This is a genomic window from Roseovarius sp. MMSF_3281, assembly GCF_030733685.1.
In the GTDB taxonomy this organism is placed as follows: Bacteria; Pseudomonadota; Alphaproteobacteria; order Rhodobacterales; family Rhodobacteraceae; genus Roseovarius.
In genome coordinates, this window is sequence record NZ_JASHIM010000006.1 from 1 (window position 1) to 111,652 (window position 111,652).

Here is a 111,652-nt window from a genome sequence, read left to right on the forward strand (position 1 = left end):
CCGCGTCCGGCGGGGCGGGGCGGTTGGCAATAGACGGCCACAACGTCATGGCCCGCGTCGATCAGGGCATCGAGGACGGGGACCGAGAAATCGGGGGTGGCCATGAAGATTACACGCATCGGTCAGCCTGCCTTTTTCGCTTTGCGCAGCAGCATGTCGCGTTTCACCTTCGAAAGATGGTGAAAGTAAAGCTTGCCGTTCAAGTGGTCGATCTGGTGCTGCACGGAGGTGGCCCAAAGGCCGACGAGATCACGCTCTTCCATCTCGCTCTGGTCATTGAGGAAGCGCACGGTCACGGCGCGGGGGCGCTTGATGGTGGCCGAGACCCCGGGAAGGTTGGGGCTGGCTTCCTCATGCGGGCGCAACTCGATGCTGGAATGCAGGATCTCGGGGTTGGCCATGCGGATGACCTGACCGCGCTCGGAGCTGGCATCGACCACGGCGAGGCGTTGCATCACGCCGATTTGCGGGCCGGCGAGGCCGACGCCGGGCATGGCCTCCATCGTGTCGATCATATCGGTCCAGATGGCGCGAATGTCGTCGGTGATCGCCTCAACGGGGTCCGCCACGCTGCGCAGGCGTTTGTCGGGCCATGGCAGGCAGGGGCGAACGGCCATGATCAGGCCCTCGCCTTGGCCTGTTCGCGCTTCAGCTTTTGCATCTTGCGGGTGATCATCTGCCGTTTCATCGGACCGAGGTAGTCGATGAAAAGCTTGCCGTTCAAATGGTCGATTTCATGCTGAACGCAGGTGGCCCAGAGGTCGTCGAAAGTCTCGGACTGTTCATTGCCGTCGCGGTCGATCCAGCGGACATCGACCACCTTGGGGCGTGTCACCTCGGCGTATTGTTCGGGGATCGAAAGGCAGCCTTCTTCGTAGACGTTGGTTTCGTCCGATGAGGCCACGATTTCGGGGTTGAACATCACCAGCGGGCGGGGCTCTTCGCCGTCTTCCTTGATGCAGTCCAGCACGATCAGTCGATCCATCACGCCGATTTGCGGCGCGGCCAGCCCGATACCCGGCGCGTCATACATGGTTTCCAGCATGTCGTCGGCCAGCTTGCGCAGATCGTCCGAAAGGTCGGGCACGGGTGCACAGACCTTTTTCAGGCGCGGATCGGGGTGGATGAGGATCGGGCGTTTCATGGCGTTGGATTTATGTCATGCGTATTGGGCGTGCAATGGGCCAATGTTTCACGGGGTTTGTCATACGTTCAGTCTGTACGGGAATTAATTCCTGTTTAAGATATCAATATGGGAAATAGTTCCAATATCCAACCCAACAATAAAACAGACTTCCAATCTCTGTTTGATTTGTGGAATAATTGTCCTTGGCCATTCGGCCCTACACCTTAGGGAAAGTACGATATAACCTTCGCCAGGACGCAGCAAGGAGACAGGCATGGATTTCGACCGCATCATCGACCGTCACGGCACCCATTCGATGAAATGGGACATGATGGAAAAGATTTACGGTGTCCCCGCAAAAGACGGGATCGCGATGTGGGTGGCGGATATGGATTTCGAACCTCCCAAATGCGTGTCGGAGGCCCTGCGCGGCATGGTGGATCACGGGATCTATGGATACTACGGCGATGATCGCAGTTATCTTGAGGCGATCGGCTGGTGGATGCAGGAGCGGCATGGCTGGGCCATTCGGCCCGAGTGGGTTTTTACCACGCATGGCTTGGTCAACGGCACCGCAATGTGTGTGGACAGTTTCACGCAGCCGGGCGATGGCGTGGTCGTGTTTACACCAGTTTACCATGCTTTCGCCAAGGTCATCAACGCCGCGGGGCGTCGCGTGGTGGAATGCCCGCTGGTGAACAACGCGGACCGTTACGAAATGGATTTTGCCAGCTACGACGCGATGCTGGATGGCAGCGAAAAGATGGTTATCCTGTGTTCGCCGCATAACCCCGGCGGGCGGGTCTGGAGCCGTGAGGAATTGCAGGGCGTTGCGGATTTCGCCAAACGGCATGATCTGGTGCTGGTCTCGGACGAGATTCACCATGATCTGGTGATGCCCGGGCAGGCCCATGTGCCGATGAGTCTGGTCGATGACAGCATCATGGACCGGCTGGTGATGATGACGGCCACCACCAAGACCTTCAACATCGCGGGTAGCCATTCGGGCAATGTGATCATTGCCGACGAGGGATTGCGCGCCAAGTTCGGCGCGCGGATGGCGGCCCTTGGCCTGTCGCCCAACTCTTTCGGGTTGGTCATGGCCGAGGCGGCCTATAGCCCCGAGGGCGCGGCGTGGGTCGATGCGCTTGTGGACTATCTCGACGGCAACCGGAAGGTATTCGACGACGGGGTGAACGGTATTCCGGGACTGGCTTCGATGCCGCTTGAGGCGACCTATCTGGCGTGGGTCGATTTTTCGGGCACCGGCATGGAGATGTCCGACTTCACCCGGCGGGTTCAAGAGGATGCGCGAGTTGCCGTGAACCACGGGCCGACCTTCGGACAGGGCGGTGAAAGTTACCTGCGGTTCAATCTTGCCACCCCGCGCGCCCGGGTGGAAGAGGCGGTCAGCCGATTGCAGGCCGCATTTGCCGATCTGCAATAAGCCTTCCAACGAAGAACCGGGGCCGCATGGCCCCGGTATTTTGCTTTAGTCCTGCCGTTCGTAGGCGTTTTCGCGATCTGCGGGCACGTCGCGCGGGGGACGGCCGATCACATCCTTGAGGTCTTCCAGTTCGATGAAGTTGTCGGCCTGACGGCGCAGGTCGTCAGCGATCATCGGCGGTTGGCTGCGGATGGTCGAGACCACGGAAACACGTACGCCTTGACGTTGCAGGCTTTCCACCAGCGGGCGGAAATCGCCATCGCCAGAGAACAGCACGATATGGTCGATGCGCGGCGCAAGTTCCATGGCGTCCACCGTCAATTCGATGTCCATGTTGCCCTTGACCTTCCGACGGCCTTGGCTGTCGGTGTATTCCTTGGCCGGTTTGGTGACCATGGTGAAGCCGTTATAGTTCAGCCAGTCGACCAGTGGCCGGATGGGGGAATACTCATCATTTTCAAGCAGTGCCGTGTAATAAAAGGCCCGCAACAACTTGCCCCGGCGCATGAATTCCGTGCGGAGCAGCTTGTAGTCGATGTCGAACCCAAGGGCCTTGGCGGCCGCGTATAAATTCGACCCATCGATGAACAGCGCGAGCCGCTCGTCCTTGTAAAACATTGATTGTCCTTCCGAATGTCTGGCCTTGTCCGCTGAATCGATTATGTGAGTGGTAAATAGACGAACAAAGCTATTGGTTTAAATAGGTATGGCTTGCGTTTATGGCAAGGCGGGACGCCCCGTGCAAAAGGATAGGATTATTGTGCATGAGTAAACATTGCTTGATCGCATTGGGCGCCAACGTGGCCTCGGGGGGCGAGGCTTTGGAGCATACGTTCGATGCGGCCTTGGCGCGTCTTTCTGAGTTGGGTGTCAAGGAGTTGGTCGTCAGCAGGTATTATAAAACGCCATGTTTTCCTGTGGGGGCGGGGCCGGATTACCTGAATGCCGCCGCCAGTTTGGCCTGGGATGGCACGGCGCGGGATCTGGTGGACTTGCTGCACGGAGTCGAGGCCGAATTTGGCCGCGAGCGCGTACAACGCTGGGGGCGCCGGACGCTGGATCTGGACCTGATCGCGGTGGGGGATTGCGTGTTGCCGGATGCCGCAACGCAGGATGAATGGCGCGCCTTGCCGATGGAAGAGCAGGTTGAGAAAACGCCCGGGGAGCTGATTTTGCCGCATCCCCGGTTGCAGGACAGGGCCTTTGTCCTGGTGCCCTTGGCGGATGTTGCGCCCGATTGGGTGCATCCGCGTTTGGGTATAAGCGTGTCCGAGATGGTTAAGGCGCTTCCCGGACAGGCCCGATCCGAGGTCGTGCCGCTTTAAGACCCTCTGCAAATCCAGAAAACGTTGCCCTGGCCCTTGATGGCAGGGTGAGGGCTGCACCTGTTTGCCGCGGTGAATTTTCGGGTTGATCTTTTCCATCGTGTAAATGTAATGATATAACATAATATGTGCTTTGAAAATATGGAGGTCTGAGCCATGACGCAACAGGCGGAGCGATTGCCGGTCACTGTGCTTTCCGGGTTTCTGGGGGCCGGAAAAACAACCTTGTTGAACGCGGTCCTGAATAATCGCGAGGGGCGGCGGGTGGCTGTCATCGTGAATGATATGTCCGAAGTTAATATCGACGCCGATCTCGTGCGGGACGGTGGCGCCGACCTAAGCCACACCGATGAAAAGCTTGTGGAAATGTCCAATGGCTGCATTTGCTGTACGCTGCGCGACGACCTTTTGCAGGAGGTTCGGCGGCTTTCCGAGGCAGGGCGGTTTGATTACCTTTTGATCGAATCCACGGGAATCGCCGAGCCGCTTCCGGTGGCGGCCACCTTCGAATTTCGTGACGAGGCGGGGCAGTGCCTGTCGGACGTGGCGCGGCTTGATACCATGGTGACGGTGGTGGACACGGTTAACCTGCTGGAAAACTACGCCAGCCACGATTTCCTGAGTGATCGCGGTGAGGTGGCAGGTGATGCCGATGACCGGACGCTGGTGGATTTGCTGGTGGATCAGATCGAATTTGCCGATGTGATCGTGATGAACAAGGTCAGCGATGCGGGGCCTGAACGCTGTGATGCCGCCCGCAAGATCATCCGCAGCCTGAATGCCGATGCACGTGTCATCGAAACCGATCATGCACAGGTGCCGACCGAGATGATTTTCGATACCGGCCTGTTCGATTTTGAAAAAGCCCATGACCATCCGCTTTGGGCCAAAGAGCTTTTTGGTTTTGCCGATCACGTGCCGGAAACCGAGGAATACGGGGTATCGTCATTTGTATATCGGGCGCGGCGGCCATTTGATCCGCAAAAGGTGCACGATGTGTTGAATGGGCCCTTGCCGGGGGTGATCCGGGCGAAGGGGCATTTCTGGCTGGCGACGCGACCCGAATGGGTGGCCGAGTTCAGCCTTGCGGGGGCTTTGTCGAAGGTGGCGCCGCTTGGCACGTGGTGGGCCACGGTGCCGCAAGAGCGTTGGCCGGATCATCCGCAGGCGCGTGAATACCTTGAAAAGCACTGGCAGGAGCCTTTCGGCGACCGGCGCCAGGAGTTGGTGTTCATCGGGGCGGGCATGGACCGTGATGCGATTTGCGCGGCCTTGGATGCGGCGCTTGTCGGACCGGATGACCGATATGATCCCGCGGCCTATACCGGCCTTGCCGATCCGTTCCCGGCGTGGCGTCGGGCGCAGGCGGCCTGAACCGTGGCGGATGGCAGGGTGATAGGCGCAACGCGCATGGTCAAAGGCTGCGACGGTGCCGCGTGCTTTCCGGTGGTCCGGGGCGCAATTTTGCCGGATAGGTTCTGACAATGTGCGGCAATTGCAGGACGGCCTTGGCCCGCCGACGCAGGCGGGCCGACCCGATGGCGGAATTCGACAGGTTGCCGCCGGCCGCGCGGCGTTGGCTTTCGCAGGCGGTTTTGCCGTGGTCCGCGCGCTCGGTGCGACGCTTGTGGAGGAAAGCCCTGGAGGAATCGCAAGGGGATGAACGCGCGGCCCTGGCCTGCCTGACGCGCGCCGAGGCGGCGCGTCTGACGCGCGAGGGCGGGGCCGTTCGACGACCTTTGCAGCAAGGTCAAAACGCGTGATTCTACCCTTGTAAATTCTGTTGTGAGGGCGTAAGTAACCGACTTCTGCAGATGACTTACCGGAGGTCCAATGGCCCGCGTTACCACAGAAGATTGCGTTGACAAGGTTCCCAATCGTTTTGACCTTGTGATGCTTGCCGCCCATCGCGCGCGAGAGATTTCCGCCGGTGCGCCGATCACCGTGGACCGCGACAACGACAAGAACCCGGTCGTGGCACTGCGTGAGATCGCCGAAGAAACCCAATCGGCGGATGAACTTCGCGAACGCCTGATCGAGTCGAACCAGACCCAGATCGAAGTGGATGAGCCGGAAGAGGATTCCATGGCGCTTCTTATGGGTGGCGGTGCCGAAGCGGCCGATAAACCCGCTGAAGACGATATGTCGGAAGAGAAGCTGCTACGGGCGCTGATGGAGGCTCAGGGACAGGGGTAACCCCGTCCCATAGCGGAGAAGCGGATCGTATGATCGCCTGCCAAGACCTGATCAAACTGGTCCGCGCCTACAACCCGAAGACAGACGAAAAGCTGATCTCGGCGGCCTATGACTATGGCCGCGAGATGCACGAGGGGCAGTTCCGCCACTCGGGCGAGCCTTATTTTTCGCATCCCGTGGCGGTGGCCGCCATATTGACCGAACAGCGGTTGGATGATGCGACGATCGTCACCGCGCTGTTGCATGATACGATCGAGGATACCCGCGCCTCGTATACGTCGGTGACCGATCAGTTCGGCCGCGAGATCGCCGATCTGGTGGACGGTGTTACCAAGCTGACCAATCTGCAGCTGAGCAGCACCGAGACCCAGCAGGCCGAGAATTTCCGCAAGCTGTTCATGGCGATGTCCAAGGATATGCGGGTGATCCTTGTGAAGCTGGCCGACCGTTTGCACAACATGCGCACGATCAAGGCGATGCGCCCCGAAAAGCAGCTTAAGAAAGCCCGTGAGACGATGGATATCTATGCGCCGCTGGCGGGGCGCATGGGGATGCAGTGGATGCGCGAGGAACTGGAGGATCTGGCCTTTCGGGTGATCAACCCCGAGGCGCGGGCCAGCATCATCCGCCGCTTTATCACGCTGCAAAAAGAAACCGGGGATGTGATCGAGCGAATCACCGGTGACATGCGTCGCGAGCTGGACAAGGCGGGGATCGAGGCGGATGTTTTCGGCCGCGCCAAGAAACCCTATTCGATCTGGCGCAAGATGGAAGAAAAGGAGATGGGATTTTCCCGCCTTTCGGACATCTACGGATTTCGCGTGATTACCCAGAACGAGGAAGACTGTTACGCCGTGCTGGGCGCCATTCACCGCCGCTGGCGCGCGGTGCCGGGGCGGTTCAAGGATTATATCAGTCAGCCGAAATCAAACGGTTATCGCAGTATCCACACCACGGTGTCGGGCCGGGATGGCAAGCGGGTAGAAGTGCAAATCCGCACCCAGGCCATGCATGACGTGGCCGAGTCGGGCGTCGCGGCGCATTGGTCCTATCGTGACGGGGTGCGGTCGGAAAACCCGTTTGCGGTGGACCCGGTCAAGTGGATCTCCAGCCTGACCGAGCAATTCGATTCCGAGGAAGATCACGAGGATTTCCTCGAAGCGGTCAAACTGGAAATGTATGCCGACAAGGTGTTCTGCTTCACGCCCAAGGGGGATGTGGTGAAGCTGCCGCGCGGGGCCACGCCGATTGATTTTGCCTATGCCATCCACACCCGGATCGGGCATGCCTGTGTCGGGGCCAAGATCGACGGGATGCGCGTCCCCCTGTGGACGCGAATCAAGAACGGACAATCGGTTGAGGTGATCACCGCCGATGGGCAGGCGCCGCAGGCCACTTGGCTGGATATTGCGACCACCGGCAAGGCGCGGGCCGCGATTCGGCGTGCGCTGCGCGAACAAGACCGCGACCGGTACATCAAGCTTGGCCGGGAATTGGCGCGCTCAGCCTTCGAACATGTCTCGAAGAAGGCCACGGACAAGGCTTTGGACAGTGCCGCCAAGACCCTGCGATTGAAAGATCGCGACGAGGTTCTGGCCCGCTTGGGCAGTGCGGAACTGACGGCGCGGCAGGTCTTGCACGCGGTTTACCCCGATCTGGCCCCTGACGACAGCGATGCCGTGGGTCGTGAGCGCCCGGTGATCGGCCTGTCGGCGGACCAGAGTTTCGACCGTGCGCGTTGCTGTCAGCCATTGCCGGGGGAGCGGATTGTCGGGATTACATACCGTGGCAAGGGCGTGGTGGTGCATGCCATCGACTGTGAGGCGCTTTCGGCCTATGATGATCAGCCGCAAAGATGGTTGGACCTGCATTGGCACAGCGGGACACACCCGGCAGTCTACGGTGTGACCCTGGATGTGACGATTGGCAACGATGCGGGTGTGCTGGGACGGATTTGCACATTGATTGGCGAGCAGAAGGCCAATATCTCTGACCTGACATTCGTTGACCGCAAGCCGGATTTCTTCCGGTTGCTTGTTGATGTCGAGTTACGTGATGCCGAACACCTGCACGGTGTGATTTCGGCGCTCGACGCCGAAAGCGATGTGGCCACCGTAGAACGACACCGTGACCCGCGTTTGGCTGGCACGGCGCCAGCAACAGAAGATTAGGAGCCCGCCAGGTGGTCTTCAAACGTCGTGACAAACGCCCTCTGTGGAAGGCGGTGGCCGACTTTTTTTGGCCGCGTGGCGGCTGGACGCGCGCATTTCACTATGTGAAGCATCGCTTGCGCCGTCTGCCCGACCCGCCGCACCGGATCGCGCGGGGTATTTTCGCCGGTATCTTCGTGACCTTTTCACCGTTCTTCGGGCTGCACTTCTTTCTGGCGGCGGCGCTGGCATGGATCATGCGCGGCAATATCGTCGCGGCGCTTTTGTCGACATTCGTGGGCAATCCTCTGACCTTCGTGCTTATTGCGGCCAGTTCCCTGCAAACCGGGTATTTCCTGTTGGGGATGGGCACGCCTTTGGGCCACACGGTCGAGCGATCCCTGGGTGGAAAATTCGTGGATGCAGGCAGGGACCTCAAGCATAACCTATGGGCTATGTTCACGGATGCGCCAGCAGATTGGAGCCATCTGCAGCTTTTCTATGACGAGGTGTTCTTTCCCTATATGATCGGCGGGGTGATCCCCGGAATGATCGCGGCGCTGATTGGATATTATGTCAGCCTGCCGGTGATCCAAGCCTATCAGAACCGCCGTAAAGGCGCGCTCAAGGCGAAATTGGCCGCGCTGAAGGAAAAAGCCGCGCATAAGGCTGACGTTCGCAACAAACCGGACTAAAGCGTTCCGCCTTTAACCTGATGCATCAGCGAAAGGCGGAACGCGTGCAACGATTGAGCGGAGCACTGCGTTTCGCGAAAATCTGTGATTCAGGTTTTTCGCGAAACGCTTTAGGCTTCGGGCGACTCGGACGGAAAGGGAGCGCGAGATGGCGAATGAAGGCAAGTTGCGGCTTGGTGTGAATATCGACCACGTGGCGACGCTGCGTAATGCGCGTGGAAGTCCTTATCCTAACCCGGTGCGCGCCGCGAAACTGGCCGAGGAGGCCGGCGCCGACGGGATCACCGCGCATTTGCGCGAAGATCGCCGCCATATCCTGGACGGGGACATCGACGGGTTGATGGCGGCCCTGGATGTGCCGTTGAACTTCGAGATGGCCGCGACGGCCGAGATGCAGTCGATCGCCCTGCGCCACATCCCGCATGCGGTCTGCATCGTCCCCGAAAAGCGCGAGGAACGCACCACCGAGGGCGGTCTGGACGTGGCGGGCGACGATAACCGGCTGGCCGATTTCATCGCGCCCCTGCGCGAGGCGGGCTGCCGGGTATCGCTGTTCATCGGCCACGAGGCGCGGCAGATCGAAGCCTCGGCCCGGATTGGTGCCGCGGTGGTCGAACTGCATACCGGGGCCTATTGCGATTATCACTACGAAGGCGATTTCGATAAGCGCGACAAGGAGTTGGAGGGATTGCGCGAAGGCGCGGCGCTGGCTCGTTCCTTGGGGCTTGAGGTGCATGCAGGCCATGGGCTGACTTATGAAACCGTTGGTCCGATTGCCGCCATGCCCGAGGTGATGGAGCTTAACATCGGGCATTTCCTGATGGGCGAGTCGATCTTTCGCGGGCTTGGCCCGGCGATTGCCGAAATGCGTCGCCTGATGGATGAGGCGCGGGGATGACCCTTTGGCGATACGCATTGGTCTTTCTGGCCGTCGCCGTCGGGGCAAGCCTTGCGGTGCAGGCCCTGCAGGGGCGGGTTGCCGGTGTCGTAGGGTCTTCGGCGCAACTGATGGTGCCGGCGATGATCGCCGCATTGATCGAGGGGCAGCAGTTCGCGCGCCGTCACGAGCGCAAGCCGGAAAGTCGCGAAATCTGGGGCTTTGCCTGGGCGGCGACCGGGGTGGCCGTGGCGCTGAACATCGGGTTGTCCTTTGCCGGGCAGGGATATTTCCCCGAATTCGAGAAACTGGCTGTTGCGAGGATTTTTTCCAAGCAATTCATGATCCTGCTTGGGCTTTATGCAGGGGGGTACCTGCTTTGTAACCGGTTTTTCGCAGGGCTTGGCGCGGGCAATCAGCTGAGCCTCATGAAGAACAGGGATAGCGCCGAATGATCCTTGGTATAGGCACCGATCTTGCGAATATCGAGCGTATCCAGGGCACTTTGGACCGCTTTGGCGACAGGTTCCGCAATCGCGTGTTCACAGATGTGGAACAGCGCAAGGCCGAGCGGCGGGCCGATGTCGCGGGGACCTATGCCAAGCGCTGGGCCGCGAAGGAGGCCTGTTCCAAGGCGTTGGGCACGGGGCTTCGGATGGGGATCGCCTGGAAGGACATGGCGGTCAGCAATATCGAAACGGGCCAACCCACCATGGCGGTCACCGGCTGGGCCGCCGACCGGCTGGCCGAGATGACGCCCGAAGGGTACGAGGCGGTGATTCATGTCACCCTGACCGACGATCACCCTTGGGCACAGGCCTTCGTGGTGATCGAGGCGCGAAGCGGCGCGCCGAGTCGTCCATAGGTTCCTGTCGGAACGGAAAACCCCTGTCCGGAAACCTCGGTATTTTGTCGGTATCGCGCCGGACCCGATGGCGATACGGTCATGGTGAACAAAGCTTTCGCCGCGCGAGGAGGAAACAGCCCATGACATCGTCGCAGTCCCTTGCCAACCCGAATTGGGAAAACCTGCCGCGCCCCGAGGATGACGGGGCCGCGGATCACTTGTTGGGGATGGAGATGCCCGATATCGCGCTGCAAGCCACCGACGGGGGGCAGGTGACGCTGTCTGGGATGGCCGGGCCGGTGGTGGTCTATGCCTATCCGATGACCGGCCGGCCGGACCGGGCCTTGCCCGCGGGCTGGGATGACATACCGGGCGCGCGGGGCTGTACACCGCAGAGCTGCGCCTTTCGTGACCATCATGCGGAATTGCAAAGCTTGGGCGCCACGGCGGTCTTTGGCCTGTCGACCCAAAGCCCCGAGGACCAGGCCGAAGCTGCCGCGCGCCTGCACCTGCCTTTCGCGCTTTTGTCAGATGCAAACCTCGACCTTGCCCATGTGCTTGACCTGCCCAGCTTCGAGGTTGAGGGGCGCAGGCTTTTGCGCCGCCTGACCCTGCTTGTTCAAAACGGGCATATCACGCATCTGCGCTATCCCGTCTTTCCGCCAGACAGCGATGCCGAGGCGGTGGCGCAATGGCTGAAAGGCCTGGCTTGAGGCACTCTTTCATCTTTCCCCAAATACTCCGGGGGGAGCGTTGAAAATCGCGATTTTCAACGTGGGGGGCAGCGCCTCCTGACCCCTGCGGGATCACAAGCGCGGTGCTTGCCTTGACTCCCTGTCACGCGCGCCGCATGTAGCGGTAACACCATAAACCGGAGGGCGGGATGGCAAGCGAAGGCAAGACAGGCGGCGGCATTTGGGAAACGGTGAAAACCGTCTTCTGGGCCTTGGTGATCGCCGGGATTTTCCGCACGATCTTTTTCCAGCCATTCTGGATTCCCTCGGGGTCGATGAAGGATACGCTGCTGATTGGGGATTTCCTCTTTGTCAACAAGATGGCCTATGGCTATTCCTATGCCTCCTGCCCGACGATCCGCATTCAGGCGGTCGGGGTGAATATCGACGCCAAGGATATTTGCGGGTGGATGGATGGCGATAACACCCGTGTGCTGGGGTCCGAACCCGAGCGCGGCGATATCATCGTGTTCCGCCACCCTGTGAACGGCACCGATTTCATCAAGCGCCTGATCGGCCTTCCGGGCGACCGGGTGCAGATGAAAGACGGCGTGCTCCATATCAACGGCGAGGCGGTGACGCTGGAAGATGCGGGCACCTTCGAGGAAGAGTTCGAAGCCCAGGGTCCGATGCGGATTCGCCCGCGCTGTGAAAACGGCGTGGTGGGCGAAGGGGCGACCTGTGAAAAGTCGCGCCAGATCGAGACCCTGCCCAATGGCCATTCGCATCAGATCATCAATATCGGGCGGCAGCGCTCGGATGATACGGGCGTTTATACCGTTCCGGACGGCCATTACTTTTTCATGGGCGATAACCGCGACAACTCCACCGACTCGCGCTTTCCGCAGGCTGTGGGCGGGGTCGGTTTCGTTCCCTATGAAAACCTGATCGGGCGCGCGGGGCGGGTTGTGTTTTCCTCGGCGGGACGCTCGATGCTGTTTTTCTGGACGTGGCGGGGCGACCGCTTCTTCGAAAAGCTGGACTGAGGACGGCGATGAAACTGTCGGGGGAGATGAAAGCGTTTCAGGCCCGGTTGGGGCATGAGTTTTCCGACCCAGCCCTATTGGTGCGGGCGGTGACGCATTCTTCCATGTCCACGCCCACCCGGGATGACAACCAGCGTCTTGAGTTTCTGGGGGACCGGGTATTGGGCCTTGTCATGGCCGAAGCGCTTTTGGAACACGACCGGACAGCCAGCGAGGGCCAGTTGGCCCCGCGGTTCAACGCGCTTGTGCGCAAGGAAACCTGCGCCGATGTGGCCCGCGAGATCGACATCGGCGCGGTGTTGAAACTGGGCCGGTCCGAAATGCTGTCGGGTGGGCGGCGCAAGTTGGCACTTTTGGGCGATGCCATGGAAGCGGTGATCGCCGCCGTTTACCGCGATGCCGGGTTCGAGGCGGCAAAGGCGCTGGTACTGCGGCTTTGGGGCGATCGGATCAGTAGCGTCAAGGACGATGCCCGCGATGCCAAATCGGCGCTTCAGGAATGGGCGCAGGCCAGGGGGTTACAACCGCCCGAATACCTGGAGAAGGCCCGCAGCGGCCCCGACCATGCGCCGCAATTCACCATCGAGGCGCGGCTTTCAAGCGGGGAGGCCGCCGAGGCCAAGGCAGGGTCCAAGCGGCAGGCCGAACAGGCGGCGGCCAAGGCCCTTTTGGCGCGCGTGGAAGGGTAGCGTTTTCAAATTGTGCCCTTCGGGCGCAGGTTTGATTCCGATGAGGGGCTTTGCCCCTCAAACGCCCCAGGATATTTTCGGCCAGAAGAAAAGGGGTGTGGCGCGGTTTCCCCGGATAGGGTAGGGCTGCGCCGTTCATAAGGAATTGACGTGACATGACCCAACGTGCCGGATTCATCGCCCTGATCGGGGAACCCAATGCGGGCAAATCGACGCTTCTTAACCGGATGGTGGGGGCGAAGGTTTCGATCGTGACGCACAAGGTGCAGACCACGCGGGCGCGGATCAGGGGGGTGGCCATCGAGGGCGAGAGCCAGTTGGTGTTTGTCGACACGCCGGGCTTGTTTCGGCCGCGCCGCCGGTTGGACCGCGCCATGGTGGCCGCGGCTTGGGGGGGCGCGGCGGATGCCGATGTGATCGTTTTGTTGATCGAGGCGCATCGCGGGATCACCGAAGGGGTCGAGCGGATTCTGGAAAGCCTGGACGAGGTGGCCACCGGACGCAAGGTGGCGCTGGCCATCAACAAGATCGACCGGGTGAAATCGGAGGTCTTGTTGGGCCTGACCGAGAAGATGAATGCCCGGTTTGCCTTTGCCGAGACCTTCATGATTTCCGCCGAACGCGGCCATGGGGTGGAAGATTTGCGCAAATGGCTGGCGGGCGAGGTGCCGGAGGGCCCGTGGCTTTACCCCGAGGACCAGATTGCCGATTTGCCGATGCGGATGATCGCCGCCGAGATCACGCGCGAGAAGCTGACCCTGCGTTTGCATCAGGAGTTGCCCTATCAGTTGACGGTGGAAACCGAGAACTGGGAAGAGCGCAAGGATGGATCGGCCCGCATCGACCAGATGATCTACGTGGCCCGCGATGGCCACAAGGGGATCATCCTTGGCAAGAAGGGTGAGACGATCAAGGCCGTGAGCAAGGCCGCGCGCGAGGAGTTGGAAGAATTCCTTGGCCGCAAGGTGCATCTGTTCTTGCAGGTCAAGGTGCGGCCCGGGTGGCTTGAGGAAGCCGAGCGCTATTCCGAGATGGGGCTTGAATTCAAGGACGGCAACGCGTGACGCGCCTGACGGCGGAATTCTGGGTGCAGGCCTATCTGGCGCGGTTGCGATTGCAGGAGATTCCGGCCTTCGTGGTGGCGCATGGCGATGACACGGCGGGCGCGGTGCTGGTCAAGTTGAACACCCTCGACGGGCAGGCCCGGGCCTTTCAGCGGTCTTTCGATTTGATGAGCGGCGCGCGCATCTGGGCCACCTTGGCCGAGGGGGAGGAGCGCGCGGTGGATGAGGCCGTGGCCAGGCAAAGGTCGTTCGATCCCGATCTTTGGGTCATCGAGGTCGAGGATCGGGCCGGGCGGCACTTGCTGGATGAGCCGGGCTTGGCTGATTGATGTGAAACCTTAACTTACTGTTTGAGTAAGAACTTATTCCTTTTCGTTAGCAATATTCAAAATTATAACTCCCGTAGGATGGAATTCCAAGTTTCGGGAGGTGTGTCGTGTCGGCAGAGAACGGCAGTTTGAAGGTGACTGTATGGCGTGGCGATGGGGCCACCGGAGCTTTCGAGACGCATGAGGTGCCAAGGCAGGAAAGCCAGACGGTTCTGGATGTCGTCAGTTGGATTCAGCAATATGCCGATCCGACCCTGACCTATCGTTTCGCTTGCCGTGTCGGTATGTGCGGCAGCTGCGCGATGATGGTGAACGGGGTGCCGCGTTGGACCTGCCGAACCCACGTGGGCAAGGTGGCGACGGGTGACAGCCTGACGGTGGAGCCGCTGCGCAATTTGCCCGTGATCAAGGATTTGGCGGCCGATATGGACCCGTTCTTCGATAAATGGGTCAAGGCCGAGGCGGTGCATCATCCCAGTGAGACACGCCACGATCCGATTCGCCCGGTCGATACGGAAACCGAGGCGCGCCAACAGGCCGATGTCGGGATCGAATGCATCAATTGCGCGGTGTGCTACGCGGCCTGCGATACTGTGGCGGGGAACCCCGATTACCTTGGGCCCGCCGCCTTGCAACGGGCATGGACGCTTTACAATGATGAGCGCGAGGCCAATCCCGAGGCGATCCTGGACGCGGTATCGGGCGTGGGGGGCTGTCACAACTGCCATTCCATGGGCAGTTGCACGCAGTATTGCCCGAACGAATTAAATCCCTTGGCGGCGATCGCGGGCTTGAAGCGCGAGACCACCAAGCGCGTGTTTCGGAGGCGGAGGAATGATTGATCTACGACTTTACATGGCGCAGCGCTTGAGCGCGCTGATCATGGCGCCATTGGTCATCGGGCATATCGCGGTGATGATCTATGCCATACAGGGTGGGCTGAGCGTGGACGAAATCCTGGGGCGTACTCAGGACTCATTCGCGTGGTTTGCCTTTTACGGGCTCTTTGTACTGGCGGTTTCGGTGCATGCGGCCATTGGCCTGCGGGTGATCGTGCATGAATGGCTTGGCCTGAAAGGCGGCGGTTTACAGGCCTTTACATGGGCCGTGGCACTTGGCCTGCTGGTGATGGGAGGGCGGTCTGTCTGGGCCGTGACCTTCGCATGAAGGCCCCGCCGCGCGCACATCCCCTTTGGCTGGCCTTCGTGCTGCACCGGGTGTCGGGCCTTGCCCTGGCGCTGTTCTTGCCGGCGCATTTCTGGGTGCTGGCCAATGCGGTGACGGCCCCGGGCCAATTGAACAGTTTCCTGCACCTGACCGAACAGCCCTTGGTCAAGCTGGCCGAGTTTGGCCTTGTGTTCCTGTTGGCGGTGCATTTTTTCGGCGGTTTGCGCCTTCTGGCGCTGGAGTTGCTGCCGTGGAGCGACACGCAAAAGACCCTTGCCGCGGGCGCGGTCGGGGTGGCTGTGCTGGTTTCCGGCACGTTTTTCCTGAATGCGATATGACATGACCACACAGATCGACACACATGACACCGATATCCTGATCCTTGGCACCGGGGGGGCGGGGTTGTTTGCCGCGCTGCATGCCCAGCAATCGGCGCCCGAGGGGACCAAGATCACCATTGCGGTCAAGGGGCTGATCGGCAAATGCGGCTGCACGCGGATGGTGCAGGGGGGCTATAACGTGGCGCTTGGGGGCGGCGACACCGTCGAGCGGCACTTCATGGACACGGTCATGGGCGGGAAATGGCTGCCCAATCAGGATATGGCGTGGCGGCTGTGCAAGGAGGCGGTGACCCGCATCCACGAGTTGGAAAACGAGGTGGGCTGTTTCTTTGACCGTAACCGGGACGGGACGCTGCACCAGAAGGCCTTTGCCGGGCAGACCGCCGACCGCACGGTGCACAAGGGCGATTTGACGGGAATCGAGATCATCAGCCGCTTGATGGAGCAGGTTCTGTCGCGCCCGGTTGAGAAACTGCAGGAGCATCGGGCGATCGGCTTGATCCCCACCCGTGACGGAAGTGCCCTTGCCGGAGTGCTGATGATCGACATGCGCACCGGGCGGTTCCGGCTGGTGCGGGCCAAGACGGTGCTTATGGGCACCGGCGGCGGGCCGACCATGTACAAGTATCACACGCCCTCGGGCGACAAGACGATGGATGGTTTGGCCATGGCCCTGCGCGCGGGGCTGCCCTTGCGCGACATGGAGATGGTACAGTTTCACCCAACGGGGCTTTTGGCCGGCGATCACACCCGGATGACCGGCACGGTGCTTGAGGAGGGCCTGCGCGGGGCCGGGGGGCAGTTGCTCAACGGCTCGGATCACCGGTTCATGTTCGATTACGACGCGAAGGGCGAACGCGCGACGCGCGATGTTGTCAGTCGCGGCATCTACGCGGAAATGCGCAAGAGCAACACCACCGTGAACGGCGGCGTCTATATCTCGATGAGCCATCTGGGGCCGGAGTTCGTGGCCGAGAAGTTCAAGGGTATGGTCAAGCGCTGTGCCGATTGCGGGTTCGATCTTGCCGGGGGCAAGGTCGAGGTGGTGCCGACGGCGCATTACTTCATGGGCGGTGTCGTGGTGGATGTGGATACCCGCACCGCGATGGAGGGCCTTTACGTGGCCGGTGAGGATGCCGGCGGCGCGCATGGCTCGAACCGTTTGGGCGGCAATGGCGTGGCCAATTCCACCGTTTACGGTGGGATTGCGGGCGATACCATGGGCGCCGACATTCGCACCATGGGCGCGCTGCGTGAACCGGACCCCGAGGTTCTGGAGGCCGAGGTGGCCCGCGCGATGCAACCGTTCAGCAAAAAACCCGACCTGATACAGCCGCTGCGCGACCGCTTGCAGGAGGTGATGTGGGATGACGTGGGTGTCATGCGCATGGCCGACAAGATCGTGCGCGGGCAGGCACAGGTGGCGTCGATCCGCGACGACCTGATGGAGGTTGGCGTCTCGGATGACACCCGAGCCTTCAACCTGACATGGCACGATTGGCTGAACATGGCCTCATTGTGTGATATATCCGAAGTGATCGCAGGGGCGGCCTTGGCGCGGGAAAACTCGCGCGGGGCACATTACCGCGAGGATTTCCCCGAAGAAGGGGATTTGGAGACCTCGTATTTCACCGTGGCGCGGCAGGTTGATGGCGCGCTTGAGGTGGGACGCGAAGATGTTGATTTTTCCATCGTTCGCCCCGGGGAAAGCATTTTGCCCGAGGGAGAACCAGACACATTGGTGGCAGCGCAATGATTGCAATCGACACGATTCAAAGCACCGCCGAAACCCTGATGGACAAGGCGGCCATCGAAATTCCGCAGGATTACCTGGACGGGCTTCAGGCGGCGGCGAAATCCGAGGACGGTGATCTTTCGTCCTTTGTTTTGCAGGCTATGCTTGAAAACTACGAGGCCGCCAAGGAAGACCGCCGCGCCATGTGCGGCGATACCGGCGTGCCCCGGTGGTTCGTCAAGATGGGCAACGAGGCGCAGGTTGAGGGCGGCATGTGCGCGCTTGAAACCGCGCTGCGGTCGGCCACGGCAAGTGCCACCAATGGTGTGCCCCTGCGGCCCAACCGGGTGCATCCGCTATGGCGCACGGATCACAACAACAACGTCGGTATCGGCGCGCCCGAGATCGAATACGGGTTCGAGCCCGAGGGCGATTGGATCGACCTGATCACGGTACACAAGGGCGGGCTGTTTGGCACCGATTACCGCATGCTGTTCCCATCGGACGGGATCGAGGGGATCAAGCGGTTTTACCTTGATACGCTGGTGGCTTTCGGCAAGCGGGGCCTTGCCTGCCAGCCCGCGATCATCGGGATCGGTCTTGGCGGGTCGAAAGACACCTGCATGGTTTTGGGCAAACGGGCCTCGGTGCTGCGCACCGTGGGCAGCCGCAACTCGGACCCCAAGATCGCCGAACTGGAAGATGAGTTGAAAGAGCTTGGCAATTCCATCGGCATGGGGGCCATGGGATTTGTCGGCAAGAACATGGTGATCGATTGCAATATCGAGGTGGGCTATTGCCACACCGGGGGCATGCAGATGAGTGTGCATGCCTTTTGCCTGAGTTCGCGGCGGGCCGTGGCGCGCATCTATCCCGATGGCCGCGTCGAATACCGCACCGACCCCGATTGGTTCACGCCGTATCAACGGCGCGAGACCGTGGAGTGGGATCCGGCCGCGTCGCAGGCGGCGGAGTGATCCTGCTATGACTGGCACCCCCCTTGAGGGTCTGCGTATCCTTGACCTGACCCATGTTCTGGCCGGGCCCTATGCCACCGGGCAACTGGCCCTGATGGGGGCCGAGGTGATCCGGGTGGAACGGCCCGGATCGGTGGATTTCGTCCGCCGCCACGGGGGCGATGCAGTGATGCAGGACGCGGGGCTTGGCGCCTCGTTCCTGAGCCAGAACGCAGGCAAGCGTTCCACGGTGATCGACCTGAAAAGCGATGAGGGCCGCGACCTGGTTTTGCGCATGGCGGCACAGGCGGACGTCTTCGTCGAGAATTTCCGCCCCGGCGTGATCGACCGTCTGGGGCTGGGCTATGACGCGGTGCGCGCGGTTCGTCCTGACGTGATCTATGCCAGCATCTCGGGCTTCGGGCCGGACGGGGCATTGTCGGATCGCCCGGCCTATGACCATATTCTACAAGGCCTTAGCGGGTTGATGGCAATGACCGGCACGCCCGAAAGCGGGCCGATGCGCGTGGGGTTTCCCATCGTGGATTACATCGCCGGCCAAGCCTTGATTGCCGCCGTTCTGGCCGCGATCATCCAACGCGGCAAAGCCCCGGGGCAGGCACAGCGTTTGCATGTCTCTATGCTGGATGCCGTGGTGAACCTGATGGGCCCCTATGCGGTCAACTGGCAGGCCACGGGCAACATGCGCGGGCTTGAAGGCAACCGGGCCTTCTCGGATTCGCCTTTCTCGGGGCGGTTCGATACAGCCGACGGCCAGATCGTGGTGACCGCGAACACGCCCGCGCAATCGGTGCGCTTGTGCGCCGCGATCGGGCGGCAGGATCTGGTAGGGGAGACGGATAACGAGGCCGTGCGCGCGGTCTTGGATGCCGTCTTTGCCGCGCGCCCCACGGCGCATTGGGATAGGGCCTTGGCGCAGGCCGAGGTGCCCGCCGGGCCGGTTCTCGGGCTTGATGACCTGCTTTCGGACCCGGCGCTTGCGGCGCTTTTGTCATGGCAGGATCTGGACGTGCCGGAACTGGGGCGCGCATTCCGCGTTCCGGGGCTGAGTTTTTCCGCCCCCTGGGCGCCTCGAACCCTTGCCCATGCGCCAAGATTTGCCCGCGACACCAAAAGCGTTTTGGCAGCTATGGGCATTGAAGACACAGAGATTGACCGGCTGTCGCAGGCTGGCATCATTCACACGGAAACCGATAAGGAGGACCAGATATGAAACCACGCGAGGTCCGACTGAGCACGACGCCCACCGATGAGGAAATTGCCGCGCTTCGGCTGGGCGATATCGTCTACCTGGATGGTTTGATGTACACGGCGCGCGAAGGCGTCTATATGCGCGCGCTTGAGGAAAAAGCCAATATTCCCATGGAGTTGCCTTCGGAAAGCGCGGCAAATTTCCATTGCTCGCCCGCTGCGGTGATCCGCGAGGATGGCAGTTTCGACATGGGGGCGGTGACGGCCACGGCCTCGTTCCGGTTTGCCAAGTGGTTGCCCGAGTGGATCGCCAAGACCGGCGCGAAGCTGATTATCGGCAAGGGCGGTATGAGTTCCAAGGACTACAAGGAATATTTCGTGCCCAACGGCGCGGTTTACCTGTCCACCGTTGGCTATGGCACCGGCGCGCTTTTGGGGCGCGGGGTCGAGAACGTGGAAGCCGTGCATTGGAACGAGGAACTGGGTCTGGCGCAGGCGATGTGGGTTATTCGCTGTAACAAGATGGGGCCGTTTATCGTGGCCTCGGACATGGAGGGCAATTGCCTGTTCGAGCGGGAAAATGCCCGGATTACCAAGAACTTGGAGCATGTTTACGAAGGAACCAGGCCTGCCGTCTTGCGCCGCTATGGCGAAACCGATGATCGCAGCGACGAGGTTATCGGATGAGCGACAATCCGTTCCGTGGTGAACATGCAAGAGAAGTGACCGCCTCGGGGGTCTTTTCGCAACACGAAGTGAGCTTGGCCAACCGGAATTCGGGCGTTTTCCTGGAGATGCTCGCGCTGGATATCACGCCCGTGGGGGCGCATTACTTGCTGAGCCATTTCGATGTGCCTTTGCTGCAGGCGGGGGCGCATCGGCTGGTGCTGGACGGGGCCTTCGACGCGCCGTTCGAGATGAGCCTTGAAGAGATACGTGCCGAGCCACAAGTGACCATGCCGGTCACCATGGAATGCGCCGGCAATGGCCGGACAGGCATGGAACCGCGTTCCTTTTCAATGCCTTGGGCCTATGAGGCGGTGGGCACGGCCGAATGGACCGGCACGCCGCTGGCGCCGTTGATCGAGCGCGCCAAGCCACAGGGTGGCGTGGTGGATTTTGCCTTCGAGGGGGCCGATTTCGGTTATGACAAAGGCGTGGGCCATGCCTTTGGCCGAAGCCTGACACCCGAGGAATTGGACCGTTTGGAGGTGCTGTTGGTCTACGAGATGAACGGCCAGCCCTTGTTGCCCCAACACGGCGCGCCGCTACGATTGATCGTACCGGGATGGTACGGAATGGCCAGTGTGAAATGGCTGAACCGGATCACGGCGATGACTGAAAGGTATCAAGGGTTTCAACAGGTTGGCACCTATCGTTTTCGCCAGGCCGCCGATGATCCGGGCGAGCCCGTCACCGAGGTCAGGGTCAAATCCCTGATGGTGCCGCCGGGGGTTCCGGACTGGATTACCCGCAAGCGCCGGCTGTCGCCGGGCCGCGTGACCCTGCAGGGCCGGGCGTGGTCGGGCGCGGGCGTCCCGGTTGAGCGGGTCGAGGTGCGGATCGGTGAGGACTGGCACGAGGCCAAGGTAGAGGCGCCCGTGGGGCGTTATGCATGGTCCGGGTGGTCGTTCGACTGGCAGGCCGAACCGGGGCATTACCTGCTGGCCTGTCGGGCGACGGATGCCGAGGGCAACATGCAGCCGATGGAGGCGGCGTGGAACCTGTCGGGCTTTGCCAATAACGCGCCGCATGAGGTCGAGGTTTTCGTGGAAGACTAGGCGCGCGCGCCGGGGCCTTCAGGTCAGTCGCCAGAGGGGCAGAGTGTACAACTTGTACAGACTGTCCGCGCGCCCGGCACACTGCCCGAAGCTCATGCCGGTATCTCACCGGGTGGATTGTTGATGTCGGGGGATGCGGCGGCGCATAGGGGGGAGACAGCCCGGGGGTCTGCCGCCGATTTATATCGCTTGGCCCCCCGTGTTCCGCGACAACCCGGATGGACGCGCGCCGATGCCTGCGCTATCAGCGCCAGCGACCCACCCATGAAAGGCACGCCCATGTCCGGCCACGGCACCCCCATTCCGATGATCGCGCACCGCTCTTGCGGCCTGAAAGGCACGGCGGAGGTGCCGGGCGACAAGTCGATCTCGCACCGCTCGTTGATCCTTGGGGCCATGGCCGTGGGCGAAACCGTGGTCACCGGCCTTCTGGAAGGTCAGGACGTGCTGGACACCGCCAAGGCGATGCAGGCCTTCGGGGCTGAGGTGACGCGCGACGAGGATGGCACATGGCATATCCACGGCGTTGGCGTTGGCGGCTTTGCCGAACCCGATCAGGTGATCGACTGCGGCAACTCCGGCACCGGCGTGCGCCTGATCATGGGGGCCATGGCGACCTCGCCGGTGACCGCCACCTTCACCGGCGACGCCAGCCTGAACAAGCGCCCCATGGCGCGGGTCACCGACCCTCTGGCGCTGTTCGGCACACAGGCCGTTGGCCGCGCGGGCGGGCGTTTGCCGATGACCATCGTCGGCGCGGCAGATCCTTTGCCGGTGCGCTATACTGTGCCCGTGCCCTCGGCGCAGGTGAAGTCGGCGGTGCTGCTTGCGGGGCTCAATGCCCCCGGCCAAACCATTGTGATCGAACAGGAAGCCACCCGCGACCACACCGAACGGATGCTCGAAGGTTTCGGCGCGACCATCACTACCGAGGTCACCGACGAGGGCCGGGTCATCACCCTGCAAGGCCAGCCCGAGTTGCAACCGCAGACCATCGCGGTGCCACGCGATCCCAGCTCGGCGGCCTTCCCGGTTTGTGCCGCCCTGATTACCGAAGGCTCGGACATCCTGGTGCCCAATATCGGCCTCAACCCCACCCGCGCTGGGCTTTTCACCACCCTGCGCGAGATGGGCGCGGATCTGATTTACGAGAATGAACGCGAAGAAGGCGGGGAGCCCGTGGCCGACCTGCGCGCGCGGTTCTCGCCCGACCTCAAGGGCATCGACGTGCCGCCCGAACGCGCCGCCAGCATGATCGACGAATACCCCGTGCTGTCGGCGGTCGCGGCCTATGCCGAGGGGCAAACCGTGATGCGCGGCGTCAAGGAATTGCGCGTCAAGGAAAGCGACCGGATTGAGGCCATGGCCACCGGCCTGCGCGCCAATGGCATCGAGGTCGAGGAGGGCGAGGATTGGTGGATCGTCCATGGCAAGGGCTTTGGCAATGTCACCGGCGGGGCCACCTGCGCCAGCCATCTGGACCACCGGATCGCCATGTCGTTCCTTGTTCTGGGCCTGGCCAGTAACGCCCCGATCCGCGTGGATGACGGCGGGCCCATCGCCACTTCCTTCCCGATCTTCGAGGGCCTCATGGCCGATCTGGGGGCCGACATCCGCCGCGAGGGCTAAGCCCGTTGCAACGGGCTTGGCCAAGGATTTTCGAAAATCCTTGGCGCTCTACCGGTCGATATCGGCGCCGCCTTCCGCGGTGCGGCGGGCGATGAAATCGTCGAGGTATTCCAGCGTTTCAGCGGGCAGGGGCGATGCCTCCGGTGGTTGGCCTGCACCTGCCATCCCAGGCGCTTCTGGCCTCAGGTCTTGTTCTTTCTGGCCGAAGGCCCGTCGCCCGCAGGCGCATCCAGCCATGTCAAAATCTCGGCCCGGTCGCCATCCAGCAGGGGCGCGGGGCGGCGGGTTTTGGGATCGTCCATATCCGACAGCTTGATGGGGTTGCCGGCGGCCAGGTATTTCGGCACGCCATCCGCGCCCAGCACATCCACCACCATGTTGCGGGCCAGGATTTGCCGGTCTTGCAGGGCTTCGGCGACGTTTTGAATGGGGCCGGTGGGCACGCCCACGGACTCCAGTTTTTCGACCCAATATGCCTTGGGCCGGTCCAGCGTGATTGCCTCGATCAACCGCTTGAGCGTGCGGGCGTTTTCACAGCGCGCCGGGTTGGTGGCAAAACGCGGATCATTGGCCAAGGGCAGGCCCAGAACATCGCAGAGCTTGGCAAAAAGCGCGTCATTCCCGGCGGCGATGACGAACAACCCGTCGGCGGCGTGGAAGGTCTCGAACGGGGTGATCGACGGGTGGCGCGCGCCTGTCGGGCCGGGCGGCGTGCCGGTGGTGGTGGTCAGGGCGATGGCATGTTCCAGGATGGCCAATTGCCCGTCAAGCATGGCCACATCCACCTTCTGGCCCCGGCCCGTGGTGTCGCGGGCCATCAAGGCCCCCATCACCCCTTGCACGAGGTACATGCCCGCCACGATATCGCCGATACTGGCGCCCACGCGCACCGGATCGCGCCCCGCCTCGCCGGTGATCGACATCACGCCGCTGCGCGCCTGCACCACCATGTCATACGCGGGTTTCAGGGCCTCGGGGCCGGAATGGCCGAACCCGCTGACCGCGCCATAGATCAGGCGGGGGTAACGGGCGTGCAGGTCATCCCATCCATAGCCCAGCTTTTCCATCGTGCCGGGGCGGTAGTTTTCAAGCACCACGTCGGCGCGGGCCAGAAGCCGCTCGAAAATCGCCCGGTCGCCCTCGGCCTTCAAATCAAGGGCGATGCTTTGCTTGGAGTGGTTGATGGTGGCGAAATAGGCGCTTTCGCCATCCTTGAAGGGCGGGAAGGCGCGGGTATCGTCGCCCACGCCGGGGCGTTCCACCTTGATCACATGCGCGCCAAGATCGGCCATTGTCATCGAGGCGAAGGGCCCGGCCAAAACATGGGTCAGGTCCAGAACGGTCACGCCTTCAAGGGGCTGGGTCATGCGGTTTCCTTTTTCGGTCATGGTCCGCCCTGCTTAACGGGAATTTACAACAGCGCCCTGACACGGATCAAAGCCGGTGACGATTGACAAGGCCGGGCGTGGCACGGCACATCCCCTACCATGGTCACCCGCCGTGTTGTATCTTTCCTGCCCCGAGGGATGGCATGATCTGGGCCGCGCTTCTTCTGGTGGCGGGGCTGGTGGGCATTTGGTGGTGGACCGCCGCGCGCCGGATGATCCGCCAAAGCCATGGCCCCAAGGTCGATCCGCGCCCGGGCCGTGCGCTGTTGCTGGTGGATTTGCAGGACGGGGCCTGGTGCGCCCCCCGCTATGACGATGCCATCCGGACCGGGGTCGAGGCCGCCATCGCGCGCGAGGTCACGCTGGCCCGGCACCGCGATATTCCGGTGATCGCCCTCAAGCAACAGGTTGCCGCGCCGGTGGCGCGGCTGATTGCACCGCATGCGGCCTCGGGCCCCTTGGCGGCCCCCTTCCAGGGGATGGCCGATCACGTTGTCACCCGCTGGGCCGAGGACGGGTTCGAAACCGGCGAACTGGACAACCTGCTGGACGTGCTGCGGGTGGGCCACCTGCGGATCATGGGGCAGGACGGGGCGCATGGCGTGGCGCGCACGGCGCAATCGGCGCTGGACCGCGGGATCGAGGTGGAACTGCCCCGCGCGGCCATTGCCACCGCTGACCCCGAGCGGTTCAACGGCGTGTTGGAGGCGCTTACCGGGCAGGGCGCGCGCCGGGTTTGACGCGCGATGCCGCTGGAACGTCATTTTCTGACGGTTGCAGGCTGTCGGTCCCCGGCTAAAGGTCTATGTTGCAATCAACTTTCGGGAATATGAGGTTTCGGCCATGTCGCAAGATCCCCTTGTCGTCTTTACCCCCTCGGGCAAGCGCGGCCGCTTTGCCAAGGGCACGCCCGTCCTGACCGCCGCGCGGCAGTTGGGGGTCGACCTTGATTCGGTCTGTGGCGGGCGGGGCATCTGCTCGAAATGCCAGATCACGCCCAGCTATGGCGAATTTTCCAAGCACGGGGTGACCGTCCATGACGATGCGCTTTCGGAATGGAACAAGGTGGAACAACGCTATGACGACAAGCGCGGTTTGAAACCGGGCCGCCGCCTGGGCTGTCAGGCGCAGGTGATGGGCGACGTGGTGATCGACGTGCCCCCCGAATCCCAAGTCCACCGGCAGGTGGTGCGCAAGGCCGCCTCGGCCCGGGTGATCGACATGGACCCGGCCACGCGGCTGTATTTCGTCGAGGTGGACGAGCCTGACATGCACGAACCCACCGGCGATCTTGAACGGCTGGAACGCGCTTTGAAGCGCGAATGGGATATCCCCGAAATCCGTGCCGAAGGCTCGCTTTTGTCCAAGCTGCAGCCCACGCTGCGCAAGGGCAAGTTCCAGGTTACCGTCGCCCTGCACAAATCCCATACCGATGACGTGGCGCGTGTCATCGACATCTGGCCGGGCCTGCACGAGGACGGTTTGTACGGGCTGGCCATCGACCTTGGCTCCACCACCGTGGCCGCCCACCTGACCGATCTGGATACAGGCGAGGTCAAGGCCAGCTCGGGCATCATGAACCCGCAAATCCGCTTTGGCGAGGATTTGATGAGCCGGGTCAGCTATTCGATGATGAACCCCGGCGGCGATCAGGAGATGACCCGCGCGGTGCGCGAGGCCATCAACACGCTGTCCGAGGAGATCGCCAAGGAAGCGGGGATCGCGCCGCATCTGATCGTGGAAACGGTTTTCGTCTGCAACCCGGTGATGCATCACCTTCTGCTGGGGATCGACCCTGTGGAACTGGGCCAGGCGCCCTTTGCGCTGGCCACCTCCGATTCGATTTCCATGCCCGCGCGGGAATTGGACCTGCAGGCCATCAACCCGCGCGCCCGCACCTATGTCTTGCCCTGTATCGCGGGGCACGTGGGCGCGGATGCCGCCGCCGTGGCCCTGTCGGAAGAACCCGGCAAATCCGAAGACCTGGTCTTGGTGGTCGACGTCGGCACCAATGCCGAGATCCTGCTGGGTGACACCTCCCGCGTGCTGGCCTGTTCCTCGCCCACCGGCCCGGCCTTCGAGGGCGCGCAAATCTCAAGCGGGCAGCGGGCCGCGCCGGGGGCCATCGAGGCCATCCAGATCGACCCGGACACCAAGGAACCGCGCTTTCGCGTGATCGGCTGTGACAAGTGGTCGGACGAGGAAGGCTTTGACGAGGAAACCGCCGCCACGGGGATCACCGGCATTTGCGGCTCGGGCATCATCGAGGCGGTGGCCGAATTGCGCATGGCGGGGCTGATGGATGAAAGCGGGCTGATCGGTTCGGCCGCGGCGACGGGCACCGCGCGGTCCGTGCCCGAGGGGCGCACCCATGCCTACCTGATCCATGACGCCACCGCGACAGGCGGGCCGCGTATCACCGTGACCCAAGGCGATATCCGCGCGATCCAACTGGCCAAATCGGCGCTTTACGCGGGCGCGCGCCTGTTGATGGATGAACGCGGCGTGGACAAGGTGGACCGGGTGGTTCTGGCCGGGGCCTTCGGGGCGCATATCAGCCCCAAACACGCCATGGTTCTGGGCATGATCCCCGATGTGCCGCTTGAGAAAGTGACCAGTGCGGGCAACGCCGCCGGCACCGGTGCGCGGATCGCCCTGTGCAACGTGGCGGCACGGCAAGAAATCGAGCGCGTGGTGCGCGAGATCACCAAGGTGGAAACCGCCATCGAGCCGAAGTTCCAGGATCACTTCGTGGCCGCCAATGCGATACCGCACAAAACCGACCCCTTCCCGGAACTGTCGAAAATCGTGCCGCTGCCCGATGTCAGCTTCAACACCGGCGGTGACGGCGACGGCGGCGAGGGCGGGCGACGCCGGCGTCGGCGGCGGGCCTGAGGCGGGGCGCGGAATTTTTCAAAAATTCCGCCCCGTTTTCCGTTCGGAAAACGGCCTTGACCCGGTCAGGGGGATTGCCTAACTACAAGGCTCGGCGCGGGTATGGTGAAAAGGTATCACGCGAGCTTCCCAAGCTTAAGTTACGGGTTCGATTCCCGTTACCCGCTCCAACCATTTCCAGGCCATCTTGATTTTGGGGCTCTGCCCCGCCGCCCTGCGGGCGACTCCCCGGGATATTTATTGAAAAGAAGAAGATATCGGAGGCGCTTGAGGGGCTTGCGTTCTTCCTCTAGGTCTTTTGGCAGGACATGGGGTGAGACATGGCATTCACGATCGCGATCGACGGGCCCGCGGCGGCGGGCAAGGGGACGGTTTCCAAGGCGGTGGCCGCGCATTTCGGCTTTGCGCATCTGGACACCGGGCTTTTGTATCGCGCCACGGGGCGGCGGACACTGGATGGGACCGACCCGGTCGAGGCGGCCAAATCCCTGCAGGCCGGGGATCTGGAGGCGGGCGACCTGCGGACGCCGGAGGTGGCGCAGGCGGCCAGCCGCGTGGCGGCAAACCCCGAGGTGCGGCAGGCCCTGGTGGATTTTCAGCGCGCCTTTGCCCGGCGCGCGGGCGGTGCGGTTCTGGATGGGCGCGACATCGGCACGGTGATCTGCCCCGAGGCCGAGGTGAAGCTTTTCGTCACCGCCTCTGACGACATCCGCGCCGAGCGGCGCTTCAAGGAGTTGACCGGAAACGGGCACGAGGTGAGCTATGACGAGGTGCTGGCCGACCTGCGCGCCCGTGACGCCCGCGACAGCGCCCGCGCGGCGGCGCCGTTGAAACCCGCCGAAGACGCGGTGCAACTGGATACCTCAAGGATGAGCATCGAGGAGGCCGTGGCGGCGGCGATTGCCGAGGTCGAGGCGCGGCGCGGGTAAGCCCGGCGGCCCCTTGCCGGATCGGCGCGCCCCGACGCAAAGGGCTTGCAATCAAGGGGGCAAGCCGCTAAACGCCCCCTGTCGACAAGGCGGAAGCCGCCACACAACAAAAAGATCGAGCAGGGTCGGGCATACCGGCCCTCTTTGTTTTGTGGTTTGCCGGGTCGATAAAGCCGCTCTTCTTCGGAAGGGCAAAACAGCTCTGCCCTCAAGTAGCGAAGCGGTAGGGCTTTCATTAAAGACCGGCGGAGACAACCGCGCGGCCCGAAAAATGCACTTGTAAAGGAAAACGACGCCACATGGCTCAGAACGCATCGATGGAGGAATTCGAGGCCCTCCTTAATGAAAGCCTCGAAATGGACACGCCCCAAGAGGGCTCTGTTGTCAAAGGCAAGGTCATCGCGATTGAAGCGGGCCAAGCCATCATCGACGTCGGCTACAAGATGGAAGGCCGTGTCGAACTCAAGGAATTCGCAAACCCCGGTGAAGCGCCCGAAATCGAAGTCGGCGACGAAGTCGAGGTTTACCTGCGCGCCGCCGAAAACGCCCGTGGCGAAGCGGTTATCAGCCGCGAGATGGCCCGCCGCGAGGAAGCCTGGGATCGCCTGGAAAAAGCCTATGCCGACGACCAGCGCGTCGAAGGCGCGATCTTTGGCCGTGTCAAAGGCGGCTTTACCGTCGATCTGGGCGGTGCCGTGGCCTTCCTGCCCGGCTCCCAGGTCGATGTGCGCCCCGTGCGCGATGCCGGCCCGCTCATGGGTCTCAAGCAGCCCTTCCAGATCCTCAAGATGGACCGCCGCCGTGGCAACATCGTGGTGTCGCGTCGCGCCATCCTCGAAGAGAGCCGCGCCGAACAGCGCGCCGAGGTCATCGCCAAGCTGGCCGAAGGGGACACCGTGGAAGGCGTCGTCAAGAACATCACCGAATACGGGGCCTTCGTGGACCTTGGCGGTGTCGACGGGTTGCTGCACGTCACCGACATGGCATGGCGCCGTGTGAACCACCCGTCGGAAATCCTGTCGATTGGCGAAACCGTCAACGTGCAGGTCATCAAGATCAACAAGGAAACCCACCGCATCAGCCTTGGCATGAAGCAGCTGCAGGAAGATCCATGGGATCTGGTCGCTGCCAAGTACCCGCTGAGTTCGGTGCACACGGGCCGCGTGACCAACATCACCGACTACGGTGCCTTCGTTGAGCTGGAACCGGGTGTCGAAGGTCTGGTTCACGTCTCGGAAATGTCCTGGACCAAGAAGAACGTGCACCCCGGCAAGATCGTCTCGACCTCCCAGGAAGTCGAAGTCATGGTTCTGGAGATCGACCCCAGCAAACGCCGTGTCTCGCTTGGCCTCAAGCAGACGCAGCGCAACCCCTGGGAAGTCTTCGCCGAAACCCACCCCGTGGGCACCGAAGTCGAAGGCGAGGTCAAGAACATCACCGAGTTCGGCCTGTTCATCGGCCTGCCCGGCGAGATCGACGGCATGGTTCACCTTTCCGACCTGTCGTGGGACGAGCGTGGCGAGGATGCGATCCAGAACTACAAGAAGGGCGACATGGTCAAGGCCGTCGTCTCGGAAGTGGATGTCGAGAAAGAGCGCATCTCGCTTTCGATCAAGGCGCTGGACGGCGATCCCTTCGCCGATGCCGTGGGCGGCGTGAAGCGCGGCTCGATCATCACCGTCGAAGTGACCGCGATCGAAGATGGCGGCATCGAGGTGGAATACGAAGGCATGAAAAGCTTCATCCGTCGTTCCGACCTGTCGCGTGACCGCGCCGAACAACGCCCCGAGCGTTTCTCGGTCGGTGACAAGATCGACGTGCGCGTCACCAACATCGACAGCAAATCGCGCCGTCTTGGTCTTTCGATCAAGGCCCGCGAGATCGCCGAAGAGAAAGAAGCCGTCGAACAGTTCGGCAGCTCGGACTCGGGTGCATCGCTGGGCGATATCCTTGGTGCCGCGCTCAAGGGCGGCGACGACAAGTAAAACCCCGCGTGGTTTTGAAATTGGAAAGGCCCCACCGGTGCGTGGGGCCTTTTTGTTTCCAGGGGCGCGGTGTAAGGAGTGCGCGCAACCTGGGGATTGGGCGATATGGATTTCAGGATAGTTGGTGTTTTGTTACTGGCGGCTGGCATCTTGGCCGGGTGCCGCACAGGGTATGATCTTGAGGCTTACAATAAGCCCTTGCCGGTCACAGGTATGCCTCTGAGCTCTTCCGGAAAGGTGACGCGCGAAACCCATGGCCGGATCGTGGAGCTTCCCTATTTCGCGGCGTCGGATGTCCCGGCGCGCCCACAGGTTCACGGCAAGGACACTGCCGAACCGACGATCAATCTCGCGGTTGAAAGCAACCTTGGATATCTCGAGGTGCTGATGCTCTATCCACCGTTTGGCCATGTAAACTATGGCGCGGGCGGGGGCGGCAAGGCGATCCCGATCATGGTCAAGATCGAGGCGCCTTATGCCCCTACGGCCATGGTGCCGCGCGACAGCAGGCGCAGGTACAAGCCAGCCCAAGACCGGACATTCCGGGCGCCGATCTATCATCAGCGCAATCGGCAAAAGGCGATTTCGCTGGCCAAGGAGATTCTGGCAAACACCCATTGCCGGGGCGGGCGCGTGACCGAAGATCACGCGGATGGCCCCTTTGCCGAAGCCTATGACAAGAAGACCCGCTCTGTCACCGGGTTGAGGGTTACGCCGGGTTGGGGCATCAAGCTGCGGTGTTCTAGGTGGCGGGCCAAGGGCTGATCGGCGCGGCGAATCGTGTGGTGTCGCGAGCTGCGCGCCGTTGGTCACGCGGGGCGATGTGATCGCCATTTCGGCCGGAGGGGTGCGGAGATTTCGTCCAAGTCACGCATTTCTCGGGGTTTTCTGCCCAATCCGGCTTGCCTTCCTGTTTCGGTTTTTCACGTTTATATCTATAGTCGTGTGATGAAATGACGGGCGCGACCAACAAGATCCGTGGGAGGACACCGATGATCAGATCGGAATTGATTCAAAAAATTGCCGACGAAAACCCGCATTTGTACCAGCGGGACGTAGAGCGGATCGTGAACACGATCTTCAATGAAATCACCGACGCCATGGCCGAAGGCAACCGCGTGGAACTGCGCGGCTTCGGGGCATTCTCGGTGAAAAAGCGCGATGCGCGCACCGGTCGCAATCCGCGCACCGGGGAATCGGTTAGTGTCGAGGAAAAACACGTGCCGTTTTTCAAAACCGGTAAGCTTTTGCGTGATCGTCTGAATGGGAAGTCCTGATGCGCTATATCCGCTATGCCTCGATTGCCATCTTCGCAGTGGCCCTGATCCTGATCGCCCTGGCCAACCGGGGCATGGTTTCGGTCAGGGTGTTGCCCGATGAATTGTCGGGCATGGCGGCGCTGAACCCGACCTATGACGTGCCGCTCTTCGTCGTGATCTTCGGCGGCATCTTCGCGGGTTTCATCATCGGGTTGATCTGGGAATGGATCCGCGAACACGGCGAACGCGTCGAGGCGGCCCGCAAGGCCCGTGAACTCAGCGCGCTGCGCGCCGAGGTGCGCCGCCTGAAGGGTGAAAAGCACGAGGGCAAGGACGAGGTTCTGGCACTTTTGGACGAGGCCAGTTAAACCCGCGTCATGGCCCATGACACCCGCGTTAAAATCTGTGGACTGACCGAAACCGCCGATATCCCCGCCGCCATCGTGGCGGGGGCGTCTTACGTCGGGTTCGTGTTCTTTCCCAAATCCCCCCGCCATCTTGATCTTGAGGCGGCACGTTTCATGGCAAGCTCGGTGCCCGAGGGGATCATGAAAGTGGCGCTGACGGTGGATGCCAAGGATGCGATGCTCGATGAACTGACCTCCGAGGTGCCGCTGGACATGCTGCAACTTCATGGCAAAGAAAGCCCGGCCCGGGTGGCCGAGGTGAAAACGCGCTACGGCTTGCCGGTGATGAAGGCCATCGGCATCGAATCCGAAACCGACCTGACGCAGATCGACTTCTACGCCAAGGTGGCCGACCAGCTTTTGATCGACGCCAAGCCGCCGACAGGTGCCGACCGCCCCGGCGGCAATGCCATGGCCTTTGACTGGTCGCTGATTGCCGGGCGGCGCTGGCCGGTGCCCTGGATGCTGGCGGGCGGTCTGACGCCGGACAACGTGGGCGAGGCGGTGCGCGCCACCGGCGCGCGGCAGGTCGATGTGTCCTCGGGCGTGGAAAGCGCGCCGGGGGTGAAAGACGCGCAGAAGATGGTGGATTTCGTAACCGCCGCCCGCGCATGATCCGCTTTCGCCCCGCCACGCGCGCCGATGTCGCGGCGGTGGTGGCATTGCTGGCCGACGACATGCTGGGGCAGGGGCGCGAGGCGGATGACCTGGATAGGTATCTTGCGGCGTTCGACGCCATGCAGGCCGAGGGCGGCAACCAGCTTATCGTCGGCGAGGACAAGGCGGGCCGGGTGATCGCCACCTATCAACTGACCTTGATTTCCGGCCTTTCGCTCAAGGCCGCGCGGCGGGCGCAGGTGGAAAGCGTGCGGATCGCCAGAGACCGGCGCGGTCATGGCCTTGGCCAACGGATGTTTGCGGATGTCGAGGCCCGCGCGCGGGCCGCGGGCTGCCGGTTGATCCAACTGACGATGAACGCCACCCGCACCGACAGCCGCCGGTTTTACGAAGGCCTGGGGTTCGAGGCCTCGCACATAGGGTTCAAGCGGTATCTGGAGTGATCCCCCCGTGACCGAAAGGAGCGGCTGCGCCGCACAGGATAAGCGCGCTTATGCGCGCCGATTGAGGGGCTTTGCCCCTTCGTTGAAAATGGGATTTTCAACGTACCCTAGGATATTTCGGGCCAGAAGAAGGGGGCAGGGGTGGCCTTGCAATCCGCTCTTGGGGTCAGGATAAAACGGTCTGCCTGTCACCTGGGCCATCGGGGAAAGGCGGAAGATGTGCAGCGGGTGGGTTTGGGCCTGCAACTCGCGAAAGGCTTTGGTTTGCCCGGGTCTGGGCAGGGGGGATGGTGATGTATTCACAACACGATGCGGCAGGCCCGCCGGCCCGGCGAATTCTACTGCATTTGGGAATGAACAAGACCGGCTCGACCGCGCTGCAGGTGGCGTTGCGGGGGTACCGAACGGCGGAGTGGGCCATGCTGGATATTCCGGGCTTTACCCAGACACAGGCCATGTGCCTGGCCTTTCGCAATACTGTGCCGCCGCAGCTTTACGTATCGCGCGATGAGGCCGGGCGGGCGGCCGAACGGGCCAAGGCGCGTGCCGCGCTGGAGCAGGCCTTGGCGGAGGAGCGCCGCTCGGTGATCATCTCGTCCGAGTTCCTGTCGGATTTCACGGGCGATGGCGAGGTCGAGGGCGCGCTTGCCGCCCTGCGCCGCCACGCCGAGGACATCACCGCCATCGTCTACCTGCGCGATCCGGCAGGGTATGCGGCAAGCCTTTATCAGCAAAGCCTGAAAACCCGTCTGCCCGGTGCGGATTTGCGCGGGCTTTATCCGCGCTATCGCCGCCGGTTGCGGCCCTGGGTCAAGACCCTGGGCCGGCGCGGGGTGATCTTCCGCCCCTATAGCCCCGGGGCTTACCCGGGCGATGCCTTGATGCGCGATTTCGCGGCCCATGGCGGGATTGACCCCACGGCGATGAAGCCGGTTCCGCGCCGTGCCAATGCCTCGCTCAGCGCCGAAGCCACGGCCCTTCTTTATTGTTATCGGCAAAAGCATCCACAGATGCCCGGCGATCCGGCATGGCGGCGCGCCGAGGCGAAAATGGTTCTTCGCCTCAAGGGGTTTGGAGAGCGGAGTTTTTCCTTTAGTCCAGCGGCCAAGGCCCATATCATCGACGGGCACGAGGCGGATCTGGCCTGGGCCGAGGCACGCCTTGGCACAGGGTTCGCGCCACAGGCCGCGACCGGCACGGCGCTGCGCCTTGACAGTCCGGAGCAGTTCGACGATGTGGCGCAAGAGTCCTTTGCGGATTTCCGGGAGTGGTTGGCGGCCTGCGGTCCATATCCGGCCCGACGCCTGCGCACCCCGGCGCAAGCCCTGCGCGCCCTGGTCGAGAGAGCCTATGAACAGGGGGGCGATTGACAAACCGCCCCCTGCGGCGCCGTGATGCAAGGCCTGAAGCGTTGCGCCGTTCACCGGCGCCGTCGGCGAAAGGGTGGAACGCGCGCGACGATTGGGCTATGGATTGCATTTCGCGAAACGCTTTAGGGAAAGGGGAAAAAGATGCAAAGCGACGGTCTGGAGGATGTCTATGGGGCCGACTCCCCCGAGGAGGCCCGCCGCCTTTATGACGAATGGTCGGGCAGCTATGATGCCGATAACCTTGCAAAGGGGTTTCGCCTGCCCGGTTTGGGGGCGGCGATGCTGGCACGGCATCTTGGCCGGAGCGATGGGCCGATCCTCGATGCCTGTTGCGGCACGGGGTTGGTGGGCGAAAGCTTGGCGGTCCTGGGCTATGGGCCGATTACCGGCTGTGACCTGTCGCCCGAAATGGTTGCAGCCGCGCAAAAGACCGGGGCCTATGCCGATCTGGCGCAGGCCAACATGGTCGAAGGCTTGCCCCATGATGACGATACATTCGCCGGGTTTGCCTGCATCGGGTCTTTCGGACCCGGCCATGCCCCGCCCGAAAGCCTGTATGAACTGGCCCGTGTCACCCGACCGGGCGGGATCGGCGTGTTCAACCTTCTGACCGCGTATTGGGAGGACCAAGGGTTCCCGCGGGTGATCGAGGATCTGACCACCAAGGGCGCGTGGGAAGAGGTAGAGATCAGCCGCCCCTTCCGGCCCTATCTTCTGGCCGAACCCGATCTTTGGTCGCGCCTGCACGTGATGCGGATGCTTTAGCTTTTCGCTGGAAAATTCCGCCCGCGTCCCATATTGATCGGCGGGATCAAACGGCCCAGACGGGAAGGCAGACAACGATGAACGATCTTTTCAATTCCTTCATGACCGGACCCGACGAAAAGGGCCGGTTCGGTGACTTCGGCGGGCGCTTCGTTTCGGAAACCCTGATGCCGCTGATCCTCGAATTGGAAGAGCAATACGAGAACGCCAAGACCGACCAGAGTTTCTGGGACGAGATGCACGATCTCTGGACCCATTACGTCGGACGCCCCAGCCCGCTTTATTTCGCCCAGCGGATGACCGAGGAACTGGGCGGGGCCAAGATTTACCTCAAGCGCGATGAGTTGAACCACACCGGCGCGCACAAGATCAACAACGTGCTGGGCCAGATCATCCTTGCCCGCCGCATGGGCAAAAGCCGGATCATCGCCGAAACCGGCGCCGGGCAACACGGCGTGGCAACTGCCACCGTCTGCGCCAAGTTCGGCCTGAAATGCGTGGTCTACATGGGTGCGCATGATGTTGAACGCCAAGCGCCCAACGTGTTCCGTATGCGCCTTCTGGGGGCCGAGGTGGTGCCGGTGACCTCTGGGCGCGGGACGCTCAAGGACGCGATGAACGACGCGCTGCGCGATTGGGTGACCAATGTGCGCGATACCTTCTATTGCATCGGCACCGTGGCCGGGCCGCACCCGTACCCCGCCATGGTCCGCGATTTCCAGTCGATCATCGGCAAGGAAGCCCGCGAACAGATGCAAGAAGCCGAAGGCCGTCTGCCCGATACGATCATCGCCGCCATTGGTGGCGGGTCGAACGCCATGGGCCTGTTCTTTCCTTTCCTTGACGACAAATCGGTCAACATCATCGGGGTCGAGGCCGGCGGTAAAGGTGTGAACGAAAAGATGGAGCATTGCGCCTCGCTCACCGGGGGGCGCCCGGGCGTGTTGCACGGCAACCGCACCTATCTTTTGCAGGATGACGATGGCCAGATACTTGAGGGCTATTCGATCTCGGCGGGTCTGGATTACCCCGGCATCGGCCCCGAACACAGCTGGCTGCATGAAATTGGCCGCGCGCAATATGTCGCCATCACCGACAAAGAAGCGCTGGAAGCCTTCCAGTTCTGCTGCGCGCAAGAGGGGATCATCCCCGCGCTGGAGCCCAGCCACGCCATGGCCCATGTCATGAAAATCGCGCCCGAGCTGCCCAAGGACCACATCATCTGCATGAACATGTGTGGCCGGGGTGACAAGGATATCTTTACCGTCGCCAAGCACCTTGGCTTTGACATGGGCGATACCGAGGGCCGCGACGCGGATTAAACTTCGGTTTATCCCACCACAAATAAACCCCCGGGTGCCTGTCACCGGGGGTTTTTTCGTGCCACATTGAGGGGGCACAAGGCCCTTCCCCCTGCATAGGAAATCCCAGATGCTCCGCCGTTCGCTTCTTATCGCCTGCCTGTCACTGACCCCGTTGGCCGGGGTGGCGCAGACGCAAACCATTCAGGACCGGATCGTGCAACAATTGCGCGACCAGGGATTTGACGAGATCGAGGTGACCCGCACCTGGCTGGGCCGGGTGCGGATACTGGCCGAAGAAGACGACACCCTGCGCGAGATTATCCTCAGCCCGACAACCGGGGCCATCCTGCGCGACTACTGGGTCGAATTGGATGACGACGATGACGACGACGATGACGACGACGACGATGACGACGACGATGACGACGACGACGATGACGACGACGATGACGATGACCGTCGCCGTGGCCTGCTCGACAACGATCATGAGGATGACGACTGATGAAGCGTCCCTTGCCTCATATCCTGCTCTTTGCCGTGCAGATCGCCTGCGCCGGTGTCTTCCTTTATGATATCGCGGTCACGCTTCTGGGGCTGCGCGCCGCGCCCATCTCGTGGCAGCTACACGAGATGATCGAGATCGGCGCCGCCGTGGGGCTGCTTCTGGGGGTGCTGGTGACCGGGGCCTTGCTGCGCCAATCCATCGGGCGGCAACAGCGCGCCGAAGAGGGGCTGCGCCTTGCCTCGGGTGCCTTTGCGCAGGTGCTGGAAGAACGCTTTGACACATGGGGCCTGACCCCTGCCGAACGCGACGTGGCGCTGTTTTCCATCAAGGGGCTGTCACTGTCGGATATCGCCGCCCTGCGCCAAACCTCGGAGGGGACCGTCAAGGCGCAAAGCAATGCCATCTACCGCAAGGCCGGGGTCAGCAGCCGCGCGCAACTGCTCAGCCTTTTCATCGACGACCTGATGGAGGACAACGGCCTGCCGGGGCTGGAGGGCAACGCAGAACAGGAGCCGCCCAAGAAATCCGCCTGACCCCGTGGCGCGGCCTTACGCTTCGGCATGTTCCCGCAACACCTCCAGCGGCACGATCTCAAGCGCGCGCTTGTGCGTCGCGGCCAGCCGCACCTTGGGGGCACAGCCCTCGTCATGCGCCTGCAGGAACCGCGCGGCGCACAGGCACCATTGATCGCCGGGCTTCAAGCCGTCAAAGCCGAACTCGGGGCGCGGGGTGGAAAGGTCATTGCCCACGTATTTCGAATAGGCCAGGAATTCGGCTGTCATCAGGGCGCAAACCGTATGGCTGCCCTGATCCTCGTCGCAGGTGTTGCAATGCCCGTCGCGGAAAAACCCCGTCAACGGGGCGTCCGAACATTTCTGCAATGCGCCGCCAAGCACATTCACTGCCTCGTCCTTGCTGATCATCGTCGTTCTCCCCTGACCGGTTCAAAGCGCTTCGGCGATCCGGCGCATCATGGCGACATTGGCCTTATGCACACCGTCCTCGCGGAATTGCCGGTCGGCGGCGGTCACCACGATCACCACATCGCGCGCCTGATCAATGTAGATGTATTGCCCGTAAATGCCACGGGCCATGAACACCCCCTCGGGCGCGCCCGCCGGAATCCACCACTGGTAGCCATAGCCGATCTCGCCGGGGGCGGTGGGCGCGCTGGCCCGGGTCGAGGCCGCAACCCAATCCTCGGACACCACCTGTTTCCCCGCGATCCGGCCGCGCTGTTCATACATCAGGCCAAAGCGCGCATAATCGCGGCTGCGCAGGTTCAGACCGCCCAGAACAAAGGCCACGCCCTCGCCATCGCTCAGGTAATAGGGCGCGGCCTCAAGCCCCAATGGCGCGATCACCTTCTCGCTCATCAACGCGGGGATATCGCGGCCCGTGGCGCCGCGAATGACCATGCCAAGCGCATGGGTGTCGATCGAGACATATTTCCAAACCGCCCCCGGTTTTGCCGCCCGCGCGGTAAGGCCCGCGGCAAAGCCATCCATCGTCCCGCCAAGCGCCAGAACCCGGCCCATGCGGTTGATGTCGGACGCGTAGTCCAGGTAATCCTCGTCAAACTCCAGGCCGCTGGTCATTTGCAAAACCTGCCGGATGCTGACCCCGTCATAGGCGCTGCCTGCCAATTGCGGGGCGTATCGCGTCACCGGATCGTCAAGCGAGTCAATCGCGCCCTCGGCCTCGACGATCCCGAAAAGCGCCGAAAGAAAGCTTTTCGCCATCGACCAGCTGATCCGCCGATCCTCGGGCCCGGTACCCAGACGGTAACTCTCGTGCACAACCTGCCCCGCATCCAGCACCACAAGCGAGGTCACGCTGCGCGCCTCGGCCCATTCCGCCGCCCCCTCGGGCAAGACCATCTCGGGGCCTTGGGGCAGGGGGGTCACCGGCCCATCGCCGCGCGACAAGGGCACCGTCAGAAAGGCGCGCTCCATGTTGGAAAAGTTCTTAACGATCTTGCCTTCGTCGAACAGGGTGTTGACCGCCCACAGGCGCATCACCTCTTCCCGCTTCCAAAGGCCCACCACCACAGCCGCCAGAACAGCCATCACGGCAATTCGTGCCACCCATTTGAAAACCACACGCATATTCGCTTTCCCTGTGTCTAAGGGCAGAAAAGCAGCAAGAAACCTCGACGCAATATACCCTGCAAATGCTTCAAGCCTCTCGGGAAAACAGCGATCAGTTCACCGCACCATGAAACGCCCGTAACAGCAAATGTTGGACGGAGGTCCTCAATCCTGTCAACGACAACTATGCCGATCGCAACCTTGGCGGTGTTTTTTCCCGGCGGATGCCGCCGATTGGCCCCACGATACAGGCGCTTGACAGGCAAATAGCATTTGTTTTTCCGGCCCTGTTGGGCGATGTTGCCGACGGAAAAGATGTCATTATGGAACTTGGGTAAACAAGTATGAAAAAGCGAACCGCCCACCACAAATATACTTGGTTTCCCGCGCCTCCCCTCGATATCGACGAACCTTATAAGCTCGGCAATTACGCCGTCAGCGATGTCAGTGGTGCCATTGCAAAGAAATACCTGGATCGCGCCGCCAATCTAAAAAGAAGCTGGACGCGGATTTGCACCCATCTGCCCGAAACCGTGGACACATCCGAAAAGCTGCGCATCCTGGAATTTTCAACCGCTCATGGCGCGATGCTGGAAATCTGGAATGCACTTGGGCACGATGCGCAAGGAACAGATTATGCCGTGCCCAAGGGGTACGGCAAAACATACAGGAAAATTTCCCCGGACGACCGGGTGTTCCAGTCACTTCACGGCAATCCCGTGGGGGCGGTTCAAAGCGGGTGGATCTATCAACCGATCATCGAATCCATCGGCGCCCGGGTTCATTTGTTCGACGCCGGGAAGGTTCCTTATGACTTTGAGGACAAGTCATTCGATTACATCTGCTGCTATCAGGCGATAGAAGCATATGCCGTACCCGCGGAGTGGGACAAAATCCTTGACGAGTTTTGCCGCATTGCACGCCGCGGCATTGTCATCGGGTTCAATCCGCCCCCCCTGCGCGCCGACGACACATCGGGCTGGGAGGCCACCAAGATCGCGTGGGAGAAACTGCGAACCTACAAGAAGAACGGTTTCACAAATCTGTTCTTCGAGTTCGACGAAACAAATCGCGGGTTCCATCCTTCATGTTGCAAGCTGGTCGCGGACAGCATTTAGTATATCGGTATAAAAAAGGAGCAGTCGACATGGGTAAATCCGGAGCCAAGGGCGATTCATATTACGGCAAAGTCGCCGCGAACTATGAAAAGCGCCGCACCAAACAGGGCTGGTGGCAGGTCGAACAAGAGCAGATGCAGTCCCTTCTGGAAACTCTGCCCGAAGGCTTGTCCGTGCTGGACGTTCCCTTTGGCACGGGTCGTTTCGTACCCTATTACGTCGAGCGTGGCTTTACCATTCACGGGCTCGATGCCTCGATCGAGATGCTCTCGGCGGCGCGGGAAAGTCTTGGCGACAACTTCAACAAGTGCAAAGTCGCCGTCGGCAGCGCGATGGAGATGGATTTTAACGACAACCAGTTCGACTTGCTGGTGAGTACGCGTTTCCTGCGCGATATCATCGTGGCCAAGGATGCGAAAAAGGCCCTGTCCGAATTCGCAAGGGTCACGAAACAATATGCCATCATCCAACTGGGCGAGAATACGCGGGACAAGAGCGAAGACATAGACCCCGAGGTCATTCTGGAAAGCAAGCTGTCTGCCGAGGGAAACGCGGAACTGCTTGGCGAGGTCGGCTTGGACGTGGTCGAAAAACGATTGGTGAAATCGGACCCCGAGGCAAACTCGAATATCTACCACATTCTCTGCAGGAAGGCGGCGAATGCTGATTGAATTTGCCGGTTTGCCGGGGTCGGGAAAAACCACACTCCTGAAGCGATTGAGGCGAGAGCTTGAAAAGCGCGATATTGCGGTGACGGATGCAAACACGATTGCCGAAAAGCGTACGGATGACAAGAACGCCCCCCGCTTCGTCAGGAACAAGCCGCATCGAAACCTGCTGTTCCGCCTTACCCGGTTCTCGGCCAAGAACCCCGAGTTCTTTTCAAAAGCCGAGCAGTCATTCGAAGACGCAACGATCAAGAAATTCCTGTTCTTTCTCTTCGGGGCGCATTTTCAAATGGCGCGCGACCTTCAAAGGGACGGCGAGGTGGTTTTCATGGATGAGGGTTTTTTGAACCATTGCGTGGCAATTTACCCGGGAAAAAGCCAGCGTTCGGATTTTCTCGATCTGATGAATACCGCGCCAAAATCCGATGTCCTGATATATTTTGACATCCCCGCCGAGGTTGCCTTCGACCGTGCTGTCCAACGCCGGGGTGAAGACGGCAAAGCGCGCGAGCAGGTGATCGAGAAATTCGGCAACCTCGATGCTTTCGAGGAACGGCGAGGCACCTTTATGGCCGCGCTGGACATCTATAAGCATCAAGACGCCACAGTCCTTCTTGTCGGGCCGGAGGAAAGCCTTGATCAGGCAGCCACAAGGCTTGCCGACCGACTTATTGCCCTGAACGGGTAAACGGCACCTCCCCGGTATTCCGCAACGGGGGCAACGACGCGCCCGCCGCGCCGACCCTACCGAAACTTGTCCACCAGTTTTTGCAACGGCGTGCGCTCATCCTCCGCCGCAGGCTCTTGCGCCTTGGCGGGCTTTCGGGTCTCGGCCTTCGGCGCTGGTTTCTCGGGCTTGGCGGGGGCCATCCGCCGCGCCACGGCATTCTGGAACTTGTCGGCATGGCCCGCCGCCAAATCCGCCGCGCCATCGGAAATCCCGCGCATCAGGTCATCCAGCCAATCCCGATCCGCCTTGGCAAAATCCTGTAGCACGTATTGCGAAACCAGTTCCTTGCGGCCCGGATGGCCGACGCCCAGGCGCACGCGTGCATAGTCGGCCCCGATATGCGCATGGATCGACCGCAACCCGTTATGCCCCGCATGGCCGCCGCCGCGCTTCACCCGGCACTTGCCCGGCACAAGGTCAAGCTCGTCGTGAAAAACGGTCACGTCGCCCGGCTCCAGCTTGTAAAACCGCATCGCCTCGCCCACCGACTGGCCGCTGAGGTTCATGAAGGTCATCGGCTTGAGCAACAGAACCTTCTCATGGCCCAGGCGCCCCTCGGTCACCTCGCCCTGGAACTTTGCCCGCCACGGGGCAAAGCCATGATCCTCGGCGATCCGGTCGACCGCCATGAAGCCGATATTATGCCGGTTGGCCGCGTATTTCGGCCCCGGGTTGCCCAATCCCACGAAAAGCTGCATCGCGCGCGCCCCTTGCTGTCTTTTGCCCCTGTCCTACGCGGCCCCCGGCCCCAAATCAACGCAGGCCAAAGAAAAACGCGGAAAGCCGGGGGCCTTCCGCGTTTCTTGTTCCTCGGATCGGAAAAGGAAAGGGGGCTTATTCTTCGCCGCCTTCTGCCTCTTCCTCGTCACCGACGGTCGGTACTTCATCCGCATCGGCATCGTCTTCCTCGTCCTCGTCGGACTTGAGGGCCGACGGTGCCGCGATGTTGGCGATCACGAAGTCACGGTCGATGGTCGGCTTGGCGCCGCTCGGCAGGTCGATGCTGGAAATGGTGATGGTCTCACCGATATCCTCGATCCCCGACAGGTCAACGACCAGTTTCTCGGGAATGTCGCCGGCGGTCACGATCAGTTCCACCTCGTTACGCACCACGGTCAGAACGCCACCCTTGGTCAGGGCCGGGCACTCGTCTTCGCCGATGAACTCGACCGGGATGAACAGGTTGATCTTGGTGGACCGGCGCAGGCGCATCAGGTCAAGGTGCGTCGGAAGGTCCTGCACGATGTCGCGTTGCACGTCACGGCAGATCACCCGCACGTCCTCGTGGCCGTCAACCTTGAGGTTGAACAAGGTCGACTTGAAGCGGCCATCCTTCAATTTCTTGATCAGGACGTTGTAGGGGATTTGGATCGGCAGCGGATCGACGTCACCACCAAATACGATACCCGGAACCATGAATGCACGACGTGCTGCACGAGCGGCGCCCTTGCCCGTCCCCGTGCGTTCCTGGGCGTGAAGATCAGGAATTTCTCCAGCCATGTTAATTCTCCATAAGTTAGGGCGGGGTTCCTCCAAGGCTGTAACCCCGCGTGAAGCCGCGCGTATAGACCGGATTGACCCGCTTGGAAAGGGGGATTCTGAACGGATACCGCCGATCTGTCCCTTGCCGCAACGAAATGCCAAAAGGCCTGCCCGCCCCGGGCCTGACCCGGGGCCTCTTGGCCTGTTCCGAGGTCCCGGATCAGGCCCGGGACGCCGACGCGTCGAAAGACCTGCGCAAATAAAAAGCCCGGGCGCGAACGCCCGGGCAGGTGTCTCAAAGGATAACCCCGGAAGGCGGTTATTACCCTTTCGAGAATTCAGGATAGGCTTCCATGCCCAGTTCGGTCATGTCCAAGCCGCTGATCTCTTCTTCTTCGCCCACGCGGATGCCCATGACAGCCTTGAGGATGAACCAGACAACCAGGCTGGCGACGAAGGTGAAGACACCGTAGGCGATGATGCCGGTCAGCTGCGTCACGATGTTGGCGTCACCGTTGTAGAAGACCACGGCGATTGTGCCCCAGATACCGGCAAACAGGTGCACCGGGATCGCGCCGACGACGTCGTCGATCTTGAACTTGTCCAGCATCGGCACGGTCAGCACCACGATGATACCACCCACGGCACCGATCCAGAGCGCCCCAAAGAGGGTGGGGGCCAGCGGTTCGGCGGTGATCGACACAAGGCCGGCCAGCGCACCGTTCAGAACCATGGTCAGGTCCGGTTTCTTGTACATCACCTGCGTCAGGATCAGGGCGGTCACGGCACCGGCGGCGGCGGCCATGTTGGTGTTGGCGAAGATGCGGCTTACGTCCGAGACATCACCAACGGTCCCCATGGCCAGCTGCGAACCGCCATTGAAGCCGAACCAACCCAGCCACAGGATGAACGTCCCCAAAGTGGCAAGCGCAAGGTTCGAACCGGGGATCGGGTTCACTTTGCCGTCTTTGCCATACTTGCCCAGACGCGGGCCAAGCACGATGGCACCGGCCAAGGCGGCCCAGCCCCCTACAGAGTGCACGACGGTAGACCCGGCGAAGTCCGAGAAGCCAGCCTCGGCCAGCCAGCCGCCACCCCACTGCCACGAACCCGAGATCGGGTACATGATCCCGGTCAGCAGAACCACGAAGATCAGGAAGGGCCACAGCTTGATCCGCTCGGCCAGGGCGCCCGACACGATCGAGGCCGTGGCAGCCACAAAGACCAACTGGAAGAAGAAGTCCGACCCGACCGAGGCATAATCAAGCGCCGCGTCAGCCGCAGCCACGCCCACCGGGTCCAGCACGGTCTGCCCGCCGATGGCGAAGAAACCGTTGAAGTCGCCGGGGTACATGGTGTTGAACCCCACCAGCCAATACATGATCGCGGCAATCGAGTAGAGCGCGATGTTCTTGGTCATCTGCATGGTCACGTTCTTCGACCGCACAAGGCCGCCTTCCAGCATGGCAAAACCGGCGGCCATGAAGAACACCAAGAAACCTGCCATGCAGAACAGCAAGGTGGTCATGATATACGGGCCGATCTCGTCAAAGCCCGGGGCGGCGGTGTCTTGCGCCAAGGCAACCTGCGGCGCAGCGATCAGCGCGGCGGCGGCCAAGCCCTTGAGTGTAAAGCGTTTCATATCCATTGTCCTTTCCCCCTGACGGCTTAAAGCGCGTCGTCGTTGGTTTCGCCGGTGCGCACGCGCATGGCTTGTTGGATGTCGAGAACGAAAATCTTGCCGTCCCCGATCTTGCCGGTGCGCGCCGTGCTGGTGATGGTCTCGACCACCTGGTCGGCCATCGCCGCCGACACGGCGATTTCCAGCTTGATCTTGGGTACGAAGTTCACGGCGTATTCGGCGCCGCGATAGATTTCCGTATGCCCGGATTGAGAGCCGAAGCCCTTGATTTCGGTTACCATCATGCCGCTCACGCCGATTTCGGTCAGCGCCTCGCGGACCTCCTCCAGCTTGAACGGTTTGATTGTCGCTATGATGAGTTTCACTGGTGTCCCTTTCGGTTGCGTCACCTGACGTTTGCAGGTGCAGCAAACCCAAGGTGCCCCCGGATTCGGAAGGTGAAACCACGCAATCAGGCCCAATTGACGGGGTGATATGCGCAAAAAATACGCACAAACGCCAAAATGCACAAAAAATATGCACAATAAAAAGGAGGGCAGGCCCAACCCCGGGGGTCTACATTTCCAAACCGGCGCTGTAGACTGCGCAAAACACATTGGTCCCGGGCAGGACGAGCATGAGCAATTCAGGCCGCAAGACACCGCGTCTCGTCGCGGACAAGCGCACACCGAAATCCAATAAAAAGAAACCCGCGCCCAAGCGCCGCAAAGCGCCTGCCCGGCGCAAACGCACGCCCTCGCGCAATCCCCTGGTGCGGCTTCTGCGGGGGATTTTCGGTTGGGTCTTCCGGATTGTCTGGGGCATCGGCTGGCGCGTGACCGCGGTTGTGGCCCTGATCGTCGGCGTGGCCGTGGCCTATACCTACACCACCCTGCCGTCGGTGAATGAACTGCTGGACGGTCGCGCGCGTGGCTCGGTCACCCTGCTGGACCGCGAGGGCGATGTTTTCGCGTGGCGCGGCGATACCTTCGGCGGTGTCGTGACCTCCGACACCGTCAGTCCGCATTTGAAAAACGCCGTCATCGCCACCGAGGACAGGCGCTTTTACATGCACCCCGGCGTCGATCCCATCGGCATCGCCAGCGCCATCCGCATCAACCTCAGCGAAGGGCGCGGGCCGCTCTCGGGCCACGGCGGCTCGACCCTCACGCAGCAAACCGCGAAGCTTTTGTGCCTCGGCGTCGAATACGACAAATCCGAATGGGAATCCGAGGCCGATTACATCGCCGACTGCCGCCGTGGATCGCTGGCCCGCAAGGCCAAGGAAGCGGTCTTTGCCATGGCGATGGAGGCCAAGTACTCCAAGCAGCAGATTCTTTCGATTTACCTCAACCGCGCCTACATGGGCGGCGGCGCCTACGGGGCCGAGGCGGCGGCCCAACGCTATTTCGGCAAATCCGCCGGGCAGCTGACCCCACAGGAATCCGCCATGCTGGCGGGGCTGCTTACCGCGCCCACGCGGCTGGCCCCCACCTCCAACCTCAAACGCTCACAGGATCGCGCCGCCACCGTGCTGCGCCTGATGAACGAACAGGGCTATCTGTCAGACACCCAAACCGCCGCGGCCCAGGCCGACCCGGCAACCCTGTCCGAGGCAGCCCAGGCCCAGACCGGCGGCTATTTCGCCGATTGGGTGATGGATTCGGGCCCCGAGTTCTTCACCCGCGACACCACCGAGGACGTGATCATCAAGACCACCCTCGACCAGCGCATGCAAACTGCCGCCGAAGACGCGCTGAAGTATATCTTCGAGGAAAAGGTGCGCGAAGGCTCCAAGGCGCAGGCCGCTATCGTGGTGATGTCCGCCGACGGGGCGGTACGCGCCATGGTGGGCGGACGCAACAGCAAGGTGACCGGCGCCTTCAACCGCGCGACCATGGCCCGCCGCCAGACCGGATCGGCCTTCAAGCCCTTCGTCTATGCCACGGCGCTTGAACTGGGGTACTCCCACGATGCCACCGTGGTCGATGAACCCTACTGCCTCGACATTCCCGGCTCGGGCCGCTGGTGCCCGGAAAACTACACCCGCAAGCATTATGGCCGTGTCACGCTGGCCCGCGCCCTGCGCGACTCGCTCAATATTCCCGCCGTGAAGGTCTCTGAAAGCGTGGGCCGCGATCTGGTTCGGCAAGTGGCCAGCGATTTCGGCATCGACAGCGATCTGGCCGATGGCCCGGCGCTGGCGCTGGGGGCCTCGGAAAGCACGCTGCTGGAAATGACCGGGGCCTATGCCGGTATCCTCAACGGCGGCTCCTCGGTCACGCCCTATGGTTTGGTCGAACTCAAACTGTTGGGCGAGGACGCGCCATTGATGGGCACCGGCGGCGGCATCGGCGAACGGGTGATCCGCGACGAGGCCGCGCGCGAACTCATTTACATGATGCATCAGGTTGTCCACGGCGGCACCGGCGGGCGTGCCCAACTGCCCGACCGCGAGGCGGCGGGCAAAACCGGCACCACCCAGGCCGCCCGCGATGCGTGGTTCCTTGGTTTCACCGCCGATTACGTGGCCGGTGTCTGGATGGGCTATGATGACAACACGCCGCTCACGGGCGTGACGGGCGGCGGCTTGCCCGCCGAGATCTGGCACGAAACCATGGTCCGGGTCCACGAAGGGATCGAGCCCAAGCCCCTGCCGATGATCCGCCCGCAACCCAAACCGCAGGTTCAACAGGAACCCTTGCGCCGCCAGCAACGCCGCACCCAACCCGACCGCGGCAACCCGATCGAAAACATCCTGCGCGGCATCTTGGGGGTGGATTGACGCCCGGTTTAGGGGCCGTTGCGGGACGAAGCGGTTGTTGCCCCAGCGCGGAATCAAGGGCCGCAGGCCCGCCGCGCATCGCCGGGCCGCCCCCCGGCACGGCGATTGGGTAGGGCTTGGCGCATAGATCAAAAGTTGCGCGCCAGTGGCTGGTATAAAGTGCACCATCTCAGAGGGTGGATCGCCGCACCGCGGCCCGTCGATGCGCGGCTCATGATGTCATGTTCAGCAATGGCCTTGTCACTGACATTTTCCGCAGCGCAGCACCGTGTTGCAGCCAGAGCGCAGGGTTTCGCCCCTCGCCGCAACTGACCCCAGTTTCGTACGACTCGTACGTACCACAAAAAAGACCCCCCGGTTTTCGTACGAAACAGGGGGGTCTTGCGTACGAGCCGTACGAAAATCAGTCGCCGGAATACAGCACGTCCATCTTGCGGGCCAGTTTCACGTCCAGCGAACTCAGGCCCTCCACGTCATGGGTGCTCAGCGTGACCTCCAAGGTCTTGTAAACATTGAACCATTCGGGGTGGTGGTTCCATTTCTCGGCCCAGATAGCCACCCGCGTCATGAAGCCGAAGGCATCCACGAAGTTCTTGAATTCAAAGGTTTTCTTGATCGCATCGCGCCCCTCGACCATCTCCCAACCGTCCTTCAACAACGGTTCAAGCGTGGTTTTCCGGGCTGTATCGCTCAGTTTCTCGGTCATTGGTGATCCTCCATGTCCGTTTTCTTGAAAGGGCCGAATTGTGTAAGGATTTCAATATCTTCCTCAACCGCGGCCCGCTCTGCCTCAAGGTATTGTCCGACCGCGTCGGCAAATCCCGCATCGCGCATCCAGTGCAGTGAATGGGTACTGACCGGTAAATATCCCCGCGCCAGTTTGTGTTCTCCCTGCGCCCCGGCCTCCACCGTGGCCAATCCTCTCGCAATCGAAAAATCCATTGCCTGATAATAACATAGCTCGAAATGCAGGCAGGGGTGATGCTCTGAACAGCCCCAGTATCGCCCATAAAGTGCCGTGCGTCCAATCAGGTTCATCGCCCCGGCAATGGCTTGCTCATCCCGCTCGGCCAGCACCAAAAGGATATCGTCGCGCAGGGTTTCATGAGCGATTTCAAAGAATTGCCGGGTGAGGTAGGGCATCCCCCATTTGCGCGCGCCGGTATCCTGATAGAATTCCCAGACCGCATCCCAATGATGCGCTTCGATCTGATTGCCGGTCAACTGCCTGATTTCGCCGCCGAATTCCTGTGCTTGCCGGCGTTCCTTGCGGATCGCCTTGCGCTTGCGCGAACTCAGCTCGGCCAGGAAATCGTCAAAGCTTTGATACCCACGGTTTTGCCAATGATACTGCTGGCTGGTTCGCGCCATCAGGCCCATCTGCGCGCCCGCCTCGGCCTCGTCGCCGGTGCAAAACGTGACATGAACCGAAGAAAGCCCATTGTTTTCCGCCACTTGCACCGCGCCCTGGATCAACCCCGCGCGGCCTGCCGCCTCATGTCCGGGCTTCACCAGAAACCGCCGCCCCGTCACTGGCGTAAAGGGTACGGCCATCTGCAACTTGGGATAATACCGCCCGCCCGCGCGCTCATAGGCATGGGCCCAGTTGTGATCGAAGATATATTCGCCCTGGCTGTGGGATTTGAGGTAAAGCGGCGCACAGGCGATCACCGCGCCACCCATCTCGACCACCATGTAATGCGGGGCCCAGCCCGTCCCGGCCCCGACCGAGCGGCTGTCTTCCAAGGCCTTCAGGAACCGGTAAGTGGTGAACGGGTCATTAGGCCGCCCGCCGTCCGCGGTCTCGGGGCAGGCACAGGCATCCCAGTCCGCCGCGTCGATCCGCGACAGGCTGTCGTGCAGGGTTATGGAAAGCTCTTGCTCGGCCATGTCGCTAACTTGTGGCCTCACCCCGCGGAATCAAGCCGGAAAGTCAGGCAGATAGCCTTCGAAGGTGATATTGCAGGCCACCTGCCGCGCGATCTGTTCCTGTGCCCGCGATTTCACCGTCCAGCATAGAATATCTGCGCCTCGGGCCTTCATCCCGGCCACCTTGGGACTATCCAGATCAGCCACCTCATGGCTGATGAAACTGGCTCCCACGCGGTCGTAATCCGGGATCTCGCGCAACCGCGCGCGCACCGCTGGTTTCAAAAGGCCCCAGCCTTCGGGTGAAAAGCCCGCCGTGGTCAATCCGCGCGGCACATCCGGGATCAACCCGGCCAGCCGCGCCACCATCTCGGGGTTGAAGGACATCACCGCCACCGGCCCGCCATAGCCCTTTACCGCGTCGGCCACCGAGGCCTCAAGCCGCCCGTCGGTCGCGCCCATCTGGCCGTGCTGATCCTTCAACTCGATCAGCAAAGGCACCTTGCCGCCGACAAGCTCCAGCACTTGCGCCAGCGTCGGCACACCCTCGTCACCGCCCAAAAGCGGGACCTGTGCCAGTTCCGCAACCCGGCGCTGCTGAATCGGCCCGCGCTCGCCCGTCAGGCGGGCCATGTCATAATCGTGAAACACCATGGCACAGCCCTCTTGCGAGGGCTGCACGTCGATCTCGATCCCGTAACCCGCTGAAACCGCGGCCATAATCGCCGCGCGCGAGTTTTCCGGCCGTCCGGCGGATTTGTCGTGCAGGGCACGGTGCGCCAAGGGGATATGCCGAAAGGCATCGGGCAAGCGGCGGGTCATCCGATCTGGAAAATCCCTTCGATTTCCACCGCCACGCCAAAGGGCAGGGCCGCTGCCGATACGGCGGACCGCGAATGCTTGCCTGTCTCGCCAAGCGCCTCGCCGATGAAATCGGAGGCGCCGTTCACCACCTGCGGCTGTTCGCCATAATCGGCGGTGGAGTTGACGAACCCGGTCAGCTTCACAACCCGCTTCAACCGGTCCAGATCGCCGCCACAGGCCGCTTTCACCTGCGCCAAAAGGGCAATTGCGCAAACCCTGGCGGCCTCGGCCCCCTGTGCGGTTTCCATATCGTCACCCAGCTTGCCGGTGATCAGGCTGTCGCCATCCTTGGAAATCTGGCCCGAGACATAAAGGATATCGCCCACCTGCACGTAAGGTACGTAATTCGCCGCCGGGGCCGGGGCGTCGGGCAGGGTCACGCCCATCTCTGCCAGTTTCGCTTCGAAATTTCCCATGATCCGTCCTCCCACATGGATTGCGTCGGGCGGACGCTAGCGCCCCGGTGGCGCAAGGGAAACCCGAAAAGACGGCCATGCCCGGTGCTTTTGCGGCGATCCCGGCGATTATCGGAAGGCGCGGGCGAAATAATCGCTCATCGGTTTGATCAAATAGGCCGCGGGCCGATGATCGCCGGTGCGGATATAGGCCTCGACGGGCATGCCCGGAATCAAGCGCGCGGTGTCGGGCAGGGCGGTGGCCGCCCCTGCGGTAAGGGCGATCCGCGCCTGGTAATAGGCCAGCCCGCTTGCCGAATCCCAAAGCGCATCCGCCGAGACCGAGGCAACGCGCCCCTCAAGCGTCGGTGTCATCGCCCGATCCAATGCGGGAAACCGCAGTTGCACCGCCTGATCGGGAAACACGGCGTCGATATCCGTGGGGGTAATGCGCGCCCGTATCATCGGGGGGCGGTCTTGCGGCACGATCGTCAGGATCGGGGCCGCCGCGGGCACCACCGCCTGCGGTCCCGGCACCCTGAGGTCATGAACCACCCCGCCAAGGGGCGCGACAACCCGCCTTTGCGAAAGACGCGCCTGCAGGCGCTGCCGTTCTTGCCGCAGGCCGCGTTCCTGCGCCTGAACATCCCGCAGCTGGGTGATTGCCGCCTCTTGCCGCCGCGCCTTCAGGCGCAGAATTTCAAGTTCAATCCCCGCCGCGCGGTCGGCCAGTTCGGCGTCGCGGGCCTGCAATTCCCCCACGGCCCCGCGCAAGCGGGCCTTCTCCCGTCGCAATGCCAAGACGCGCGTCATCTGCGCCAACCCCTGCTGCAAAAGCGCTTCTTGGGCGTTCAATTCCTGCCCGATCAGTTGCAGTTGATGCTTAAGCGCAGCCAATTGTGCGGCGATACCCTCGGATGCCTTGGCCGCTTGGGCCCGGCGTGTCTCCAGTTGCGCCAGTTCCTGTTCGAGCGAGGCCGCCCGCGCCTGCATCAACCGGCGCTGCCCGGCCATGACATCGGTCAAGGCGGGGCTGTCCTTGGCGCGCTGCCTCAGCAGGGGGGCGAACCGGATCAGCGGTGCGCCATCGCGCTCGGCCTCCAGGCGCGCCCGGCGGGCCATCACCTCGAATAGCCGGGTTTCGACCTGTGCCAACTCTGCTCCAATCGCACCCTGGTCGAATCGCAACAGCACGTCGCCCGCCGTTACCCTTTGACCTTCCGAGACAAGCAGCGCGGCAACCACCCCGCCGTCAGGATGCTGAACCACCTGCGGGCTGTGCGCCACCACGATGCGGCCGGGCGCGATGATTGCGCCCGAGATACGCGCATTTGCGGCCCATGTGCCGAAACCACCCAGCAGAACCAACAGCGCCAGCCACCCCATGATCACCGGCCGCCATGCCGACCATGTCGCCCCGCCGGTCACGAGGCGGCCCCGGCGGTTTTCGTGATGTCAGAATGGTTTTCGACCACCTCGTGCAGAACTCGGGCTTTCGGGCCGAACCGACGCACCACGCCCCCCTCCAGCGTGAGGACCAGATCGCAGGCCTCGATCGCGGCTGGCCGGTGCGCCATCACCACGACGGCCTTGCCGTTGGCCTTTGCCGCGTGAATGGCCCGCGTCACCGCCATGCATCCTTCGTGATCAAGCTGCGCATTGGGTTCGTCCAGCACCAAAAGCGCGGGGTCGCCGAACAGGGCCCTGGCCAAGCCTATGTGCTGTACCTGCCCGCCCGACAGGCCCTCGCCCGGGGCCGTGACCGGGGTGTCATAGCCATGCGGCAGCCCAAGGATCATCTCGTGCGCGCCCGCCGCCATGGCCGCGTCGACAATCGCCGCCGGGTCGGCATCAAGGGTCAGCCGCGCGATATTCTCGCCGACCGTCGCGTCAAACAATGTGACCCGCTGCGGCAAATACCCCAGGTGTCGGGCGCGGCCTTCGGGGGCAACCTGATCCAGCGCCGCCCCATCCAATCGCACAGTGCCCGCCACTGCGGGCCATGCCCCCGTCAAGGCCTGCGCCAGTGTCGATTTGCCTGATCCCGAGGGGCCGATCACGCCCAGGGCCTGGCCGGGAGAAAGCTCGAAACTGACCTGGCGCAGGGTCGGGTGGCGCGTGCCGGGGGGGATCACGCTTATCCCCTCTACCCGAAGCCGTGCGCGTGGCGTGGGCAATGCCATGGGAGGGGGCCCAGACGGGTGCGCCTCCAGCCGCCGGCCAAGCCTGCCCCAACCCTGCCTTGCGGCTTGCAGAAGTGGCCAAAAGGCGATGCACTGTTCAATCGGGGCCAAGGCACGCCCCAATAGGATCGAGGCGGCGATCATGCCGCCGGGGCTCAGCGTGCCATGCAGCACCAGATAGGCCCCCAGGCCAAGCATGCCCGATTGCAACAACAGCCGATACGCCTTGGTCGCGCTGTGGAACCCGCCGCCCATATCCGAGGCGCGCACCTGCGCCACAAGGCTTGCGGTGCGGTGCCCCTGCCATTGGGCAAACCCCGCGCTTTCCATGCCTAACGCCTTGATATCAAGGGCATGTTGCCGGAACTGATGCGCGATCCGGTTGGCCTTGGCCTCGGCCCGCGCCGCGCGATCCGCCGGGGCGCGCGTGACCCATTGGTTCAGCACCGCCAAGGCAATCAGGCTGCCCCCGCCCAACAGGGCCAGCATGCCCAACCACGGATGAAACAGCCAAATGCCAAGCACGAACAGCGGCGTCAGCGGAATATCGAACAGCGCCCCCATCGCCGGAGAGGCCAGCGCGCGGCGCACCACCTCCAGATCGTGCAGGCCCGTGCCGGTGTCGGCCGCGTCCCCCCGCGCGGCCTGTCGCAGATCCGCCGCAAAGACACGCCGTTCAAGCCCGGCGTGGAAACGTGCGGCGATCCGCGCCATGATCCGCCCGCGGGCATGATCCAGAACGGCCATGACGCCAAACAGAAACACCACCAACAGCGTAAGCGCGATCAGGCTTTCCACCGAGCCGCTGCCAAGCACCCGGTCGTAAATCTGCAGCATGTAAAGCGGCCCGGTCAGCATCAGCAGGTTCACGAAGACGCTGAACACGGCGACGCAGGCCAGAAGGCCGCGATGGTCGTGGCACAGGGCGCGCAACTGGACGCGACCGGGGGGATGGGGATCGCCTGTCATGAAAACAGGTTACAGCCGGGGTGCCTGCCAAATCGTTACCACGCGCGGAATTCGGCAATCCGCAGGCGTGAAACCTGTCACTCATCTGCCACAGGATGGCAGTTGTCTGTGACGTGCTTCTGGGCAAAGGTTTATGATAGTCTATGTAGCAGGTCTGCACCAAAAGATTTTCGGTACCCCCTTGCCTGTTATGCTGCCACAATCCCTTGTCACCGGTCTTCGCGCCCTTGCCATGCTGGCCTTGGGCGGGGTTCTGGCCGCCTGTGCCAACCCCGGCCCCTCGCAACCCGTGGACGAGCCCTTCGATCCCTATGAAGAATCGAATCGCGATGTTCACGCTTTCAACCGCAGCCTTGACCGCGCCATCATCCGCCCCGCCGGGCGCGGCTACAGCAACTTCTTGCCGGACGATATCGAAACGGTGATCGGCCGCTTTGCCTTCAACCTGTCGATCCCGGGGGCCATCGTGAACAACATCCTGCAAGGCAACGGGCGCGGCGCCAGCCAGGATTTGTACCGCTTCGCGATCAACACCACCTTTGGGTTGGGCGGCTTTTTCGACCCGGCCAGCGAGATGGGGATGCCCGCACCCACGGATGCCGATTTCGGCCAAACCCTGCATGTCTGGGGCGCGCGCGAAGGGGCCTATGTGGAACTGCCGTTTCTTGGCCCCTCGACCGAGCGTGACACATGGGGCAAGGCGGTTGACCTGTTCACCAACCCGCTGACCTATGTCATCGACGACCCGGAAAACTACTATGGCACCGCTGCCTCCGCCTCTTCGCGCCTCAGCGACCGGGGCCGGTATTCCGAAACGATCGATTCGATTCTTTACGAAAGCGCCGACAGCTACGCACAGGCCCGATCACTTTATCTTCAGAACCGCCGGTTCGAACTGGGCGGCACCGAAGACAGCACCTATGTTGACCCCTACGATGATCCCTATGGCGACCTTTACGAGGACCCCTATGAAAACTGATATCTCACGCCGTCACCTGATCGCGGCTGGCCTTGCCGGCACCGCGCTAACCGCGCTGCCCACAGGCGCCTTTGCCCTGAGCGACGCCGGTGCCAAGCAACTGGTTGATCGCGTGGTCTCCGAGATCAACCGGGTCATTGCCTCGGGTAAATCCCTGTCGTCGATGATCCGCGATTTCGAACGGATTTTTGCGCGTTATGCGGATGTGAACATTATCGCCCGCTCGACCCTGGGCGCGGATTCGCGCCGCGCTTCGGCCTCGCAGATGCGCGCCTTCACCGATGCCTTCCGCGGCTACGTGGCCCGCAAGTACGGCAAGCGGTTCAATGAATTCGCCGGTGGCGAGATCGAAGTCAAAGGCGTGCGCCGCGTCAAATCCTGGCACGAGGTGCGTTCAACCGTCTACCTGCGCGGTGAATCGCCCTTCGAGGTGCTGTTCCTGGTCTCTGACCGTTCGGGCAAGGACCTGTTCTTCGACATGGTAATCGAAGGGGTCAGCCTGCGCCTGACCGAGCGCAGTGAAATCGGCGCCATGCTTGATCGTCGCCAAGGCAATATCGACGCGATGATCCAGGATTTGCGCAAGGCGGGCTAAGCTGCCCCGCTACCAACAGGAAAGCCCCGGTCGCGTCAACGACCGGGGCTTTTTCATGTGTGGCCTCACGTGCGTCCTAACCCCGTCGCGCCCCGGGCTTGACCCGGGGCCTCTTGGTGGGCCGCAAGGTCCCGGGGCAAGCCCGGGACGGGATGCGCTGTCTTACACCGCCTCAAGCAGCGCTTCGCCCGCCGACACCTCGCAGGCACCGGGGCTCTCTTCTTCGTTCAGGGCGGTCACCACGCCATCTTCCACCACCATGGCATAGCGCTTGGAACGCGCGATCAGGCCAGCCGGCGGCGCGGTGAACTCCATGCCGATCGCCTTGGTAAAGGCTGATTCCGGATCGCCCAGCATGGTGATTCCGGCATCAGCGGCCCCCGTGGCCTCGCCCCATGCGCCCATGACGAATGGGTCGTTGACCGAGATACAGATGATCTCGTCCACGCCCTTGGCATCGAATTGATCCTTGGTGCGGATGAAACTTGGCACATGCGCCGAATGACAGGTCGGCGTATAGGCCCCCGGTACGGCGAAAATCACCACCTTGCGGCCCTTCACCTTGTCGGACAGTTCCACCTGTTCCGGGCCGTCGCCGCCCATCTGTGCCAGCGTCGCTTCGGGAAGTTTGTCGCCTTTTGAAATGCTCATGGTCGCTCCCTGTCTATCAATTGCGTTTCCAGTACGGGTAGATATAGGGTCAGCGCGCGGGCGTGACCATGGAAAAGGAAGGGAAAAATATGACCGGGATAGTCGTGATCGGGGCCGGGCAGGCGGGCGCGTCCTGCGTGGCGAAACTGCGTAACCTTGGCTACGACGGCAAGATCACCCTGATCGGCGAAGAACCGGTTCCCCCCTACCAACGCCCGCCGCTGTCGAAAAAATACCTCCTGGGCGAGATGGAGCTTGAACGCCTCTTCCTGCGGCCCGAAAGTTTTTACGGCGAAAACGGCATCGACCTGCACTTGGATGAAACCGTCACCGCCATCGACCGCGCGGATAAATGCGTTACCGTGGGCGATCAGACGATCCCCTACGATCACCTGGTGCTTACCACCGGTTCAACCCCCCGCCGCCTGCCCGACAGCATCGGGGGCGGGTTGCAGGGTGTTTATACCGTGCGCGATCTGCACGACGCCGACACCATGGCGCCGGAATTCACCGAAGGCCGCCATGTCCTGATCGTCGGCGGTGGTTACATCGGGCTTGAGGCCGCCGCCGTGGCTGCCTCGAAGGGCCTCAAGGTCACGCTCGTCGAAATGGCCGACCGCATCCTGCAACGGGTGGCCGCCCCCGAAACCTCGGATTACTTCCGAGCGCTGCATCGCTCTCACGGGGTCGATATCCGCGAAGGCATCGGCCTTGAAACCCTGCTGGGCGAGACCCGCGTGACCGGCGCGCGCCTCAGCGATGGCAGTGAACTCAGCGTCGATTTCGCCATCGTCGGCGTTGGAATCACACCCGCTACCACATTGGCGGAATTCTCGGGCGTGCTGATCGACAATGGCATCAAGTGCGATGAACAGGGCCGTACCAGTGACCCGGCCATCTGGGCCGCGGGCGATTGCGCTTCCTTTCCGGCCCGGGGCGGGCGCATCCGCCTTGAATCGGTTCCCAATGCCATCGACATGGCCGAATGCGTGGCCGAAAACATCATGGGGGCGGGCAAGACCTATGTTCCGCAGCCGTGGTTCTGGTCCGATCAATACGATGTGAAATTGCAGATCGCGGGTCTTAATACCGGCTACGACCATATCGTCACCCGCCCCGGCGATGCCGACGGGCATGTGTCCTTCTGGTATTTCAAGGGCGATCAATTGCTTGCCGTGGACGCCATGAACGACGCCCGCGCCTACATGGTGGGCAAACGCCTGATCGACGCGGGCAAAACCGCCGACCCTGCGGCGGTGGCCAACCCCGAAACCGATCTCAAAACCCTTCTGCGGGCATGAGGATCATCGGCGGAGACTTCGGCGGCCGCCGTCTGGCCTCGGTGGGCAAGGGGGATGCGGGCGCCCACCTGCGCCCCACCGCCGACCGGGTGCGCGAAAGCCTGTTCAACATGCTGGCAGGGGGCTTCGGCGGCTCCTGTGACGGGGCCATCGTTCTCGATCTTTTCGCAGGCACCGGGGCCTTGGGGCTTGAGGCGCTCTCGCGCGGGGCCGGACAGGTTACTTTTGTTGAGAATGGCCGCACCGCCCTCAAACTCCTGCGGCAAAACATCGGTATTTGCCGGGCCGAAGGGGAAACCCGCATCATCCAACGCGATGCCCGCAAACTGGGCGATTGCCCCGGCACACCCGCAACCCTCGTCTTTCTTGATCCCCCCTATGGCAAGCAAATGGGCGAGGCCGCGCTTGCCGCCGCCCTCGCGGGCGGCTGGATCGCCGAGGAGGCCCTGATCGTCTGGGAGGAAAGCGCCGATATCACCCCGCCCGAGGGCCTGACCCTACTTGATGAACGCCGCTACGGCGACACGATGATCCGGGTGTTGGAGCGCGGCTAGCCGTCAGAGCGGGCAAGCGATTTCGAAATCGCTTGGCCAAGGATTTTCGAAAATCCTTGGCCCCTGCGTTGTGTACAAAACTCACGTACGTTCTGTACGATCTGTACACCCGTTACCCCTTCATCAAATCCGGCAAATCCCCGGTCAGGCCCGCCGCCTCGCGGATAAAGGTCCGGCGCAGTTTCGGCATGGCATTCAGCGCCCCCATGCCAAGGTCACGCCCAAAGCGCAGGATGGGATTATCGTTTGAAAACAGCTTGTTGGTGGCATCCGTCACCAGCGCCAGCGTGGCCGTATCGAACCGCCGCCACTGCTGATACCGCGCCAGGACATCGGGGGCGGCCATATCCTCGCCGCGCTTGCGCGCCTCGTCCAAAACCTGCGCCAAGGCCGCCACATCCCTTAACCCCGCGTTAAGCCCTTGCCCGGCAATCGGGTGCATCCCATGTGCCGCGTCACCAATCAGGGCCACGCGCGGGGCCGCGAAATGATTGGCAATCGTCAGGTTCAAAGGATAGGTGAACCGCTTGCCCAACAGTTTGATATCGCCCAGAAAATCGCCAAACCGGGGGCGTAGAACCTCCATGAACTCCGCATCCGGCAGCGCGGCAAACCGCGCGGCGGTTTCCTCGGTTTCACTCCAGACGATCGAACTCACGTTGCCCGGTAGCGGCAAGATCGCCAAAGGCCCCGGCGGCATGAAAAATTGATGTGCGACACCGTTATGCGGCAACTCATGCTCAATCGCCGCGACCAGGGCCGTCTGGCCATAGCCCCAGCCCGTGCGCTTGATCCCGGCCCGCTGTGCGGTGCCCGATGCGCGCCCGTCCGACCCCACAAGCAATTGACACGACAGGGTTTTACCCGACTCGAGCGTCACGCGCATCCCGCCGCGTTCCACCTCCTGCGCGACCACCGTATCGCGCAACTGGGTGATATTCGCCTCGTCCTTCATCGCCTCAAGGAAAGCCCGTCTAAGGTAGCGATCCTCCAGCATATGGCCCATCGGCCCTTCCTCGATCTCGGCATGATCGAAATGCATGAAAAACGGCGATGCCCCTTCGCCCGCGCGCCCGTCGCTCACCTTGATTTCAAGCATCGGCTGGCTGTGCTCTTCGACCCGGCTCCAAACCCCGATGGCCTGCAGCAACCGCACCGAGGCCAAGGCCAGCGCATAGGCCCGCCCGTCAAAGGCCGCGTTCTTGCGCACGGTTTCCGGCAGGCTGTCAATCACGGTCACGCGAAACCCTTGTTTGGCAAGGGCGATGGCAAGGGCAGGGCCGTTCAGGCCCCCGCCGACGATGGCGATATCGGTATCATGTTCCATGCCGCGCAATATGGCGGCTTTAGCGGGATTGTCCATGCGCCGCACTGCCGCTACCGTGGCTTTTGACAATTGATACGAAAGGGCAGGGCATGCGTGATTGGCTGACCATGACAGCGACGGAGTTGGGCAAGGGCATCGGCAAGGGCGAGATTGACCCGGTCGAGCTGACCGAAACCTATTTGGACGCGATCAAAGGGCACGAGGCCCGCGACCGCATCTATTCCGCCGTCACTGCTACCCGCGCCCGGGCCGAGGCACAGGCCGCCGCCGAACGCGCCAAGGCCAAGCTGCGCCTTGGCCCCCTCGATGGCGTGCCGATCAGTTGGAAAGATCTTTTCGATACAGCAGGTTACAAGACCGAAGCCGGCAGCGCCCTTCTGGAAGGTCGCACGCCTGATAGCGACGCCCGCGTGTTGCGCAATGCGTCGCAAGCGGGGCTTGTCTGCCTTGGCAAAACCCACATGAGCGAACTGGCTTTCTCGGGCCTTGGCCTCAACCCTATCACCGCCACGCCCCCCAATGTGAACGATGAAGGCGCGGTGCCCGGCGGGTCCAGTTCGGGGGCCGCGGCCTCGGTCGCCTTTGGTCTTGCGGCTTGCGGGATCGGCAGCGACACGGGGGGCTCCGTCCGTATTCCCTCGGCCTGGAACGATCTGGTGGGTCTCAAAACCACCTCTGGCCGGGTCTCTCTTGAAGGCGCCGTGCCGCTGGCAGCGTCCTTCGATACCGTCGGTCCACTGGCCCGTACCGTCGAAGATGCCAGCCTCATGCTCGCCGCCCTTGAAGGTATCAAACCCGCCGATCTGCGCGGTGCGACCCTCAAGGGCAAACGGCTTGCCATCCTTGATACCGTGGTTTTCGACGATATCCGCGAGGCGCCTCTCAAAGCCTTCAACGATGCGGTCACACGCCTGCAAGATGCCGGTGCCGTGGTCGAACGCATCACCTCGCCCGAAGTCTCTCAGGCCATGCCCATGTCCGGCATCCTTTATACCTCCGAGGCCTACGGCACATGGTCCGAGGTGGTCGAAGCCGCACCCGACAAGATGTTTGCGCCGATTCTAGAGCGTTTCCGCGGCGGTAAGGAATTCAAAGCCTCCGACTATGTCGCCGCATGGCAAAAGCTCGAAACCCTGCGCGCCGCTTATGACGCCCGCACCGCAGGCTTTGACGCGGTCATCATGCCAACCGCCCCCAACATGCCGCCCAACATGGAAAAACTCATGTCGGACGATGACTATTATGTCACCGAAAACCTGCTCACCCTGCGGAACACGCGGGTGGGCAACCTCATGGGGGGCTGCGGCGTGACCCTGCCCACCGGAACGCCAAGCTGCGGCATACTCCTTTGCGGTGCGCCCCATACCGAGGAACGCCTGCTGCGCCTTGCCAAGGCCGCCGAAGCCGCGCTTACCCCGTAACGCCGACTGCGAAAATGCCACAATCTGCCTGTCAAGGCATTGGTTTTGCTGGACCTAAGCCAAACCCTTGAGTAGATTCATCCTCAAACGGGACGATGACGATCCCGAACTTTGAGGCAGTATTGATGTTTCCCGAGCGGTTTTCGAACCTACCGGCCTATGCGTTTCCGCGCCTGCGGAGCCTGTTGGACGCCCACGCGCCCGGCGGCGAGGTGATGCATATGACCATTGGAGAGCCCAAACACGCCTTCCCGGCGTGGGTGGGGGATATTATTGCCGACAATCTGGCCGAATTCGGCCGCTACCCCGCCAACGAAGGCACGGTTGAACTGAGGCAGGCGATTTGCGATTGGGTGCAACGCCGCTATGGCGTGGCGCTTGAGGCCGAGCGTCACGTCATGGCCCTCAATGGCACGCGTGAGGGGCTTTATAACGCCATGATGGCGCTTTGCCCCGAAACCAAGGGCGGACAGCCCGTGGTGCTTTTGCCCAACCCCTTCTATCAGGTCTACATGGTCGCGGCCCTCAGCGTGGGGGCCAAACCCGTGCTGCTGCCTGCCACCGCCGAGACCGGCCATTTGCCCGATTTCTCTGCCGTGTCGCCCGAAACGCTGGACCGCGCTGCGGTGGTCTACCTTTGCTCACCCTCCAACCCGCAAGGGGCGGTGGCCAGCCATGACTACTGGCGCGAGCTTATCGCATTGGGCGAAAAGCACGATTTCCAGATTTTCGCCGATGAATGCTATTCCGAGATTTACCGCGGCGACGCCCCCACCGGTGCCCTGCAAGTGGCCCACTCGATGGGCGCAAGCCCCGAACGCGTGGTGATCTTCCACAGCCTTTCGAAACGCTCCAACCTGCCGGGGTTGCGTAGCGGCTTTGTTGCCGGTGGGCCGGAAACTATCGCCCGCCTGAAACAGCTTCGCAACTATGCCGGCGCGCCGCTGCCCATGCCCCTGCAACGGGTGGCCGAAAAGGTCTGGGCCGACGAGGCGCATGTGATCGAAAACCGCGCGCTTTACGCCGAGAAATACGCGCTGGCCGATGACATCTTGGGCCATGTGCCGGGTTACCAAAGCCCCGAGGCGGGATTTTTCCTTTGGCTGCCCGTCGAGGATGGCGAAGAAGCCGCGCTCAAACTTTGGAAAGAAACCGGCGTCCGGGTCTTGCCCGGTGCCTACCTAAGCCGTGAAGTCGGGGGCGCGAACCCCGGCCAAGGATACATTCGGGTCGCCATGGTGGCCCCAAAAGACGAGATGGCGCAGGGCCTTACCCGGCTTCGCGACTGTCTTTTCAGATAAATTGAGGACGAGGGACAAGATGGCATATCAGACACGCGGGCGCGACCCGCTGCTTGACAGCACCATGGCCGAGGCGATCGAAAAGCGCGGCAAGGAGTTGATGGGCATCGCGCTTCTGGTGCTTGGAGCGGCAGCGGCGGCAATGATCGCCTCGTACCACCCCGACGATCCCAGCTGGATGTCGGCCACGGATGCGCCTGTGCAAAACTGGCTTGGCCGCTTCGGGGCCTCCATTGCCGCGCCGCTTTTCATGATTGTCGGCTGGGGCGCTTGGGCCTTGGCCATCGTTCTCGGGGCCTGGGGCCTGCGTTTTGCCCTGCACCGTGGAGAAGACCGCGCTGTTGGCCGCCTGATCTTCGCGCCCATCTGGGTTGCCGTTCTGTCGCTCTATGCCGCCTCGCTGGCCCCCGGTGAGACATGGGCAGCGACCCATAGTTTCGGCTTGGGCGGACTGTTTGGCGATACCGTATTGGGGTCGCTTCTGGGCATCCTGCCTTTCGGGGCCAGCCTGGGCCTGAAACTCCTGTCGCTTGTGCTTGGTGTGGCCATGCTGGCGCTGGGCGCTTTCGTTCTGGGGTTCACGCGGCCCGAACTTTCGCGCATCGGGCGCTTCCTGCTGGTGGGTGTCATCATGACCTACGCCTGGACCATGACGCTTCTGGGGCGTGGGGCCTCGGGTGCGGTTCATGCCGCCCAAGGCGTTCAGGCCAAGGCCGCCGATGCCCGCGCCCGCCGCGCCGCCGAGCGTGCCGAAGCGCAGGAATACGCCCGCGCCGAGGCCGCGATCCCGGCGCAGCCGGTCGTGCATCGCGCGCCGGTTTCCACGGCGCCCGCCCCCGCGGCCCCCGAGGTGGCCGAAGATGAGCAATCGGGCGGGTTCCTGTCGCGGATGCCCTCTCTTATCCGCCGCCCCGAACCTGACCCCGAACCCGAACTCATCGAAAACCCGGTCATGGCCGAGGACGTGGACGCCCCCGGCGAAGATCGCGTGCGCGCCCGCATCGCCGACGTGATCAAGGCCCGCGTGCGTCAAAACCCCGCCGTGCAATCCGAAAGCGTCGCGCCCTTGACCAAAGGCCGGGGCCGCGGCCCCGATCCGTTGATCCTCAACACCGGGGCAGGGCAGGGGCTTCCGCCCGAGCCGCCGCTTACCGCTGCACAGCCACAGCCCTTGATGCCTGCCGAGCCGCCCCTGTCGGTCCCGCAACCCGAGGCGCAGCCGATGATGCAGGCCCCCGCGCCCGAGGCACAACCGGCACCGCAACAGGAACAACCGGCCCCGCAACAGCCCGCGCCGGCCCCTCAGCCGACACAAACGGCACAACCCCGCATCCCGGTGGCCGAACCCAAAAAGGTCGTGCAGCATAGCACCCGCAAAGCCCCGCAGCCTTCGACCCGTGCCATGGCCGAGGCCCAGCCGACCCTGCAATTCGAAGAGGCGGCCAAGCCCGAGTACGACCTTCCGCCGCTCAACCTGTTGACCAACCCCGACAGCATCACGCGCCACCACCTGTCCGACGAGGCGCTGGAGGAAAACGCGCGGATGCTGGAAAACGTGCTGGATGACTACGGTGTGAAGGGCGAAATCGTTTCGGTCCGCCCCGGCCCCGTGGTGACCATGTACGAACTGGAACCGGCCCCCGGCCTCAAGGCCAGCCGCGTCATCGGCTTGGCCGATGACATCGCGCGCTCCATGTCGGCGCTGTCGGCGCGGGTCAGTACCGTGCCGGGCCGCTCTGTCATTGGCATCGAACTGCCCAACGACAACCGCGAAATGGTCAGTTTCCGCGAAATCCTCTCCAGTCGCGATTATGGCGACGGCAACCAGAAATTGCCTCTGGCGCTGGGCAAGGATATCGGCGGCGACCCGATGGTGTCGAACCTTGCCAAGATGCCTCACCTGTTGATTGCCGGGACCACCGGCTCGGGTAAATCCGTGGCGATCAACACCATGATCCTGTCACTGCTTTACAAGCTGACGCCCGAAGACCTGCGTCTTGTGATGATCGACCCCAAGATGCTGGAACTTTCCGTCTACGACGGCATCCCGCATCTTCTGTCGCCCGTTGTGACCGACCCGAAAAAGGCGGTCGTGGCGCTGAAATGGGTCGTGGCGGAAATGGAAGATCGTTACCGCAAGATGTCCAAGATGGGCGTGCGCAACATCGACGGCTACAACGGCCGCGTGGCCGACGCGCTTGCCAAGGGCGAAATGTTCTCGCGCACCGTGCAAACCGGCTTTGACGACGACACCGGCGAGCCCGTGTTCGAGACCGAAGAATTCGCGCCCGAGAAAATGCCCTATATCGTCGTTATCGTCGACGAAATGGCCGACCTGATGATGGTCGCCGGCAAGGAAATCGAGGCCTGCATTCAGCGCCTTGCACAGATGGCCCGTGCCTCGGGCATCCACCTGATCATGGCCACACAGCGCCCCTCGGTGGACGTCATCACCGGCACCATCAAGGCCAACTTCCCCACCCGGATCTCGTTCCAGGTGACCTCCAAGGTCGACAGCCGAACCATTCTGGGCGAAATGGGGGCCGAGCAACTGCTGGGCATGGGCGATATGCTTTACATGGCCGGTGGCGGTAAGATCACCCGTTGCCACGGGCCCTTCGTCTCGGATGAAGAGGTCGAAGAGGTCGTCACCCACCTCAAGGCCTATGGCCCGCCCGCCTACGTCAGCGGCGTTCAGGACGGCCCCGAGGACGAAAAGGCCGACAGTATCGACCAGGTGCTTGGCCTGTCGACGGGGGGCAATACCGACGGCGAAGACGCGCTTTATGATCAGGCCGTCGCCATCGCCATCAAGGATCGCAAATGCTCGACCTCCTATATCCAGCGAAAGCTGGCCATCGGCTATAACAAGGCCGCCCGGCTTGTTGAGCAGATGGAGGAAGAGGGCGTCGTGAGCGCCGCCAACCACGTTGGCAAACGCGAAATCCTCGTGCCGGAACAATAAGCACGGCACACCGCATGAAACCAACGCGCGCCTAGCGCGTTGGGCCTATGCAAAGGGTAAAGGATGACGCGGCATGGGGGACATCGAAACCGCCAATGGCCTGTTGGATGAATTGGGCACACTGGCGCAAAGCAAGGGGCCGGTATCGCTGGGCGATGTGGTGCAACGGATCGGCCCGCGCGGCTTTGGCCCGCTTCTTTTCCTGCCCGCCATTATCGTTGTCTCGCCCCTCGGGGGCATCCCGGGTGTTCCAAGCCTATTTGCCTTGGTGATCTTCATGATTGCCGCACAGGTGCTTCTGGGGCGTCGGCATATCTGGTTGCCTTCGGTTCTTGGAAACCGGCAGATCACCGCCGATAAACTGCTCCGCGCCATCCAAAAGGCCCGCCCGGCGGCGCGCCGGATGGACCGTTGGCTTGGTCGGCGGTTGGAAAGCCTTGTCACGCGCCTGGCCAAGATCTTTGCCGCCCTGTGTGTCATTGCCCTTTGCCTGCTTGTCCCACCGCTTGAGATCATCCCCTTTGCCGCCGCGCTGCCGATGCTGGCCATTGCGCTTGTCGGGCTGGCCTTCACCGCCCGCGACGGAATCCTGATGCTGGTCGGGCTTTGCCTTGCCGGTGTGGCCTTGATTACCGGTGCGGGGATGCTGATATCGGGATAAGGCGGTTTGATATCGCATAACAGCGCCCAGTGTTACACATTGGCACGACACGACACGAGGTAAGGAGCATGGCAAACATGCGTATCACAAGTTTCATTTCCGCCGCGGCGCTGTGCCTTGCCACGGCGCTCCCCGCCGCGGCGGAAAAACTCTCGCTGGGGCAAATCTCGGGCTATCTGAATTCTTTCTCGACCGCCTCGGGCGAGTTCACGCAGATCAACGATGACGGCACGATCAGCACCGGCCAAATCTACATAAAACGCCCCGGTCGCGTCCGGTTCGAATATGCGCCGCCCGAACGCACCCTCGTGGTGGCCGATGGCGATACGGTGGGCATCGTCGACCCGAAATCAAACACCGGTCCCGAGGCCTATCCGCTGCACCGTACGCCGCTCAAGATCATCCTTGCTCGCAACGTCGACCTCACGCGCGAACGCATGGTGACCGGCCACGCCAGCGATGGCAAAACCACCACCATCCGCGCCCAAGACCCCGAGCATCCCGAATACGGCAGTATCGAATTGGTCTTTACGGCCAACCCGGTTGAGCTTCGGCAATGGGTGATCAACGATGACGCGGGCAGCCGAACAACGGTGGTTCTGGGCGATCTGGAAACCGGCGTTCGCCTAGCCAACAGTCAATTTAAGATCCCCGGCAAAGGGCCGGTGGGCCGTCAGGGCGATTGATCCCAGGGTACCAGCAAAACCCCGGCATAGTGGCCGGGGTTTTCTTGTTTCTGCGATCAGAAAAAACCGCGCCGCCCGCCGCAACTGCGCAATTGGGTTTCATACATCCGCGCGCGTTCCTCAACCTTGGCCGAGACCCTCAGAAGCCAGGGCTTGGCGTTATACGACCCGCGCGAAAACCCAGTCCGCCCTTCGTGATAGGCAAGGTACTGGTTGCGCGCATCGCTCATGGAAATGCCAAGCCGCTGGTTCGACTTGGCCATATACCAGCCCATGAAATCGGTGGCGTCGTGGATATCATTGCGCCGCGCGGTAAAACGGCGGTTTTCTTCCTTGTACTCATCCCAGGTGCCATCCAAGGCCTGGCTATACCCATAGGCCGAGCTTTGCCGCCCCATGGGGATCACGCCCAAGGTCCAGCGGAATGGCGTGCGCGCACCGCCGTCAAACTTGGATTCCTGATGAATGGTGGCCATCTGCACATGCACCGGCACGCCCCAACGGCGTTCGGTCGCGCGGAAAGCACGAAGATAATGCGGGCGCTCTGCGACAATCGCACAGGCGTCATCCAGGTTACCGGGCGGTGGGCCGCTATCACGACCACCCCCGCAGGATGCCACCAGCATCACGATCATCATGGCGCGAAGAGTTCTGCTCATACTGCCTCTCGCTTTTCTTTTTCGGGCAGTTTAGCGCAAAGCGGGACAGGTTCAAATCACGAATTGAAGCACACCCCCGGATCAGAGCAAAAACGCCAACAAAAACGGCAAGCCCACCACCGATATCAGGGTCGAAACAACCACCAAGCCCGCCACCGCCTGTGCATCGGCGCCGTATTTCTCGGCCAAGAGGTACGAGGTCACCGCCACCGGCGTTGCAAGCTGCAATACAAGCACCGCAAGCGCGGTTGCATCCAGTCCGAACCACAGCCCCACGGCCCATCCGGTCGCGGCACAAATCGCCAGTTTGATCGCCGACAGCACCGTCGCCAGCTTCACGCGTCCCGGCGTCAGCCGCGCCACCGCAATGCCCAGCGTGATCAGCATCAGGGGGATCGCCATTTGCCCCACAAGATCCAGCGCATTGGTCAGGAAAACGGGCGTCTGCCAGCCCTGCCACAAAAACACCCCGCCAAGCACGGTGGCCGCCACCAAAGGTTCCTTCACCACCTTCAGGATCGACCCGCCCCCCGAGACCAGCCAGATCCCGTAGGTGAAAGACCATATCGCCATGATGGCAAAAACAACCACCGCATAGCCAAGCCCTGTCTCGCCAAAGGCGAACAGGGCCAGGGGCAGGCCAAGGTTGCCGGTATTGCCGAAAATCATCGGCGCGGCATAGGTGCGCTGCTCCAACCCGCCCGCGCGCATCAAAACCTGTATCACCACGGTCAGCGCCCCATAGGCGACGATCGCCGCCAACGACAGCGTGGTCAGGGCCGCCGGGTCGATCTCGGTTTGCATGAGCGAGACAAAGATCAGGCAGGGCACCGAAAGCGTCATCGCCATCCGGGTGACAAACTCGACGTTGTAATCGAACCCCAGTTTTACCCAAGTGAACCCGATGGTTGCCAGCATGAAAACCGGGGCCACGATCTCAAGCACTGTCAAAGTAAGGTTCACAGACTGTTTCCCGCCAATTTCCGCTCAGGGGTTAGACAAACCGCACTTGAAACCTTTAGAATGCAAGGGTAGGGGCTGCAATATGATGCTGAAGACGCGTGCAAAATATCATCTGGGTCAAGTGGTGCGCCACAAGAAACATCCCTTCCGGGGTGTTGTCTTCGATGTCGACCCCGAATTTTCCAATACCGAGGAATGGTACCACGCTATCCCCGAGGATAGCCGCCCCTCGAAGGAACAGCCGTTCTATCACCTTCTGGCCGAGAATGACCAAAGCTACTACGTGGCCTATGTCTCGGAACAGAACCTCGTGGCCGATTACTCGGGCGAACCGGTGGATCACCCCGACATCCCCGATCTTTTCGGCCCCTTTCAGGATGGCGCCTACCCGCTGCACTTCCAACTGAACTAAAGCGTTCCGCCTTTAACCTGAGGCATCAGATAACGGCGGAACGCGCGCAACGATTGAACGGCGCACTGCGCTTCGCGAAAATCTGTTACTCAGGTTTTTCGCGAAACGCTTTAACAAGCCCGTTCGAACGGGCTTGCCCGACGCGGTTTCGAAACCGCGTTGCAAGGGCCTTCGAAGGCCCTTGATGCCAAGCCGTTTCGAAACGGCTTGTGGCCGGTTTTCTTGAAAAAGCCCGTAAGGGCGGATGAGGGCGCGCCGTTAATTCAGTGGGTGCGCGCCCCAGATCACTCAATACCCCAATGCACAACCGTCCTTGCGCGGGTCGCTTGCCCCCTCCAATACGCCATCGGGCCGGATCAGGATTGCCTGCGCGCCGCCGATGGCCTCCTCTGGGGTGCTGACCTTATGGCCCATATCGGCCAATTCCTGCTTCACGTTCTGGGCATAGCCGCGCTCGACCTTCATGGTGCCCGCGTCCGAAAAGGCGCGTGGTGCGTCGATGGCCGCCTGCGGGTCCATCCCGAAGTCCCTGAGGTTGCTCACGAATCTGGCGTGTCCATTGGGTTGATATGCGCCGCCCATGACACCAAAGGGCATGATCACCCCGCTTGCATCGGTCAACATGCCGGGGATGATCGTATGCATCGGCCGTTTGCCTCCGGCCATCTCGTTCGGGTGCCCCGGTGTCAGGGAAAAGCCCGCGCCGCGGTTTTGCATCAAAACCCCGAACTTCTCCGAGGCAATGCCAGAACCAAACCCGTGAAAGATCGAATAAATCAGCGAAACCGCCATTCTGTCGCGATCGACCACCGTGATATAAACCGTATCCCGATGCACCGCCTCCGTCAGCGGGGCCGCGGAGGGCATGGCGTTTTGCGGATCGATCAAAGCGGCCAGTTTCGCCGCCGTTTCCGGGGCCAGCATATGTTCTAACCGCGCGGTATGATCGGGGTCGGCGATAATCCGGTTGCGCGCATCATAGGCCAGTTTCGCGGCCTCCGCCTCGATATGGGCGCGCTGCGCGCCCAGTGGGTCCATGCGAGAAATGTCGAAGTGGCTCAAAATGTTAAGCATCAGGATCGCCGTGGCACCTTGCCCGTTGGGCGGATGCTCCACCAGATCGACACCGTTGTAGCTGCCCCGTACCGGGGTGGCGTAATCACAGGCCGTCGCCGCGAAATCCTCGCCCGCGTGCACACCGCCCATGCCGTTCAGGGTGGCCAGCATATCCTCGGCCACTTCGCCTGTGTAAAAGGCATCCCGGCCCTCTTTCGCGATCCGGCGCAGCACCTCGGCCTGCCCCGGCGCGCGGAACATCTCGCCGGTGCCATAGGGCTGCCCGGCCTTGGAATAATGCGTCACCCCATGACCTTGCAGGGCTTTCGCCGCCGTAGGCCAGTCAAAAGCCACCCGCGGTGCCACCGGCACGCCCTCTTCGGCATAGTGGATCGAAGGGGCCAACAGCGCATCAAGGCCCAGTTTCCCGTGCTCTGCGCTCAACCGGCAGAAGGCATCGACCGCGCCGGGAATGGTCACCGCTTCGGGCCCACAAAGCGGCACCGTGTCATGTCCCTTGGTGCGCAAATCGGCAGCATTGGCCGCCGCTGGTGCACGTCCCGAACCATTCAGCGCCTTGATTTCGCCCGTGCCCGGCTCAGTGAACAGCACGAAACAATCGCCGCCGATCCCTGTCATTTGCGGTTCGCAAATCCCCAGCAGAACAGCCCCGGCAATCGCCGCGTCTACGGCGTTGCCGCCACGCTCAAGAATGTCGATGGCGGTTTTTGCCGCCAGTGGGTGGGACGTGGCGCACAGGCCATTCGTGGCAAAACAGGCCGAACGGCCGGGCAGGTGAAAATCGCGCATGGGGCCTCCTCAAGTATTGCTAGGCCGACCATAGTGGGTTTTGGCGCAAGTCTGAATCAAAATGTCAGAAAATGAACGCTCATTTAACAGATTTCTGCGACGCCTGCCGCGCAGTGGCTGTTTCAAGATGTCAGGGAAACAGAAACCTCGACGCCGCGCACTGGGTGGGGGCTGTTAAACGCGCGACGCCGAGGGAAGCTTTATGCAGCTACAGTTGTTCTTATGGCCTTCCATTCAGGCACTTCTGCGTACAGATTGTGACCAGAAGGCGGTTTTGGGGGCGTCAACTTCAACTAGGCCGTGTATCGGGGGATATGCACCACCAAATGCAGGTGATTTTCCCCTGCCTTGCGCTGATACTCCACGGTCTCGCACAAACCCTTGATAAGGAACCACCCGAATCCCCCTTCGGGAAGTGCCTCTGTTGGTCCATCCGAATCGGGCAGGTGCCTGGGCGGTGGCGAAAGACCGGGCAGCGGCCGACCGCGATCCCGTATATCGGCTGCAATCCGTTCGTCCTTGACTGTGGCCATGATCTTGACCGGGCCGGGCACGTCATCCGCATAGGCATGTTCGGCAATATTGTTCAGCGCTTCGGCCCAGACCAGTTCGACCGTACCTCGCCAGGCTGCCGGTACCTTGGCCGATACAAGCGCCCGGCGGCACCCGGTCAGCAAATCACGCACGCCGGATTGCGTTGCGGTCGCGCTTAGAGAAAATTGGCATGCCATCGGTGGCCCCATCCTCATTCCGGCTGTCCCGCTGATCAACCGTGGGCCGCGTTATCCGGCGGCGCGGCGCGACAGGCTGTCCATGCTGTCATGGATCACGAAAACCGAATCCATCCGGGTCAGGCGAAATACCTTGGCCACATCCGGCGTCAGCTCGGCCAGATCAAGCTGTTGGCCCGGGTTCAGTTGCTTCATCGAGGCCACGATCGCCCCAAGGCCGCTGGAGTCGACGAAAGTCACCTTCGACAGGTCCAGAACCACATGCGCCGGGCCGCCATCGGTCAGGGCGCGCATGCCGTCCTTGAACCGGATCGCGGCGCTGGCGTCGATGCGCGCCTCGTTGACGGTAATGATAAGCGCGTCATTGGTTTTTGTGCTCTGCAGGTCCATGATGCCTCCGGGCCATAGGTAGTAATACGGCCAAGGCTAGACCCCATTCCTTACCATTCGGTATTCATGGGCACGAAAGAGGAGGATCAAGCGATGAAAGAGGTCGTCATCGCGGGCGCCGCCCGCACGCCGATGGGCGGTTTTCAAGGGGATTTCGACGGGGTCGAGGCCCCGGTTCTGGGCGGGGCGGCGATTCGCGCGGCGCTTGTCGATGCCCGTAGCGACACGGTGGATGAGGTTCTCATGGGCTGCGTGTTGCCCGCCGGGCAGGGCCAAGCCCCTGCGCGGCAAGCCGGCTTTGCCGGCGGTTTGGGGGAGGACGTCCCGGCGACCACCCTCAACAAGATGTGCGGTTCGGGCATGAAGGCGGCGATGATCGGCTTTGATCAGATCGCTTTGGGCCATACCGACACGATGATAACAGGCGGTATGGAATCCATGTCCTGCGCGCCGTACCTGTTGCCGAAAATGCGCGGCGGGGCCCGGCTTGGTCATGCGCAGGTACAGGATCATATGTTCCTCGATGGGCTGGAAGATGCCTATGACAAGGGTCGCCTGATGGGCACCTTCGCCGAAGACTGCGCCGAAAAATTCCAGTTCACCCGCGAGGCACAGGATGCCTATGCCATCGGCTCCCTCGAAGGGGCTTTGGCGGCGCAGAAATCCGGCGCCTTTGAAGGCGAGATTGCCCCGGTCACCCTGAAAACCCGCAAGGGCGAGGTGACGATTGCCGAGGATGAACAACCCGCCAAGGCCCGCCCCGACAAGATTCCGCAGCTTAAACCGGCCTTCCGTCAGGATGGCACGGTGACGCCTGCCAATTCCTCGTCGATTAGCGATGGCGCAGCGGCGCTTGTGATGGCCTCGCGTGAGGCGGCCGAGGCCAAGGGCCTCAACATCCGCGCCCGCATCATGGGCCATGCCAGCCACGCGCAAGCGCCGGGGTGGTTCACCACGGCCCCGGTGCCGGCGGCGCAGAACCTCCTGCAAAAACTGGGCTGGTCCAAGGATGACGTGGACCTGTGGGAGGTGAACGAGGCCTTCGCCGTGGTGCCCATGGCCTTTATGCATGAAATGGACCTGCCGCGCGACAAGGTGAACGTGAACGGCGGGGCCTGCGCATTGGGCCATCCCATCGGGGCCAGCGGGGCGCGCATCATGGTGACGCTTCTGAACGCCTTGGAAAAACGCGGGCTGAAGCGTGGCGTTGCCGCCATCTGCATTGGCGGGGGCGAAGGCACGGCGATTGCCATCGAACGGGTTTAAGCCTGTGCGAAGCTTGCCCATTGTGGCCCATGTCCCGGATGTGATTAAACAGCCGGGACATGCTTACGCGAGGCCAAGATGCGCATCGACTACGCCGAAATCTCAAAGACCATCGCCGCCCTGACAGAGGGTGAGACTGACCCGGTGGCCCTCATGGCCACCATGGTCTGTGAACTGCACCACGCCGACGACCGTTTTGATTGGACAGGGTTCTACCGGGTGACCGGCCCCGAAATGCTCAAGATCGGGCCGTATCAGGGCGGGCATGGCTGCCTGACGATCCCGTTTTCGCGCGGGGTTTGCGGGGCGGCGGCCCGCACCGGTTCGGTGCAGCTGGTGGCCGATGTCGAATCCTTCCCGGGCCATATCGCCTGTTCCAGTTCCACCCGTTCGGAAATCGTGCTGCCGGTTTATGACGGTGCGCATGACCTTCTGGGTGTTTTGGATATCGACAGCGATCAGCCCGGTGCCTTCACCCAAGACGACGCCAAGGGGTTGCAGCACATCCTTGATGACGTCTTTGGCAACCTCTGAGGTCCGCCCATGAAAATCGCAACTGCCGCCTATCCTCTGGATCAATTCAACCAATGGTCCGACTACGCCACGAAGCTTGAGGCCTGGGTCTCCGAGGCCGCAGGGCAGGGCGCTGACCTGCTGGTGTTTCCCGAATACGGCGCGATGGAACTGGCCACTTTGAACGGCCCGGATGTGGCCGCCGATCTGCCTGCCTCTTTGCGGGCGATCTCGGATAAAATCCCGCAAGTGGATGCGCTGCACGCCGAATTGGCCGCCAAATATGGCGTCTATATCTGCGCCGCCTCTGCCCCCGTCTATGATGACGCCCTTGGCCCCGACCCGGTCAACCGTGCCCGGCTTTTCAGCCCAAGTGGCGAAATGGGTATTCAAGACAAGCAAATCATGACCCGCTGGGAACGTGCGCCGATGGGCGTTGTGCCCGGCGGCCCGCTCACCCTGTTTGACACTGCCTTGGGCAAGATCGGCATCCTCATTTGCTATGATTCCGAATTCCCGCTTCTGGCCCGCGCCTTGGCCGAGGCCGATATCCTGCTTGTTCCGTCCTGTACCGAGGCGCTCGAAGGCTATTGGCGGGTGCGCATCGGGGCCATGGCCCGCGCCTTGGAAGGACAATGCGTTACCGTCATGGCCTCGACCGTGGGCGACGCGCAATGGAACGAGGTGGCCGACCTCAATACCGGCATGGGCGGTATCTTCGGCCCGCCCGACGCGGGCTTTCCCCCCACCGGCGTCTTGGCCGAAGGCACCCTCAACACCCCCGGCTGGACCGTGACCGAGGTGGATGTCGACGCCATTTCCCGGGTCCGTGCCGATGGCAATGTCCTCAACGCCACCCACTGGAATGAACAACCCGCTCGCGTCCAGGATGTCACACAGCGCCGCCTGCGGTGATTATGGCCTTGAAAAATACGGCGAATAGGCCCATTTAAAGCGCGTTCCGCAAATCAGGCGGATCGTGCAACGAAGGAGAGACCATGGCCAAGGAAGATACGCTCGAATTTCCCGGTGTCGTGAAGGAACTCCTGCCGAATGCGACGTTCCGGGTCGAGCTTGAAAACGGCCATGAGATCATCGCGCACACGGCAGGCAAGATGCGCAAGAACCGCATCCGCGTTCTGGCAGGCGACAAGGTGCAAGTCGAAATGACGCCCTATGATCTGACCAAGGGTCGGATCAACTACCGATTCAAATAGCGCGAAGCCCTTGGCTTCGCGACAGTGCGGGTAAACGTTTTGCGCAGCAAAATGTGGCTGGCACCCGGCTGCACTTCTGGGCGCTGACATGATCGACACACCCAAACTCATCCTCGGATCGGGCAGCCCGCGCAGGCGGGACTTGCTGGCACAAATCGGGGTTGTGGCGGATGATATCCGCCCACCCGACATTGACGAAACCCCACAAAAATCCGAACTGCCGCGCCCCTATTGCATCCGCATGGCGCGGCAAAAGGCTTGGGCGGTTGAGGCCGGGCCGGATGACATCGTGCTCTCCGCCGATACCACCGTGGCCCTTGGTCGCCGCATCATGGGCAAGCCGGAAAACGCGGGCGAAGCGGCGCAATTCCTGCTGGCCATGTCGGGCCGCCGTCACAAGGTGATCACCGCCGTCGCCATCCGCCGGGGCGATCGGCTTTGGCAGCGCGAGGTTGTCACCACCGTCAAGATGAAGCGCCTTTCGGATGAGGAACTCAACGCCTACCTCGCCACCGGCGATTGGCAGGGCAAGGCGGGCGGCTATGGTATCCAAGGCCCCGCCGGTGTGCTGATCCCGTGGATCCAAGGCTCATTCACCGCCGTTGTCGGCCTGCCACTGGCCGAAACCGCCACCCTCCTGCGCGCCGCAGGCTACCCATTGTTTAAGGAGGAGCCATGAAAGGCCGCCTGATCGCCCTTGACCACCTGAACGGGATCGAGGCCGCCGCCCTTATGGTCGATGGCCGCCTCGAAGACCTCTTCCTCGATCCCGATGGCCCGCGCCCCGGTGCCATCTACCGCGCCATTGCCGACCGCCCGATGAAAGGGCAGGGGGGCATGTTCCTGCGCACCCCCGATGGCACAGTCTTCTTGCGGCAGGTCAAGGGCCTCAGCCCCGGACAGCCGCTCTTGGTGCAGGTCACCGGCCATGCCGAGCCGGGCAAGGCCCTGCCAGTCACGGCGAAACTCTTGTTCAAAAGCCGCTACGCCATCGTCACGCCCGAGGCCCCGGGCCTCAATATCTCGCGCCAAATCCGCGATGACGACCGCCGCGACGAGTTGCTCGCCATTGCCCACGCCGAAATGGACGGGGTCGAGATGGGCCTGATCCTGCGCTCTTCCTGCCTTGAGGCCGACGACGATGAGATCGCCGGGGATATCCGCGCCATGGTCGATCTGGCCACGGCTGTTCTGGGCGATGCAGACGGGGCCGAGCCGGAAAAACTTACCGAAGGCGACGGGCCGCACACACTGGCCTGGCGCGAATGGACCGATCCGGCGGATGTGGCAGCCGAGGAAGGCTCCTTTGCTGATCACGGTGTGCTGGATGCACTGGATCACCTGCAAGAGGCTCGCGTGCCGCTCTCGGGCGGGGCTTCGATGTTCATTGAACCCACCCGCGCGCTCGTAGCCGTGGATGTGAACACCGGCAACGATACCTCCCCCGCCGCGGGCATGAAGGCCAACATGGCCGCCGCCCGGGATCTGCCGCGCCAGTTGCGCCTGCGTGGCTTGGGCGGGCAGGTGGTGCTTGACCTCGCCCCGATGCCCAAGAAAGACCGCCGCCAATTTGAAACCACCCTGCGCGCCGCCTTCCGTGCCTGCACGGTGGAGACCACCCTTGTCGGCTGGACAGGCCTTGGCCATTATGAATTGCAACGCAAACGCGACCGCGTCGCACTCTCCGAGGTGATGCCATGACCTGCCCGATCTGCGGCAAGAAAAGCGACTCCAAGACGCGGCCCTTCTGTTCGAAACGCTGCGCCGATATCGACTTGGGCAAATGGATGGGCGGGGACTATGCCGTGCCGTCGCGCGACCCCGAGGATATGGAACGCGCCTGGGAAGAGGCCGAGGCGCAAAAGGCCCGCGAGAAACCGCACTAGGCGGCGCTGGCCCGCATCCAGGCATCAACCAACCACACCACTCCAATTGATGTGCACGAGCGAGCCTCCTGCGATAAAGGCCAGCGGCCTGAAAAAATTGACAAAGCCCTCTGGACACCCCGCCCGACCTGACCTAGAACGCCTCCACCCGAAGGCAGCCGCCTTCCCCGTGCCCGGGTAGCTCAGGGGTAGAGCAGTGGATTGAAAATCCTCGTGTCGGTGGTTCGATTCCGCCCCCGGGCACCATTTAAACAATCAATACGACGACGTGCAGGAAAGTTGGCCCGACCATGTTGGCCGGGATCTCTATTGCACATATCTTACACGCTGTGCCCCATGTTTTGGGTGCGGTGTCGAGATGGCTGAAAACACAGGATTCCGGGCGGCAAGGTGCAGGTCCACAAGCGACCGAACAGCTCGGTTCGGCAGTGTTCAGCTTACATGAATGGCAAGACCCGGCGCGTAAGTCCCAAAGACGCGAGCCTTGCCAAAGCCAAGGAGTTTGCCGAGGACTGATATCCTGATCTGCGCGGGCAGAAATCACGCGGAGACTTCGTAAGCGAGAAAACCTTTAAGCAGGCTGCCGAACGGTTTGAGAAAGCGTACGAGGTTGCGACGGCTGGCAAAGTGCAGGGTTACCGCATCTTTCGGCCCAGAAAGCCCCTGATTGCAAACCGCCGTCACGGTCGACGATGCACCATGAAATCGTGACCCTGCGCCAAGCGCTCAGACTCGCGATCCGGCATGGCTGGCTGGTCGCATTTCCCGGCCTTTCCGAACCATACCGCGCTTCGTTCAAGGTGCCGCATCGTGGCTGATTTTGCCCTGACGAGTACAAGACATTCTATAGGGCCACGCGCGAGAAGGCGAAGAAAGCCGCCACCCGATCCACTCCTCGCGGGGGGGCACCAACCGGGCCACTTTCAACCCGTACCACCCGCGCGGGTCATTGCTTTAAAGCTGAAGAGGAAATGGCTGGGGTGGTAGGATTCGAACCTACGGTACACTGTACCAAAAACAGCTGCCTTACCACTTGGCTACACCCCAACGGTGACGCGCTAGTTACTCTGGTCGTGGGCCGGTTTCAAGAGTGCTTGAGCAAAAAATTCACGGCTTTTGCAAAACCTGTCTTCAAGCTGGTCAATCAAGGATTTCATCGGGCTTCACACCCCAAAGGCTTGTCTTCGGGGCCCACCCTTCGTAGCCGCCTGCCGAAATCTCGCACCAATCGGCGCTGCATTCCTCCAGATGGGCAATCACCCCAAGTTCCAGCCGCGCAACAACCATCGCGCCCTCCATGGGTTTTGACAGCACATCCAGCATGTCGCGCTCCACGATCGCGGTGCGCGCGCCGGACAGAAGCGAATAGTGAATCCAGCCACCTGCGCCGTCGCGGTCGCGTACGCGCCGCCAATGGCCGTGCTCGGCGGTGATCTCAAGCGGGACATCCTTGCGCTTGAACACCCAGTCGATTCGATGGGTCAGGCTTGGACCGCGCCGCACATTGCCTTCCGAGGCCTTCATGGATACGAACCGCGGCAAGGGCAGGTTGGTGACCGGCCCGCGCTCCTGCGCCTGTGCCACGCTACCGGCCAAAAGGGCCACAGCAACGGCCAATGCCACGCTCGTCTTCATCTGCATCTTCCGATTTCTGCCCGATCCTATGGCCGGGTTCTTGTGCCTCGGCCTTTCCTGCGTCACTCTGACAGCAATGCGCGGGATTTGGAAGATGAAGGAGGCCCCCCATGGCATCTGATCGCCTGAGTGTTGTCGTTACGCGACGCCTGCCTGACCCGGTTGAGCGGCGTCTGGGCGAATTGTTCGACGTCCAGTTGCGCCAGGACGACACCCCCATGACCCGCGAGGAGTTGATCGCGGCGGTGCAAAGTGCCGATGTTCTGGTCCCCACGCTGTCGGACCGGATTGATGCCGGGCTGATCGGGCAGGCCGGTGAGCGGCTCAAGCTGATTGCCAATTACGGGGCCGGGGTCGATCATATCGACGTGCAAACCGCCCGCGAACGCGGCGTTCTGGTGTCCAATACGCCGGGTGTTTCCGCCGATGATACCGCCGATATGACCATGGGGCTCATTCTGGCCGTCACCCGCCGCTTGCCCGAGGGGCTGGCCGTGATGCAAGGCGGCGATTGGCGGGGCTGGGCGCCCACCACGCTTCTTGGCGGGCGCATCGCCGGGCGGCGCTTGGGTGTTCTGGGCCTTGGCCGCATCGGACAATCCGTGGCGCGCCGCGCGGCGGCCTTCGGCATGGATATCCATTACCACAACCGCCGCCGCTTGCGCCCCGAAACCGAGGAAGAGTTGGGCGCCACCTATTGGGAAAGCCTTGATCAGATGGTCGCGCGGATGGATGTGATTTCCATCAACTGCCCGCATACGCCCTCGACCTTTCACCTGATGAACGCCCGACGGCTCAAGCTGATGAAACCCGAGGCGGTGATCGTGAACACCTCGCGCGGCGAGGTGATCGACGAAAACGCCCTGACGCGCATGCTGCGCGCCGGCGAGATCGCGGGCGCGGGCCTCGATGTCTATGAACACGGGGCCGAGGTAAACCCCCGCCTGCGTGACCTGAAAAACGTGGTGCTTTTGCCGCATATGGGCTCGGCCACCGTGGAGGGCCGCCTTGAGATGGGGGAAAAGGTGATCCTCAATATCAAAACCTTCGACGATGGCCACCGCCCGCCCGATCAGGTGGTGCCAGCCATGCTATGAGCGGTCTCAGCGTCACAGGTTTCCCGGAGGTCCGACCATGAAATTCCTTGCGCCGTTTTTGGTTTCATTCGCCCTTGCGGCCCCGCTGAACGCCCAGCAAGCCGCCGATGCCGTGGCCCCTGAAGGGGCCGGGGCAGGGGCGGTTGCCACCTCGCCGCAAGTCGCCGCCGCGCAAGAGGCCAAGGCGCAAGGCCGCCCCAATGTGGCGCGCGATTGGATGATCTCGGCGGCCAATCCCTTGGCGGTCGAGGCCGGGGCAAAGGTGCTGCGCGCGGGCGGCACGGCCGCCGATGCCATGGTCGCCGTGCAAACCGTTCTGGGGCTGGTCGAGCCGCAAAGCTCGGGCCTCGGCGGCGGGGCCTTCCTTGTCTGGTACGATGCCGCTACGGGCGAGGTGACAACCCTTGATGGCCGCGAAACCGCGCCGCTGTCCGCCACCCCGCGCCTTTTCCAGGGTCAGGACGGTGAACCGCTGCAATTCTACGACGCCGTGGTCGGCGGGCGCTCGGTGGGCACGCCGGGCACACCCGCCTTGATGCAGGCCGCGCATGATCGCTGGGGAAACCGGCCTTGGGCAGGGCTTTTTGACGACGCGATTCAACTGGCCGAACAGGGCTTCGCGGTCAGCCCACGGCTGTCTACCATGGTTGCAGGCGACGCCCTGCGCCTGACACGCTTCCAACCCACCCGCGACTATTTCATGCCAGACCTGCAGCTTTTGGAAGTCGGGCAAACCCTGAAGAACCCGGCCTATGCCGAAATCCTCCGTGTGATGGCAGGGCAGGGGGCAGGGGCCTTCTACACCGGCGAGATCGCCCGCGATATCGTTGAAACCGTCCGCAACGCCCCCGGCAACCCCGGTGTCCTGCGCGAAATCGACCTTGCCATTTACAGCGTCCGCGAACGCGCGCCCACCTGCATCGAATACCGTGCCTACGAGGTCTGCGGCATGGGGCCGCCATCCTCGGGCGGGTTGACAGTGGGGCAAATCCTCGGGCTGCTGGAACCCTTCGACATGGCCGCCCTTGGCCCCGATAGCGCCGAGGCCTGGCGCCTGATTGGCGACGCCAGCCGTCTGGCCTTCGCCGACCGGGGCCGCTACATGGCCGATAGCGATTTCGTGCCTGTTCCGGTCAAGGGTCTGCTCGATAAAACCTATCTCGCCAAACGCGCCGAGTTGCTCAAAGGCGACGACGCGCTGCCCGAGGTCACCCCCGGATCGCCAGAGTTCGACCACGCCCTCAATTGGGCCGACGACGCCTCGATCGAATTTCCCTCCACCTCGCATATCTCGATCGTCGATGGCATGGGCAATGCCCTGTCGATGACCACCACCATCGAAAACGCCTTCGGCTCACGCCTGATGACGCGCGGCTTCCTGCTTAATAACGAACTTACGGATTTCTCCTTCCGCAGCCACCGCAAGGGCCGCCCCATCGCCAACCGGGTTGAGCCGGGCAAGCGGCCCCGTTCCTCCATGGCACCCACCATCGTGCTGAAAGATGGCAAGCCCGTGATGCTGGTCGGAAGCCCGGGCGGAAGCCGGATCATCGGCTACGTGGTGAAAACCCTGATCGCCCATCTCGATTGGGGCATGGACGTGCAACAGGCCATCGACCTGCCCAACCTGACCAACCGTTTCGGGCCGTTCGACGTGGAACCCACCTCGGCGCTCGCCCCCGCGTTGCGCAACCTCGGCTACGAGGTGGCCACCCGCCCGCTGATCTCGGGCGTCCACGCCATCTCGATTGGCGAAACCCTGCAAGGCGGGGCCGACCCCCGGCGCGAAGGGGTTGCACTGGGCGAGTGACTTCCCATCGCCCGCAGGCCCGTGTATGCGGGCCAAAAGATCCTTCATGAAAGACATCCCATGCCCGATACCATGCTCTTGATCCAGATGCTTGTCCTCTTGCTTGTGATCGGCGGCTTCGCCGGGGTGCTCGCGGGGCTTCTGGGCGTCGGCGGTGGCATCGTTCTGGTGCCGGCCTTTTTCTATACCTTCCAGACTCTGGGCTACGACGGCCCGCAACTCATGCAAATCTGCCTTGCCACCTCGCTGGCCACGATCATCGTGACCTCGCTGCGTTCGGTGCTGAGCCATAACAAGAAGGGCGCGGTGGATTGGGATATCCTGCGCACATGGGCCCCGGGGATCGCCGTGGGCGCGGTGCTCGGCGTTCTGGTGGCCGCCAACCTGCGCTCCAATACCCTGCAAGGGGTCTTTGGCGTGCTGGGGCTGGTGATCGGGGCCTACCTTGGGCTGGGGCGGTCCGACTGGCGTTTGGGCGCGGAAATGCCAAAGGGCCTGACCCGCGCGGTGATGTCGCCGATCCTTGGGTTTCTCTCGGTCCTGATGGGCATCGGCGGCGGCAGCTTCGGCGTGCCATTGATGAGCCTTTACGGCACCGCAATCCACCGCGCCGTGGCCACCGCCGCGGGCTTTGGCATAACCATCGCCGTGCCATCGGTCGCGGGCTTTCTGTTCCTTGAAATCGCGCCTGAAAACCGCCCGCCATTTACCATCGGCGCGGTCAACCTCGTGGCCTTCCTGATCGTTATCGCCATGACCCTGATCACCGCCCCCTGGGGCGTGAAACTGGCCCATGCCATGGACCCCAAGCCGCTCAAACGCGTCTTCGCGGTGTTCCTGACGCTGGTGGCGCTCAACATGCTGCGCAAATCGCTGGGATGGTAGAGGCGCTGTTCGATAAGGGCTGGGCGCATTTCCCGGCCGAAGACAACCTGCGCCATTGGGCGCAGGAGGCCCGCCAAGTAGCGCTGGAACGTATCCAAGACCCCCAGGAACAGGCCAAATGGCTGCAATGCGAAGGCACGTGGTTCGTGGGCGTCGATACCTTGCCCAATGATGAGCTGGGTGCTGTGGGGCAGGCGGGTCCGCTACCCGGTGCGGCTTTCAGCGCGGCGCGCAGGCTCTATGGCGATCTGCCGCTGCACCCGGGCCAGGTCTCGGTCACTTACCCGGACTATCCAAAACCGCGCGCTGGTGAAGCCGAGTCCGCTTTCCGCTACCGCCTCAAACGCGACGCGGCGCATGTGGATGGCCTTCTTGCCGTGGGCAAGGCGCGTCAGCGCATGCTGCGCGAACGCCACGCCTATATCCTTGGCCTGCCGCTCACCGCCACCGACGCGGGTGCCAGCCCCTTCGTGGTCTGGGAGGGTAGCCATAAGATCATGCAGGCCATGTTCGACAGGCATCTCGCCGCCTACCCCGAAAGCGATTGGCCCGACATGGACCTCACCGAGGTCTACCAAGCCACCCGCCGCCATGTGTTCGAAACCTGTAAACGGGTCGAAATTACCGCCCAACCGGGTGAGGCCTATCTCGTCCACCGCTTTGCCCTGCACGGCGTCGCCCCTTGGCGCGACGGGGCCACGGCCCCGCCCGAGGGCCGGATGATCGCCTATTTCCGCCCCGAGTTCGCCCCCGGCACCCGCGATTGGCTGGAACGCCCCTAAAGCGTTCCGCCTTTAACCTGAAGCATCAGCGAAAGGCGGAACGCGTGCAACGATTGAGCGGAGCACTGCGTTTCGCGAAAATCTGTGATTCAGGTTTTTCGCGAAACGCTTTAACCGAATTGAGCGCGCTTCGCGCGCGCTTGATATCTCGTCATCGGCCTTTGGCCGCTTCCTCGGGATTGCCTCCGGCAGGAGTATTTTAGAAAGATGAAGTCCTGGATATGCTTCATCTTTCCCCAAGTACTCCGGGGTGAATTGGCCGAAGGCCAAAAGGGGCAGCGACCCTTATCAAAATAAACCTGTGTGGCGCAGCCACGCCTTTTGGTTATCCGCGGGCCAGCCGCGCCGCCCGTCCGCCACGGCGTTTTTTCAAAAGGTTCGCGCGGTCGGGCAGGGCGTCGATCACCTCGCGGCGCTCCTCGGCGCTCATCTTGGACCAACTGGCGATCTCGTCGATCGAACGATAGCAGCCGGTGCAAATCCGGGCTTCGGGGTGCACCACGCAGACCCTTATGCAGGGGCTTTCGATTTCGTTTCGGCTCCAGACCTTGTCGTCTTTCACGTCGCTGCCCTCATATGCCTCAAACGGTCCAATGCACCTTGCAGGATATAGGAGGCCGCGACATTGTCGATAACCTCGGCGCGACGCTTTCGTGTCGCATCCGCCTCCAAAAGCGCCCGTTCGGCGGCCACGGTGGACAAACGCTCGTCCCAAAAGCCAATCGGCAATTCGGTCAGTTTCTCCAGGTTCCGGGCAAAGGCGCGGGTCGATTGGCATCTCGGTCCTTCGCTGCCGTCCATATTGCGCGGCAGGCCAAGGATGATCCCACCGGCCTCGCGCCCTTGCGCAATCTCAAGCAGCCGCGCCGCGTCCAGCCCGAATTTCTTGCGCTTGATGGTTTCCAAGGGCGAAGCCACCGACAAAAGCCTGTCCGACAGCGCCACGCCGATGGTCTTGGTGCCCAGATCAATGCCCAAAAGGCCCCGGCCCGAGGGCACCGCCCCGGCGAATCCCTCGATGTCCTCGAAAATCATTCCGCCACACCCGCTGCCTGTGCCGCCTCGCGCACAAGCGCCATGGCGTCGGGTGCCTCTGCAAAACGGGTCTGCGCCTCGGTCCAGATCGCCGATGCCTGATCGGTTTCGCCCAGGACACCAAGCGCCCGGATCAGGCGCGCCCATTCCGCCGGCGTGCCGCCTTCTTCGGCCAGACGCTGTGACAGCCCGTCAACCATGCCGCGGATCATCTGCTGGCGCTCTTCCACGCTCATCTCGCCCGCCGCCTCGACATCCGCCGCACTGGGGCCGGGGGCATCGGCCATCGCGGGCAATTGATAATCCGTCACCCCCGCACGCCAGGCCAGCTCCTCGATCCGCTCGCGGATCGTCGGCACCCATGGCGCCGAAGGGTCGCTTTCGCGCAGCAGCGCATCCCAGGTGCGGAAGGCCGCATCGGGCCGGTCCACCTGCATCATGTAAACCCCAAGATAGTAGCGCGCTGTCGGCTCGCTCGGGTCATGCTCCAGCGCCACGCGCAGCACGCCTTCGGCGTCGCGGCTGACATAGCCCGCCGCCGCGCTGATCATCAGGTCGGCGCGATAGGCATAGTCGCGCGCCGTGGCCTCCGCGCCCTTGGCGTCAATCAGTTTCGCCTGCGCCTCATGCGCCGCCGTCAAATTCCCGATCGCGGCCTCGTTGCGCACCAACAGGGTCAGCCCGCGCAAATCGCCCTCGCGCCGCGCCACCGTTTCGCGCAGCCTTTCCATCAGCTCCAGGAACTCGGGGCTTGCCTCGGTCGGCACGTCCGGCGTGGGCACCCGGGCCTCCGCCTCGGCTTGGCTCAAGCGGTTCTGCCGCGCCTCGTCGGAAATCGCCAGCCGCGTTTTCAAAGGCACATCGCGGTACCCCGGCGCGCCCACCTGCGCATAAAGCGCCATCGATCCACCGGCCAACCCAAGGGCCACCAAACCGGCGGCGATCCAGCCACCGCGCCCGGGTTGCCCGCCGTTTTCGCCGCCTGCGCGCAACTGCGCATCCGCCGCCAACACCCGGCGCGACACCTCGGCCCGCAGCCGCTCGGCCTCGGCCTCGGAAATCACCCCGCGCGCCAGATCACGGTCCACTTCCTTCAACTGGTCGCGATAGACCTGCAAATCATAGGCCGCAGGCGGCGCATCGCCGACGCGCCCGCGCAACAGGGCAAGCCCCAGTATCATGCTGACAGCCAGCGCCAGACCCCCGGCCACGATCCAGAAAACCATGATTTCTCCCTAGTATTTGGTCCCCATGTAGCTATCGCGCCGCCGCGATGAAAGGGACAAGAGGTCACAATGCCGCCGATGCACGCCGATGTCGCTTATCGCGCAATTTATGCCGCGCAGAATGTGATCCCCGAAACCTTCCTGTATCATACACGGGGGGCAGGCGGCCCCGTGCCGCGAATCCATCAGATTTCCGAGAGCGCGCATGAAACGTTATTCCGCCTTTGCCGTCGCCCGCGAAGCCCTGCGAAACCACATGGGGTGGGAACGGGCCTGGGCCTCGCCCGAGCCAAAGAAAAAATACGATGTGATCATCGTGGGCGCGGGGGGGCACGGCCTTGCCACCGCCTATTACCTTGGCAAGAACTTCGGAATCACCAACGTGGCGATCCTCGAAAAGGGCTGGCTGGGGGGCGGCAACACCGGGCGCAACACCACGATCATCCGCTCCAATTACCTGCAAGACCCCTCGGCGGCGATCTATGAAAAATCTCGCTCGCTCTACGAGACCCTCAGCCAAGATCTCAACTACAACGTCATGTACTCGCCCCGTGGCGTGATCATGCTGGCCCAGACCGAGCACGAGGTGCGCGGCTACAAACGCACCGCCCACGCCAACGCCCTGCAAGGGGTCTCGACCGAGTTCATCTCGCCCCAGCGCGTCAAGGAAATCGTGCCAATCATCAACCTCGACGGTCCGCGCTACCCGGTCCTTGGCGGCCTCTGGCAGGCCCGCGCCGGTACCGCGCGCCACGATGCCGTGGCTTGGGGCTTTGCCCGGGCCTGTTCTGCCATGGGCATGGACATCATCCAGAAATGCGAAGTCACCGGCGTGTCGCGCGATGGCGACAAGGTCACCGGTGTGACCACCAACCGTGGCGATATCGCCTGTGACAAGCTGGGTATCGTCGTGGCGGGCAACTCCGGCCACCTCGCCGATATGGCGGGCTTCCGCCTGCCCATCGAATCCGTCTCGCTTCAGGCGCTTGTCTCGGAACCGATCAAACCCTGCATGGATTGCGTCGTCATGGCCAACACCGTGCACGGCTACATGTCGCAATCGGACAAGGGCGAAATGGTCATCGGCGGCGGCACCGACGGCTTCAACAGCTACACGCAACGCGGCTCCTTCCACCATATCGAGGAAACCGTGCGCGCCCTCGTGGAAACCTTCCCGATGGTCGCCCGCCTCAAGATGCTGCGCCAATGGGGCGGGATCGTCGACATCACCGGCGACCGCTCGCCGATCCTGTCGAAAACCCCGGTCGATGGCGTCTTCATCAACTCCGGCTGGGGCACCGGCGGCTTCAAGGCCACCCCCGGCTCGGGCTGGGGCTTTGCCGAGCTGATCGCCAAGGGCCACTCGCCGCTTTGCGACGAGTTTTCGCTCACCCGCTTCAAGGAAGGCCGGTTTATCGACGAATCCGTCGCCGCCGGCGTCGCACACTAAGGAGGGAAAGACATGCTCATTCTCGATTGCCCCTGCTGCGGCGTGCGCGGCGAAGAAACCGAATTCCACTCGGGCGGTGAGGCGCACCTCAAACGCTTTGGCCCCGGCTCCTCGGATGATGACTTCCACGGCTACCTTTTTGAAAAGGTAAACCCCAAGGGCGTGCATTTCGAACGCTGGCGGCACGTCAACGGCTGCGGCAAGTGGTTCCACGCCGCCCGCTGCACCATGACGCTTGAGGTCTTCGGCACCTACTCGGCCCAAACGCTGGAACCGCCGCAAGAGATCAAGGACAAGATCACCGCCAAGCGCCCCGGCTGGAGCTGGAGAGAATTCTCATGATGCTTTTTCTTGGCAAAAATACCCACTTTCCGACCATCACCACTGGCACGAGGGCCTAGGACATGAGCACACGTCTCGCCACTGGCGGCCGCCTTCTCGATAAATCCCGCACGCTGGACTTCTCTTTCAACGGCAAACAGTTGAAGGGCGTCGAAGGCGATACGCTCGCCTCCGCGCTTCTGGCCAATGACCAGATGCTTGTTGGGCGCTCCTTCAAATACCACCGCCCGCGCGGCATCGTCGCCTCGGGCGGCGAAGAACCCAACGCGCTTGTGGGGCTGGGCGAGGATGGCAAATTCGAACCCAACCAGCGTGTCACCACGACCGAACTGTTCGATGGCCTGACCTGCACCTCGCAGAACCACTGGCCCAGCCTTGAGTTTGACGTCGGGATTCTCAACTCCAAGCTTTTCGCGCGCTTCCTGCCCGCGGGCTTCTACTACAAGATGTTCATCCACCCGCGCCCCCTGTGGAAACACGTCTATGAACCCTTCATTCGCCAATCGGCCGGTCTGGGCAAGGCGCCGCGCGACCGCGATCAGGATAGCTATGAACACTTCTACGCCTTCTATGACGTGGTGGTGATCGGCGGTGGTGTCGCCGGTCTGCAAGCCGCCAAGGCGGCGGGGCAGGCCGGGGCCAAGGTGCTTTTGATGGAACAAGACCCCCACTGGGGTGGCCGCGCGCCCGTGGATGGCGGCACGATTGATGGCCAAGACCCACAGGCCTTCGTCGACGCCACCCTTGATGAACTGAAATCCATGGATAACGTCACCCTGCGCATCCGCATGATGGGCGCGGGCGTCTATGACCACGGCTATGTTCTGGGCTACGAGCGTGTGAACGATCACGCGCCATCGGCCAAAGGCCCGCGCCACCGCCTCTGGCGCATCCGTGCCGGGCAGATCGTCACCGCCACCGGTGCCATCGAACGCCCGCTCAGCTTCGCAGGCAACGACATTCCCGGCGTCATGCTGGCCTCGGCCGTGCGCGACTACGCGGTGAACTACGGTGTCTCGATTGGCGACCGGACTGTCGTTGTCACCAACAACGACGATGCCTATCTCACCGCCATCACCCTCAAAGAGGCTGGCCTTGAGGTTCCCGCGATCCTTGATGCCCGCGCCTCGGGCGGCGGGGCGTTGGCCGACCGTGCCCGCGACATGGGTATCCGCGTTGAAACCGGCAAAGGCATCGCATCGGTCAAAGGCGGCAAGCGCGTCGAAGGCGTGGCCATCTGCGCCCAAGCGGGCGAAGGCGCGGTGTTGGAGGAAATCAAATGCGATGCGGTCGCCATGTCGGGCGGCTGGTCCCCCGTCGTGCACCTCTGGTCGCATTGCGGCGGTAAGCTGATCTGGGACGAGGCCGAGGCGATGTTCCGCCCCGACCCCGAAAAGGCCCCCACCGGCGACACTGGTGAAGGCTTCGTCATCGCCGCAGGTGCCGCCAACGGCATGTTCGCGCTGGGCGAGGCCCTGACGGACGCGCAAAGCGCAGGCGAAGCCGCCGCCAAGGCCACCGGCCACAAGGGCAAATCCGGCACAGCCCCCAAGGGTGAGGCCCCGTCCTATGCCGCGATCCAACCCGTCTGGATGATGCCGCAAGGTGCCAACATCAAGCTGCGCATGAAAGCATGGCTCGATTTCCAGAACGACGTGAAGGTCTCGGATATCCAATTGGCCGCGCGCGAGGGCTTTGAATCGGTCGAACACGCCAAGCGCTACACCACCCTCGGCATGGCCACCGATCAGGGGAAACTCAGCAATATCAACGGCCTGGCGATCCTCTCGGACGCGCTGGGGCAGGCGATCCCGCAAACCGGGACAACCACCTTCCGCCCGCCCTACACGCCGATTTCCCTGTCCTCCATCGCGGGCAATGCCATCGGCGACACCTTCCAGCCGATCCGCAAAACCCCCATGCACGACTGGCACGAGGAAAACGGCGCCCATTGGGAGCCGGTGGGCGCATGGCGCCGCCCCTATACCTTCCAGAAATCGGGCGAAAGCGTCGAGGATGCGGTGATCCGCGAGATCAAGCAAACCCGCGAAAGCCTCGGGCTGCTGGATGCCTCGACCCTGGGCAAGATCATCGTCAAGGGGCCCGACGCCGGGCGCTTCATGGACATGCTCTACACCAACATGATGTCGACCCTGAAACCGGGCCGCTGCCGCTATGGCCTGATGTGTGGCGAAAACGGCTTTCTCAGCGATGACGGCGTCGTCGCCCGAATCGACGAGGAAACCTTCCTGTGCCACACAACCACCGGTGGCGCTGACAGCATCCACGCCCATATGGAAGAGTGGCTGCAAACCGAATGGTGGGATTGGAAGGTCTATACCGCCAATGTCACCGAACAGTATGCCCAGATTGGCGTCGCGGGCCCCAAGTCGCGCAAGGTGCTTGAAAAACTGACCAACGATGATGTCAGCGCCGAGGCGCTAAGCTTCATGGGCTGGACCGAAATCACCGTCGCGGGCATTCCCGCACGAGTCTTCCGTATCTCCTTTGCCGGGGAACTCAGCTTCGAGCTTTCGGTGCCGGCCAGCCATGGGCGCGCGCTCTGGGATGCGTTGATGGAGGCCGGTGCCGAATTCGGCGTGACCCCCTATGGCACCGAGGCTATGCACGTGATGCGGGCCGAAAAGGGTTTCATCATGATCGGGGACGAAACCGATGGCACCGTCATCCCGCAAGACCTCATGATGCACTGGGCGATTTCCAAGAAGAAAGAGGATTACCTCGGCAAGCGCGCGCAGGAACGCGAGCATATGGCCGATCCCAACCGCTGGAAGCTGGTGGGCCTTGAAACCACCGATGGCAGTGTCCTGCCTGATGGGGCCTATGCGGTGGCCGATGGCACCAACGCCAATGGGCAACGCAACCTGCAGGGACGGGTCACCTCGACCTACTACTCGCCCACTCTTGACCGTGGCATCGCCATGGGCCTTGTTCACAATGGCCCCGACCGCATGGGCGAGGTGCTTGATTTCCCCAAGGTGGACGGCACCATCGTGAAAGCGAAAATCGTCGATCAGGTCTTCTTTGACAAGGACGGAGAAAAGCAAAATGTCTAACGCAGCCGTCAGCGCCCTCAACGGCGCCACAGTGCAGGGCTTCGCCCGGGTCGAGGAAATGGGCCTGCAGGGGATGATCACCCTGCGCGGCGATCTGGCCTCGGCCAAGGTGAAAAACGCCGTCAAGGAGGCCACGGGGCAGGACGTGCCCGCGCTGCGCAGCCTGAACACCGGCGACAAGGGCGCGGTGGCCTGGATGTCGCCCGATGAGTTGCTCATCATGGTCGATTACGCAGGCGTCACCGACACGCTGGCCTTGATCGAAGCGGCCCTTTCCGGCGAACACTTCCTTGCCGTCAATGTCTCCGACGCCCGCGCGATGTTCCGGGTGTCGGGCAGCGCGGCAGGCGTACGCGAAACCCTGGCCAAGCTCTGCCCCGTCGACATGACCCCGGGCGCGTTCGAGCCGGGCATGTTCCGCCGCACCCGCATGGCGCAAATCCCCGCCGCCATCTGGATGCCCGATGCCGAAACCGTGCAAATCGTCTGCTTCCGCTCGGTCGCCGAATACACCTTCAACCTGTTGCGCGATGCCGTGGCTGAAGGCGGCGAAGTCGGATTGTTTTCCTGACGGTTTTGGGTGGAATTATCCGCCTTTGGGCCTTGACCTTGCGGGGTCAAGGCTCCCATGTAGTGGCCTGTAGATTTTGAAACGAACAGGGGGCCCACATGGCTTTTGAACTTCCCGATCTTCCCTATTCGCACGATGCTCTGGCCGATCACGGCATGAGCCGCGAAACACTGGAATACCACCACGACATTCACCACAAGGCCTATGTCGACAATGGCAACAAGGCCATTGCCGGGACCGAGTGGGAAGGCAAATCCGTCGAAGAGATCATCAAGGGCACCTACGACGCCAATGCCGTCGCCCAGAACGGTATCTTCAACAACGCCTCGCAGTACTGGAACCACAACCAGTTCTGGGAAATGATGGCGCCCGGCGGCACCGGCATGCCCGGTGAACTGGAAAAAGCGATCAACGAAAGCTTCGGGTCGCTCGACGAATTCAAATCGCAATTCGCCGCCGCGGGCGCGGGTCAATTCGGCTCGGGCTGGGCGTGGCTCGTCAAAGACACCGATGGCGCGCTGAAAGTGACCAAAACCGAAAACGGCGTGAACCCGCTCTGCTTTGGTCAAACCGCGCTTCTGGGCTGCGACGTGTGGGAACATTCCTACTACATCGACTTCCGCAACAAGCGTCCGGCCTATCTCGATAACTTCCTGAACAACCTCGTGAACTGGGAAAACGTCGCCTCGCGCATGTAATTCCGGGAACGAACCAAGGTTGATTGCGCCCCTCGGCTTGTGCCGGGGGGCGTTTTTATTTGGCCGGAACCTTGCCCGGGGGGCTTGCGTTACATCAATGACAACAACGAAACGGAGGCAAGAATGGCAGAACGTCAGAGGTCGAAAGACGGTCACCGCGACAGCGACGCGATTCTCGGCGACAAGGATCAGGTTGCCGATCAAGGGCGCGCCGGCGGCGATCTTGCCCGCAAGATTGCCACCCGTGACGAGGAAAAGCGCGCCAAGGAACGGCCCGGTGGGGCAACGCGCGTGACCAAGGCAGACGAACAAGACAGCGGCGCAGACCGGGGAGACGAATAAGATGGCCACCTTGACCAACGGAACATGGGTATTGATCGCGGATGGCGAAAAGGCGCTTTTTGTCAGGAACACCTTGGATGCCATCACCCCCGGTTTCGAAGTCGTGAAGAAAGAGGAACAAGAAAACCCTTCGGATTATGAGCAATCCGCAAACCGCCCCGGCCGGATGCAGGACGGCGGCGCGGGACAGTTGTCCGCCATGGACGACACCGACTGGCACGAACTGGCCAAGGAACGCTTCGCCGACGATCTGGCCGACAAGCTTTACCGTTACGCCCACAAGGGGGCTTTTGACCGGATCGTTCTTGTCGCCCCCTCCGGCGTGTTGGGGCAGTTACGCAAGACGCTGCACAAGGAAGTGGAGCAGCGTGTTGTCGGCGAGCTTTCCAAGGATCTCACGAACCATCCGCTAGACAAGGTCGAAAAGCTGCTCAAGAAGGAATTCGATCCCAAGCTCTGACATGGCCTTTTTCTAAAGCGTTTCGCGAAAATCTGGCTCACGGCTTGTCGCGGAATGCAGCCAAAGTGCGAGCGTTGCACCCGTTCCGCCTTTCGCTGATGGCCCAGGTGAAAGGCGGAACGCTTTAGGTTGGCCTTCGCGGGCACATTTGTCCCCCGGTGGTCCGGGGGGCTGATGTCGGCACTCATCCAGTCATGCGGGTGCCGATTGGCGTGGCGCTTCGCTGGGGTGGGGGGAAGACCAATGTGACCGTCTTTCCATGACCACGCCCTCTGCGCATCGGCCCGGGTCTTGCTTGATGTTTCCGCCGGTCGCATGCCGAATCCCGTTCTGCTTCCTGTTCCGCCACCATGACGGCCAAAGGTTAGCAAAAGGTTGAAACGTACGACTTGTACGTTCTTTCGACACCGCCGCCCGGATTTCGTACGAAACTCGCGTATAAAACGTACGACTCGTACGTTTTTCCCGCTTGCCATTCCGTGCCCCATGGCGCACCCCTTGGGCGTGGTCAAAGTGAATGGGAAAGACGATGCGCGAGCCGGTCAAAGGTGTTCTTGCGATGGTGGCCTGCTGCACCGTCTGGGGCCTTTCGTCGATCTATTACAAGCTGCTCGAACATATCCCGCCCATCGAGATTCTGGCCCATAGAACCTTGTGGTCATTGATTTTTTTCGCATTTGTGCTGGTCGTTCAGGGGCGGTTTCGCATGTTGCTAACCGCCGTGGGCACCCGGCGTTCGGCGGTGGTCATCGGTGCGGCGGCGCTGCTGATCTCGCTCAATTGGTTCACCTTCATCACCTCGATTCAACTAGGGAAAGCGGTTGAGGCCTCACTTGGCTACTATATCTTCCCCCTGGTCAGCGTCATCATGGGCGCCATCGTCTTCAAGGAACGTTTGGGCCGGGTGCAGATACTGGCCGTCGGACTGGCCGCGCTGGCGGTGATCACCCTTACGGCGGGCCTGGGCGTCGCCCCCTGGATCGCCCTTGTTCTTGCCATGAGCTTTGGTCTCTATGGTGTTGTTAAAAAAGGCCTTTCCGTCGGCCCGGTTGTCTCGGTCACAGCCGAGGTTCTGATGTTGTCGCCCATCGCCTTGGTGGTGCTTGGCCTCACCCACGGTCAGGGCGGCGGCAGCTTTGCCAGCAACTGGCAAGACAGTCTTATGCTGATTTTCTCAGGAATCCTTACCGGCCTGCCGCTGATCCTTTTCAGCTATGCCGCCAAGCGCGTGATGCTCTCCACCGTGGGGCTGGTACAATACTTGAACCCCAGCCTGCAATTCCTTGTGGCAACACTGATTTTCCGTGAAGCGTTCAGCGTCTGGCACGCCATTGCCTTCGCCATGATCTGGACCGCCCTCGCGCTTTACACCACCTCCGCCCTGCGTCAGGACAAGGCCGCGCGAAGGGCCGCCATCAGCCCCTGAACATCGTCGATTTCTTCGATGAAGCCCAGCAGGCTGGCGTCGGCGAAACCCTGGTCCACGACATGGTCCATCAATTGCCTTAATGGTGTCCAGTAACCTTCTGTATTCAGAAGGTAAATCGGCTTGTCATGCAGGCCCAACTGCCGCCATGTCAGCACCTCGAAAAACTCGTCAAGCGACCCCGCACCGCCGGGCAGAACCACGATCGCGTCCGAGTTCATGAACATCACCTTTTTGCGTTCATGCATGGTTTCGGTCACCACATATCGCGTCAGGTCGGTCTTGCCCACCTCCCACCGAACCAGATGCTCGGGGATCACGCCGAATGTCTCGCCTCCCGCGGCCTGGGCCGCGCGTGCCACCGCCCCCATAAGGCCGACATCCCCGGCGCCATAAACCAAGCGATACCCACCTTCGGCCAGACGGGCCCCAAGATGCGTGGCCTCGGCTTCATACGCCGGGCGCGCCCCCGCACGTGAGCCGCAAAAGACACAAACAGACCGTGTTGACATGAAATTTTCCCTACGTCCCAAAGGGTTGTTTTGACCAGTGATAGCCTTGTTGCTATTCTCCGGCAACCGTGTGGCGCGGGGGACGTCTCACAAGGGGAAAGGTATGAGCAAACTTGCGGGAATGGCCAGTGGACAGGGCCTTGCGATCGCGACAGCGGCGGTCGTGATCATTGGTGGTGGACTGGGGCTTTTTGCCTCTGGCTTCTTGTCGACGGAGGACAAAAGCGAACCCAGGCAAACCGCCTTGACCGTCGAAGAGACCGAAACCGAAAACGCGCCCTCCAAACAGCCGGAAGTCCAAGCAACAGCCCCGGACAAGGTTACGCCCGCACCTCCGACGTTTTCCAACTTCCGGCTCGCCCCTGATGGTGGATTGCTGGTTGCGGGCAGGGCCGCCGCAGGTGGGACTGTGGCGATCCTTCTGGACGGTCAGGAATTGACCCGTGTGACAACCGACGCAAACGGCGATTTCGTTGCCTTTGATGATATCCCGCTCAGTTCTGGCGCCCGCGTTCTGACACTCAGCATGCTGGCCCAGAACGGCCATCAGGCGCTGGCCTCGAAGGATGAGATCATCATTGCTCCGATGTCGGCCCCCGTGGAAACGGCCGCGGTCCCGGATGCCGGGGTGCTGACACCGGAGTTGCAAGCGCCCGAGACAACGGCAAGCGGGGCGATCGAACGTGAACAGGACGTGGCGCAAGCACCTGACATCAAGAAGGAAAATACACAGCCACAGGCGGTTATTCTGTCAAATGCACAGGGTGTCGAGGTGCTTCAACCTGCTGTATCGACGGCGCAAGGCACCCCCGAGGCAATGACCAGTGTGGCGCTTGACGCCATCAGCTATGCCGAGGACGGCGAAGTCCGCTTGACGGGGCGCGCGCAGGGGGAAGGCTTCGTGCGGATTTATCTGGACAATAGCGCGATCACGACCTCCCGCATCAAGCAGGGCGGTGCATGGCGGACCGATCTGCCAAGTGTCGATGCCGGGGTCTATACCCTGCGGATTGACGAGGTCAGCACCGAAGGTGAGGTGATCTCGCGTATCGAAACCCCCTTCAAGCGCGAAGCAAGGGACGTGATTTCGACCCAAGGGGAGTTGGGCCAAAGTGTGCGCGCCGTCACCGTACAGCCGGGGGCCACCCTTTGGGCGATCTCGCGCCGGAACTATGGTGAGGGTACGATGTATGTCCGCATATACGAGGCCAATCGTGATCGCATCCGCGATCCTGACCTGATTTATCCAGGACAGGTTTTTTCCGTGCCACAGGCTGACTAACCTGTTGCTGCTCTGGCCTTTTGTCGTCTTTCGGCCTATCTGAAGCTCAGGCAATCCAAACAGGCCAATCCATGCGCCGCAGCACCCTGACCACAACCGAAACACCGGCTGACGGCTGGTCTACGATCCGTCGGGTTGCGCCCTATCTCTGGCCCGAAGGTCAGGCATGGGTGAAGCGCCGCGTGGTGCTGGCCTTGATCGCGCTTTTCATTGCGAAATTGGTCGCCGTGGGGACGCCTTATTTCTACAAGGCCGCCGTGGACGCATTGGCCGGAGAGGGGCAAAACCCGGCCTGGATGCTGGGTGCGGGCGCCGTGGGCCTGACCGTGGCCTATGGCATGGCGCGGCTGATGAACGTGGGATTTCAACAGCTTAGGGATGTGATCTTTGCCCGCGTGGCCCAACGTGCACTGCGGCAATTGGCGCTTGAGACCTTTACTCACATTCACCGGATGTCCCTGCGCTATCACATCACGCGCAAAACCGGTGGGCTTAGCCGGATTATCGAACGTGGGGTGAAAGGGGTCGAATTCCTTCTGCGGTTTTTGTTGTTCTCGATCGGGCCACTGGTGCTTGAGCTTTTGATGATCGGCATCGTCCTTTGGACCTTGTTCGACTTTTGGTATCTGGCCGTGGTGGTGGGCGTGATCGCCGCCTATGTTGGTTTTACCTTCAAGGTGACGGAATGGCGCGTGAAATTGCGCAAGCAAATGAACGACCAGGATACCGATGCCAATCAAAAGGCCATCGACAGCCTGCTGAATTTCGAAACGGTCAAGTACTTCGGCGCAGAGGAGCGCGAGGCCTCGCGCTATGACGCGGCGATGGAAGGGTATGAAACCGCCGCCCTGCAAACCTCCTATTCGCTGGCTTTTCTGAATTTTGGGCAGTCTTTACTGATTACCGGCGGGCTAGTCGCGGTCATGGTCATGGCCGCCCTTGGAGTGCAAAACGGCAGCCTTACGGTGGGCGATTTCGTTATGGTCAACGCCTACATGATTCAAATAACCATGCCGTTGAACTTTCTCGGCACGGTTTACCGCGAAATCCGGCAATCGCTTGTGGATATGGGCGAAATGTTTGGATTGTTAGAGCAAAAGCCAGATGTTTCGGATAACCCTGACGCCAAGGTTTTAAATGTGCAAGGCGGGGAGCTGTCCCTTGATGGTGTCGTTTTCGGGTACGAGGCCGAGCGCCCGATCCTCAAGGGGATTGATCTGCACGTCGGCCCGGGGGAAACGGTGGCCGTCGTCGGGCCTTCGGGGTCGGGCAAATCCACGATTGGCCGGTTGTTGTTTCGCTTCTATGACGTACAGGATGGGGCGTTGCGCATAGACGGGCAAGACCTGCGCGACGTGACACAAAAAAGCCTGCACGCCGCTATAGGCGTCGTGCCGCAGGACACGGTCCTGTTCAATGACACGGTTGGCTACAACATCGCCTATGGCCGTGATGGCGCCACGCAGGCCGAGGTCGAAAATGCCGCAAAGGCCGCCCAGATACATGATTTCATCATCGGTCTGCCCGAGGGCTATGAAACACAGGTGGGAGAACGCGGTTTGAAGCTCTCGGGCGGTGAGAAACAGCGCGTCGGCATCGCCCGAACCCTTTTGAAAAACCCGCCCATTCTTCTTCTGGACGAGGCGACAAGCGCGTTGGACACCGAGACCGAACGTGACATTCAGGGCGCTTTGAAGCGCGCGGGCGAGGGGCGCACCGTCATAACCATTGCCCACCGTCTGTCGACGGTGGCCGACGCCGACCGGATCGTCGTTCTGGAAGATGGCCGCATTGCCGAGGAAGGCACGCATTCCGACCTCTTGGCCAAACAGGGCCGATATGCCAGCCTTTGGCGACGCCAACAAGCCGAAGAGGCCGCCTAGCGACGCTGTAATTTCCTTGTAATCTCCATCTTTTGACCATGGTCTTCGTCAAGGGTGGCGCGCATGACACAAGTGGAGTCTTTCAAGATGCCGCAACGCGCGGTCTGGATCTGGATGCTGTTCGCCGTGGAACTGGTGGCCATCGTGGTCGCCTTTCAGGTTCTGGCCTCGGTCGAATGCCGCCTGACCAGTCTTGAAACCGCCTGTCGCGGGCTGCGCGGAGTGGTGGTGCGGGCCATGTGCCTTGGTTGCATGCTGGGCATATACCTTTGGGCGCGCGCCCCGGCGCGGCGCGATTTCGCGGTGATGGCCGAGGCGCAGGATAGTGGGAAACTGTGGATGGTCCTGCATGGCCTTGGTCTGGCCTTGGCCTTCATGCCGCTGCTTCTCGTGCCGCAATCGCAGATGAACGCGGCTTTCGGCCTGATCTTCCCGGTGCTGGTGGCCGGGGGCGGCATGGCGGCATTGGGGGGCCTTTTCTGGCTGGCCCGTCCGGGGGATTGGTGGGCTTGGCTGCGGCCGCGCTGGCGCGAGTTGCTGGCGCTGAGTGTCCTGGCGCTGATCCTGCCCGATATCGCGGATTTCATGGCCCCGTTGTGGTACTGGCAGGTGCTGACCCGGATCACCTTTTTCGGGGTGGCGATCCTGCTTTCGGTTTTTGCGGGCGTGCCCGTGGTCAACCCCGAGACACAGATTATCGGCACCAACGGCTTTCTGGTGGCCGTCGCCGACAGTTGCTCGGGGATCGAGGGCTTTGCCCTGATCACCGCCTTTCTGGCGCTTTATGCGATCTTGTTCCGCGATACGCTGCGCATGGGGCGCTTCTGGCTGTTGGTCTGGCCGGTGTCGATTTTCCTCAGTTGGCTTTTGAACGTGGTGCGGATCACCGTGTTGATCCTGATCGGCGCGCATGGCTCGCCCGAGCTCGCGGTCAATGGCTTTCACAGTTTCGCAGGCTGGCTGTTCTTCACGGCGCTGGCAATTGGCGTGTTGATCGCGGTGAGCAAATTCCGCTGGCTCCAGAAGGAAACAGCCCCGCGGATTGAGACCCCCCTGTCGCAAGATGATGTGGCCGCGCGTATCCTGCCTTTCGTGATTTTCATGCTGTCGGGGATCGTGGTCAATGCCTTCTGGGCCGCGCCCGAACTGGGTTATCCCTTGCAGGTGCTGGGTATGGCAGGCGCGCTTTGGTACGTGCGCCGTCCGCTGCGTCATTACCTTGTGCGGCCCTCTGGCCTTTCGGGGCTGACCGGGCTTGCGGTCGGTCTGGGGTGGGTCGTGTTGGCGCCTGCGCCCGAGGCCCCGTCAGAGGCCTTGCTCGCCCTGTCGCCCTTGGTGTTCGCGGCCTGGGCCGCTTTGCGTCTCCTTGGCACGGTCGCCTTGGTGCCATTGATCGAAGAGTTGTTTTTTCGTGGATACGTGCAAACCCGCATCGACGATGGCACATGGCCGCGCCGCGTTCTGGCGATTGGCGTGTCGGCGGGGGCCTTTGCCCTGCTGCATGGCCGCTGGCTCGAAGCAGGCTTTGCCGGGGTCGTCTTTTCGCTGCTTTACATAAGACAAGGGCGGCTGGCTGATGCCATAACCGCCCATGCCGTGGCCAATGCCCTGATCGCCGTGGTTGCCGCGTGGCGGGGCGATTGGACCTTGATCTAGAGCGTTTCCAGTTTACCTTGAATCAAAGTGTATCCCCAATGTCCCGAGAAGACCGTAGGCCGGGCAGGGTATTGGGGATACAATAATAACTGGAAACGCTTTAAAGGTTGGGACGCAGCGCTTACTGGGCGCGGCGGCGCTTGATTTCCCAAGCCAGCGCCAGCGTGGCCAGAACCGCCGCCATCGCCAGAACGCCGGTCGAGGCGTCGATTTCCGGAACCGCGGATGGGGTCGACGAGCCGTTCGATGAACCCGAAGAACCCGAGCCCCAGTTAAACCATGAGTCCCACCAGCTATAGCTTTGGGCAGATGCCATGACGCTGCTGCTGGTATAGGCCAAGGTGGCCAATGCGGATGTCTTGAACAGTTTCATTTCTAATAATCCCCAGATTCTGTCCCTCATAATAAGCCACAAAATTCGAAATATGGCAAAACTTAGATGCACAGCCCGTGAATTTGTTGCGAAAACGGAAACGCAATCGGGCGTTTTGCGAAATTGTGCGGCAATTCGCGACGAAATCGCCCTAGTTTCCGGGTATTGCGGCAAGAATAAGGTTCAGGCCAATGATTCGATCCGGGCGTTATTCGGCCGCTCTCAACGGGCGGCCTTTTTCGTCGGTGTCAGAGGCGCCGCGTCTGGCGACCACGGTTTTGATCGCCTGCGCATCCGGGGCGCCGCCTTGTTCGTCCTCGTATTCGTCCAGATCGCCGTATTCGTCCCACAAGATTTCGGGCGGGTGCGTGCGCCCGGCGGCCCGGTTCAGGGCCCAGTCTTGCGCGGCACGGCTGCTGCGGCCCAGCGACAGCATGGCAAGCCCCCGCGCGCCCCATTGCACATAGGTCGTGGTCCAGACCCGCAGCGCCAGCATCGAGGGCGTGAAGACCAGCGTCAGCATCGTTGCGATACCAAGCCCAAAGACCACGGCCGTCGCCAGTTGCTTCCACCAAAGCGAGGTGGGCGAGTTGAAGGCATAGCCGCCGTTCGCGAAATCAAGGCTCAGGCCGAACATCATCGGCGCAAGACCGGCCATTGTCGTGGTCGTGGTCAACAAAACCGGGCGGATGCGCGCCTCGGCGGTACGGGTGATCGCCTCGATCCGTGGCATGTAGCGGCTGTATTCCTGGTAGGTGTCGATCAGTACGATGTTGTTGTTCACCACGATCCCGGCCAGCGCAACGATACCGGTGCCTGTCATGATGATCGAAAACGGCTGGTTCATCACCAGCATCCCGATCAGAACCCCGGTGGTCGACAGAACCACCGCCAGCAACACCAGAACTGCGTTATAAACGCTGTTGAACTGCGCCAGAAGGATGATGAACATCAGGCCCAAGGCGCCGGCAAAGGCTTTCTGCAGAAAGGCGCCGGATTCCTCCTGGTCCTCCTGATCGCCTGTCCATTCGTAGGATACGCTGGCTGGCAGGGCGCCACTTTCCAGCCACTCGGTCAGAACCTCGATCCGCTCATTCGCCGTAATCGGCACCTCGGCGCCATCGCCATTTTCGCCCGCGACGGTCTTGGTCAGCTCCTCTTTCACACCCGCCTTTACGTCGAAGTAACGGGTTTGATCGACGCGGTCGATCTGGGCCAGTTTCTGCACCGGCTCGCGGGTGACGAAATTCGACAATGGTACAAGGCCATCGGAGGTACGTACCTTGAGGGTGTCCAGCGTACTTAACACCCGGTCCTCCTTGGGCAGGCGGACGCGGATGTCGATCTCTTCATCGGACGACGGCACGCGCATGGTATCAAGCAGGATCCCCCGCGTCACAAGCTGCACCATGGCCCCAACCGTGGCCACATCCGCGCCGTAACGGCCCGCCTTTTCCACATCGACGTTGATCTGCCAGTCGATGCCGGGAAGGGGCAGGGTATCTTCCACCAAGGTCAGGCCAGTGGTGTCATCAAATTTTGCACGGGCCATCCGGGTGGCCTTTTGCAACTCATCCCAGTTGTTGCTTTTCAGGCGCAGGTGCACCGGCTTGGCCGAGGCCGGGCCACGTGCCTGCGCCAGAATCTCGATCTTGATGCCGGGAATCTGCTCCAGTTGCGCGGTTAGCTCGTCAATGATGGTATCACCGTCATAGGCCTCGGCACTTACCGCGCGGCGGACCGTGTAGTCGATGAAAGGGATCGTGAACCACGCCTCGGTCTCGGTCGGGCGGTCCTCCCACGGGATGGTTTCAAGCTGGACCTGACCGATGGTATCCAGCGGCGGTTGCGCGCCGCCGGTGTTATTGTTCAGCCCGCCTTCGCCCGCGAAGGCAAAGGCCGTTTCCACGCCGGGATGGGCCAGAACCACGCGCTCGGCCTCTTCGACAAGGTGGTCTTTCTGTTCAAGCGAAAGGTTGCCGCGTCCCCGGACGTACACGATGGCCTGCTCGGGCTCTGATTCAACGAAGAACTCGGTGCCGTTGTTGTTGTTGACATAGTAGATCAGGACAGACCCGACGAGAACAAAGATCATCGCGAAGGCCACCAGCGGCATCACCGGGTTGGCGGCAATCGCATGGATGACCCAGCCGAAGGGCGAGCGGCGATAGCCCGCTTTTACCCGGCCCGCGCGCTTTGGAAACACCTTGGATTTGAGCCATGCAATGGCATTCCGGAAGCGCCGGAAAATCGCCATTATGCCCAAAAGCAGTGCCACGACCCCGGAAATTCCCATCGCTGCCAGGGCAACAACCCCCAAAAGCAGGATGAAAACCGTCGCCAGCGTGGGAATCACCGAGGCGATCACACGCCCTGCATCCATCTGGCCGAACTGGCCTGACACTTCACTCAGCAAAAGCGGCGCGACCTGCCCGGCCACCGCCACGGCCGCCACCGCCACCGGAAAAAGCAGCAGATGCCAAAGCCAATAGCCATCGCCGATCTGCGACAGCCATGTGGTGAACCACCGCTCGGTACGCCCGGTCACACCGCCCATCACAGGCAGGTACACCAAAGCCACCAGAAGCGAGGCGGATAGGACGAAAATCAGGGTGACGGGCAGCATGCCCATGAACTCCCCCGGCACCCCGGGCCAGAACAGCATCGGCAGGAAGGCGCACAGCGTCGTGGCGGTGGAACTGACCACCGGCCAGAACATCCGCTTGGCCGAGGCCACATAGGCATGCATCGGGCCTTCGCCCTCGGATATCCGCTTGTCGGCGTATTCGACCACCACGATGGCCCCATCCACCAGCATGCCCACGGCCAAGATTAGGCCGAACATCACGATGTTCGACACCGCCACGCCCATCAGCGCCAAAAGCGCAAAGCAGAGCAGGAACGACGTGGGAATCGCAAAGCCCACCAAAAGGGCAGGGCGGATGCCAAGCGCGGCCAGCGTCACGATCATCACCAGGGCGATCGCCGTCAGAACCGAGCCTTCCAACTGGCTGACCATCGAGGCCACGGTGCGCGACTGGTCGTTCGAGGTGCCAACCTCCACCGCCGCACGCAGTTTGTCGGGCCATTCGGCTTCGGCCCCGGCCACGGTCTCGCGCACCAGGTCGGCGGTTTCGATAATGTTGAAGCCCTTGCGTTTCACCACCTGAAGGGCAACGGTGGTTTCATCGTTGAACCGCGCGGTGCCGGTGCGGTCTTCAAAGGTCAGGTTGATCCGCGCCAGATCGCCCAGCGTCACCACCCGGTCGCCATTGGTTTTCACCGGCAGGTCGTAAATATCGCGGGTCTCATCGAAGGATGACGGGATCTTGACCGAGAACGCCCCGGTTTCGGTTTCCACCTCACCGGCGGCGATCAATTGGTTGTTGTTTTGCACAACGGTAATCAATTCGCCCGCCGTGACGTTATAGGCCTCAAGGCGCAGCGGATCGATCACCACCTCGACCATCTCGTCGCGGTTACCCGCGATCCCCGCCTCCAGAATCGGCTCAAGCCCTTCCAGATCGTCCTGCAAATCCTTGGCCAGCCGCGCCATGGTGCGTTCGGGCACATCGCCCGTCAGGTTCACGATGATGATCGGGAACTCGGAAAAATTGATCTCGTTGATCGTGTACTTCTCATAGCCTTCGGGAAACTTGCCCTCGGCGGTGCTCATGGCGTCGCGCACATCGGCCATGATCTTGGTCTTGTCCCAGCCGAATTCGAACTCAAGCGCCACCCCGGCATAGTTTTCCGCCGCCGTGCCGGTCATTTCCTTCAGCCCGTCCAGATCGGACAATTCGGTTTCCATGACCTTGACCAGAAGTTTCTCGCTATCCTCGGCGGAAATGCCAGGGAATTGCACCGAAACGAAAAGCGCCGGAATCTCGATGTCCGGCTCGCCTTCTTTCGGAAGGCCGATGTAGGCAAAGCTGCCCGCCAGAATGGACAGCACGATAAAGGCAATGACCATCCGCGCCCGCGCGGCGGCCCAATCGACGATGCCCGTCATTGGCCAAGCTCCTGATAGCTCGGGTTCACCTTGACGCCATCGGTGACATATTCCTGCCCGATGGTGATGACATTGGCCTCATCCGGCAGGCCCGACAGCCACACGCCGTTGCTGGTATCGCGCAATAGGGTCACCGGGGCAAAGCCCGCCTCGTTCTCGTCGGTCACAAGGCGTACGCCAAGGGTGCCCTCGTCATTCAGCGTCAGCGCCGATTGCGGCAACAGATGCGCCTTGGTGCCTTCGGCGGCAATGACGATTTCGGCTGTTTGCCCGTCGCGCAGGGTCAGATCCGGGTTGGGCACCTCGATATCCACGCGGAAGGTGCGGGTGGTGGGGTCGGCCTTGCGTGACAGGAAAGTCACTTCGCCCTCGACACGCCCGCCCGAGGCCAGGTCGGCCACGGCCAGCGCGCCGATCTCAACGCGCGACACCTCGGTTTCCGGCACGTAGCCAACCAACATCACAGGGTTCAGCTGGATCACAGTGGCGCAAAGGCCGCCGGGTTGCAGAAGGCTGCCCAATTCGGCGGTATCGGTTTCCAGAAGTCCCGCAAAAGGCGCGGTGATCGTCAGCCGCTCGATTTCCTTTTCCGCCGCCGCCACGGCGGCCTCGGCGGATTGAATGGAACTGCGGGTGGTGGCAAGGCCCGACCGTGCGGTTTCCACTGCGGCCTGCGCCGAACTGACCGCCGCCTTGGTCGACGCCACGCGCGTTTCCGAGGCAAAGCCATCTGCCGACAGGGCCTGCGCGGCGCGGTCGTTGATCTGTGCCTCTTCCAGCCGCGATTGCGCCTCGGTCAAACGCGCGCGAGCCTCGGGCACTCGCGCTTGCGCCTCGGCCAGACGCGCCTGCGCTTCGGCCAAGGTGGCATCGCGGGTGCCCGGATCAAGACGGCACAAAACATCGCTTTCGCTGACCATGGTCCCCTTGCGGATCGGCTCGGAGATCACTTGGCCGCTGGTTTCGGCGCGGAGGTCGACCTGGCGGAATGCTTCGGTCTGGCCGCGCAGAACCACGGCGCTGTCGATCTCGCGGGCCTTGGACTTGATCGCAACCACCCCAACGGTTTCATATTCCGGCGTGGCCTCGGGGGCGGTTTCCGCCTCGGCCTCGGTCTGTGTGCCCCCGCCCGGGTCAATGACAGCGGCAATCCGCTCGCGCTCGAACACGAAGACATAAATCAGGCCGATCGCAACGATGGCGGCAAGAATCGGAAAAAGTCGCATCTATCAAACCTTCCGGACACGCGATCAGAGCCGGTAAATTACTCCCAACCTGATGGCACAGTATACGCTAAACTGTCCGGTTCAGATTAAACTTTTCGCCACGAAGCTGCAAGTCAGGCTTTCGTGCAACAATGTACGTTTGTTGTCCGGGGTGAGATGATCGTACTGACCTCGGACAATCCGGATCACCCGACGGACATCCGGCGGGGCGAGGAAATGAACCGTATGAAGGTTCTCGGAGAGGTGGTTTGGTCCGGCCACGCCTGGACGGACCCGGTCGGCCCGCTTTAACCTCTAATCCTCGTGCTGCAATTTATAGCTAAAAGGATACGCCATGATCTCCCTTCGCATCTCAGCCTATATCGCCCTGGCCATCGGCGCCTTTCTATTATTCTTCGCGGCTGTTGAAGAGAGTTTTGTACCACTACCCTTTGGGGTGACCGGCTTGCTCTTCGGTGTGCTTTTCCTCGCGGCGGACAAGGCGTTGATGTTATTAACTGAGATTCGCGACAGCCTGTTGGCGGTAAAGCAGGATGAGGTTCTTGAGGCCCCGGTCCCGAGTTCTGATACGGTTGATATGTCGGACCTCTCAGAGCGTCTGAGTTCCGCTAAAACCCGTGCCGAAAAGCGCGTTTAGCTGCCGTTTCTCTGCGAAAATCAGTTCCCAGTTCGAATTCACGATAAATCACGCCGTGATTGCGTAAGGCGTTGTTTTCGCGCCGTTTATCTCGTTCTGGGAACTCGGCAGGCAACTGGGCCGGTCAGTTCCCAGTTCCGAAGGGGGCTTTGGGGGCGCTTTCATGCTTTAATGTGCCCGCCAATGGCCCGTTTAACCCTTGTTTAAAAGGCCTTTCGCGCCGCGCCCTCTGCCCCACAGCCCCTCTAGGTCGCCCACAGGCCCTTTTGCGCGATCTCTGCAAACACCTTTGCAATCCGCCCACCACGACACCACCCGCCCTATCGCCCTTTTTTACAAGGCTCGTCCACGAAAGTCCGGGGTCATCGCGGTTCTTCCAGATACTGCAATACTCTGTGTCACCATACATACGTTGTAGGGGGACAGACATTATTGCAGTAACCGGAAGAGCCGCGATGATGGCGGAACAACCCGGACTGGCCCGCCCTGCGCCCCTTTGCTGTCATGCGGGCTGCCCCTTGGCAGGGGCGGGGCTTCGCGATAAGAGGGGGCAATATTCGCAAGGGGGGCGCGCGTGAGCGACACCGACAGTTTTATCGACGAAGTGACCGAAGAGGTCCGGCGCGACCGCTTGTTCGGCCTGATGAAGCGTTATGGCTGGATTGCTGGCTTGGCAGTGCTGCTGATCGTGGGCGGCGCGGCATGGAACGAATGGCGCAAGGCGCAGGACCGCGCCGAAGCCGAAGCCTTTGGCGATGCCATCAAATCCGCGTTGGAGCTGCCCGAACGCGACGCCCGGGCCGATGCCCTGGCCGCCATCGAGGCCCCCGATGCCGGTGGGCAGGCTGTGGTTGACCTTCTGACGGCTGCCGAATTCGGCACCCAGAACGCGCAAGACGCCGCCAACCGCCTTCTGGCCGTGGCCGACCGCGATGGGATTGAACCGGTTTACCGGCAATTGGCCACGCTCAAGGCCGTGGCGCTTCCGGACTCGGGGCTTTCGTTGGATGACCGCCGGGCGCGACTGGACGGCTTGGCGCTGTCGGGGGGGCTTGTGCGGCTTCTGGCCGAGGAACAATTGGCCATGATCGATATTGAAACGGGTGACACCGCGGCGGCCATTGACCGTTTGACGCAGGTTGCTCAGGACGCTCAGGCAACCGCAGGCTTGCGTCGGCGCGTGTCTCAAGTGATTGTAGCTCTCGGTGGCGACCTGCCAGAGGCGGGTGCGACGGGGCAACTCGGCAACGAGGGCTAGAAAACCACCCGTGGGCCAAAAGGGCCCGCGCGTGAAAGGTTAGGAACGGGGGCAAAGGCGTTGAAATCCACGGCAATCTTTCTGGGACTCTCCGTAGTCCTGTCGCTTGCGGCTTGTGACAAACGCGAGGCGATCCTTCAAGGTGAGCGTGAGAACATTCGCTCGATCCTCTCCGATGACGCGACCGCCGCCCCTGATGCTCGGCCGCAAAACCGGGCCTTGCCCCTGTCTTTGCCTGCCGCTCGCAGCAATTCCGACTGGACGCAGGCCATCGCCACCCCGGCGACCCGTGTCGCGCATCCTGCGCTGGGCGCCGCACCGCAACGCATCTGGTCGGTCAATATCGGGTCAGGCGACGGTCGCCGCAGCCGCATCACCGCCGATCCGGTCGTCGCAGGCGGGCGCGTCTTCACCCTCGATTCGCAGGCCCAGGTTTCGGCGGTCAGCACCCAGGGCGAAGTGCTTTGGACAACCGATTTCACGCCGGCGAACGATCGGTCCTCGGATGCCTCCGGCGGTGGTCTGGCCTATGGCGACGGAAAACTTTTCGTGACCTCGGGCTTTGGCCTGCTGACGGCGCTTGATCCGGCCACCGGCGCGCAGATCTGGCAACAGGATCTCGATGCCACCTCCACGGGGGATCCCACGGTGCGCGACGGGATGGTTTACCTCGTTGCGGGCGACGAGATCGCCTGGGCCATCAATTCCGATACCGGCCGTATCGAATGGCGCCTTGGCGGCACGCCCGACATCAACAACGTGCTGGGCGGTCCGGCCCCTGCGGTTACCGATAAATACGCTGTCTTTGCCTTCGGCGCAGGCGAGCTTCAGGGCGCCTTCCGCAAAGGCGGCTTGCGCCTTTGGGATGCGCAGGTGGCGGGCACCCGGGATGGCTTTGCCAGTGCCTTGGTCGACGATATCACCGGCGCCCCCGTGGTGGATGGCGATACCGTCTATGTCGGAAACCATTCCGGGCGCACGGTTGCGCTCAACATCGCCAACGGCGAACGCCTTTGGACGGCCAACGAAGGTCCGCTTAACCGGCTCTGGCCTGCGGGCGACTCGGTGTTCATGATCTCGGACCGGAATGAGCTTTTGCGCCTCTCCGCCGAGGATGGCAGCCGCATTTGGGGGCAGGCCCTGCCGTTCTTCACCAAGAAACGGGTGCGCCGGCAAACCCAGATTTTCGGCCACTACGGCCCGGTGATCGCTGGCGGGCAACTGATCGTGGCCTCGTCAGACGAGAAACTGCGCTTCTTTGATCCGGTCAACGGCGCCCTTCGCCGGACGATAGAGCTGCCGGGCGGGGCCACCTCGAACCCGGTGGTGGCGGGCCAAACGCTCTATGTCGTGTCGAAGAAGGGGCAATTGCACGCTTTCCGTTGACGCGCCGATGCTGTAACAGGGCGGCTTGACCCGCCCCGGAGCCTGAATCATGAGTTTCACCCTTGCCATCGTGGGCCGCCCGAACGTGGGCAAATCCACGCTGTTCAATCGCCTTGTCGGCAAGCGCCTTGCCCTGGTCGATGACCAACCCGGCGTTACCCGCGACCTGCGCGAAGGCGAAGCGCGGCTTGGCGATCTGCGATTTACGGTGATCGACACCGCGGGCCTGGAAGAGGCCACCGACGATTCGCTGCAAGGGCGGATGCGGCGGCTGACAGAACGCGCGGTGGACATGGCCGATGTCTGCCTCTTTCTGATCGACGCCCGTGCGGGCGTCACGCCAAGCGATGAAGTCTTCGCCGATATCCTGCGCCGCCGTGCCGATCACGTGATCCTTGGCTGCAACAAGGCCGAAGGCAGTGCCGCCGATGCCGGTGTTTACGAATCCTACGGCCTTGGCCTTGGTGAACCCGTGCGGCTCAGCGCCGAACACGGCGAGGGCATGAACGAGCTTTATTCGCTCCTTGCCCCCGTGGCCGAAACCTATGAGGAACGCGCCCAAGCCAATGCGCCCGAGGTCGAAGTTGATGTCGACGAAGAGGGGGAGGTTGATCCCGACGCGCCGATCAAACCCACCGTCGACAAACCGCTTCAGGTGGCTGTCATCGGCCGCCCCAACGCCGGCAAATCCACACTGATCAACAAGATTCTTGGCGAAGACCGGCTTTTAACCGGCCCCGAGGCCGGGATCACCCGCGACTCGATCTCGCTCACGCTGGATTGGGAGGGGATGCCGACCCGCGTTTTCGACACCGCCGGCATGCGCAAACGCGCCAAGGTACAGGACAAGGTCGAAAAACTCTCGGTCGCCGATGGTCTGCGGGCGGTGAAATTCGCCGAGGTGGTCGTTGTCCTGCTGGATGCCGCCATCCCGTTCGAACAACAAGACCTGCGCATCGCCGACCTGGCCGAACGCGAAGGCCGCGCCGTGGTCGTGGCGGTGAACAAGTGGGACGTCGAGGCCGAGAAACAGCAAAAGCTGCGCGACCTGCGCGAAGCCTTTGAACGCCTTTTGCCGCAATTGCGCGGCGCCCCCCTGGTCACCGTGTCGGCCAAGACGGGCAAGGGGCTGGACCGGCTGCGCGCGGCGGTGGAAAAGGCGCATGACGTCTGGAACACCCGGATTTCCACCGCGCAACTGAACCGTTGGCTGACGGGCATGATCGAGGCCCATCCCCCCCCCGCGCCGGGTGGGCGCCGGATCAAACTGCGTTACATGACCCAAGCCAAAACCCGGCCCCCCGGGTTCGTTGTCATGTGCTCGCATCCCGACAAACTGCCGGAAAGCTATTCGCGGTATCTGGTGAATGGCCTGCGGGAAGATTTCGATATGCCGGGCACGCCGATCCGCCTGCACATGCGCTCGCAATCTTCCAAGAATCCCTACAAGAACAAGAAGAAATCAACGCCCTCGCGCCTGCGCAAGCATATCCAAGGCCGGGGCGGCGCACAGGGTTAACGCTTATCGGGCCTGCTCAGGCCGTCTGCGCGCGACAGGCCCGCATGGGCCTGCCAAGCGCTGAGCGCCAGCATCACAATGCCCGCCGTGCACAGCGCCAGCACCGCCCAGTTCGCCGTGCCGAGGTTGGCCACCACCACGCCCACCAGCGCCCAGATCACCGCGCCCACATACTCGGGCGTATCACCGCGCAGGGACATGATGACCAAGGCAATCACCAATGCCAGCACGATCATCGCCAGCGCCGCCAGTCGCTCGCCCAGAATGCCATGCCCGGCCAGCATAAGCCCCAAGGCCACGCAGGAGGCGGCGGTCAACCACCCGGCATAAAGTGCAATCGGGGTTCGTAGCCAAAGCCTGTCACCGTTGCCCGCACTTAACAGTGCCCAAAGGGCGGTCACCAGCATGATCCAGATCAGCACCGTCGCCCAAAGGGGCGAGATCTGCGCCACCGGGATCTAGGCCGCGCCGACCACGAGGCTGGCAACCAATGGCCAGCGCATCGCGTCCCACCCGGGCGAATCCGCCCGCTTGAGCAGCCCGAACAGGCCACCGGCGAGCAGCCAAAGGTAAATCAGACCCCAGATCGCGAAGGCATAGCCGGCCGGTTGAACCGGCGGATCGTCCTGCGGAACAGGAAACTGATCGGGCCGAAACCCGGCGAACCCGTCGCTCATCAAAGGCGAAAGGGCAAAGGCCAAGGCGGCGGTGACGACGAAAATGGCTTTCATCCGTTCCATGCCCATGATCTGGGGCGCGTCTTGCCGCCGGTCAATGCCACGGGGGGCAGATTCACGTTATGCGTGTTTTTTGTCGTCGTCAAAGCGACACGTCTGTTATGATAGGCCGATGTATTGAAGGGCTCGTCCCATGGTTTCCAATTGCACGAGGCATGCCATGACCGCCGAAGAGATCAAAACCCACACCCGCCGATATGCCCGCAAAAGCGATGCCTTGGGCGCGCTTTCCCTGCTGGTCACATTCGCCACTTATATCGCCGCCCTCTGGATCGGGGCGCTTTACGCCAACCAGCCGCTGATCGTTGCGCCGATGGTCGTGCTCCTCGCTTTTGCCTCGGTACGGCTTTACGTTTTGCAACATGACTGCGGGCATTATTCCCTGTTTTCCACGCGCCGCTTGAACGATCTTGCGGGGCACGCCCTGTCGCTGCCCTCGCTGACGCCCTACCGGGTGATGCAGTACAATCACAACCTGCACCACGCCTACCTTGGCAACCTCGACCACCGCGAAACCACCGAGGTCTATACCATGACCCTTGCCGAATGGCAGGCCGCGCCGTTCGGGCGGCGGCTGTGGTACAGGCTTTACCGCAACCCGGTGCTGATGCTGGGGCTGGGCGGGATTTACGCCTATTTCATCGCCTACCGCTGGCCGGTGAATACCCGCAAGGTGGGCGCGTGGGGCGTTGTGGCGCATAACATCGCCGTTCTGGGCTATGTCGCGGCGATCTGGTGGGCGCTTGGCGCGGCGGGGCTGGCCATCTGGGCGCTAAGCGCAGTGCTGGCTGGCGCGATTGGCGTGTTCCTCGTCTACCTGCAACATAATTTCGAGGAAACTTATTGGGACCGTAAACCCGATCTGGATTTCCACAAGGCCACGCTGGAGGGGTCAAGCTCACTCGATCTGGGCTGGCTTTGGGATATCGGCACTGGCAATATCGCCTATCACGACCTGCACCATTTCAACCCCGGCGTGCCCTCTTATCGACTTCGCGCCTGTCAAAAGGCGCTGCCCGCGCATCTGCGCCCGCACGATCCGATCCGCTGGCCCGAAGCGCTGCGCAGCTTTCGGTTGAAACTCTGGGATGAGGACGCGGGGCGCTTGGTGCCCTTTCCCAAGCCGGGTACGGCGCAGGGGCCGGTGGCCGCGGAATAGACGGGGTGGGGGGGCTTTGCCCCCTCGGCCTTTGGCCTCACCCCCAGGATATTTTTGGCCAGAAGAAAGGGAGGCGTTACGCCAGTTCCCCCTCGGCGGTCAGGCGGGTCTTGCCGCGCAGATAGGGGTGCAACACCTCGGGCAGGGTGACCGAGCCATCGGTCTGCTGACCGTTCTCCAGCACCGCAATCAGGCAACGCCCCACCGCAAGGCCCGAGCCATTGAGCGTATGCACGAACTGTGGCTTGCCGCCGCCTTCGGGCTTGAACCGGCCATTCATCCGGCGCGCCTGAAAATCGCCGCAGACCGAGACCGAGGAAATCTCGCGGTAAGTATCCTGCCCGGGCAACCAGACCTCGATGTCATGGGTGCGCCGCGCGCCGAACCCCATGTCGCCGGTGCACAGCACGATGGTGCGGTAGGGCAGGCCCAAGCGCTCCAGAATACCCTGCGCGCAGTCGGTCATGCGGTCCAGTTCCGCGCGGCTGTGATCGGGGTGGGTGATCGACACCATCTCGACCTTTTCGAACTGGTGCTGGCGCAGCATGCCCGCCGTGTCCTTGCCCGCGCTGCCCGCTTCCGAGCGGAAACACTGGGTATGGGCGACGAAGCGCTTGGGCAGGCTGCTTTCCTCGACGGTCTCGCCATTGACGATATTGGTCAGCGGCACCTCGGCGGTCGGCACCAGCCACCAGCCATTGGTCGTCTGATAGCTGTCCTCGCCGAACTTCGGCAACTGCCCGGTGCCATACATCATGTCATCACGCACCAGCACAGGCGTCCAAGTCTCGGACAGCCCATTTTCCTCGACATGCGTGTCGATCATGAATTGCGCCAAGGCCCGGTGCACACGCGCCACTGCCCCCTTCAGCACCACGAAGCGCGAGCCCGACAGTTTTGCCGC

115 protein-coding genes, 3 tRNA genes and 1 pseudogene (1 of these 119 cut by a window edge) are annotated in these 111,652 nt (G+C 62.2%); 83 read left to right on the forward strand and 36 right to left on the reverse strand.

All coding sequences use genetic code 11. From position 1 onward, the window contains the following. The 3 genes and pseudogenes from RBB32_RS08215 to def (RBB32_RS08225) form a co-directional block, all read right to left on the reverse strand. Nucleotides 1-119: pseudogene (locus tag RBB32_RS08215) on the reverse strand (methionyl-tRNA formyltransferase); the annotation flags it as partial. A gap of 3 nt (nt 120-122) precedes the next feature. Next, nucleotides 123-617, reverse strand: a complete 495-nt coding sequence (gene def, locus RBB32_RS08220) for a peptide deformylase (RefSeq protein WP_306152220.1) — start codon at nt 615-617, stop codon at nt 123-125. Between the two features lie 2 nt (nt 618-619). Next, nucleotides 620-1,144, reverse strand: coding sequence for a peptide deformylase (def, locus tag RBB32_RS08225; RefSeq protein WP_306152221.1), 525 nt, complete (start codon nt 1,142-1,144; stop codon nt 620-622). Nucleotides 1,145-1,400: 256 nt separating this feature from the next. On the opposite strand from def (RBB32_RS08225), the gene RBB32_RS08230 reads away from it, so the two are divergent. Beyond that, the gene (locus RBB32_RS08230) at nt 1,401-2,573 is read left to right on the forward strand and encodes a MalY/PatB family protein (RefSeq protein ID WP_306152222.1); all 1,173 of its coding nucleotides are present in this window, start codon (nt 1,401-1,403) and stop codon (nt 2,571-2,573) included. Nucleotides 2,574-2,618: 45 nt separating this feature from the next. Here the strand turns inward: RBB32_RS08230 and RBB32_RS08235 are convergent, their stop codons facing one another. Next, nucleotides 2,619-3,191, reverse strand: a complete 573-nt coding sequence (locus RBB32_RS08235) for an NYN domain-containing protein (protein WP_306152223.1) — start codon at nt 3,189-3,191, stop codon at nt 2,619-2,621. A gap of 146 nt (nt 3,192-3,337) precedes the next feature. On the opposite strand from RBB32_RS08235, the gene folK reads away from it, so the two are divergent. The 23 genes from folK (at nt 3,338) to aroA (ending at nt 23,286) form a co-directional block, all read left to right on the forward strand. Continuing rightward, nucleotides 3,338-3,898 carry a 2-amino-4-hydroxy-6-hydroxymethyldihydropteridine diphosphokinase gene (gene folK, locus RBB32_RS08240; RefSeq protein WP_306152224.1) on the forward strand — a complete coding sequence of 187 codons (561 nt, stop codon included), beginning with the start codon at nt 3,338-3,340 and terminating at the stop codon, nt 3,896-3,898. A gap of 156 nt (nt 3,899-4,054) precedes the next feature. Further along, the gene (locus RBB32_RS08245) at nt 4,055-5,272 is read left to right on the forward strand and encodes a GTP-binding protein (RefSeq protein ID WP_306152225.1); all 1,218 of its coding nucleotides are present in this window, start codon (nt 4,055-4,057) and stop codon (nt 5,270-5,272) included. 110 nt (nt 5,273-5,382) lie between these two features. Next, on the forward strand, nt 5,383-5,661 hold the full coding sequence (locus tag RBB32_RS08250) for a DUF6525 family protein (protein ID WP_306152227.1): 279 nt from the start codon (nt 5,383-5,385) through the stop codon (nt 5,659-5,661). Nucleotides 5,662-5,731: 70 nt separating this feature from the next. Beyond that, nucleotides 5,732-6,094, forward strand: a complete 363-nt coding sequence (rpoZ, locus tag RBB32_RS08255) for a DNA-directed RNA polymerase subunit omega (RefSeq protein WP_306152228.1) — start codon at nt 5,732-5,734, stop codon at nt 6,092-6,094. A gap of 29 nt (nt 6,095-6,123) precedes the next feature. Further along, entirely contained in the window at nt 6,124-8,265 is a 2,142-nt protein-coding gene (locus RBB32_RS08260; RefSeq protein ID WP_306152229.1) for a bifunctional (p)ppGpp synthetase/guanosine-3',5'-bis(diphosphate) 3'-pyrophosphohydrolase, read from the forward strand. Nucleotides 8,266-8,276: 11 nt separating this feature from the next. Then, nucleotides 8,277-8,939, forward strand: a complete 663-nt coding sequence (locus RBB32_RS08265; protein ID WP_306152230.1) for a DUF2062 domain-containing protein — start codon at nt 8,277-8,279, stop codon at nt 8,937-8,939. Between the two features lie 148 nt (nt 8,940-9,087). After that, on the forward strand, nt 9,088-9,837 hold the full coding sequence (locus RBB32_RS08270; protein WP_306152231.1) for a pyridoxine 5'-phosphate synthase: 750 nt from the start codon (nt 9,088-9,090) through the stop codon (nt 9,835-9,837). Further along, nucleotides 9,834-10,271, forward strand: a complete 438-nt coding sequence (locus RBB32_RS08275; RefSeq protein WP_306152232.1) for an ABZJ_00895 family protein — start codon at nt 9,834-9,836, stop codon at nt 10,269-10,271. Before RBB32_RS08270 ends, RBB32_RS08275 begins: the two co-directional genes overlap by 4 nt. After that, entirely contained in the window at nt 10,268-10,681 is a 414-nt protein-coding gene (gene acpS / locus RBB32_RS08280) for a holo-ACP synthase (protein WP_306152233.1), read from the forward strand. The genes RBB32_RS08275 and acpS overlap by 4 nt, the downstream gene beginning before the upstream one ends. A gap of 122 nt (nt 10,682-10,803) precedes the next feature. Then, entirely contained in the window at nt 10,804-11,376 is a 573-nt protein-coding gene (locus tag RBB32_RS08285; RefSeq protein WP_306152234.1) for a peroxiredoxin, read from the forward strand. A gap of 170 nt (nt 11,377-11,546) precedes the next feature. Beyond that, entirely contained in the window at nt 11,547-12,383 is an 837-nt protein-coding gene (gene lepB / locus RBB32_RS08290; protein WP_306152235.1) for a signal peptidase I, read from the forward strand. An 8-nt stretch (nt 12,384-12,391) separates the two neighbouring features. Next, complete coding sequence (gene rnc, locus RBB32_RS08295; protein WP_306152236.1) at nt 12,392-13,072, forward strand: ribonuclease III; 681 nt, start codon at nt 12,392-12,394, stop codon at nt 13,070-13,072. Between the two features lie 155 nt (nt 13,073-13,227). Then, nucleotides 13,228-14,136 carry a GTPase Era gene (era, locus tag RBB32_RS08300; protein ID WP_306152237.1) on the forward strand — a complete coding sequence of 303 codons (909 nt, stop codon included), beginning with the start codon at nt 13,228-13,230 and terminating at the stop codon, nt 14,134-14,136. Next, nucleotides 14,133-14,465 (forward strand): DUF1491 family protein, encoded by a 333-nt coding sequence (locus RBB32_RS08305; protein ID WP_306152238.1) that lies wholly within the window; start codon nt 14,133-14,135, stop codon nt 14,463-14,465. The genes era and RBB32_RS08305 overlap by 4 nt, the downstream gene beginning before the upstream one ends. Before the next feature lie 107 nt (nt 14,466-14,572). Continuing rightward, nucleotides 14,573-15,307, forward strand: a complete 735-nt coding sequence (locus tag RBB32_RS08310; protein WP_306152239.1) for a succinate dehydrogenase/fumarate reductase iron-sulfur subunit — start codon at nt 14,573-14,575, stop codon at nt 15,305-15,307. After that, entirely contained in the window at nt 15,300-15,632 is a 333-nt protein-coding gene (locus tag RBB32_RS08315; protein WP_306152240.1) for a succinate dehydrogenase, read from the forward strand. The genes RBB32_RS08310 and RBB32_RS08315 overlap by 8 nt, the downstream gene beginning before the upstream one ends. Then, complete coding sequence (sdhC, locus tag RBB32_RS08320; RefSeq protein WP_306152241.1) at nt 15,629-15,970, forward strand: succinate dehydrogenase, cytochrome b556 subunit; 342 nt, start codon at nt 15,629-15,631, stop codon at nt 15,968-15,970. The genes RBB32_RS08315 and sdhC overlap by 4 nt, the downstream gene beginning before the upstream one ends. A 1-nt stretch (nt 15,971) precedes the next feature. Continuing rightward, nucleotides 15,972-17,729 carry an L-aspartate oxidase gene (locus tag RBB32_RS08325; protein WP_371931038.1) on the forward strand — a complete coding sequence of 586 codons (1,758 nt, stop codon included), beginning with the start codon at nt 15,972-15,974 and terminating at the stop codon, nt 17,727-17,729. Further along, nucleotides 17,726-18,685 (forward strand): fumarate hydratase, encoded by a 960-nt coding sequence (locus RBB32_RS08330; RefSeq protein ID WP_306152243.1) that lies wholly within the window; start codon nt 17,726-17,728, stop codon nt 18,683-18,685. Before RBB32_RS08325 ends, RBB32_RS08330 begins: the two co-directional genes overlap by 4 nt. A 7-nt stretch (nt 18,686-18,692) precedes the next feature. After that, nucleotides 18,693-19,898, forward strand: a complete 1,206-nt coding sequence (locus RBB32_RS08335) for a CaiB/BaiF CoA-transferase family protein (protein ID WP_306152244.1) — start codon at nt 18,693-18,695, stop codon at nt 19,896-19,898. Next, nucleotides 19,895-20,563, forward strand: a complete 669-nt coding sequence (locus RBB32_RS08340) for a fumarate hydratase C-terminal domain-containing protein (protein WP_306152245.1) — start codon at nt 19,895-19,897, stop codon at nt 20,561-20,563. The genes RBB32_RS08335 and RBB32_RS08340 overlap by 4 nt, the downstream gene beginning before the upstream one ends. Further along, nucleotides 20,560-21,657: a sulfite oxidase gene (locus RBB32_RS08345; RefSeq protein ID WP_306152246.1), complete on the forward strand. Its 1,098-nt coding sequence runs from the start codon at nt 20,560-20,562 to the stop codon at nt 21,655-21,657. The genes RBB32_RS08340 and RBB32_RS08345 overlap by 4 nt, the downstream gene beginning before the upstream one ends. 279 nt (nt 21,658-21,936) lie before the next feature. After that, nucleotides 21,937-23,286 carry a 3-phosphoshikimate 1-carboxyvinyltransferase gene (gene aroA / locus RBB32_RS08350; protein ID WP_306152393.1) on the forward strand — a complete coding sequence of 450 codons (1,350 nt, stop codon included), beginning with the start codon at nt 21,937-21,939 and terminating at the stop codon, nt 23,284-23,286. Nucleotides 23,287-23,468: 182 nt separating this feature from the next. Here aroA and RBB32_RS08355 read toward each other — a convergent pair whose 3' ends face one another. After that, nucleotides 23,469-24,653: a CaiB/BaiF CoA-transferase family protein gene (locus RBB32_RS08355; RefSeq protein ID WP_306152247.1), complete on the reverse strand. Its 1,185-nt coding sequence runs from the start codon at nt 24,651-24,653 to the stop codon at nt 23,469-23,471. A 164-nt stretch (nt 24,654-24,817) separates the two neighbouring features. Between RBB32_RS08355 and RBB32_RS08360 the strand changes: the two genes are divergently transcribed. The 15 genes from RBB32_RS08360 to RBB32_RS08430 all read left to right on the forward strand — a co-directional run bounded on the left by RBB32_RS08360 (nt 24,818) and on the right by RBB32_RS08430 (nt 37,687). Next, nucleotides 24,818-25,414 (forward strand): cysteine hydrolase family protein, encoded by a 597-nt coding sequence (locus tag RBB32_RS08360; RefSeq protein WP_306152248.1) that lies wholly within the window; start codon nt 24,818-24,820, stop codon nt 25,412-25,414. A 103-nt stretch (nt 25,415-25,517) separates the two neighbouring features. After that, complete coding sequence (locus RBB32_RS08365; RefSeq protein WP_306152249.1) at nt 25,518-27,569, forward strand: ASKHA domain-containing protein; 2,052 nt, start codon at nt 25,518-25,520, stop codon at nt 27,567-27,569. A 96-nt stretch (nt 27,570-27,665) separates the two neighbouring features. Continuing rightward, nucleotides 27,666-27,739, forward strand: a tRNA-Gly gene (locus RBB32_RS08370). A 150-nt stretch (nt 27,740-27,889) separates the two neighbouring features. Next, nucleotides 27,890-28,498, forward strand: coding sequence for a (d)CMP kinase (cmk, locus tag RBB32_RS08375; protein ID WP_306152250.1), 609 nt, complete (start codon nt 27,890-27,892; stop codon nt 28,496-28,498). Nucleotides 28,499-28,797: 299 nt separating this feature from the next. Continuing rightward, nucleotides 28,798-30,483 carry a 30S ribosomal protein S1 gene (gene rpsA / locus RBB32_RS08380; RefSeq protein ID WP_306152251.1) on the forward strand — a complete coding sequence of 562 codons (1,686 nt, stop codon included), beginning with the start codon at nt 28,798-28,800 and terminating at the stop codon, nt 30,481-30,483. A gap of 237 nt (nt 30,484-30,720) precedes the next feature. Next, nucleotides 30,721-31,248, forward strand: a complete 528-nt coding sequence (locus RBB32_RS08385; RefSeq protein ID WP_306152252.1) for a hypothetical protein — start codon at nt 30,721-30,723, stop codon at nt 31,246-31,248. Nucleotides 31,249-31,475: 227 nt separating this feature from the next. Beyond that, nucleotides 31,476-31,760, forward strand: a complete 285-nt coding sequence (gene ihfB / locus RBB32_RS08390) for an integration host factor subunit beta (RefSeq protein ID WP_306152253.1) — start codon at nt 31,476-31,478, stop codon at nt 31,758-31,760. Beyond that, nucleotides 31,760-32,110 carry a LapA family protein gene (locus RBB32_RS08395; protein ID WP_306152254.1) on the forward strand — a complete coding sequence of 117 codons (351 nt, stop codon included), beginning with the start codon at nt 31,760-31,762 and terminating at the stop codon, nt 32,108-32,110. The genes ihfB and RBB32_RS08395 overlap by 1 nt, the downstream gene beginning before the upstream one ends. Nucleotides 32,111-32,119: 9 nt before the next feature. Next, a complete protein-coding gene (locus RBB32_RS08400) occupies nt 32,120-32,764 on the forward strand; it encodes a phosphoribosylanthranilate isomerase (protein WP_306152255.1) in 645 nt (214 codons plus the stop codon). Next, on the forward strand, nt 32,761-33,210 hold the full coding sequence (locus RBB32_RS08405) for a GNAT family N-acetyltransferase (protein WP_306152256.1): 450 nt from the start codon (nt 32,761-32,763) through the stop codon (nt 33,208-33,210). The genes RBB32_RS08400 and RBB32_RS08405 overlap by 4 nt, the downstream gene beginning before the upstream one ends. 293 nt (nt 33,211-33,503) lie before the next feature. Then, complete coding sequence (locus RBB32_RS08410; protein WP_306152257.1) at nt 33,504-34,580, forward strand: hypothetical protein; 1,077 nt, start codon at nt 33,504-33,506, stop codon at nt 34,578-34,580. A gap of 141 nt (nt 34,581-34,721) precedes the next feature. Then, complete coding sequence (locus RBB32_RS08415) at nt 34,722-35,345, forward strand: class I SAM-dependent methyltransferase (protein WP_306152258.1); 624 nt, start codon at nt 34,722-34,724, stop codon at nt 35,343-35,345. A 77-nt stretch (nt 35,346-35,422) separates the two neighbouring features. Continuing rightward, a complete protein-coding gene (trpB, locus tag RBB32_RS08420; protein WP_306152259.1) occupies nt 35,423-36,667 on the forward strand; it encodes a tryptophan synthase subunit beta in 1,245 nt (414 codons plus the stop codon). Nucleotides 36,668-36,776: 109 nt separating this feature from the next. Then, nucleotides 36,777-37,151 (forward strand): hypothetical protein, encoded by a 375-nt coding sequence (locus RBB32_RS08425; RefSeq protein WP_306152260.1) that lies wholly within the window; start codon nt 36,777-36,779, stop codon nt 37,149-37,151. Continuing rightward, nucleotides 37,151-37,687, forward strand: a complete 537-nt coding sequence (locus RBB32_RS08430; RefSeq protein WP_306152261.1) for a helix-turn-helix transcriptional regulator — start codon at nt 37,151-37,153, stop codon at nt 37,685-37,687. Before RBB32_RS08425 ends, RBB32_RS08430 begins: the two co-directional genes overlap by 1 nt. A gap of 15 nt (nt 37,688-37,702) precedes the next feature. Here the strand turns inward: RBB32_RS08430 and RBB32_RS08435 are convergent, their stop codons facing one another. Both RBB32_RS08435 and RBB32_RS08440 read right to left on the reverse strand, forming a co-directional pair. Beyond that, nucleotides 37,703-38,077: a DUF2237 family protein gene (locus RBB32_RS08435; protein WP_306152262.1), complete on the reverse strand. Its 375-nt coding sequence runs from the start codon at nt 38,075-38,077 to the stop codon at nt 37,703-37,705. A 21-nt stretch (nt 38,078-38,098) separates the two neighbouring features. Then, nucleotides 38,099-39,262 carry a serine hydrolase gene (locus RBB32_RS08440; protein WP_306152263.1) on the reverse strand — a complete coding sequence of 388 codons (1,164 nt, stop codon included), beginning with the start codon at nt 39,260-39,262 and terminating at the stop codon, nt 38,099-38,101. Between the two features lie 326 nt (nt 39,263-39,588). Here RBB32_RS08440 and RBB32_RS08445 point away from each other — a divergent pair, with 326 nt between their 5' ends. Genes RBB32_RS08445 through RBB32_RS08455 form a run of 3 tightly spaced genes read left to right on the forward strand, consistent with a single transcriptional unit; the run spans nt 39,589 to nt 41,718 of the window. Continuing rightward, entirely contained in the window at nt 39,589-40,362 is a 774-nt protein-coding gene (locus tag RBB32_RS08445) for a class I SAM-dependent methyltransferase (RefSeq protein ID WP_306152264.1), read from the forward strand. Between the two features lie 29 nt (nt 40,363-40,391). Further along, nucleotides 40,392-41,033 carry a class I SAM-dependent methyltransferase gene (locus tag RBB32_RS08450; RefSeq protein ID WP_306152265.1) on the forward strand — a complete coding sequence of 214 codons (642 nt, stop codon included), beginning with the start codon at nt 40,392-40,394 and terminating at the stop codon, nt 41,031-41,033. Next, nucleotides 41,023-41,718, forward strand: coding sequence for an AAA family ATPase (locus RBB32_RS08455; protein ID WP_306152266.1), 696 nt, complete (start codon nt 41,023-41,025; stop codon nt 41,716-41,718). The genes RBB32_RS08450 and RBB32_RS08455 overlap by 11 nt, the downstream gene beginning before the upstream one ends. 56 nt (nt 41,719-41,774) lie before the next feature. Here the strand turns inward: RBB32_RS08455 and pth are convergent, their stop codons facing one another. From pth to RBB32_RS08475, 4 genes are all read right to left on the reverse strand, one after another. Further along, a complete protein-coding gene (gene pth, locus RBB32_RS08460) occupies nt 41,775-42,458 on the reverse strand; it encodes an aminoacyl-tRNA hydrolase (RefSeq protein ID WP_306152267.1) in 684 nt (227 codons plus the stop codon). Nucleotides 42,459-42,594: 136 nt separating this feature from the next. After that, complete coding sequence (locus tag RBB32_RS08465) at nt 42,595-43,260, reverse strand: 50S ribosomal protein L25/general stress protein Ctc (protein ID WP_306152269.1); 666 nt, start codon at nt 43,258-43,260, stop codon at nt 42,595-42,597. Nucleotides 43,261-43,564: 304 nt separating this feature from the next. After that, nucleotides 43,565-44,890: an ammonium transporter gene (locus tag RBB32_RS08470; RefSeq protein ID WP_306152270.1), complete on the reverse strand. Its 1,326-nt coding sequence runs from the start codon at nt 44,888-44,890 to the stop codon at nt 43,565-43,567. 20 nt (nt 44,891-44,910) lie between these two features. Further along, nucleotides 44,911-45,249 carry a P-II family nitrogen regulator gene (locus tag RBB32_RS08475; RefSeq protein ID WP_306152271.1) on the reverse strand — a complete coding sequence of 113 codons (339 nt, stop codon included), beginning with the start codon at nt 45,247-45,249 and terminating at the stop codon, nt 44,911-44,913. A 251-nt stretch (nt 45,250-45,500) separates the two neighbouring features. Here RBB32_RS08475 and RBB32_RS08480 point away from each other — a divergent pair, with 251 nt between their 5' ends. Next, entirely contained in the window at nt 45,501-47,648 is a 2,148-nt protein-coding gene (locus tag RBB32_RS08480) for a transglycosylase domain-containing protein (protein ID WP_306152272.1), read from the forward strand. Nucleotides 47,649-48,051: 403 nt separating this feature from the next. Here the strand turns inward: RBB32_RS08480 and RBB32_RS08485 are convergent, their stop codons facing one another. The 6 genes from RBB32_RS08485 to RBB32_RS08510 all read right to left on the reverse strand — a co-directional run bounded on the left by RBB32_RS08485 (nt 48,052) and on the right by RBB32_RS08510 (nt 53,928). Beyond that, nucleotides 48,052-48,354: a 4a-hydroxytetrahydrobiopterin dehydratase gene (locus RBB32_RS08485; protein ID WP_306152273.1), complete on the reverse strand. Its 303-nt coding sequence runs from the start codon at nt 48,352-48,354 to the stop codon at nt 48,052-48,054. Further along, a complete protein-coding gene (locus RBB32_RS08490) occupies nt 48,351-49,538 on the reverse strand; it encodes a GNAT family N-acetyltransferase (RefSeq protein ID WP_306152274.1) in 1,188 nt (395 codons plus the stop codon). Before RBB32_RS08490 ends, RBB32_RS08485 begins: the two co-directional genes overlap by 4 nt. A 30-nt stretch (nt 49,539-49,568) precedes the next feature. After that, nucleotides 49,569-50,339, reverse strand: a complete 771-nt coding sequence (locus RBB32_RS08495; protein ID WP_306152275.1) for a glycerophosphodiester phosphodiesterase family protein — start codon at nt 50,337-50,339, stop codon at nt 49,569-49,571. Next, nucleotides 50,336-50,797, reverse strand: a complete 462-nt coding sequence (locus RBB32_RS08500; protein ID WP_306152276.1) for a RidA family protein — start codon at nt 50,795-50,797, stop codon at nt 50,336-50,338. The genes RBB32_RS08495 and RBB32_RS08500 overlap by 4 nt, the downstream gene beginning before the upstream one ends. A gap of 108 nt (nt 50,798-50,905) precedes the next feature. Then, on the reverse strand, nt 50,906-52,204 hold the full coding sequence (locus tag RBB32_RS08505; RefSeq protein WP_306152277.1) for an HlyD family type I secretion periplasmic adaptor subunit: 1,299 nt from the start codon (nt 52,202-52,204) through the stop codon (nt 50,906-50,908). After that, entirely contained in the window at nt 52,201-53,928 is a 1,728-nt protein-coding gene (locus tag RBB32_RS08510; protein WP_306152278.1) for a type I secretion system permease/ATPase, read from the reverse strand. Before RBB32_RS08510 ends, RBB32_RS08505 begins: the two co-directional genes overlap by 4 nt. A gap of 190 nt (nt 53,929-54,118) precedes the next feature. Here RBB32_RS08510 and RBB32_RS08515 point away from each other — a divergent pair, with 190 nt between their 5' ends. Then, the gene (locus RBB32_RS08515) at nt 54,119-54,907 is read left to right on the forward strand and encodes a VacJ family lipoprotein (protein ID WP_371931039.1); all 789 of its coding nucleotides are present in this window, start codon (nt 54,119-54,121) and stop codon (nt 54,905-54,907) included. After that, nucleotides 54,897-55,502, forward strand: a complete 606-nt coding sequence (locus RBB32_RS08520; protein ID WP_306152279.1) for a phospholipid-binding protein MlaC — start codon at nt 54,897-54,899, stop codon at nt 55,500-55,502. Before RBB32_RS08515 ends, RBB32_RS08520 begins: the two co-directional genes overlap by 11 nt. Nucleotides 55,503-55,664: 162 nt before the next feature. Here RBB32_RS08520 and RBB32_RS08525 read toward each other — a convergent pair whose 3' ends face one another. Further along, on the reverse strand, nt 55,665-56,153 hold the full coding sequence (locus RBB32_RS08525; RefSeq protein ID WP_306152280.1) for a peroxiredoxin: 489 nt from the start codon (nt 56,151-56,153) through the stop codon (nt 55,665-55,667). A gap of 89 nt (nt 56,154-56,242) precedes the next feature. On the opposite strand from RBB32_RS08525, the gene RBB32_RS08530 reads away from it, so the two are divergent. Together RBB32_RS08530 and rsmD are read left to right on the forward strand one after the other, a co-directional pair. After that, complete coding sequence (locus RBB32_RS08530) at nt 56,243-57,454, forward strand: NAD(P)/FAD-dependent oxidoreductase (protein ID WP_306152281.1); 1,212 nt, start codon at nt 56,243-56,245, stop codon at nt 57,452-57,454. Further along, complete coding sequence (gene rsmD, locus RBB32_RS08535) at nt 57,451-58,008, forward strand: 16S rRNA (guanine(966)-N(2))-methyltransferase RsmD (protein ID WP_306152282.1); 558 nt, start codon at nt 57,451-57,453, stop codon at nt 58,006-58,008. The genes RBB32_RS08530 and rsmD overlap by 4 nt, the downstream gene beginning before the upstream one ends. 112 nt (nt 58,009-58,120) lie before the next feature. Here rsmD and RBB32_RS08540 read toward each other — a convergent pair whose 3' ends face one another. Next, a complete protein-coding gene (locus RBB32_RS08540) occupies nt 58,121-59,371 on the reverse strand; it encodes a UbiH/UbiF/VisC/COQ6 family ubiquinone biosynthesis hydroxylase (protein WP_306152283.1) in 1,251 nt (416 codons plus the stop codon). Between the two features lie 53 nt (nt 59,372-59,424). On the opposite strand from RBB32_RS08540, the gene RBB32_RS08545 reads away from it, so the two are divergent. The 5 genes from RBB32_RS08545 to RBB32_RS08565 all read left to right on the forward strand — a co-directional run bounded on the left by RBB32_RS08545 (nt 59,425) and on the right by RBB32_RS08565 (nt 66,369). Next, the gene (locus RBB32_RS08545) at nt 59,425-60,756 is read left to right on the forward strand and encodes an amidase (protein ID WP_306152284.1); all 1,332 of its coding nucleotides are present in this window, start codon (nt 59,425-59,427) and stop codon (nt 60,754-60,756) included. A 125-nt stretch (nt 60,757-60,881) separates the two neighbouring features. Then, nucleotides 60,882-62,057 carry an aminotransferase class I/II-fold pyridoxal phosphate-dependent enzyme gene (locus RBB32_RS08550; RefSeq protein ID WP_306152395.1) on the forward strand — a complete coding sequence of 392 codons (1,176 nt, stop codon included), beginning with the start codon at nt 60,882-60,884 and terminating at the stop codon, nt 62,055-62,057. A 19-nt stretch (nt 62,058-62,076) separates the two neighbouring features. Next, the gene (locus tag RBB32_RS08555; protein ID WP_306152285.1) at nt 62,077-65,022 is read left to right on the forward strand and encodes a DNA translocase FtsK; all 2,946 of its coding nucleotides are present in this window, start codon (nt 62,077-62,079) and stop codon (nt 65,020-65,022) included. Nucleotides 65,023-65,095: 73 nt separating this feature from the next. Next, nucleotides 65,096-65,683, forward strand: coding sequence for an exopolysaccharide biosynthesis protein (locus RBB32_RS08560; protein ID WP_306152286.1), 588 nt, complete (start codon nt 65,096-65,098; stop codon nt 65,681-65,683). A gap of 68 nt (nt 65,684-65,751) precedes the next feature. Beyond that, nucleotides 65,752-66,369, forward strand: coding sequence for an outer membrane lipoprotein carrier protein LolA (locus RBB32_RS08565; RefSeq protein ID WP_371931040.1), 618 nt, complete (start codon nt 65,752-65,754; stop codon nt 66,367-66,369). 56 nt (nt 66,370-66,425) lie between these two features. Here RBB32_RS08565 and RBB32_RS08570 read toward each other — a convergent pair whose 3' ends face one another. Both RBB32_RS08570 and RBB32_RS08575 read right to left on the reverse strand, forming a co-directional pair. Then, nucleotides 66,426-67,028, reverse strand: coding sequence for a lytic transglycosylase (locus tag RBB32_RS08570; RefSeq protein ID WP_306152288.1), 603 nt, complete (start codon nt 67,026-67,028; stop codon nt 66,426-66,428). A gap of 81 nt (nt 67,029-67,109) precedes the next feature. After that, nucleotides 67,110-67,991, reverse strand: a complete 882-nt coding sequence (locus tag RBB32_RS08575; RefSeq protein WP_306152289.1) for an AEC family transporter — start codon at nt 67,989-67,991, stop codon at nt 67,110-67,112. Between the two features lie 85 nt (nt 67,992-68,076). On the opposite strand from RBB32_RS08575, the gene hspQ reads away from it, so the two are divergent. Next, nucleotides 68,077-68,403, forward strand: a complete 327-nt coding sequence (gene hspQ / locus RBB32_RS08580) for a heat shock protein HspQ (protein WP_306152396.1) — start codon at nt 68,077-68,079, stop codon at nt 68,401-68,403. A gap of 288 nt (nt 68,404-68,691) precedes the next feature. Here the strand turns inward: hspQ and RBB32_RS08585 are convergent, their stop codons facing one another. The 3 genes from RBB32_RS08585 to RBB32_RS08595 form a co-directional block, all read right to left on the reverse strand. Continuing rightward, nucleotides 68,692-70,269, reverse strand: coding sequence for a gamma-glutamyltransferase family protein (locus tag RBB32_RS08585; RefSeq protein ID WP_306152290.1), 1,578 nt, complete (start codon nt 70,267-70,269; stop codon nt 68,692-68,694). Between the two features lie 293 nt (nt 70,270-70,562). Then, nucleotides 70,563-71,000, reverse strand: a complete 438-nt coding sequence (locus tag RBB32_RS08590) for an ATP-binding protein (RefSeq protein WP_306152291.1) — start codon at nt 70,998-71,000, stop codon at nt 70,563-70,565. Nucleotides 71,001-71,051: 51 nt separating this feature from the next. Then, nucleotides 71,052-71,390, reverse strand: a complete 339-nt coding sequence (locus RBB32_RS08595; protein ID WP_306152292.1) for an STAS domain-containing protein — start codon at nt 71,388-71,390, stop codon at nt 71,052-71,054. 93 nt (nt 71,391-71,483) lie between these two features. Between RBB32_RS08595 and RBB32_RS08600 the strand changes: the two genes are divergently transcribed. The 9 genes from RBB32_RS08600 (at nt 71,484) to RBB32_RS08640 (ending at nt 77,090) form a co-directional block, all read left to right on the forward strand. Then, nucleotides 71,484-72,656: an acetyl-CoA C-acyltransferase gene (locus RBB32_RS08600; RefSeq protein WP_306152293.1), complete on the forward strand. Its 1,173-nt coding sequence runs from the start codon at nt 71,484-71,486 to the stop codon at nt 72,654-72,656. A gap of 78 nt (nt 72,657-72,734) precedes the next feature. Then, entirely contained in the window at nt 72,735-73,190 is a 456-nt protein-coding gene (locus tag RBB32_RS08605) for a GAF domain-containing protein (RefSeq protein WP_306152294.1), read from the forward strand. Between the two features lie 9 nt (nt 73,191-73,199). Beyond that, the gene (locus RBB32_RS08610) at nt 73,200-74,084 is read left to right on the forward strand and encodes a carbon-nitrogen hydrolase family protein (protein ID WP_306152295.1); all 885 of its coding nucleotides are present in this window, start codon (nt 73,200-73,202) and stop codon (nt 74,082-74,084) included. A gap of 83 nt (nt 74,085-74,167) precedes the next feature. Further along, complete coding sequence (gene infA / locus RBB32_RS08615) at nt 74,168-74,386, forward strand: translation initiation factor IF-1 (protein ID WP_005978431.1); 219 nt, start codon at nt 74,168-74,170, stop codon at nt 74,384-74,386. Between the two features lie 88 nt (nt 74,387-74,474). Continuing rightward, nucleotides 74,475-75,065, forward strand: coding sequence for a nucleoside triphosphate pyrophosphatase (locus RBB32_RS08620; protein WP_306152296.1), 591 nt, complete (start codon nt 74,475-74,477; stop codon nt 75,063-75,065). Beyond that, a complete protein-coding gene (locus RBB32_RS08625) occupies nt 75,062-76,087 on the forward strand; it encodes a ribonuclease E/G (protein ID WP_306152297.1) in 1,026 nt (341 codons plus the stop codon). Before RBB32_RS08620 ends, RBB32_RS08625 begins: the two co-directional genes overlap by 4 nt. After that, entirely contained in the window at nt 76,084-76,272 is a 189-nt protein-coding gene (locus tag RBB32_RS08630) for a DNA gyrase inhibitor YacG (protein ID WP_306152298.1), read from the forward strand. The genes RBB32_RS08625 and RBB32_RS08630 overlap by 4 nt, the downstream gene beginning before the upstream one ends. Nucleotides 76,273-76,443: 171 nt before the next feature. Further along, a tRNA-Phe gene (locus RBB32_RS08635) sits at nt 76,444-76,518 on the forward strand. Nucleotides 76,519-76,964: 446 nt separating this feature from the next. Beyond that, nucleotides 76,965-77,090, forward strand: coding sequence for a hypothetical protein (locus RBB32_RS08640; RefSeq protein ID WP_306152299.1), 126 nt, complete (start codon nt 76,965-76,967; stop codon nt 77,088-77,090). 154 nt (nt 77,091-77,244) lie between these two features. Here the strand turns inward: RBB32_RS08640 and RBB32_RS08645 are convergent. Both RBB32_RS08645 and RBB32_RS08650 read right to left on the reverse strand, forming a co-directional pair. Beyond that, nucleotides 77,245-77,319 (reverse strand) — tRNA-Gln (locus RBB32_RS08645). A gap of 93 nt (nt 77,320-77,412) precedes the next feature. Further along, the gene (locus RBB32_RS08650; RefSeq protein WP_306152397.1) at nt 77,413-77,907 is read right to left on the reverse strand and encodes an SH3 domain-containing protein; all 495 of its coding nucleotides are present in this window, start codon (nt 77,905-77,907) and stop codon (nt 77,413-77,415) included. Between the two features lie 110 nt (nt 77,908-78,017). Here RBB32_RS08650 and RBB32_RS08655 point away from each other — a divergent pair, with 110 nt between their 5' ends. Genes RBB32_RS08655 through RBB32_RS08670 form a run of 4 tightly spaced genes read left to right on the forward strand, consistent with a single transcriptional unit; the run spans nt 78,018 to nt 82,481 of the window. Beyond that, nucleotides 78,018-79,004, forward strand: coding sequence for a D-glycerate dehydrogenase (locus RBB32_RS08655; RefSeq protein WP_306152300.1), 987 nt, complete (start codon nt 78,018-78,020; stop codon nt 79,002-79,004). A 37-nt stretch (nt 79,005-79,041) separates the two neighbouring features. Beyond that, a complete protein-coding gene (gene ggt / locus RBB32_RS08660) occupies nt 79,042-80,814 on the forward strand; it encodes a gamma-glutamyltransferase (protein ID WP_306152301.1) in 1,773 nt (590 codons plus the stop codon). 60 nt (nt 80,815-80,874) lie between these two features. Then, on the forward strand, nt 80,875-81,699 hold the full coding sequence (locus RBB32_RS08665) for a sulfite exporter TauE/SafE family protein (RefSeq protein ID WP_306152302.1): 825 nt from the start codon (nt 80,875-80,877) through the stop codon (nt 81,697-81,699). Further along, nucleotides 81,693-82,481: a hypothetical protein gene (locus RBB32_RS08670; protein ID WP_306152303.1), complete on the forward strand. Its 789-nt coding sequence runs from the start codon at nt 81,693-81,695 to the stop codon at nt 82,479-82,481. Before RBB32_RS08665 ends, RBB32_RS08670 begins: the two co-directional genes overlap by 7 nt. A 325-nt stretch (nt 82,482-82,806) precedes the next feature. Here RBB32_RS08670 and RBB32_RS08675 read toward each other — a convergent pair whose 3' ends face one another. From RBB32_RS08675 to ccmI, 3 genes are read right to left on the reverse strand one after another with little or no spacing between them, the layout of a single operon-like run. Further along, a complete protein-coding gene (locus RBB32_RS08675; RefSeq protein WP_306152304.1) occupies nt 82,807-83,043 on the reverse strand; it encodes a DUF1289 domain-containing protein in 237 nt (78 codons plus the stop codon). Then, nucleotides 83,040-83,516, reverse strand: coding sequence for a Holliday junction resolvase RuvX (ruvX, locus tag RBB32_RS08680; protein ID WP_306152305.1), 477 nt, complete (start codon nt 83,514-83,516; stop codon nt 83,040-83,042). The genes RBB32_RS08675 and ruvX overlap by 4 nt, the downstream gene beginning before the upstream one ends. Continuing rightward, a complete protein-coding gene (ccmI, locus tag RBB32_RS08685; RefSeq protein ID WP_306152306.1) occupies nt 83,513-84,742 on the reverse strand; it encodes a c-type cytochrome biogenesis protein CcmI in 1,230 nt (409 codons plus the stop codon). Before ccmI ends, ruvX begins: the two co-directional genes overlap by 4 nt. 205 nt (nt 84,743-84,947) lie before the next feature. On the opposite strand from ccmI, the gene RBB32_RS08690 reads away from it, so the two are divergent. The 8 genes from RBB32_RS08690 to rarD all read left to right on the forward strand — a co-directional run bounded on the left by RBB32_RS08690 (nt 84,948) and on the right by rarD (nt 93,108). Next, the gene (locus RBB32_RS08690) at nt 84,948-86,192 is read left to right on the forward strand and encodes a sarcosine oxidase subunit beta family protein (protein ID WP_306152307.1); all 1,245 of its coding nucleotides are present in this window, start codon (nt 84,948-84,950) and stop codon (nt 86,190-86,192) included. A gap of 12 nt (nt 86,193-86,204) precedes the next feature. Beyond that, on the forward strand, nt 86,205-86,534 hold the full coding sequence (locus tag RBB32_RS08695) for a sarcosine oxidase subunit delta (RefSeq protein WP_294623473.1): 330 nt from the start codon (nt 86,205-86,207) through the stop codon (nt 86,532-86,534). 62 nt (nt 86,535-86,596) lie between these two features. After that, complete coding sequence (locus tag RBB32_RS08700; protein WP_306152308.1) at nt 86,597-89,611, forward strand: sarcosine oxidase subunit alpha family protein; 3,015 nt, start codon at nt 86,597-86,599, stop codon at nt 89,609-89,611. Then, the gene (locus RBB32_RS08705) at nt 89,604-90,182 is read left to right on the forward strand and encodes a sarcosine oxidase subunit gamma (protein WP_306152309.1); all 579 of its coding nucleotides are present in this window, start codon (nt 89,604-89,606) and stop codon (nt 90,180-90,182) included. The genes RBB32_RS08700 and RBB32_RS08705 overlap by 8 nt, the downstream gene beginning before the upstream one ends. A 98-nt stretch (nt 90,183-90,280) precedes the next feature. Continuing rightward, nucleotides 90,281-90,880, forward strand: a complete 600-nt coding sequence (locus tag RBB32_RS08710) for a superoxide dismutase (RefSeq protein ID WP_306152310.1) — start codon at nt 90,281-90,283, stop codon at nt 90,878-90,880. A 123-nt stretch (nt 90,881-91,003) separates the two neighbouring features. Further along, complete coding sequence (locus RBB32_RS08715; RefSeq protein WP_306152311.1) at nt 91,004-91,222, forward strand: hypothetical protein; 219 nt, start codon at nt 91,004-91,006, stop codon at nt 91,220-91,222. Between the two features lies 1 nt (nt 91,223). After that, nucleotides 91,224-91,682: a host attachment family protein gene (locus RBB32_RS08720; protein ID WP_306152312.1), complete on the forward strand. Its 459-nt coding sequence runs from the start codon at nt 91,224-91,226 to the stop codon at nt 91,680-91,682. A 529-nt stretch (nt 91,683-92,211) separates the two neighbouring features. Continuing rightward, nucleotides 92,212-93,108, forward strand: coding sequence for an EamA family transporter RarD (rarD, locus tag RBB32_RS08725; protein ID WP_306152313.1), 897 nt, complete (start codon nt 92,212-92,214; stop codon nt 93,106-93,108). Here the strand turns inward: rarD and RBB32_RS08730 are convergent. Further along, complete coding sequence (locus RBB32_RS08730) at nt 93,069-93,620, reverse strand: TIGR00730 family Rossman fold protein (RefSeq protein ID WP_306152314.1); 552 nt, start codon at nt 93,618-93,620, stop codon at nt 93,069-93,071. The genes rarD and RBB32_RS08730 overlap by 40 nt on opposite strands. Before the next feature lie 103 nt (nt 93,621-93,723). Between RBB32_RS08730 and RBB32_RS08735 the strand changes: the two genes are divergently transcribed. The 3 genes from RBB32_RS08735 (at nt 93,724) to xrtE (ending at nt 98,441) form a co-directional block, all read left to right on the forward strand. After that, nucleotides 93,724-94,902: a LysM peptidoglycan-binding domain-containing protein gene (locus tag RBB32_RS08735; protein WP_306152315.1), complete on the forward strand. Its 1,179-nt coding sequence runs from the start codon at nt 93,724-93,726 to the stop codon at nt 94,900-94,902. Nucleotides 94,903-94,973: 71 nt separating this feature from the next. Continuing rightward, on the forward strand, nt 94,974-96,785 hold the full coding sequence (locus RBB32_RS08740; protein ID WP_306152316.1) for an ABC transporter ATP-binding protein/permease: 1,812 nt from the start codon (nt 94,974-94,976) through the stop codon (nt 96,783-96,785). A 63-nt stretch (nt 96,786-96,848) separates the two neighbouring features. Further along, nucleotides 96,849-98,441, forward strand: a complete 1,593-nt coding sequence (gene xrtE / locus RBB32_RS08745) for an exosortase E/protease, VPEID-CTERM system (protein WP_306152317.1) — start codon at nt 96,849-96,851, stop codon at nt 98,439-98,441. Between the two features lie 121 nt (nt 98,442-98,562). Here the strand turns inward: xrtE and RBB32_RS08750 are convergent, their stop codons facing one another. The 3 genes from RBB32_RS08750 to RBB32_RS08760 form a co-directional block, all read right to left on the reverse strand. Continuing rightward, nucleotides 98,563-98,814, reverse strand: coding sequence for a VPEID-CTERM sorting domain-containing protein (locus RBB32_RS08750; RefSeq protein WP_306152318.1), 252 nt, complete (start codon nt 98,812-98,814; stop codon nt 98,563-98,565). Nucleotides 98,815-99,022: 208 nt separating this feature from the next. Continuing rightward, the gene (locus tag RBB32_RS08755) at nt 99,023-102,826 is read right to left on the reverse strand and encodes an efflux RND transporter permease subunit (protein WP_306152319.1); all 3,804 of its coding nucleotides are present in this window, start codon (nt 102,824-102,826) and stop codon (nt 99,023-99,025) included. After that, nucleotides 102,823-104,052, reverse strand: coding sequence for an efflux RND transporter periplasmic adaptor subunit (locus RBB32_RS08760; protein WP_306152320.1), 1,230 nt, complete (start codon nt 104,050-104,052; stop codon nt 102,823-102,825). Before RBB32_RS08760 ends, RBB32_RS08755 begins: the two co-directional genes overlap by 4 nt. Before the next feature lie 156 nt (nt 104,053-104,208). On the opposite strand from RBB32_RS08760, the gene RBB32_RS08765 reads away from it, so the two are divergent. From RBB32_RS08765 to der, 5 genes are all read left to right on the forward strand, one after another. Then, complete coding sequence (locus RBB32_RS08765; protein WP_306152321.1) at nt 104,209-104,343, forward strand: hypothetical protein; 135 nt, start codon at nt 104,209-104,211, stop codon at nt 104,341-104,343. Between the two features lie 43 nt (nt 104,344-104,386). Continuing rightward, nucleotides 104,387-104,689, forward strand: coding sequence for a hypothetical protein (locus RBB32_RS08770; RefSeq protein ID WP_306152322.1), 303 nt, complete (start codon nt 104,387-104,389; stop codon nt 104,687-104,689). Nucleotides 104,690-105,263: 574 nt separating this feature from the next. Next, nucleotides 105,264-105,947 carry a hypothetical protein gene (locus RBB32_RS08775; protein WP_306152323.1) on the forward strand — a complete coding sequence of 228 codons (684 nt, stop codon included), beginning with the start codon at nt 105,264-105,266 and terminating at the stop codon, nt 105,945-105,947. A gap of 60 nt (nt 105,948-106,007) precedes the next feature. Further along, the gene (locus RBB32_RS08780) at nt 106,008-107,333 is read left to right on the forward strand and encodes a PQQ-like beta-propeller repeat protein (protein ID WP_306152324.1); all 1,326 of its coding nucleotides are present in this window, start codon (nt 106,008-106,010) and stop codon (nt 107,331-107,333) included. Between the two features lie 49 nt (nt 107,334-107,382). Further along, entirely contained in the window at nt 107,383-108,852 is a 1,470-nt protein-coding gene (gene der, locus RBB32_RS08785) for a ribosome biogenesis GTPase Der (protein ID WP_306152325.1), read from the forward strand. Here the strand turns inward: der and RBB32_RS08790 are convergent. Continuing rightward, nucleotides 108,849-109,304 (reverse strand): hypothetical protein, encoded by a 456-nt coding sequence (locus RBB32_RS08790; protein WP_306152326.1) that lies wholly within the window; start codon nt 109,302-109,304, stop codon nt 108,849-108,851. The genes der and RBB32_RS08790 overlap by 4 nt on opposite strands. Before the next feature lie 6 nt (nt 109,305-109,310). Further along, a complete protein-coding gene (locus tag RBB32_RS08795; protein ID WP_306152327.1) occupies nt 109,311-109,592 on the reverse strand; it encodes a hypothetical protein in 282 nt (93 codons plus the stop codon). 157 nt (nt 109,593-109,749) lie between these two features. Between RBB32_RS08795 and RBB32_RS08800 the strand changes: the two genes are divergently transcribed. Continuing rightward, the gene (locus tag RBB32_RS08800) at nt 109,750-110,748 is read left to right on the forward strand and encodes a fatty acid desaturase (protein WP_306152328.1); all 999 of its coding nucleotides are present in this window, start codon (nt 109,750-109,752) and stop codon (nt 110,746-110,748) included. Nucleotides 110,749-110,824: 76 nt separating this feature from the next. Here RBB32_RS08800 and serS read toward each other — a convergent pair whose 3' ends face one another. Next, nucleotides 110,825-111,652 carry the 3' portion of a serine--tRNA ligase gene (gene serS, locus RBB32_RS08805; RefSeq protein WP_306152329.1) on the reverse strand. The gene runs 465 nt beyond the window's last position, so 828 of the gene's 1,293 nt are visible here — the last part of the coding sequence; the start codon falls outside the window, past its right edge — the gene reads right to left on this strand; it ends in the stop codon at nt 110,825-110,827.

Excerpts from the sequence above, each read along its gene's own strand:
- def (WP_306152220.1), bottom strand. The coding sequence starts at position 617 with ATGGCCGTTCGCCCCTGCCTGCCATGGCCCGACAAACGCCTGCGCAGC.
- def (WP_306152221.1), bottom strand. The coding sequence starts at position 1,144 with ATGAAACGCCCGATCCTCATCCACCCCGATCCGCGCCTGAAAAAGGTC.
- RBB32_RS08230 (WP_306152222.1), top strand. The coding sequence starts at position 1,401 with ATGGATTTCGACCGCATCATCGACCGTCACGGCACCCATTCGATGAAA.
- RBB32_RS08235 (WP_306152223.1), bottom strand. The coding sequence starts at position 3,191 with ATGTTTTACAAGGACGAGCGGCTCGCGCTGTTCATCGATGGGTCGAAT.
- folK (WP_306152224.1), top strand. The coding sequence starts at position 3,338 with ATGAGTAAACATTGCTTGATCGCATTGGGCGCCAACGTGGCCTCGGGG.
- RBB32_RS08245 (WP_306152225.1), top strand. The coding sequence starts at position 4,055 with ATGACGCAACAGGCGGAGCGATTGCCGGTCACTGTGCTTTCCGGGTTT.
- RBB32_RS08250 (WP_306152227.1), top strand. The coding sequence starts at position 5,383 with ATGTGCGGCAATTGCAGGACGGCCTTGGCCCGCCGACGCAGGCGGGCC.
- rpoZ (WP_306152228.1), top strand. The coding sequence starts at position 5,732 with ATGGCCCGCGTTACCACAGAAGATTGCGTTGACAAGGTTCCCAATCGT.
- RBB32_RS08260 (WP_306152229.1), top strand. The coding sequence starts at position 6,124 with ATGATCGCCTGCCAAGACCTGATCAAACTGGTCCGCGCCTACAACCCG.
- RBB32_RS08270 (WP_306152231.1), top strand. The coding sequence starts at position 9,088 with ATGGCGAATGAAGGCAAGTTGCGGCTTGGTGTGAATATCGACCACGTG.
- RBB32_RS08275 (WP_306152232.1), top strand. The coding sequence starts at position 9,834 with ATGACCCTTTGGCGATACGCATTGGTCTTTCTGGCCGTCGCCGTCGGG.
- acpS (WP_306152233.1), top strand. The coding sequence starts at position 10,268 with ATGATCCTTGGTATAGGCACCGATCTTGCGAATATCGAGCGTATCCAG.
- RBB32_RS08285 (WP_306152234.1), top strand. The coding sequence starts at position 10,804 with ATGACATCGTCGCAGTCCCTTGCCAACCCGAATTGGGAAAACCTGCCG.
- lepB (WP_306152235.1), top strand. The coding sequence starts at position 11,547 with ATGGCAAGCGAAGGCAAGACAGGCGGCGGCATTTGGGAAACGGTGAAA.
- rnc (WP_306152236.1), top strand. The coding sequence starts at position 12,392 with ATGAAACTGTCGGGGGAGATGAAAGCGTTTCAGGCCCGGTTGGGGCAT.
- era (WP_306152237.1), top strand. The coding sequence starts at position 13,228 with ATGACCCAACGTGCCGGATTCATCGCCCTGATCGGGGAACCCAATGCG.
- RBB32_RS08315 (WP_306152240.1), top strand. The coding sequence starts at position 15,300 with ATGATTGATCTACGACTTTACATGGCGCAGCGCTTGAGCGCGCTGATC.
- sdhC (WP_306152241.1), top strand. The coding sequence starts at position 15,629 with ATGAAGGCCCCGCCGCGCGCACATCCCCTTTGGCTGGCCTTCGTGCTG.
- RBB32_RS08325 (WP_371931038.1), top strand. The coding sequence starts at position 15,972 with ATGACCACACAGATCGACACACATGACACCGATATCCTGATCCTTGGC.
- RBB32_RS08330 (WP_306152243.1), top strand. The coding sequence starts at position 17,726 with ATGATTGCAATCGACACGATTCAAAGCACCGCCGAAACCCTGATGGAC.
- RBB32_RS08335 (WP_306152244.1), top strand. The coding sequence starts at position 18,693 with ATGACTGGCACCCCCCTTGAGGGTCTGCGTATCCTTGACCTGACCCAT.
- RBB32_RS08340 (WP_306152245.1), top strand. The coding sequence starts at position 19,895 with ATGAAACCACGCGAGGTCCGACTGAGCACGACGCCCACCGATGAGGAA.
- RBB32_RS08345 (WP_306152246.1), top strand. The coding sequence starts at position 20,560 with ATGAGCGACAATCCGTTCCGTGGTGAACATGCAAGAGAAGTGACCGCC.
- aroA (WP_306152393.1), top strand. The coding sequence starts at position 21,937 with ATGTCCGGCCACGGCACCCCCATTCCGATGATCGCGCACCGCTCTTGC.
- RBB32_RS08355 (WP_306152247.1), bottom strand. The coding sequence starts at position 24,653 with ATGACCCAGCCCCTTGAAGGCGTGACCGTTCTGGACCTGACCCATGTT.
- RBB32_RS08360 (WP_306152248.1), top strand. The coding sequence starts at position 24,818 with ATGATCTGGGCCGCGCTTCTTCTGGTGGCGGGGCTGGTGGGCATTTGG.
- RBB32_RS08365 (WP_306152249.1), top strand. The coding sequence starts at position 25,518 with ATGTCGCAAGATCCCCTTGTCGTCTTTACCCCCTCGGGCAAGCGCGGC.
- cmk (WP_306152250.1), top strand. The coding sequence starts at position 27,890 with ATGGCATTCACGATCGCGATCGACGGGCCCGCGGCGGCGGGCAAGGGG.
- rpsA (WP_306152251.1), top strand. The coding sequence starts at position 28,798 with ATGGCTCAGAACGCATCGATGGAGGAATTCGAGGCCCTCCTTAATGAA.
- ihfB (WP_306152253.1), top strand. The coding sequence starts at position 31,476 with ATGATCAGATCGGAATTGATTCAAAAAATTGCCGACGAAAACCCGCAT.
- RBB32_RS08395 (WP_306152254.1), top strand. The coding sequence starts at position 31,760 with ATGCGCTATATCCGCTATGCCTCGATTGCCATCTTCGCAGTGGCCCTG.
- RBB32_RS08400 (WP_306152255.1), top strand. The coding sequence starts at position 32,120 with ATGGCCCATGACACCCGCGTTAAAATCTGTGGACTGACCGAAACCGCC.
- RBB32_RS08405 (WP_306152256.1), top strand. The coding sequence starts at position 32,761 with ATGATCCGCTTTCGCCCCGCCACGCGCGCCGATGTCGCGGCGGTGGTG.
- RBB32_RS08410 (WP_306152257.1), top strand. The coding sequence starts at position 33,504 with ATGTATTCACAACACGATGCGGCAGGCCCGCCGGCCCGGCGAATTCTA.
- RBB32_RS08415 (WP_306152258.1), top strand. The coding sequence starts at position 34,722 with ATGCAAAGCGACGGTCTGGAGGATGTCTATGGGGCCGACTCCCCCGAG.
- trpB (WP_306152259.1), top strand. The coding sequence starts at position 35,423 with ATGAACGATCTTTTCAATTCCTTCATGACCGGACCCGACGAAAAGGGC.
- RBB32_RS08425 (WP_306152260.1), top strand. The coding sequence starts at position 36,777 with ATGCTCCGCCGTTCGCTTCTTATCGCCTGCCTGTCACTGACCCCGTTG.
- RBB32_RS08430 (WP_306152261.1), top strand. The coding sequence starts at position 37,151 with ATGAAGCGTCCCTTGCCTCATATCCTGCTCTTTGCCGTGCAGATCGCC.
- RBB32_RS08435 (WP_306152262.1), bottom strand. The coding sequence starts at position 38,077 with ATGATCAGCAAGGACGAGGCAGTGAATGTGCTTGGCGGCGCATTGCAG.
- RBB32_RS08440 (WP_306152263.1), bottom strand. The coding sequence starts at position 39,262 with ATGCGTGTGGTTTTCAAATGGGTGGCACGAATTGCCGTGATGGCTGTT.
- RBB32_RS08445 (WP_306152264.1), top strand. The coding sequence starts at position 39,589 with ATGAAAAAGCGAACCGCCCACCACAAATATACTTGGTTTCCCGCGCCT.
- RBB32_RS08450 (WP_306152265.1), top strand. The coding sequence starts at position 40,392 with ATGGGTAAATCCGGAGCCAAGGGCGATTCATATTACGGCAAAGTCGCC.
- RBB32_RS08455 (WP_306152266.1), top strand. The coding sequence starts at position 41,023 with ATGCTGATTGAATTTGCCGGTTTGCCGGGGTCGGGAAAAACCACACTC.
- pth (WP_306152267.1), bottom strand. The coding sequence starts at position 42,458 with ATGCAGCTTTTCGTGGGATTGGGCAACCCGGGGCCGAAATACGCGGCC.
- RBB32_RS08465 (WP_306152269.1), bottom strand. The coding sequence starts at position 43,260 with ATGGCTGGAGAAATTCCTGATCTTCACGCCCAGGAACGCACGGGGACG.
- RBB32_RS08470 (WP_306152270.1), bottom strand. The coding sequence starts at position 44,890 with ATGGATATGAAACGCTTTACACTCAAGGGCTTGGCCGCCGCCGCGCTG.
- RBB32_RS08480 (WP_306152272.1), top strand. The coding sequence starts at position 45,501 with ATGAGCAATTCAGGCCGCAAGACACCGCGTCTCGTCGCGGACAAGCGC.
- RBB32_RS08485 (WP_306152273.1), bottom strand. The coding sequence starts at position 48,354 with ATGACCGAGAAACTGAGCGATACAGCCCGGAAAACCACGCTTGAACCG.
- RBB32_RS08490 (WP_306152274.1), bottom strand. The coding sequence starts at position 49,538 with ATGGCCGAGCAAGAGCTTTCCATAACCCTGCACGACAGCCTGTCGCGG.
- RBB32_RS08495 (WP_306152275.1), bottom strand. The coding sequence starts at position 50,339 with ATGACCCGCCGCTTGCCCGATGCCTTTCGGCATATCCCCTTGGCGCAC.
- RBB32_RS08500 (WP_306152276.1), bottom strand. The coding sequence starts at position 50,797 with ATGGGAAATTTCGAAGCGAAACTGGCAGAGATGGGCGTGACCCTGCCC.
- RBB32_RS08510 (WP_306152278.1), bottom strand. The coding sequence starts at position 53,928 with ATGACAGGCGATCCCCATCCCCCCGGTCGCGTCCAGTTGCGCGCCCTG.
- RBB32_RS08515 (WP_371931039.1), top strand. The coding sequence starts at position 54,119 with ATGCTGCCACAATCCCTTGTCACCGGTCTTCGCGCCCTTGCCATGCTG.
- RBB32_RS08520 (WP_306152279.1), top strand. The coding sequence starts at position 54,897 with ATGAAAACTGATATCTCACGCCGTCACCTGATCGCGGCTGGCCTTGCC.
- RBB32_RS08525 (WP_306152280.1), bottom strand. The coding sequence starts at position 56,153 with ATGAGCATTTCAAAAGGCGACAAACTTCCCGAAGCGACGCTGGCACAG.
- RBB32_RS08530 (WP_306152281.1), top strand. The coding sequence starts at position 56,243 with ATGACCGGGATAGTCGTGATCGGGGCCGGGCAGGCGGGCGCGTCCTGC.
- rsmD (WP_306152282.1), top strand. The coding sequence starts at position 57,451 with ATGAGGATCATCGGCGGAGACTTCGGCGGCCGCCGTCTGGCCTCGGTG.
- RBB32_RS08540 (WP_306152283.1), bottom strand. The coding sequence starts at position 59,371 with ATGGACAATCCCGCTAAAGCCGCCATATTGCGCGGCATGGAACATGAT.
- RBB32_RS08545 (WP_306152284.1), top strand. The coding sequence starts at position 59,425 with ATGCGTGATTGGCTGACCATGACAGCGACGGAGTTGGGCAAGGGCATC.
- RBB32_RS08550 (WP_306152395.1), top strand. The coding sequence starts at position 60,882 with ATGTTTCCCGAGCGGTTTTCGAACCTACCGGCCTATGCGTTTCCGCGC.
- RBB32_RS08555 (WP_306152285.1), top strand. The coding sequence starts at position 62,077 with ATGGCATATCAGACACGCGGGCGCGACCCGCTGCTTGACAGCACCATG.
- RBB32_RS08560 (WP_306152286.1), top strand. The coding sequence starts at position 65,096 with ATGGGGGACATCGAAACCGCCAATGGCCTGTTGGATGAATTGGGCACA.
- RBB32_RS08565 (WP_371931040.1), top strand. The coding sequence starts at position 65,752 with ATGGCAAACATGCGTATCACAAGTTTCATTTCCGCCGCGGCGCTGTGC.
- RBB32_RS08570 (WP_306152288.1), bottom strand. The coding sequence starts at position 67,028 with ATGAGCAGAACTCTTCGCGCCATGATGATCGTGATGCTGGTGGCATCC.
- hspQ (WP_306152396.1), top strand. The coding sequence starts at position 68,077 with ATGCTGAAGACGCGTGCAAAATATCATCTGGGTCAAGTGGTGCGCCAC.
- RBB32_RS08585 (WP_306152290.1), bottom strand. The coding sequence starts at position 70,269 with ATGCGCGATTTTCACCTGCCCGGCCGTTCGGCCTGTTTTGCCACGAAT.
- RBB32_RS08590 (WP_306152291.1), bottom strand. The coding sequence starts at position 71,000 with ATGGCATGCCAATTTTCTCTAAGCGCGACCGCAACGCAATCCGGCGTG.
- RBB32_RS08595 (WP_306152292.1), bottom strand. The coding sequence starts at position 71,390 with ATGGACCTGCAGAGCACAAAAACCAATGACGCGCTTATCATTACCGTC.
- RBB32_RS08600 (WP_306152293.1), top strand. The coding sequence starts at position 71,484 with ATGAAAGAGGTCGTCATCGCGGGCGCCGCCCGCACGCCGATGGGCGGT.
- RBB32_RS08605 (WP_306152294.1), top strand. The coding sequence starts at position 72,735 with ATGCGCATCGACTACGCCGAAATCTCAAAGACCATCGCCGCCCTGACA.
- RBB32_RS08610 (WP_306152295.1), top strand. The coding sequence starts at position 73,200 with ATGAAAATCGCAACTGCCGCCTATCCTCTGGATCAATTCAACCAATGG.
- infA (WP_005978431.1), top strand. The coding sequence starts at position 74,168 with ATGGCCAAGGAAGATACGCTCGAATTTCCCGGTGTCGTGAAGGAACTC.
- RBB32_RS08620 (WP_306152296.1), top strand. The coding sequence starts at position 74,475 with ATGATCGACACACCCAAACTCATCCTCGGATCGGGCAGCCCGCGCAGG.
- RBB32_RS08625 (WP_306152297.1), top strand. The coding sequence starts at position 75,062 with ATGAAAGGCCGCCTGATCGCCCTTGACCACCTGAACGGGATCGAGGCC.
- RBB32_RS08630 (WP_306152298.1), top strand. The coding sequence starts at position 76,084 with ATGACCTGCCCGATCTGCGGCAAGAAAAGCGACTCCAAGACGCGGCCC.
- RBB32_RS08640 (WP_306152299.1), top strand. The coding sequence starts at position 76,965 with ATGCACCATGAAATCGTGACCCTGCGCCAAGCGCTCAGACTCGCGATC.
- RBB32_RS08650 (WP_306152397.1), bottom strand. The coding sequence starts at position 77,907 with ATGAAGACGAGCGTGGCATTGGCCGTTGCTGTGGCCCTTTTGGCCGGT.
- RBB32_RS08655 (WP_306152300.1), top strand. The coding sequence starts at position 78,018 with ATGGCATCTGATCGCCTGAGTGTTGTCGTTACGCGACGCCTGCCTGAC.
- ggt (WP_306152301.1), top strand. The coding sequence starts at position 79,042 with ATGAAATTCCTTGCGCCGTTTTTGGTTTCATTCGCCCTTGCGGCCCCG.
- RBB32_RS08665 (WP_306152302.1), top strand. The coding sequence starts at position 80,875 with ATGCCCGATACCATGCTCTTGATCCAGATGCTTGTCCTCTTGCTTGTG.
- RBB32_RS08670 (WP_306152303.1), top strand. The coding sequence starts at position 81,693 with ATGGTAGAGGCGCTGTTCGATAAGGGCTGGGCGCATTTCCCGGCCGAA.
- ruvX (WP_306152305.1), bottom strand. The coding sequence starts at position 83,516 with ATGATTTTCGAGGACATCGAGGGATTCGCCGGGGCGGTGCCCTCGGGC.
- ccmI (WP_306152306.1), bottom strand. The coding sequence starts at position 84,742 with ATGGTTTTCTGGATCGTGGCCGGGGGTCTGGCGCTGGCTGTCAGCATG.
- RBB32_RS08690 (WP_306152307.1), top strand. The coding sequence starts at position 84,948 with ATGAAACGTTATTCCGCCTTTGCCGTCGCCCGCGAAGCCCTGCGAAAC.
- RBB32_RS08695 (WP_294623473.1), top strand. The coding sequence starts at position 86,205 with ATGCTCATTCTCGATTGCCCCTGCTGCGGCGTGCGCGGCGAAGAAACC.
- RBB32_RS08700 (WP_306152308.1), top strand. The coding sequence starts at position 86,597 with ATGAGCACACGTCTCGCCACTGGCGGCCGCCTTCTCGATAAATCCCGC.
- RBB32_RS08705 (WP_306152309.1), top strand. The coding sequence starts at position 89,604 with ATGTCTAACGCAGCCGTCAGCGCCCTCAACGGCGCCACAGTGCAGGGC.
- RBB32_RS08710 (WP_306152310.1), top strand. The coding sequence starts at position 90,281 with ATGGCTTTTGAACTTCCCGATCTTCCCTATTCGCACGATGCTCTGGCC.
- RBB32_RS08715 (WP_306152311.1), top strand. The coding sequence starts at position 91,004 with ATGGCAGAACGTCAGAGGTCGAAAGACGGTCACCGCGACAGCGACGCG.
- RBB32_RS08720 (WP_306152312.1), top strand. The coding sequence starts at position 91,224 with ATGGCCACCTTGACCAACGGAACATGGGTATTGATCGCGGATGGCGAA.
- rarD (WP_306152313.1), top strand. The coding sequence starts at position 92,212 with ATGCGCGAGCCGGTCAAAGGTGTTCTTGCGATGGTGGCCTGCTGCACC.
- RBB32_RS08730 (WP_306152314.1), bottom strand. The coding sequence starts at position 93,620 with ATGTCAACACGGTCTGTTTGTGTCTTTTGCGGCTCACGTGCGGGGGCG.
- RBB32_RS08735 (WP_306152315.1), top strand. The coding sequence starts at position 93,724 with ATGAGCAAACTTGCGGGAATGGCCAGTGGACAGGGCCTTGCGATCGCG.
- RBB32_RS08740 (WP_306152316.1), top strand. The coding sequence starts at position 94,974 with ATGCGCCGCAGCACCCTGACCACAACCGAAACACCGGCTGACGGCTGG.
- xrtE (WP_306152317.1), top strand. The coding sequence starts at position 96,849 with ATGACACAAGTGGAGTCTTTCAAGATGCCGCAACGCGCGGTCTGGATC.
- RBB32_RS08750 (WP_306152318.1), bottom strand. The coding sequence starts at position 98,814 with ATGAAACTGTTCAAGACATCCGCATTGGCCACCTTGGCCTATACCAGC.
- RBB32_RS08755 (WP_306152319.1), bottom strand. The coding sequence starts at position 102,826 with ATGACGGGCATCGTCGATTGGGCCGCCGCGCGGGCGCGGATGGTCATT.
- RBB32_RS08760 (WP_306152320.1), bottom strand. The coding sequence starts at position 104,052 with ATGCGACTTTTTCCGATTCTTGCCGCCATCGTTGCGATCGGCCTGATT.
- RBB32_RS08765 (WP_306152321.1), top strand. The coding sequence starts at position 104,209 with ATGATCGTACTGACCTCGGACAATCCGGATCACCCGACGGACATCCGG.
- RBB32_RS08770 (WP_306152322.1), top strand. The coding sequence starts at position 104,387 with ATGATCTCCCTTCGCATCTCAGCCTATATCGCCCTGGCCATCGGCGCC.
- der (WP_306152325.1), top strand. The coding sequence starts at position 107,383 with ATGAGTTTCACCCTTGCCATCGTGGGCCGCCCGAACGTGGGCAAATCC.
- RBB32_RS08795 (WP_306152327.1), bottom strand. The coding sequence starts at position 109,592 with ATGGAACGGATGAAAGCCATTTTCGTCGTCACCGCCGCCTTGGCCTTT.
- RBB32_RS08800 (WP_306152328.1), top strand. The coding sequence starts at position 109,750 with ATGACCGCCGAAGAGATCAAAACCCACACCCGCCGATATGCCCGCAAA.